At 54.2% G+C, this 103,307-nt stretch carries 110 protein-coding genes, 5 tRNA genes and 1 pseudogene; 91 read left to right on the forward strand and 25 right to left on the reverse strand.

Going from position 1 to position 103,307, the window contains the following annotated elements; translation table 11 throughout:
- Positions 1 to 168: 168 nt before the first annotated feature.
- From AYK82_RS14270 to AYK82_RS14285, 4 genes and pseudogenes are all read right to left on the reverse strand, one after another.
- Positions 169 to 877, reverse strand: a pseudogene (locus AYK82_RS14270) (IS6 family transposase).
- A 282-nt stretch (positions 878 to 1,159) separates the two neighbouring features.
- Positions 1,160 to 1,753, reverse strand: coding sequence for an acyl-homoserine-lactone synthase (locus tag AYK82_RS14275; RefSeq protein ID WP_068317424.1), 594 nt, complete (start codon positions 1,751 to 1,753; stop codon positions 1,160 to 1,162).
- A gap of 58 nt (positions 1,754 to 1,811) precedes the next feature.
- Positions 1,812 to 2,456 carry an autoinducer binding domain-containing protein gene (locus AYK82_RS14280; protein WP_172795246.1) on the reverse strand — a complete coding sequence of 215 codons (645 nt, stop codon included), beginning with the start codon at positions 2,454 to 2,456 and terminating at the stop codon, positions 1,812 to 1,814.
- A gap of 172 nt (positions 2,457 to 2,628) precedes the next feature.
- Entirely contained in the window at positions 2,629 to 3,069 is a 441-nt protein-coding gene (locus AYK82_RS14285) for a helix-turn-helix domain-containing protein (RefSeq protein ID WP_068317434.1), read from the reverse strand.
- An 80-nt stretch (positions 3,070 to 3,149) separates the two neighbouring features.
- Here AYK82_RS14285 and AYK82_RS18650 point away from each other — a divergent pair, with 80 nt between their 5' ends.
- The 52 genes from AYK82_RS18650 to AYK82_RS14530 all read left to right on the forward strand — a co-directional run bounded on the left by AYK82_RS18650 (position 3,150) and on the right by AYK82_RS14530 (position 40,016).
- On the forward strand, positions 3,150 to 3,497 hold the full coding sequence (locus AYK82_RS18650; RefSeq protein ID WP_172795247.1) for a helix-turn-helix domain-containing protein: 348 nt from the start codon (positions 3,150 to 3,152) through the stop codon (positions 3,495 to 3,497).
- Positions 3,494 to 3,925, forward strand: coding sequence for a hypothetical protein (locus tag AYK82_RS14290; protein WP_068317440.1), 432 nt, complete (start codon positions 3,494 to 3,496; stop codon positions 3,923 to 3,925). Before AYK82_RS18650 ends, AYK82_RS14290 begins: the two co-directional genes overlap by 4 nt.
- A complete protein-coding gene (locus tag AYK82_RS14295; protein ID WP_068317443.1) occupies positions 3,922 to 6,150 on the forward strand; it encodes a DDE-type integrase/transposase/recombinase in 2,229 nt (742 codons plus the stop codon). Before AYK82_RS14290 ends, AYK82_RS14295 begins: the two co-directional genes overlap by 4 nt.
- A 56-nt stretch (positions 6,151 to 6,206) precedes the next feature.
- A complete protein-coding gene (locus tag AYK82_RS14300; protein ID WP_068317447.1) occupies positions 6,207 to 6,956 on the forward strand; it encodes an AAA family ATPase in 750 nt (249 codons plus the stop codon).
- Positions 6,953 to 7,552: a hypothetical protein gene (locus tag AYK82_RS14305; protein ID WP_068317450.1), complete on the forward strand. Its 600-nt coding sequence runs from the start codon at positions 6,953 to 6,955 to the stop codon at positions 7,550 to 7,552. The genes AYK82_RS14300 and AYK82_RS14305 overlap by 4 nt, the downstream gene beginning before the upstream one ends.
- Positions 7,552 to 7,926, forward strand: coding sequence for a hypothetical protein (locus tag AYK82_RS14310; protein ID WP_068317453.1), 375 nt, complete (start codon positions 7,552 to 7,554; stop codon positions 7,924 to 7,926). Before AYK82_RS14305 ends, AYK82_RS14310 begins: the two co-directional genes overlap by 1 nt.
- On the forward strand, positions 7,926 to 8,201 hold the full coding sequence (locus tag AYK82_RS14315; RefSeq protein WP_068317456.1) for a hypothetical protein: 276 nt from the start codon (positions 7,926 to 7,928) through the stop codon (positions 8,199 to 8,201). The genes AYK82_RS14310 and AYK82_RS14315 overlap by 1 nt, the downstream gene beginning before the upstream one ends.
- Positions 8,198 to 8,827 carry a DUF3164 family protein gene (locus tag AYK82_RS14320; RefSeq protein WP_068317460.1) on the forward strand — a complete coding sequence of 210 codons (630 nt, stop codon included), beginning with the start codon at positions 8,198 to 8,200 and terminating at the stop codon, positions 8,825 to 8,827. The genes AYK82_RS14315 and AYK82_RS14320 overlap by 4 nt, the downstream gene beginning before the upstream one ends.
- Before the next feature lie 10 nt (positions 8,828 to 8,837).
- Positions 8,838 to 9,089: a hypothetical protein gene (locus tag AYK82_RS14325; RefSeq protein WP_068317463.1), complete on the forward strand. Its 252-nt coding sequence runs from the start codon at positions 8,838 to 8,840 to the stop codon at positions 9,087 to 9,089.
- The gene (locus AYK82_RS18130; protein WP_068317466.1) at positions 9,076 to 9,327 is read left to right on the forward strand and encodes a hypothetical protein; all 252 of its coding nucleotides are present in this window, start codon (positions 9,076 to 9,078) and stop codon (positions 9,325 to 9,327) included. Before AYK82_RS14325 ends, AYK82_RS18130 begins: the two co-directional genes overlap by 14 nt.
- Positions 9,324 to 9,974, forward strand: coding sequence for a regulatory protein GemA (locus AYK82_RS14335; protein WP_068317469.1), 651 nt, complete (start codon positions 9,324 to 9,326; stop codon positions 9,972 to 9,974). Before AYK82_RS18130 ends, AYK82_RS14335 begins: the two co-directional genes overlap by 4 nt.
- Positions 9,975 to 10,001: 27 nt before the next feature.
- A complete protein-coding gene (locus AYK82_RS14340; RefSeq protein ID WP_068317472.1) occupies positions 10,002 to 10,421 on the forward strand; it encodes a helix-turn-helix domain-containing protein in 420 nt (139 codons plus the stop codon).
- A gap of 113 nt (positions 10,422 to 10,534) precedes the next feature.
- Positions 10,535 to 11,170 carry a peptidoglycan-binding protein gene (locus tag AYK82_RS18245; RefSeq protein WP_208976511.1) on the forward strand — a complete coding sequence of 212 codons (636 nt, stop codon included), beginning with the start codon at positions 10,535 to 10,537 and terminating at the stop codon, positions 11,168 to 11,170.
- A gap of 68 nt (positions 11,171 to 11,238) precedes the next feature.
- A complete protein-coding gene (locus AYK82_RS14350) occupies positions 11,239 to 11,436 on the forward strand; it encodes a hypothetical protein (RefSeq protein WP_068317475.1) in 198 nt (65 codons plus the stop codon).
- A gap of 3 nt (positions 11,437 to 11,439) precedes the next feature.
- Positions 11,440 to 11,679 (forward strand): hypothetical protein, encoded by a 240-nt coding sequence (locus AYK82_RS14355; protein ID WP_068317477.1) that lies wholly within the window; start codon positions 11,440 to 11,442, stop codon positions 11,677 to 11,679.
- A 10-nt stretch (positions 11,680 to 11,689) separates the two neighbouring features.
- Complete coding sequence (locus AYK82_RS18135) at positions 11,690 to 11,830, forward strand: hypothetical protein (protein WP_172795248.1); 141 nt, start codon at positions 11,690 to 11,692, stop codon at positions 11,828 to 11,830.
- Positions 11,830 to 12,045 carry a TraR/DksA C4-type zinc finger protein gene (locus AYK82_RS14360; RefSeq protein WP_068087425.1) on the forward strand — a complete coding sequence of 72 codons (216 nt, stop codon included), beginning with the start codon at positions 11,830 to 11,832 and terminating at the stop codon, positions 12,043 to 12,045. Before AYK82_RS18135 ends, AYK82_RS14360 begins: the two co-directional genes overlap by 1 nt.
- Positions 12,046 to 12,375: a DUF2730 family protein gene (locus AYK82_RS14365; protein ID WP_068087427.1), complete on the forward strand. Its 330-nt coding sequence runs from the start codon at positions 12,046 to 12,048 to the stop codon at positions 12,373 to 12,375.
- A complete protein-coding gene (locus AYK82_RS14370) occupies positions 12,372 to 12,671 on the forward strand; it encodes a VpaChn25_0724 family phage protein (RefSeq protein WP_068317481.1) in 300 nt (99 codons plus the stop codon). Before AYK82_RS14365 ends, AYK82_RS14370 begins: the two co-directional genes overlap by 4 nt.
- Before the next feature lie 3 nt (positions 12,672 to 12,674).
- On the forward strand, positions 12,675 to 13,262 hold the full coding sequence (locus tag AYK82_RS14375; RefSeq protein ID WP_068087433.1) for a DUF3486 family protein: 588 nt from the start codon (positions 12,675 to 12,677) through the stop codon (positions 13,260 to 13,262).
- The gene (locus AYK82_RS14380) at positions 13,262 to 14,926 is read left to right on the forward strand and encodes a terminase large subunit domain-containing protein (protein WP_068317485.1); all 1,665 of its coding nucleotides are present in this window, start codon (positions 13,262 to 13,264) and stop codon (positions 14,924 to 14,926) included. The genes AYK82_RS14375 and AYK82_RS14380 overlap by 1 nt, the downstream gene beginning before the upstream one ends.
- On the forward strand, positions 14,926 to 16,485 hold the full coding sequence (locus AYK82_RS14385; RefSeq protein ID WP_068317490.1) for a DUF935 domain-containing protein: 1,560 nt from the start codon (positions 14,926 to 14,928) through the stop codon (positions 16,483 to 16,485). The genes AYK82_RS14380 and AYK82_RS14385 overlap by 1 nt, the downstream gene beginning before the upstream one ends.
- Entirely contained in the window at positions 16,478 to 17,692 is a 1,215-nt protein-coding gene (locus AYK82_RS14390; protein ID WP_068317492.1) for a phage head morphogenesis protein, read from the forward strand. The genes AYK82_RS14385 and AYK82_RS14390 overlap by 8 nt, the downstream gene beginning before the upstream one ends.
- Positions 17,693 to 17,781: 89 nt before the next feature.
- Complete coding sequence (locus tag AYK82_RS14395; RefSeq protein WP_068317494.1) at positions 17,782 to 18,363, forward strand: hypothetical protein; 582 nt, start codon at positions 17,782 to 17,784, stop codon at positions 18,361 to 18,363.
- A 148-nt stretch (positions 18,364 to 18,511) separates the two neighbouring features.
- Positions 18,512 to 18,955 carry a hypothetical protein gene (locus tag AYK82_RS14400; protein ID WP_156453386.1) on the forward strand — a complete coding sequence of 148 codons (444 nt, stop codon included), beginning with the start codon at positions 18,512 to 18,514 and terminating at the stop codon, positions 18,953 to 18,955.
- Positions 18,956 to 19,143: 188 nt separating this feature from the next.
- A complete protein-coding gene (locus AYK82_RS14405) occupies positions 19,144 to 20,196 on the forward strand; it encodes a phage protease (RefSeq protein WP_068317500.1) in 1,053 nt (350 codons plus the stop codon).
- Positions 20,190 to 20,588 (forward strand): hypothetical protein, encoded by a 399-nt coding sequence (locus tag AYK82_RS14410; protein WP_068317502.1) that lies wholly within the window; start codon positions 20,190 to 20,192, stop codon positions 20,586 to 20,588. Before AYK82_RS14405 ends, AYK82_RS14410 begins: the two co-directional genes overlap by 7 nt.
- A gap of 8 nt (positions 20,589 to 20,596) precedes the next feature.
- The gene (locus AYK82_RS14415; protein ID WP_068317505.1) at positions 20,597 to 21,496 is read left to right on the forward strand and encodes a Mu-like prophage major head subunit gpT family protein; all 900 of its coding nucleotides are present in this window, start codon (positions 20,597 to 20,599) and stop codon (positions 21,494 to 21,496) included.
- 36 nt (positions 21,497 to 21,532) lie between these two features.
- Positions 21,533 to 21,865: a hypothetical protein gene (locus tag AYK82_RS14420; protein WP_068317508.1), complete on the forward strand. Its 333-nt coding sequence runs from the start codon at positions 21,533 to 21,535 to the stop codon at positions 21,863 to 21,865.
- A 105-nt stretch (positions 21,866 to 21,970) separates the two neighbouring features.
- Positions 21,971 to 22,168 (forward strand): hypothetical protein, encoded by a 198-nt coding sequence (locus AYK82_RS14425; protein WP_068317511.1) that lies wholly within the window; start codon positions 21,971 to 21,973, stop codon positions 22,166 to 22,168.
- A gap of 164 nt (positions 22,169 to 22,332) precedes the next feature.
- Positions 22,333 to 22,665 (forward strand): hypothetical protein, encoded by a 333-nt coding sequence (locus AYK82_RS14430; protein ID WP_068317514.1) that lies wholly within the window; start codon positions 22,333 to 22,335, stop codon positions 22,663 to 22,665.
- A 29-nt stretch (positions 22,666 to 22,694) separates the two neighbouring features.
- Positions 22,695 to 23,135, forward strand: a complete 441-nt coding sequence (locus AYK82_RS14435; protein WP_068317517.1) for a gp436 family protein — start codon at positions 22,695 to 22,697, stop codon at positions 23,133 to 23,135.
- Positions 23,135 to 23,608 carry a phage virion morphogenesis protein gene (locus AYK82_RS14440; protein ID WP_068317520.1) on the forward strand — a complete coding sequence of 158 codons (474 nt, stop codon included), beginning with the start codon at positions 23,135 to 23,137 and terminating at the stop codon, positions 23,606 to 23,608. The genes AYK82_RS14435 and AYK82_RS14440 overlap by 1 nt, the downstream gene beginning before the upstream one ends.
- A complete protein-coding gene (locus tag AYK82_RS14445) occupies positions 23,605 to 24,093 on the forward strand; it encodes a hypothetical protein (protein WP_068317522.1) in 489 nt (162 codons plus the stop codon). The genes AYK82_RS14440 and AYK82_RS14445 overlap by 4 nt, the downstream gene beginning before the upstream one ends.
- Entirely contained in the window at positions 24,086 to 24,616 is a 531-nt protein-coding gene (locus tag AYK82_RS14450; protein WP_068317525.1) for a phage baseplate assembly protein V, read from the forward strand. The genes AYK82_RS14445 and AYK82_RS14450 overlap by 8 nt, the downstream gene beginning before the upstream one ends.
- 52 nt (positions 24,617 to 24,668) lie before the next feature.
- Entirely contained in the window at positions 24,669 to 24,923 is a 255-nt protein-coding gene (locus AYK82_RS14455; protein WP_068317528.1) for a hypothetical protein, read from the forward strand.
- A gap of 15 nt (positions 24,924 to 24,938) precedes the next feature.
- On the forward strand, positions 24,939 to 25,274 hold the full coding sequence (locus AYK82_RS18140; RefSeq protein WP_172795249.1) for a GPW/gp25 family protein: 336 nt from the start codon (positions 24,939 to 24,941) through the stop codon (positions 25,272 to 25,274).
- A complete protein-coding gene (locus tag AYK82_RS14465; protein WP_068317533.1) occupies positions 25,271 to 26,149 on the forward strand; it encodes a baseplate J/gp47 family protein in 879 nt (292 codons plus the stop codon). The genes AYK82_RS18140 and AYK82_RS14465 overlap by 4 nt, the downstream gene beginning before the upstream one ends.
- Positions 26,146 to 26,982, forward strand: coding sequence for a phage tail protein (locus AYK82_RS14470; protein WP_068317534.1), 837 nt, complete (start codon positions 26,146 to 26,148; stop codon positions 26,980 to 26,982). The genes AYK82_RS14465 and AYK82_RS14470 overlap by 4 nt, the downstream gene beginning before the upstream one ends.
- A 1-nt stretch (position 26,983) precedes the next feature.
- On the forward strand, positions 26,984 to 27,712 hold the full coding sequence (locus tag AYK82_RS14475) for a hypothetical protein (RefSeq protein ID WP_068317536.1): 729 nt from the start codon (positions 26,984 to 26,986) through the stop codon (positions 27,710 to 27,712).
- Positions 27,712 to 30,885 (forward strand): DUF4815 domain-containing protein, encoded by a 3,174-nt coding sequence (locus AYK82_RS14480; protein WP_068317538.1) that lies wholly within the window; start codon positions 27,712 to 27,714, stop codon positions 30,883 to 30,885. Before AYK82_RS14475 ends, AYK82_RS14480 begins: the two co-directional genes overlap by 1 nt.
- Positions 30,886 to 30,896: 11 nt before the next feature.
- Complete coding sequence (locus tag AYK82_RS14485; RefSeq protein WP_068317542.1) at positions 30,897 to 32,195, forward strand: glycine-rich domain-containing protein; 1,299 nt, start codon at positions 30,897 to 30,899, stop codon at positions 32,193 to 32,195.
- 76 nt (positions 32,196 to 32,271) lie between these two features.
- Positions 32,272 to 33,468 carry a phage tail sheath protein gene (locus tag AYK82_RS14490; protein WP_068317544.1) on the forward strand — a complete coding sequence of 399 codons (1,197 nt, stop codon included), beginning with the start codon at positions 32,272 to 32,274 and terminating at the stop codon, positions 33,466 to 33,468.
- A gap of 9 nt (positions 33,469 to 33,477) precedes the next feature.
- Positions 33,478 to 33,987 carry a phage major tail tube protein gene (locus tag AYK82_RS14495; RefSeq protein ID WP_068317546.1) on the forward strand — a complete coding sequence of 170 codons (510 nt, stop codon included), beginning with the start codon at positions 33,478 to 33,480 and terminating at the stop codon, positions 33,985 to 33,987.
- Between the two features lie 24 nt (positions 33,988 to 34,011).
- Entirely contained in the window at positions 34,012 to 34,377 is a 366-nt protein-coding gene (locus tag AYK82_RS14500; RefSeq protein ID WP_068317550.1) for a hypothetical protein, read from the forward strand.
- Positions 34,378 to 34,507: 130 nt separating this feature from the next.
- The gene (locus tag AYK82_RS14505) at positions 34,508 to 36,895 is read left to right on the forward strand and encodes a phage tail tape measure protein (RefSeq protein WP_156453387.1); all 2,388 of its coding nucleotides are present in this window, start codon (positions 34,508 to 34,510) and stop codon (positions 36,893 to 36,895) included.
- Between the two features lie 10 nt (positions 36,896 to 36,905).
- Entirely contained in the window at positions 36,906 to 37,382 is a 477-nt protein-coding gene (locus AYK82_RS14510) for a phage tail protein (RefSeq protein ID WP_068317559.1), read from the forward strand.
- A complete protein-coding gene (locus AYK82_RS14515; RefSeq protein WP_244265775.1) occupies positions 37,382 to 37,603 on the forward strand; it encodes a tail protein X in 222 nt (73 codons plus the stop codon). The genes AYK82_RS14510 and AYK82_RS14515 overlap by 1 nt, the downstream gene beginning before the upstream one ends.
- Positions 37,600 to 38,607, forward strand: a complete 1,008-nt coding sequence (locus AYK82_RS14520) for a phage late control D family protein (protein ID WP_068317562.1) — start codon at positions 37,600 to 37,602, stop codon at positions 38,605 to 38,607. Before AYK82_RS14515 ends, AYK82_RS14520 begins: the two co-directional genes overlap by 4 nt.
- A 185-nt stretch (positions 38,608 to 38,792) precedes the next feature.
- Entirely contained in the window at positions 38,793 to 38,903 is a 111-nt protein-coding gene (locus AYK82_RS18655) for a Com family DNA-binding transcriptional regulator (RefSeq protein WP_425272585.1), read from the forward strand.
- On the forward strand, positions 38,881 to 39,675 hold the full coding sequence (locus AYK82_RS14525) for a DNA adenine methylase (RefSeq protein ID WP_068317568.1): 795 nt from the start codon (positions 38,881 to 38,883) through the stop codon (positions 39,673 to 39,675). The genes AYK82_RS18655 and AYK82_RS14525 overlap by 23 nt, the downstream gene beginning before the upstream one ends.
- A 101-nt stretch (positions 39,676 to 39,776) precedes the next feature.
- Positions 39,777 to 40,016 (forward strand): hypothetical protein, encoded by a 240-nt coding sequence (locus AYK82_RS14530; RefSeq protein ID WP_068317571.1) that lies wholly within the window; start codon positions 39,777 to 39,779, stop codon positions 40,014 to 40,016.
- Positions 40,017 to 40,380: 364 nt separating this feature from the next.
- Here the strand turns inward: AYK82_RS14530 and AYK82_RS14535 are convergent.
- A tRNA-Arg gene (locus tag AYK82_RS14535) sits at positions 40,381 to 40,457 on the reverse strand.
- Positions 40,458 to 40,536: 79 nt separating this feature from the next.
- On the reverse strand, positions 40,537 to 40,842 hold the full coding sequence (locus AYK82_RS14540; protein WP_068317573.1) for an ETC complex I subunit: 306 nt from the start codon (positions 40,840 to 40,842) through the stop codon (positions 40,537 to 40,539).
- Positions 40,843 to 41,246: 404 nt separating this feature from the next.
- On the opposite strand from AYK82_RS14540, the gene AYK82_RS14545 reads away from it, so the two are divergent.
- A complete protein-coding gene (locus tag AYK82_RS14545; RefSeq protein WP_068317575.1) occupies positions 41,247 to 42,731 on the forward strand; it encodes an inorganic phosphate transporter in 1,485 nt (494 codons plus the stop codon).
- Between the two features lie 185 nt (positions 42,732 to 42,916).
- Here the strand turns inward: AYK82_RS14545 and AYK82_RS14550 are convergent.
- The 4 genes from AYK82_RS14550 to AYK82_RS14565 all read right to left on the reverse strand — a co-directional run bounded on the left by AYK82_RS14550 (position 42,917) and on the right by AYK82_RS14565 (position 43,947).
- Positions 42,917 to 42,993 (reverse strand) — tRNA-Pro (locus AYK82_RS14550).
- A 13-nt stretch (positions 42,994 to 43,006) separates the two neighbouring features.
- A tRNA-Pro gene (locus AYK82_RS14555) sits at positions 43,007 to 43,083 on the reverse strand.
- A 23-nt stretch (positions 43,084 to 43,106) separates the two neighbouring features.
- Positions 43,107 to 43,183 (reverse strand) — tRNA-Pro (locus tag AYK82_RS14560).
- Between the two features lie 440 nt (positions 43,184 to 43,623).
- On the reverse strand, positions 43,624 to 43,947 hold the full coding sequence (locus AYK82_RS14565; RefSeq protein ID WP_068317579.1) for a hypothetical protein: 324 nt from the start codon (positions 43,945 to 43,947) through the stop codon (positions 43,624 to 43,626).
- A 77-nt stretch (positions 43,948 to 44,024) separates the two neighbouring features.
- Here AYK82_RS14565 and AYK82_RS18045 point away from each other — a divergent pair, with 77 nt between their 5' ends.
- Positions 44,025 to 44,285 carry a hypothetical protein gene (locus tag AYK82_RS18045; RefSeq protein ID WP_156453388.1) on the forward strand — a complete coding sequence of 87 codons (261 nt, stop codon included), beginning with the start codon at positions 44,025 to 44,027 and terminating at the stop codon, positions 44,283 to 44,285.
- Between the two features lie 265 nt (positions 44,286 to 44,550).
- Positions 44,551 to 45,246, forward strand: coding sequence for an NAD(P)H-binding protein (locus AYK82_RS14575; protein ID WP_082733966.1), 696 nt, complete (start codon positions 44,551 to 44,553; stop codon positions 45,244 to 45,246).
- Here the strand turns inward: AYK82_RS14575 and pflA are convergent.
- From pflA to erpA, 5 genes are all read right to left on the reverse strand, one after another.
- Entirely contained in the window at positions 45,233 to 45,967 is a 735-nt protein-coding gene (pflA, locus tag AYK82_RS14580; RefSeq protein WP_068317586.1) for a pyruvate formate-lyase-activating protein, read from the reverse strand. The two genes, AYK82_RS14575 and pflA, sit on opposite strands and share 14 nt — an antisense overlap.
- A gap of 221 nt (positions 45,968 to 46,188) precedes the next feature.
- Complete coding sequence (pflB, locus tag AYK82_RS14585; protein WP_082733967.1) at positions 46,189 to 48,474, reverse strand: formate C-acetyltransferase; 2,286 nt, start codon at positions 48,472 to 48,474, stop codon at positions 46,189 to 46,191.
- A 660-nt stretch (positions 48,475 to 49,134) separates the two neighbouring features.
- A complete protein-coding gene (mgrA, locus tag AYK82_RS14590; RefSeq protein ID WP_068317589.1) occupies positions 49,135 to 50,178 on the reverse strand; it encodes an L-glyceraldehyde 3-phosphate reductase in 1,044 nt (347 codons plus the stop codon).
- A 31-nt stretch (positions 50,179 to 50,209) separates the two neighbouring features.
- The gene (xth, locus tag AYK82_RS14595) at positions 50,210 to 50,989 is read right to left on the reverse strand and encodes an exodeoxyribonuclease III (RefSeq protein WP_068317593.1); all 780 of its coding nucleotides are present in this window, start codon (positions 50,987 to 50,989) and stop codon (positions 50,210 to 50,212) included.
- A gap of 139 nt (positions 50,990 to 51,128) precedes the next feature.
- Positions 51,129 to 51,461 carry an iron-sulfur cluster insertion protein ErpA gene (gene erpA / locus AYK82_RS14600; RefSeq protein WP_068317596.1) on the reverse strand — a complete coding sequence of 111 codons (333 nt, stop codon included), beginning with the start codon at positions 51,459 to 51,461 and terminating at the stop codon, positions 51,129 to 51,131.
- 234 nt (positions 51,462 to 51,695) lie between these two features.
- Between erpA and AYK82_RS14605 the strand changes: the two genes are divergently transcribed.
- From AYK82_RS14605 to AYK82_RS17825, 15 genes are all read left to right on the forward strand, one after another.
- Positions 51,696 to 52,913: a deoxyguanosinetriphosphate triphosphohydrolase gene (locus tag AYK82_RS14605; protein WP_068317599.1), complete on the forward strand. Its 1,218-nt coding sequence runs from the start codon at positions 51,696 to 51,698 to the stop codon at positions 52,911 to 52,913.
- Between the two features lie 101 nt (positions 52,914 to 53,014).
- Positions 53,015 to 54,769 carry an arginine--tRNA ligase gene (gene argS, locus AYK82_RS14610; RefSeq protein ID WP_068317600.1) on the forward strand — a complete coding sequence of 585 codons (1,755 nt, stop codon included), beginning with the start codon at positions 53,015 to 53,017 and terminating at the stop codon, positions 54,767 to 54,769.
- Between the two features lie 88 nt (positions 54,770 to 54,857).
- Positions 54,858 to 57,677: an SPOR domain-containing protein gene (locus AYK82_RS14615; RefSeq protein WP_068317601.1), complete on the forward strand. Its 2,820-nt coding sequence runs from the start codon at positions 54,858 to 54,860 to the stop codon at positions 57,675 to 57,677.
- Positions 57,678 to 57,757: 80 nt separating this feature from the next.
- On the forward strand, positions 57,758 to 58,795 hold the full coding sequence (gene nagZ / locus AYK82_RS14620; RefSeq protein WP_172795251.1) for a beta-N-acetylhexosaminidase: 1,038 nt from the start codon (positions 57,758 to 57,760) through the stop codon (positions 58,793 to 58,795).
- The gene (locus AYK82_RS14625; RefSeq protein WP_425272586.1) at positions 58,792 to 59,673 is read left to right on the forward strand and encodes a segregation and condensation protein A; all 882 of its coding nucleotides are present in this window, start codon (positions 58,792 to 58,794) and stop codon (positions 59,671 to 59,673) included. The genes nagZ and AYK82_RS14625 overlap by 4 nt, the downstream gene beginning before the upstream one ends.
- Before the next feature lie 2 nt (positions 59,674 to 59,675).
- Positions 59,676 to 60,362 (forward strand): SMC-Scp complex subunit ScpB, encoded by a 687-nt coding sequence (gene scpB, locus AYK82_RS14630; RefSeq protein ID WP_068317602.1) that lies wholly within the window; start codon positions 59,676 to 59,678, stop codon positions 60,360 to 60,362.
- Between the two features lie 129 nt (positions 60,363 to 60,491).
- A complete protein-coding gene (locus AYK82_RS14635) occupies positions 60,492 to 61,316 on the forward strand; it encodes a CPBP family intramembrane glutamic endopeptidase (protein WP_172795252.1) in 825 nt (274 codons plus the stop codon).
- 97 nt (positions 61,317 to 61,413) lie between these two features.
- Positions 61,414 to 62,499 (forward strand): ABC transporter ATP-binding protein, encoded by a 1,086-nt coding sequence (locus AYK82_RS14640; RefSeq protein ID WP_068317608.1) that lies wholly within the window; start codon positions 61,414 to 61,416, stop codon positions 62,497 to 62,499.
- 88 nt (positions 62,500 to 62,587) lie between these two features.
- The gene (locus AYK82_RS14645; RefSeq protein WP_068317613.1) at positions 62,588 to 62,830 is read left to right on the forward strand and encodes a twin-arginine translocase TatA/TatE family subunit; all 243 of its coding nucleotides are present in this window, start codon (positions 62,588 to 62,590) and stop codon (positions 62,828 to 62,830) included.
- A 138-nt stretch (positions 62,831 to 62,968) separates the two neighbouring features.
- On the forward strand, positions 62,969 to 63,418 hold the full coding sequence (gene tatB / locus AYK82_RS17820) for a Sec-independent protein translocase protein TatB (protein WP_082733971.1): 450 nt from the start codon (positions 62,969 to 62,971) through the stop codon (positions 63,416 to 63,418).
- Between the two features lie 79 nt (positions 63,419 to 63,497).
- Entirely contained in the window at positions 63,498 to 64,277 is a 780-nt protein-coding gene (gene tatC / locus AYK82_RS14655) for a twin-arginine translocase subunit TatC (RefSeq protein ID WP_068317687.1), read from the forward strand.
- A 75-nt stretch (positions 64,278 to 64,352) separates the two neighbouring features.
- Positions 64,353 to 65,627 carry a serine--tRNA ligase gene (serS, locus tag AYK82_RS14660; protein ID WP_068317615.1) on the forward strand — a complete coding sequence of 425 codons (1,275 nt, stop codon included), beginning with the start codon at positions 64,353 to 64,355 and terminating at the stop codon, positions 65,625 to 65,627.
- 94 nt (positions 65,628 to 65,721) lie between these two features.
- The gene (gene surE, locus AYK82_RS14665) at positions 65,722 to 66,492 is read left to right on the forward strand and encodes a 5'/3'-nucleotidase SurE (protein ID WP_068317617.1); all 771 of its coding nucleotides are present in this window, start codon (positions 65,722 to 65,724) and stop codon (positions 66,490 to 66,492) included.
- A 126-nt stretch (positions 66,493 to 66,618) separates the two neighbouring features.
- Positions 66,619 to 67,296, forward strand: coding sequence for a protein-L-isoaspartate O-methyltransferase family protein (locus AYK82_RS14670; RefSeq protein ID WP_068317620.1), 678 nt, complete (start codon positions 66,619 to 66,621; stop codon positions 67,294 to 67,296).
- 85 nt (positions 67,297 to 67,381) lie between these two features.
- Positions 67,382 to 68,794: a M23 family metallopeptidase gene (locus AYK82_RS17825; RefSeq protein WP_082733972.1), complete on the forward strand. Its 1,413-nt coding sequence runs from the start codon at positions 67,382 to 67,384 to the stop codon at positions 68,792 to 68,794.
- Positions 68,795 to 68,848: 54 nt separating this feature from the next.
- On the opposite strand, the gene AYK82_RS14680 is transcribed toward AYK82_RS17825, so the two are convergent.
- Positions 68,849 to 69,733 (reverse strand): ATP-binding protein, encoded by an 885-nt coding sequence (locus AYK82_RS14680; protein WP_068317622.1) that lies wholly within the window; start codon positions 69,731 to 69,733, stop codon positions 68,849 to 68,851.
- Positions 69,734 to 70,011: 278 nt separating this feature from the next.
- Between AYK82_RS14680 and yajC the strand changes: the two genes are divergently transcribed.
- The 5 genes from yajC to AYK82_RS14705 all read left to right on the forward strand — a co-directional run bounded on the left by yajC (position 70,012) and on the right by AYK82_RS14705 (position 74,366).
- Positions 70,012 to 70,347: a preprotein translocase subunit YajC gene (gene yajC / locus AYK82_RS14685; RefSeq protein ID WP_068317624.1), complete on the forward strand. Its 336-nt coding sequence runs from the start codon at positions 70,012 to 70,014 to the stop codon at positions 70,345 to 70,347.
- A gap of 102 nt (positions 70,348 to 70,449) precedes the next feature.
- Positions 70,450 to 72,054 (forward strand): protein translocase subunit SecD, encoded by a 1,605-nt coding sequence (secD, locus tag AYK82_RS18425; protein WP_068317627.1) that lies wholly within the window; start codon positions 70,450 to 70,452, stop codon positions 72,052 to 72,054.
- 10 nt (positions 72,055 to 72,064) lie between these two features.
- Positions 72,065 to 73,021 (forward strand): protein translocase subunit SecF, encoded by a 957-nt coding sequence (secF, locus tag AYK82_RS18430; protein WP_068317628.1) that lies wholly within the window; start codon positions 72,065 to 72,067, stop codon positions 73,019 to 73,021.
- Positions 73,022 to 73,043: 22 nt separating this feature from the next.
- On the forward strand, positions 73,044 to 73,442 hold the full coding sequence (locus AYK82_RS14700; protein ID WP_068317629.1) for an Mth938-like domain-containing protein: 399 nt from the start codon (positions 73,044 to 73,046) through the stop codon (positions 73,440 to 73,442).
- Between the two features lie 54 nt (positions 73,443 to 73,496).
- A complete protein-coding gene (locus tag AYK82_RS14705; RefSeq protein WP_068317688.1) occupies positions 73,497 to 74,366 on the forward strand; it encodes a phytoene/squalene synthase family protein in 870 nt (289 codons plus the stop codon).
- Positions 74,367 to 74,440: 74 nt separating this feature from the next.
- Here the strand turns inward: AYK82_RS14705 and trmFO are convergent, their stop codons facing one another.
- Positions 74,441 to 75,865 (reverse strand): methylenetetrahydrofolate--tRNA-(uracil(54)-C(5))-methyltransferase (FADH(2)-oxidizing) TrmFO, encoded by a 1,425-nt coding sequence (gene trmFO / locus AYK82_RS14710; RefSeq protein ID WP_082733974.1) that lies wholly within the window; start codon positions 75,863 to 75,865, stop codon positions 74,441 to 74,443.
- A gap of 209 nt (positions 75,866 to 76,074) precedes the next feature.
- Here trmFO and AYK82_RS14715 point away from each other — a divergent pair, with 209 nt between their 5' ends.
- Positions 76,075 to 76,701 carry a hypothetical protein gene (locus AYK82_RS14715; protein WP_244265776.1) on the forward strand — a complete coding sequence of 209 codons (627 nt, stop codon included), beginning with the start codon at positions 76,075 to 76,077 and terminating at the stop codon, positions 76,699 to 76,701.
- A 596-nt stretch (positions 76,702 to 77,297) separates the two neighbouring features.
- Here AYK82_RS14715 and uvrA read toward each other — a convergent pair.
- Complete coding sequence (uvrA, locus tag AYK82_RS14720; RefSeq protein ID WP_068317632.1) at positions 77,298 to 80,210, reverse strand: excinuclease ABC subunit UvrA; 2,913 nt, start codon at positions 80,208 to 80,210, stop codon at positions 77,298 to 77,300.
- 442 nt (positions 80,211 to 80,652) lie between these two features.
- Here uvrA and AYK82_RS14725 point away from each other — a divergent pair, with 442 nt between their 5' ends.
- Positions 80,653 to 81,192, forward strand: coding sequence for a single-stranded DNA-binding protein (locus tag AYK82_RS14725; protein WP_068317636.1), 540 nt, complete (start codon positions 80,653 to 80,655; stop codon positions 81,190 to 81,192).
- A 229-nt stretch (positions 81,193 to 81,421) separates the two neighbouring features.
- Here the strand turns inward: AYK82_RS14725 and AYK82_RS14730 are convergent.
- Together AYK82_RS14730 and AYK82_RS14735 are read right to left on the reverse strand one after the other, a co-directional pair.
- A tRNA-Glu gene (locus AYK82_RS14730) sits at positions 81,422 to 81,496 on the reverse strand.
- 149 nt (positions 81,497 to 81,645) lie between these two features.
- Positions 81,646 to 82,086, reverse strand: coding sequence for a VOC family protein (locus AYK82_RS14735; protein WP_068317639.1), 441 nt, complete (start codon positions 82,084 to 82,086; stop codon positions 81,646 to 81,648).
- Positions 82,087 to 82,463: 377 nt separating this feature from the next.
- Here AYK82_RS14735 and AYK82_RS14740 point away from each other — a divergent pair, with 377 nt between their 5' ends.
- Positions 82,464 to 83,045, forward strand: a complete 582-nt coding sequence (locus AYK82_RS14740; RefSeq protein ID WP_068317640.1) for a cold-shock protein — start codon at positions 82,464 to 82,466, stop codon at positions 83,043 to 83,045.
- A 40-nt stretch (positions 83,046 to 83,085) separates the two neighbouring features.
- A complete protein-coding gene (locus AYK82_RS14745) occupies positions 83,086 to 83,598 on the forward strand; it encodes a DUF192 domain-containing protein (protein WP_172795253.1) in 513 nt (170 codons plus the stop codon).
- Between the two features lie 8 nt (positions 83,599 to 83,606).
- Here AYK82_RS14745 and AYK82_RS14750 read toward each other — a convergent pair whose 3' ends face one another.
- Complete coding sequence (locus AYK82_RS14750) at positions 83,607 to 84,527, reverse strand: cation diffusion facilitator family transporter (RefSeq protein WP_068317644.1); 921 nt, start codon at positions 84,525 to 84,527, stop codon at positions 83,607 to 83,609.
- Positions 84,528 to 84,648: 121 nt separating this feature from the next.
- Positions 84,649 to 85,278, reverse strand: a complete 630-nt coding sequence (locus tag AYK82_RS14755; RefSeq protein ID WP_068317694.1) for a MarC family protein — start codon at positions 85,276 to 85,278, stop codon at positions 84,649 to 84,651.
- A 366-nt stretch (positions 85,279 to 85,644) separates the two neighbouring features.
- On the opposite strand from AYK82_RS14755, the gene gyrA reads away from it, so the two are divergent.
- The 6 genes from gyrA (at position 85,645) to tgt (ending at position 92,504) form a co-directional block, all read left to right on the forward strand.
- Positions 85,645 to 88,332, forward strand: coding sequence for a DNA gyrase subunit A (gyrA, locus tag AYK82_RS14760; protein ID WP_208976514.1), 2,688 nt, complete (start codon positions 85,645 to 85,647; stop codon positions 88,330 to 88,332).
- 103 nt (positions 88,333 to 88,435) lie between these two features.
- The gene (coaD, locus tag AYK82_RS14765; protein ID WP_068317651.1) at positions 88,436 to 88,933 is read left to right on the forward strand and encodes a pantetheine-phosphate adenylyltransferase; all 498 of its coding nucleotides are present in this window, start codon (positions 88,436 to 88,438) and stop codon (positions 88,931 to 88,933) included.
- 78 nt (positions 88,934 to 89,011) lie between these two features.
- On the forward strand, positions 89,012 to 89,515 hold the full coding sequence (locus AYK82_RS14770) for a peptidylprolyl isomerase (protein WP_068317696.1): 504 nt from the start codon (positions 89,012 to 89,014) through the stop codon (positions 89,513 to 89,515).
- A gap of 55 nt (positions 89,516 to 89,570) precedes the next feature.
- Positions 89,571 to 90,041 (forward strand): peptidylprolyl isomerase, encoded by a 471-nt coding sequence (locus AYK82_RS14775; RefSeq protein ID WP_068317697.1) that lies wholly within the window; start codon positions 89,571 to 89,573, stop codon positions 90,039 to 90,041.
- 213 nt (positions 90,042 to 90,254) lie between these two features.
- A complete protein-coding gene (gene queA, locus AYK82_RS14780; RefSeq protein WP_068317653.1) occupies positions 90,255 to 91,334 on the forward strand; it encodes a tRNA preQ1(34) S-adenosylmethionine ribosyltransferase-isomerase QueA in 1,080 nt (359 codons plus the stop codon).
- A 3-nt stretch (positions 91,335 to 91,337) separates the two neighbouring features.
- Positions 91,338 to 92,504, forward strand: a complete 1,167-nt coding sequence (gene tgt / locus AYK82_RS14785; protein ID WP_068317655.1) for a tRNA guanosine(34) transglycosylase Tgt — start codon at positions 91,338 to 91,340, stop codon at positions 92,502 to 92,504.
- A gap of 100 nt (positions 92,505 to 92,604) precedes the next feature.
- On the opposite strand, the gene AYK82_RS14790 is transcribed toward tgt, so the two are convergent.
- Genes AYK82_RS14790 through galU form a run of 3 tightly spaced genes read right to left on the reverse strand, consistent with a single transcriptional unit; the run spans position 92,605 to position 95,863 of the window.
- Positions 92,605 to 93,921: a nucleotide sugar dehydrogenase gene (locus tag AYK82_RS14790; RefSeq protein ID WP_068317658.1), complete on the reverse strand. Its 1,317-nt coding sequence runs from the start codon at positions 93,919 to 93,921 to the stop codon at positions 92,605 to 92,607.
- Positions 93,922 to 93,942: 21 nt separating this feature from the next.
- Positions 93,943 to 94,956, reverse strand: a complete 1,014-nt coding sequence (locus AYK82_RS14795) for an NAD-dependent epimerase (RefSeq protein WP_068317663.1) — start codon at positions 94,954 to 94,956, stop codon at positions 93,943 to 93,945.
- A 34-nt stretch (positions 94,957 to 94,990) separates the two neighbouring features.
- Positions 94,991 to 95,863 (reverse strand): UTP--glucose-1-phosphate uridylyltransferase GalU, encoded by an 873-nt coding sequence (gene galU, locus AYK82_RS14800; RefSeq protein WP_068317666.1) that lies wholly within the window; start codon positions 95,861 to 95,863, stop codon positions 94,991 to 94,993.
- A gap of 274 nt (positions 95,864 to 96,137) precedes the next feature.
- Here galU and cysQ point away from each other — a divergent pair, with 274 nt between their 5' ends.
- The 6 genes from cysQ to AYK82_RS14830 all read left to right on the forward strand — a co-directional run bounded on the left by cysQ (position 96,138) and on the right by AYK82_RS14830 (position 102,760).
- Positions 96,138 to 96,950 carry a 3'(2'),5'-bisphosphate nucleotidase CysQ gene (gene cysQ, locus AYK82_RS14805; protein ID WP_068317669.1) on the forward strand — a complete coding sequence of 271 codons (813 nt, stop codon included), beginning with the start codon at positions 96,138 to 96,140 and terminating at the stop codon, positions 96,948 to 96,950.
- A gap of 74 nt (positions 96,951 to 97,024) precedes the next feature.
- The gene (cysD, locus tag AYK82_RS14810; protein ID WP_068317671.1) at positions 97,025 to 97,933 is read left to right on the forward strand and encodes a sulfate adenylyltransferase subunit CysD; all 909 of its coding nucleotides are present in this window, start codon (positions 97,025 to 97,027) and stop codon (positions 97,931 to 97,933) included.
- A complete protein-coding gene (cysN, locus tag AYK82_RS14815; protein WP_068317673.1) occupies positions 97,933 to 99,837 on the forward strand; it encodes a sulfate adenylyltransferase subunit CysN in 1,905 nt (634 codons plus the stop codon). Before cysD ends, cysN begins: the two co-directional genes overlap by 1 nt.
- A gap of 135 nt (positions 99,838 to 99,972) precedes the next feature.
- Positions 99,973 to 100,818, forward strand: coding sequence for a 3-deoxy-8-phosphooctulonate synthase (gene kdsA / locus AYK82_RS14820; protein WP_068317700.1), 846 nt, complete (start codon positions 99,973 to 99,975; stop codon positions 100,816 to 100,818).
- Between the two features lie 186 nt (positions 100,819 to 101,004).
- Positions 101,005 to 102,279, forward strand: coding sequence for a phosphopyruvate hydratase (gene eno / locus AYK82_RS14825; protein WP_068317676.1), 1,275 nt, complete (start codon positions 101,005 to 101,007; stop codon positions 102,277 to 102,279).
- Between the two features lie 181 nt (positions 102,280 to 102,460).
- Positions 102,461 to 102,760, forward strand: coding sequence for a hypothetical protein (locus AYK82_RS14830; RefSeq protein ID WP_068317677.1), 300 nt, complete (start codon positions 102,461 to 102,463; stop codon positions 102,758 to 102,760).
- The last annotated feature ends 547 nt before the right edge of the window (positions 102,761 to 103,307 follow it).

The following is a 103,307-nucleotide window of genomic DNA, read 5'->3' on the forward strand; positions in this document are numbered from 1 at the left end:
GGGACAGGTCGTAAGAACGGCTAGCCTCGGCCACCGTCGTCTTGCCCTGCAGGATCTCAATAACAAGCGCCGATTTGCGCTTCGCTGTCCAACGCTTGAAACCGTCTTCCAATGTCTCACTCATCGCTACCATTTTCCTCACTGTAGCATGAGCAGGAATGCACTGGGTCAATACAAGGCATCAATCATGGTAGCGGTTTTCCATTGGGCGAAGGCGCTGAGATGATGTAGGTGAATGTCGAATGCGGAGCGTGGGTTGTGAGGGGGACAAACAGATTGCGTAGGCCAGAGAAGACTGCCAGAAACCTTTGAAGCTGTCCCGGTGGCTTGAATATCTGCATGGCCCGCTCCCGTTTTCACAATGGGACATGGTAGTTCTCGGCACGATTGTTGAGGCCCTTGTGGGACCAATGTTCAACATTGGGCATGACCTTGCGTTTCGCGGCCCCGTAAAAAACAGTTTGTCAGTGACGATCAGCTTAGGTGCCATGCCCTGCTTTGTCAGGAAACGGGTAAGCAACCGCTTGGCAGCCTTGGTATTGCGCCGTTTTTGCAGGATTTCGTCGAGAACATAGCCATTCTGGTCAACGGCGCGCCACAGATAATAGTGTTTGCCTTGGATCAGGATCATCATTTCGTCCAACAGCCAGACATCATTCGCACAGGCTTTCTTACGCCGCAATTGACGACTGTAAGCCGATCCAAACTTATTGCACCATCGGCCAACGGTTTCATAAGGGACATCAATCCCGCGCTCCAGCAGCATGTCCTCCACTTCACGTGGGCTTAGGGAAAAGCGACAGTAGAGCCAAACCATGTGAGCAATGATCTGCGGCGGAAAGCGGTGCCGCTTGTAGCTAATCGATGATGGCGTCATACGCCAATCGCTATCTCTTCAGGCTGGTGCCAAAGTTTACGTGACAACGCCATTTGGATTAGTGGGGCATGCGGTTTGCTCATTTGATGGCGTGAGCTGGCCTCAAGGTTAACTCTATCTCAGCTAAATTGAGAAGCAGAGCGAGTGTGAGAGTTGATGTTAGACAGCGTGTTTCGAACACACTGCGAACAAATTGTAGCGCGCAAGTTCGTAATGGAAAATGCGCAAGTTCGTAATGGAAAACAATGCGTCGCGCATTTCGCGGTATTTGCAGCTGATAATTTAAGCCAGCTCAAATGCGGGTTTAAATTTATCAAGAGCGTCATTCACATTAATCAATCCAATTATGCAGCGTTGCTGATCAACCATCCATTCTGCATTTGCGTCAAACGGCACGTGTCGTGGCGCTAGGAGTGACTTCATAATCAGGGGGTGCATCACGCCGAGAATATACGCACCACCTCGCTCACGAGCGCCTATCAGACTTTTATGGATTAGTAGGTCCAGCGCCCTCCCGCGCTCTATAGCAGTCAAGCTTCGTGCCGTGCAAATTCTGCTGGCCTCAATAATCCGGCTGCGGTTTGGAGGTAACTTTGAGGATTTCTTAAGCCATAGATCATAGAGCATTGTAGGTGACGCGCAGCTGATTAGTCGGCAGCAGGCAATAGCTTCGCCCTCTTTCAACACAACCACATAATCTGCCTCTGGTGTGTCGTATTGATCAAATTCCCAGCCATTGCAAATACGCACTTGCCCTTTGGATTTTTGATCATAGGCCAGCCTATTAATGAACCCCTCAGACCGAAGTTTATGCTGGGCCGCCCACGCTTGGCAGCCCGTTGCCGCCAGTCTCCAATTTGTAACAGATACGCGCATATTCCCTCCCTAATCGCAGGGAATACAGCAAGCAAAAACATCTATTGGTAGGGTGACATCAGGCGATCCCCAGACGCGTGGCCGCCGCTATAGCTGCAGCGGCATTACCCTTGGATAGCTTGGAGTATATTTTTCTGAGGTGAAAGTTCACACCATCACGCGTTATCCCAAGAGCATCGGCGATCTCATCGCCGCTTGCGCCCTGTGCCAAGTGGTGCAGAATTCTTTGTTGCTTACGAGTAATTTCTTGTAAAGGGTGCGCGAATAACTCGCCATCAAACGACGCCAGCGCTTTAGCGTGGAACATGGCCCCCAAACCGATAGCTTGATAGGTCTGCTTGCTATCTAGTGCACTCGAGGCACCGAACGATAGGCAAAACCTTGCTCCGCCGGGACCGAGGATCGGCATGGCGAAACCATGCCGTAGTCCATGAGCTGCTGCGGCCTGCAAGACATTTCGCTCATCCTTACAGGTGGCCAGCTCATGCCAACATAGCGGACGCCCAGCAGATAGAGTGTTTCTAACAACCGGGTCATTATCTGCCAGCCCCTGCGAAAAATACTCATCCACCCACTCAGCTGGGTAATTGAGCAGGACCGCTGGCGTGTGATGGTCAGCGCTAACATGCCCGCTTAGGCAGCCATACGCGACGTATTCGATTCCCAAATTCGAGCAGTCAGCAACGAGTAAATCAAAATCCATGCGGTCAAACTCCGTCCAATAACTACACATATGCTTAGTTATCAACAGTTGAATGACTTTTCAATGCTAGTTAAATGGCGGGTAAATTTCCCACAAAATACTAACAGCGTTATCATCAGACTAAGCGCTGCGGTCAGCCGATTGAATGAAACACTGCCGCGTTCGGTATTTCTCAGTCTAACAGGAATGCGATAACATCTGGCAGCGTATTGAGTTTGCTCTTAGCGACATTGCCCTCGGGATCCGCCTTGCTCAGTGCCAGATGATAGGCACTGGCCAGAACACCACCCACCTGACTGGAGGGGTATTCATTCAAAGATTTCCGCGATTTGAGTTCTCCCAAAACAACCTCTACGACCAGTTTAAAAACAGGCTCATTTAGGTGGCCCTGAGCTATCTGCGATGAACTCTCCTCGCCGGTTATCAGCCAGTTCATGTCTGTCCCGAATTGCTCTGCATATCCAGCCAAGAGATCTGCCGGAGGTTGGCGCTTATCCTGCTCGTAATTTGCAAGGGTCGACTCCGCAACATTGAACAGTAAAGCGGTTGATCTGCGTGAGCGTGGCTCGCGTGCCAATGCCAGTCTCTGCCCTAGTGATAGGTCGTTTGCCATCAGAAGCTCCAATATTGCGCTTGCCATACCAGTCAAATGACTGTTAGGTTCGTCACATACGTAAACAAATGAGCGCAGTTATGAACAAACCGGCCCGCGATAAATTTGACGTTCAGAGAAAACTTGCATCGCAAAACCGCACGCTAACGAGCTTGGCCCGTGATGCCGGTTACTCTGAGTCTCTTTGTCGAGGTGCCTTTTGTCGCCCGACACTGCTCGGCGAGGCCCTAATTATCGCCGCAACTGGCTATTGTGGCCATGAGATTTGGCCTGACCGCTACGATTGCACAGGAACTAGACACGTTCGACAAGGGAAAGCTACGCAAAACAGGTGCGTTTCACAATGTCAAACTGCCTCTGATTGTGTAGCTACAAAACTATGTAGCAACCACAAACGTAGTGCATCGCAATGTGGAGATGCCCTATGAATGAACTAAGCGATACATGGGGTATTGACGACCTCGGAGACAGACGCCCTCCTATTATGGGCACTGAGGTTAGTGCAGTGCTTAAGCAGCAACTTAGCGAGGCCATGCAAAACAGCCCTCTAAGCCGCGCTGAGATCGCTCACCAAATGTCACTATACTTGGGTGTAAAGATCAGCGAAGCGCTGCTTAACCAGTATGCCGCGCCTTCTGCTGGCGACAAGCAAATGTCTCTCCCCCGTTTAGCCGCTTTCATTCATGCAACAGACGCAATCAGCCTAATCCGGTTTCTACCATCACTGTTTGGCTACTCAATCATCAACGAGAAGCAGCGCGCGCTGCTGGAACGTGAGCTGCTTAAAGAGCGATTAAAAGCGCTTGAAAGTGAAATAGCCCGCGCAGACGCGACCTATCAGGGGAGCGGTCAATGAAGCAGTGGTGGAGCACAAACGAGCTTATTGAGGCGAGATTGCCCGGTCTTGCATCCGCAGCAGCAATTTCCCGCTGTGCCACTGAAATGAACTGGGCTGCGGCACCGGACAGGTATCGCCGAAGGGCCGGGCGTGGCGGGGCTCGTGAAATCCATCTGAGTTTACTCCCGCAGCTGGCACAGGATGCGCTGGCAGCGCGTGCAGCGATGGACCGGATTAACAGCGCACCGCTAAATGAAACCAGCGAACAAATATCTTACAAGCAAGATGCAGCCAACACTTCAGTTGAGCGACGCGATCTGGATGCCAGACTGGCCATATTGTCTGCAATTCAGTCCTACCAAAACGACCGTGCATGCAGTTTCTCCAAGGCTCTGCGCGTCGTTTCGGATCAATACAACGCAGGCGAAATTAAAATTGCAAACTGGGTGAAGGACACAATCCCCAGCTTCAAAAAATCTGCCGCTTACAATTGGCGTGCAGCTATGGAAAACGGTGATTTTTCATCCCTTGCCAGCACCAAAAAGCTGTCGCGTGCACAAACAGGCGTTCTGGAGGCGGCGCATAGCGGTGCTGTCAAACAGTTCATTCTCGGGTTGATCGCCAAACAGCCGCACCTGAGCTGCAAACCGATACGCGCCGCTGTGATTGCCAAGTTTGGCGAGAGCTTCGAGCTGGTTGCCAGTTCTGGCGAGGTCAAAACCGTTGCCTGCCCGCCGCTGCGCACCTTCCAGCATCATATCAAGGCATGGAAACAGGAGCACGCCAACGAGTTGCTACGCCTCACCAACCCCGATAAATACAAGGGCAGTGTGCGCATGGTGGCCGCTGGTGGTGCCAGCGCCAATATCCACCGCCTGAACCAGCTATGGGAAATTGATGCATCGCCCGCCGATGTTATGACCACCGAGGGGCGCTGGCATATCTACGCCTGCGTTGACGTATTCTCGCGCCGCGCATTGGTACTGGTGACACAAACCCCGCGCGCAGACGCTGTGGGTGTGCTCATTCGTGATGCCATTGCAAAATGGGGTGTGCCAGAGGCTGTTAAAACCGATAATGGTAGCGACTTTGTTGCCAAACAGACAGAGCGGCTGTTCGCCGCCCTTGGCGTTGAGGTGCTGACCTGTGATGCCTACAGCCCCGAGCAAAAACCGCACGTGGAGCGGTTTATCGGAACATGGCAGCGCGGCTTTGCCGAGTTACTGCCCGGCTATGTGGGGCACAGCGTTGCGGACCGCACTGTCATTGAATCGCGCAAGAGGTTTTCCGATCGGCTCGGCACATCGGATGCCGAGATATTCGCGGTCGACCTATCCCCGCAAGAGTTACAGGAGGCATCCAACCAATGGGTGGAGACCGTCTACGAGCACAATCGTCACGGCGCATTGGGCTGCACGCCATTTACCAAGGCACAGCAATACACCGGCTCCATTAAAACCGTCGATGAAACCGCACTAAACGTGCTGCTTGCGCCAATTGCCAGCGGCAATGGCATCCGCACAGTGACAAAATCGGGCATCCGCTGCAACAACGAGCACTATCTGATTGGCAACGTGATGGTGGGCGAGCGGGTGTTCTGCCGCCAAGACCCACGTGATCTGGGCAAGCTGTTTGTGTTTTCAGATGACGGCGAGCAGTTCCTCGGCCATGCCTTTGCACCGGTGCTGGCTGGGCTGGATCCGGTCAAAACCATCGCGCATGTGCGCAAAATGCAAAAAGCGCTGGAGGAAGAACAGATCACCTCCATGCGTCGCCAGATGCGCAAGATCGGCCCGCGTGATGTGTTGAACGCGGTGCTGGAACAGGGCCAAAGCAACGTCACAGCCTTCCCAAAACCAAGCGAGACACACAGCACACCGATGCTGTCCGCCGCTGGCGAGGTGACAAAACTCACCCAGCCGGAACTGCCGGACGGGCTGGATGATGTGATGGCGCAAATAAAAGCCGAGCTGGATAGTGAGACAACGCAGCCTGCCCAGCCACCAAAGACACCAAGCCAAGCGCAGACAAAGCCAAGCACGGCCACAAACACCCGCCCCATTAAGGCAGAGAGCCAGTTCGACCGTTATCGCCGCGCACTAGCCTTGGAAAAACGTATTAGCGCAGGTGATCCGCTGAGCGAGGCAGATGCCCGCTGGCTGGCCGGATATCGCGAGGGTGCGGAATACAAATCCATGAAAATCATGGCTGACGAGTTCGGGGAGAGTTTTCTGGAGGGCTAGACCTTCCCAAAAAAAGACCGCTCGAAAGCGGCCAATCTACAATTGAGGACTAAAACATGACAGGTAACCGGAATGTTGTCAATGGCGGCTTTGCACCGCTTAAAAATGTCGCTCTAGCCATGCAACTGGCGAATAAGCTGATTGACCGTGATTTTAGCTTACCCGGCTTTGGTGTCTTTTATGGCCCATCGGGGTTTGGCAAAACCCAGTCGAGCATTTTCGTCCAGAACAAAACCGGTGCCACACGCATCGAAATTGCTGATAGCTGGACGAAAAAGAAAATGGTCTCGGCAATCCTGATGGAGCTGGGCGTACAAAAACCGCGCGGCACCATTGCCGATCTCACCGAACAGGCCATTCACCTGCTTTCAGACAACCCGCACCAGCCGCTGATCATTGATGAAGCGGATAAGCTGATTGAGAAAAAACTGGTGGAGCTGGTGCGCGAGATCCAAGAGCACAGCCAAGCGCCTGTGTTGCTGCTGGGCGAAGAGCTGTTGCCGCAAAAACTGGAACAATACGAGCGGGCACATAATCGTGTTCTGGATTTTGTCGGCGCACTGCCTTGTGATCTGGATGACACGATGGCTTTGGCGCGATGCTACGCGCCAAAACTACAGATCATGGAGGATCTGGCGCAGCGCATTTGCGATGAAACCCATGGCAGGGCAAGGCGCATTGCCACCACGCTGGTGGCGGTACGTGAATTTGCCACCAATGCCGGATTGGAGCGCATAGATAGCACTGACTACACCGGCAAAATCATTTCCGGCGCGTCTCCGGCAACTCGGAGGCTGGGCAAATGAGCAAGATCTTGCAGCTGGATCCGGCAGTCGCTCGGGTAAATCGAGGCTTTCAGTACTACTGGGACGTGATCAAGGAATTGAGCGGGAAGCAGAAGGTGTTTACCGCTGAGGATGTGGCTCGCAAGTGCGCGCGCGGAGCGTATTCCGAGGTCGCAGACTACATTGGCCGTTTGCGCATTGCTGGATATCTTGAGGTTGCCAGCAGCTTTGGGGATGTTGAGGGCTACCGCTTGCTCCGCCGACAGCTCAACTACCCACGCATCCGGCGCGACGGAACAGTGCTGCCTACCAGCGGGCAACAATGCCTCTGGAATGCCATTCGGCAACTCGGCTGGTTTACCCCGGACGAGCTGCGCATCGCCGCATCGATAGAAGAATACCAGCCCACACCGGCAACCGTCCGGTCATACCTACTGAAGCTGAAACACGCTGGCTATTTGTCCATGCGCAAGGGCGCGCGCGGGGTCTACCGCTATCGGCTGCAACCTGCCATGAACACCGGCCCGATGGCCCCGCAAATCCTGCGCACAAAGGCCGTTTACGATCCAAACCGCCAGAAGATTATGGAAATCATCAGCGTGAAGGAGAGCAGCTGATGGCGCGCGATACACGACTGTTTTGCGAGCAGATCACCGACCATTGGCGGCCGGTGCCAGATTGGGTGGCCGCACTGGCGGGCGAGTGTGACCGCACCAGCCAAGTGAAAGTGGCCGCGCGCCTTGGGGTATCCAACGCGCTGATCTCTGGCACCTTAAAGCGCTCGTACAAGGGGGATCTCAGCCGCATCGAGGAACTGGTACGCGGGGCACTGCTCAGTGAATGCGTCGAGTGCCCGGTACTGGGCGAAATAACCCGCGATATCTGCCTCAACAACCAGAGCCGCGATTTTGTCGCCACCAGCAGCGTGCGCACGCGTGTCTATCGCGCCTGCCGCTCCGGCTGCCCGCATTCCAAACTGGAGGTGAGTTAATGGAAGTGCCAATCATCATCACATTGAACTATGTGCGCGAGCACCTGCTGCAACAGGCAGCAGGTGTGCCGATGAGCCGTGAGCTGTGCCTTGATCTTTCCGACATGTGCGAGCAGGCCGCCCGCGCGGCAACGCAGCTGGAATTAAGCCTGCCGCGCAGCTCCCTGCAAGAGCTTTTTAATCCGGTTTTAAAGGCAGCGGCAGAGCCGGAGCGAGCGGCCACGATCATCCCGTTCAAACAACACCAGTTCAAACAGCGAAAGGTTTCCAAATGAGTGAGCAAGCAGCCCAAATGACTGAACAAGAAGCAATGTGGAAGGATGGCAAGGGCCGCTTGGTGCCGCTGAGTGCCATTAAAACAGAGCACCAGATTGAGGATGGTTTGGTGCGCGCCGTGGCAAACCAAGCGGCCGAGCTGTCGCAGCTTTTAACCGAGTTTAAAAGCACTGTTCTTGAAGAAACGGAGGGGTTTAAAGACCTGCTGGCAGGCGAATACGGTATCAAACGTGGTGGCAAAAAGGGCAACATGACGCTCACCAGTTACGACCAGAGCCTCAAGCTGGAAATCCAGAACACAGACCGCATCGTGTTCGGCCCTGAGCTGGAGGTGGCCCAACAGCTGATAGACGAGTGCATCAAGCGCTGGTCGGTGGGTGCCAACGATCATTTGAAGGTTATCGTGCAAAGTGCATTCGAGACCGATCGCAAGGGTAATCTGTCGGTTGCCAAAATCATGGGGCTGCGCAAGCACAATCTGGATGATCCGGACTGGCGCAAAGCAATGAGCGCCATTGCCGATGCCATTCGCCCCTATGAAACGGCCACCTATGTGCGCGTCTATCAGCGCAATGAGCGCACCGGTGCATTTGAGCCGATCACTCTTGATCTGGCGAAAGCATAAGGAGGTCGTGATGGGTGATTTATCACGGGATCAGGATGCCATGACCATGCAACACGCCATGCTCATTCGCGATGTGTGGGCACGTCGCGGCTATCCACTCAGTGTCACGGTGGTGAGTGAGGCCACGGAGTACGGACGCATTGCACGAATAGCCTCCGGCCTGCGCAATGGCCTGCCCCATGGCTGGACAGGCGTCAAAGCACCGGTGCCGCCGCTGCCGATCACTAAACGTCAGCGTGGAGGTTTCCATGAAGAGCGTTAGTTCCGATCGGGTCGTTATTCCGGAAGAGGCCAAGCGGCAATGCAAGGATTTTTATCGTGGTATCAGCACCGGCATCGACGAGACGAGAAAGCGGTTGCGCAGTCCAATGCGGCTGCCTTGCCTCACCGCGTTGGCCTTGACCATCAACGAACTGCTCGAGGACATCGAGGACGAGGATCTGCAGGCAGACAAACGCTCTGTGATTGTGGAAACCATTGCAAATGGAGGTGTGGAATGACGTCGATAAAAGCCTTGTTTGGCCGCGCCCGGCAGCTTGGACTGGCCGAGGACGACTTGCGTGATGTGGCCCGCCAGATCACCGGCAGTGACAGTTTGCGTGGTCACAACCGCGAAACCTATGAGGTGATTTTACAGCGCATGGGTCCGGCTCCGCGTCGCACCAGCCTGTCCTCACCATACCTGACCAAAGCGCGGGCGCTTTGGATTGCCGGATACAATCTAGGGCTGGTGCGCGATAAACGCGATGCCGCTTTGTATACATTTATCAAGCGGCAAACCGGTTTGGATCACGGCACATGGCTCAGCCATGAGCGCGATGGCAAGCGGGTTGTTGAAGCACTCAAGGGGTGGCTTGCGCGTGATGGCGGTGTGGACTGGAGCCGGGAGACCACCCGTCCCACTGCAATGAACAATCCGCGATTTCAGGTTGCGATCGCTATTTACCAGCGGCTGCAGGTGGCCGCGAATATGCGCGATGAATCGCCATTTGACGGGTTGATGCGGTTTATCGACGGTCATGTCGGGCCGCTCAGCCTAGCGCAGATCACTCCGGGCCAGTGGATTATAGTGCAAAACGCGCTTGGCGAGCGCTTGCGCGATGTGCGCGCTGGCCTTGGCAGCGCCGCAATTCGGCGGGCCTCATAGAAGGCCAATTCCAGCGGAGTGCTACAGATGGACCGCAGCTATTTTACACCAAAAATGAATGAACTGGTTGAGCTGGCCGGTATCTCCGAACACGCGGTTGAGCTGCTGATACGGAACCGGGGTGGATGCCGCATTCGCATTCCACGCCAGCTCCGTCCCGATCATTGGCTGTGCGGATTGATTGGCGCGAAAAACGCAACGTTACTCTCCGATTATTATGGCGGCGAGGATATCGATTTGCCGCTAGGGCCGTTCTCGTCATCTGCAGAGCGGCATCAGGCCATCCGGCGGTTGGATCGGGAGGGGCTGAGCTACAATGAAATTGCCAAGCGCACGGGGGTGAACCGGCGCACAGCAATCAGGCATGTAAAAGGGACGAGCAACCGCTCACAGCAAGAACAGCCGGACATGTTTGCCGGTCACCACCCGCGACCAAAGCGGAAATAAGCATGTCAATCACGCAATTCGTACCTTGCCTTTAGGGCCGGTGAACCTGTCACCGGCCCTTTTTCTTGCTCTTACTGGCAGTGTTTCAGCATCAATTGTTTGGAGTTGCTCCTATGAACATACTGTCCGCCAGATCTTGTCGTAAAATTGAAGATATTCACCCCGATTTACTGCAGGTCGTATTGCTGGCCTGCGAACTAACAGAGCAGCCATTTCAGGTCAGCGAAGGGCTGCGCACGCTTGATCGGCAAAAAAAACTTTTGAAACGCGGGGCCACCCGAACCTTGAACTCGCGGCATTTGACCGGCCATGCGGTTGATCTCTATGCAACCGAAGAGGACGGCACCGGCGCATTGTGGCAATTCGCGCTTTACTGCGACATAGCCGATGCCATGTTTGCTGCGGCCGACCAGCTGGATGTTGACCTAAAGTGGGGCGGCAATTGGCCAAAATTCCGCGATGGCCCGCATTTCTATCTGAGCCGCCAGCGTTATCCTGCAAAGAAAGAGGCACCCGCCCATGCGGGCGAGGTTCTCTCCCTATTCGCTGGATGCAGCGGGGATGTGGTTCACGTTCTGCAACAGAGTTTGCGGTCGCTTGGATTTGGCAACATCGAACCAGACGGCGATTTCGGCCCCCGCACGCGGTCCGCTGTCAAGACGTTCCAGCAGCAGCATGGTCTGATCGCCGACGGCATCGTTGGTCCGCAAACACGCAAGGCGTTGCAACAGGCCTTGCAACAAAAATAGCAGTTCCTCCCGCTGGCACACGGCCCCATCACCAAAACCCAAAACCTCTGCTTTAAAGGAGCTTAAAAATGACCCCGACCAAATCCGCTTGGGCCTCGAAAATCAACTGGACAGCCACCATCGGCGCATTGGCAGGCCTTGCCACCGTGTTCGGCATTGATATCGACCCGGCGTTACAGGCCAAAATAGCCGCTTCCATTTCGGCTGTCTCCGGTGTGGCGGTGGTGATCTGGCGCACGTGGTTCACCACCAAACAAATTGGCTAGCCCGTGAGCTGGCTGGCAGTCATCACCGCGCTTGTCAAATTGATGGGCGCGGTGGCCGCTTATTCCAAACAGATACAAACAGACAGGGCAGCACGGGCACACGTGATGGCACAGGTGCTGCAAAGGATGACCGATGACCTGCAATTGGCCGCGCGCACGCGTACTGAGTTTGATCGTGATTTGCAGCGCAATCCTGAGCGGCTGTACGACGATGACGGCTACAAACGCACCGGTGACGCGTGATTTGCCCCGCATGCAATGCCTGATTTTTACGCCGCTCAGCTGGCACGATGACGACACGCGCGGCACCATAATTGGCGTCAAACGCCACAACGCTGTTTATGCCCGCCAATGTTCGTCGATCATTCCCATCGCCAAACCGGAGATAGCGTAGTGAACCAAGAGGCCCAGATCGAACAGGCACGCAAACGTGTCGAAGCCGAGGCCCGCGAGGCGATTACATCTATCCAGCAACAGCTGGATGCCAGAGGGTGCGAGCGTTGTGTCGATTGCGAGGCGGTTATTCCAAAGCGTCGCCGCGCGGCGAGCCCCAGTGCCATTCGTTGCATTGATTGCCAGAGCCGCTTCGAGATTGAGGGAGGCCGGTAAATGTGGAGCGCTGAAGACTTGCGCAACTGGCTGGCGGTATCGCTGTCGACCATCGCCATCATCACCACCATCTGGGGCTGGTTGCAAACCCGGGCCCGTGACAATTCCGGCAAAATTGAGCGCTTGTCAGAGCGTTTGGTGAAAACCGAAGGCACGCTCAAATCATTGGAGCGCGAGCTGGAGCATTTGCCGAGCAAAGAGGCGGTGCATCAGATCGAGTTAACACTGGCCGAGGTGCGCGGCGGTCTCAATACCATGGCCACGTCGTTCGAGAGCATCAAGCGCACCACCGAGCGCATTGAAAACCACCTGATGGAGAGCGGTAAATGAATTATGCCGACAAAATAAATTCTGATGTGCGCTTGATTGTATTGCGGGCACTTTACAACGAGCCGGATTATTCCTTGAATTCGTCGATCCTGACCAAAATTCTGGAGGAGTTCGGCCATGTGAAATCGCGCGATTATGTACACAATCAGCTACGCTATCTGGAGCGCGAAGTACAGGCGCTCACATTGCGCTCCGCCGGATCTATTCTTATCGCCCAGCTCACTCAGTCAGGACGTGATCATGTGGAGCGCCGCCGTGTGCTAACTGGCGTTGATCGCCCCTCTCCGGAGGCGTGATCAATGGCAAAAGAGCGTGCCAGTCGTGGACGTTTGTCCGATATTGATCTGCTGCCGGACGAAGCGCAAAGCGTGGTGGAATGGGCTGCGCAGGAGCTGGCAAAAACCGACCGCACCCAGCAAGACATTCTGGAAGAGTTTAACAGCCGGTTGAAGATTATTGATCCAACGCTCGGTCCCATATCCAGATCGGCGTTCAATCGCTACTCCATACGCCAATCAATCATGACCAGGCGGCAAAAAAACACCCGCGAAATCGCCAAGGCAATGGCGCTCAATCTGGGCACGCAAAGCTCTGACGAGGTGACAATTTTGGCTGCGGAAGCCATCAAGACATTGATTTTTGAAATCCTTGGCGATGCAGGCGAAACCGGCCTTGCACCGGTTGAGGCCATGCGACTGGCGACAGCGCTCAAACAGGCTACAGCAGCCCAGCATATTTCCTCCGATCGCAGAGCCAAGGTCGAGCGCGAGTTTGAAGAAAAGGCGAAGGCAGCCGTGGACCGCGTTGCCAAGAAAAAAGGCATTTCCAAAGACGCGGCCAATACCATCAAATCCGCCATTCTGGGTGTGGACATGGAGGGCAAATAATGAGCGCACCCGTTCGCCAGAAACAGATCGAGAAGGCCGAGCGCTTAACAGCAAAGCGATGGGCCGAACTGCGAGCTGATAGCGGGCGCGTAACCCCAGCAGTCGGCAATCTGGCAGACATGGGACAAACAGATGTGCTGCTGGGGTATCAGCAGCGCTTATTGATGGCAACCGCCAGTCATCAGGTGACAGTGGTTGAAAAATCACGCCGAACCGGTGCCACGTGGGCGCTGGGGGCTGATGCGGTGCTAACCAGCGCAACGGCAAAATCCGATAGCGGCCAGAACACCTACTACATTGGCTTTAATCTGGAAATGGCGCGCGAGTTTATCGATTGCTGCGGCGAGTGGGCGAGTGCCTTCCACAATCTGGCCGTCGAGATCGAGGAGTATTTGTTTACCGATGGCAAGTTGCCGGATGGCAAGGACAACAATATCCAAGCCTTCCGGATCCGCTTTGCCTCCGGCTTCCAGATCGTGGCGCTTTCCTCCAAACCGCGTTCATTGCGTGGCCGTCAGGGCTATGTAATTATTGACGAGGCCGCGTTTCACGACGATTTAAAAGAGCTTTTAAAAGCCGCTCTTGCCCTGCTTATGTGGGGCGGCAAGGTGTGCATTATCTCCACTCATGATGGCGACGAAAACCCGTTTAACCAGCTGGTGAATGACGTAAGGGCGGGACGCAAACCCTACGCCCTGCTGCGTTTTGATCTGGATGATGCGCTTAAGGAAGGACTGTATGAGCGCATTTGCCTGCGCACTGGTGATACTTGGAGCGCTGAAGGTGAAGCGCACTGGCGCGAGAACCTCATCGCCTCCTATGGCGAGGGTGCAGAAGAAGAGCTTTATTGCGTGCCTTCAAAAGGGGATGGCGCTTATTTGCCAAGTTCGCTTATTCGCGCCCGCATGGAAGACGTGCCGGTGCTGCGCTGGTCCTGTCCGGACGGGTTCGTCCATGAGCCGGAAGAAAAGCGCATTGCTGATACCAGCGACTGGCTGGAAGAGCATGTGGCTCCGGTGCTGGCAGCGCTTGATCCGGATCTGCGCCATCATGCCGGGCTGGATTTTGCCCGTGTGGCCGATTTGACTGTCCTGTGGCCCTTGCAAGTGCAGCGCAATATGGCACTGCGCACACCGTTTGTGCTTGAGCTGCGCAATGTACCGTTCGAACAACAAAAGCAAATCTTGCTCTATGTGCTGAATGCCTTACCGCTGTTCTCCTCAGCCGCTCTTGATGGGGGCGGCAACGGAGCCCATCTGGCCGAGGTTATCCAGCAGCAGTTCGGTGCACACTGTATCGAGATCATTCTGTTCAGCCAGAGTTTTTACCGCGATAATTTTCCTGTTCTGAAAGCTGGGTTTGAGGATGGCGATTTCTTCATTCCTAAAGATGACGACATCCACAACGATTTTCGCGCCATTAAAACCCAGCGTGGCATTCCGCAGGTGCCGAGCGACCAGCGCACACTGGAGCTGGCCTCAAAGGGCAAGAAACGCCATGGCGATGGGGCAATTGCAGCGCTGCTCGCCAAATACGCCAGTGAAATGGACGTGGCCGAATACGCCTACATTACGCAGCTGAGAGATGAGCTGGACAGCACCGACGACGATGACTGGGCCGATGAGGCAACCCTTTATAATGCGCGCACAGGTGGATTGGTCTGATGGATTTAAAAAAGACTTTAAAGCGTTTTGCAAAGCCTAAAAAACTGGCACAGCGCCAAGCAACCGCCACCTCTCAAGGGGTGCGATCGGTCGTAGGCGAGCCGGTGGCCAATTCGATCACACCGCAAAAGCTGGCGGGTATTTTGAAGGCGGCCGTTGACGATGACCCGGCAGAATTTTTCGAGTTGGCGCAGGAGATGGAAGAACGTGATGGCCATTACGCATCCGTGCTCTCAACCCGCAAGCTTGCGCTGATAGGGCTGGAAGATGATCTCGGCGCAGAAGACAGTGACAAAAAAGCCCAAGAGATTGCCGAGGCTGTGCGCACGGACGTACTAGAGAACCCGCTGTTTGATGGTCTGAAGATGGACCTGCTGGACGCGCTCGGCAAAGGGGTGGCTCTGGTAGAAATCACGTGGGACACTTCCGGCCCGCGCTGGAAACCCGCCGCCTTTGACTGGGTGGATCCACGCTGGCTACAGTTCGACAAACAAACACGGCGCGAAATCCGCCTCAAGCAGGATGAAAATGCAGAGGGTATCGCGCTGCAAGAGTTCAAGTATGTCACCCACTTGCCCAAGATCAAGTCAGGTCTGCCGGTGCGCGGCGGTCTGGCGCGGTTGGCGGTCTGGTCATGGATGCTGAAAAGCTACACGCTCAAGGACTGGGCGGCGTTTTGCGAAATCTTCGGCCAACCCCTGCGGCTTGGCAAATACAGCGCCAAAGCCAGTGACAAGGACAAGCGGGCGCTGTTGCAGGCGGTGCGCTCAATCGCCCGTGATGCAGCCGCTATCATCCCGCAAACCATGGATATGGAGCTGATCCAGAGTAAATCCACTGGCGGGGCCGTGTTTAAAGAGCTGGCGGAGTATCTGGACAAACAGATCAGCAAAGCCGTGCTCGGCCAAACCATGACCACGGACGATGGCTCCTCCCAGTCTCAGGCAACTGTGCATGATGATGTGCGCTCCGATATCAAAGCGGCAGATGCGGCGCAGCTGGCCCGTTCGATTAACACCCATTTAATCCAACCCTATGTGATGCTCAATTTCGGGCGGCAGGAACGCTATCCCGTTTACAAGCTGGTGATTGAGGAGCCGGAAGACCTCAAAACCGAAGTGGAAATTCTGGATACGTTGCTAAGCAATGGTCTGGACGTATCGCGCTCGCAGATACGTGATAAATTCGGCTGGCGTGCCCCTGAGGATGAGGAGGACGTGTTCCTGGTCAAACAGAAGGAGGAACCGCAGAAATCTGCCGATAAGCCACCTATGAGCACCGCACTTAACCGCCAGAACCTGCAAACTGACGCCCAAGAACACATGCATGATCACCCGGATCACTTGGACACGATCATTCAAGACGGGCTGAGCGACTGGCAAAAGCAAGGCGACCCGCTGCTGGATCCGGTGTTCAAAGTGCTGGAACAGGCCCACGATTACGCGGGTTTTTTAAAGGCGCTTGAAAGCCTGATGCAACAGCAGGATATGGGGCCGCTAACAGATGCGCTGACACAGGCCACTATCAAGGCACGCATAAGCGGGGCAGCGGATGAGTGACACATTCCGCTTTGCGCAAGGACCAGCGCCGGAGGTGGCTGCCTATCTGGACGCCCGCACGGTTGCCGCCAGTTTCGACTGGCGCGACATCTACGGCCAAGAGCATGCATTTAATTTTACGGTAGCCAAAGCCACGCAGCTGGATGTTTTGACAGAGCTTCACACGGCCACCCGCGCTGCGATTGATCAGGGCCTGCCGTTTGAAGCATTCAAAAAGCAGCTCGCGCCCAAACTGCGCTCCATGGGCTGGTGGGGCAAGCAGGAAATGGACGACCCGCAAACCGGCGAACGCAAACTTGTCCAGCTGGGTTCCAACCGCCGTTTGAAAACCATTTACTGGGCCAACACCCGCACCGCCTATGGCGCGGGCAAGTGGCAACGGGCGCAGCGTACCAAAAAAGCGCTGCCCTATTTTGTCTATCGGCTGGGGGTGGCGAGCGAGCACCGCCCGCATCATGTGGCCAAGGAAAATGTGGTGCTGCCGGTCGATCACCCGTTTTGGGATACGTGGTACCCGCCCAACGGTTGGGGCTGCAACTGCTGGCTGCGCCAGATCACCAAGCGCGAGGCGGAGCGCTATGGCGGCGAGAGCACCCCGCCACAGGTACCAATGCGCGAATGGACCAACAAGCGCACCGGCGAGGTGTTACAGGTGCCCGAGGGCATTGACGCTGGTTGGCAAACCAACCCCGGCAAGAGCCGCGCCCACAATCTGGCACAGCATCTCAGTGGCAAACTGGACGCAGCGCCAGCGCCACTTCGCAAAGCAGCCATGCATGACATGCTGAACTCGCAGGCCTTCAAGCAGGTGCAAGGTGGTGCATTTGGGACAAGTAAAGAGGTGTTTGTGCCAGTTGCCATCGTGCCTGAAAACGTTGCTAAACAAATGGGCGCGACAACACGGGTGGCGCTGTTCTCGCCGGAAGATGCTGCCAAACAGATTCGCAAGCGGGACGGCTTGGATGGATTGAACCTGCAGCCGAATGACTATTTGAAGGTTCAGCAACTCTTGGACAATGGCGTCATTTTACATGAACGTGAACGCAGTTTTTCCGCGTCTGGTATGATTGAAGGCAAAGCATGGTTTGCCGCCTTTAGAGTGACCAAGAACGGGACAGAGTTGTTTTTAAAGTCATTCCGGCGGGCGAATCCGGATGAAATAGCACTGCGCATTAAGAAAGGTCGTGCAGTCGGTTCTGGTCAATAGACTGAATGGGTGAGAGTATTTTTGGTAATTGAAGCGAGTCGCAATCATTTAGACTTATTTATTACTGATCCCATTTAGGAGAGAAATTAATGAGGCCCTATAACCGCATTACTTGGTTTGAAAACAAAAGCAGAAGAAAGATGTTGTTGGAATTTCAAAGAGATGTAAACGATTATCATCAAAGTCTTGAAACTATAAGGAAAGACAGAATTCCAGACTATGTCATCGAAGGAAGCGGCAGCAAAGCTATACGCACAAAAATCAATAGAAACCTATCTCAAGCAAAAAAAACAATCGAAGCAAGTAAAGTCCCATGCGACGTGTTGGATGGTATCTTTTCTTCGTTTTCAGTTGCACATTTCGGGGCTGAAAATCAGCATTTTGCAAATATCGAGAGTTGCATCGACCAATCAATTGGCGTTTACGAAAGCTCAATTCGGGCCAGCATCTGGAGGACTGTCTGGCCACTGACTTACGTGTCTTATCTAACATCGTGGCTTTTACAAGAGATCGAGGTGACCCTTTCCCTCAAACCCGGCAAAATTACGGGAACAGTTATTGGCAAACTTGGCGAAGCAATCCTGAACCTTGCTATAGCAGGTGTCGCAACTTACTTAACATGGGAAAACTGGTCAGCCTTCGTAGCTTGGGTCACAAAGCTATATTCTTGATAGGATAAAGGCTGGAACAGCGCCCTGAGAGCCGGATACCGCTCCCAGAGGGTTTCCCCTCGCATCGCAGGTGCGATGGTTGTCCGTTGCATGGGCGCTGGACTAACAATAGTGTCGTTTTGTTACTTTTTCAATAAGGGTTTTACAAATGCGAATTCTATTCCTGATAGCAATGATGTTCTCGTTCGTCTTTATGCAACCTTCAAACGCGGCTGTAATAGACGCTTACAAAATGGAAAGCGTCGTTGAACAAACGCACGCGGTCTATGACATAGCCTCCGATTTGATGAAGGCGCAAACACTGGAGGAATTTAGAGCCATCGAGAAGGCGCACATTGAACCGCTCATCAAAGCGCGTGGAGAGCTGTATCCCATCTATTTTTCACATGATGTGCTCTATTTATGTACCGATTATATTGATGACGTTCTGGAGCTCATCGACATCACGCGTGATTTAAAAATGGGGCGGCGCTCCAAGGCCGAGTGGCTGGCGCTGCAAAAAGGGGATACTGATCGAATTTCGCTCTCTGTTCAGGGCTGCACACTGGCACTGGAATATGTGAAGGCGCTTCAAGACGAGAAAGCGCCGTAGAGGCGCGTCCAAAACCTCTCTGGTATGTTGGGGTATGGCGAACCCAAACGTCGCCCCAACCTTTCAAAACCCCTTTTAACGGCGAAATACTTCCCGCCACTCCACCCCCACATTACAATTTACCTGTGTGATGGCCCGTTCCAGCTGTCACCCTGACTGAATTCGGCCAGCTGCAGCAAGCTGGCAGCATGAACACAAAACCACACCACCTTGAGGCAACCGGCATTGCTCTGGCGCTCAATCGCGCTGAGGAGAAATCCGCTGTGCCATCCATGATCGAGCTGCTGCCCGCAGGCCACCTGCAGGGTATTGACGGACGCGAGTGGCTGAACAGCCAGCCAGATGCGGTGATTGCAGCGTTTAACAGGCAGGGCAATCCCCTGCCTGTCGATTATGAGCATGCCACGCACCGTAATGATGGCCAATCGGCACCAGCCAGCGGCTGGATCAATCGCCTTGAAAACCGTGATGGTGCGATTTGGGGCCATGTGGAGTGGACCGAGGCGGCTAATAAAATGATCGCCGCGCGTGAATATCGTTTCATCTCGCCTGTTTTTACCTACAGCGCATCTACAGGACAAATTTCCGCGCTGCGTTCTGCTGCGCTCACCAATCTGCCTAATCTCAAATTAACAGCGCTTAACAAGGCAGACTCTGGCGACACGCCGGAGGCACGCGCTCACATTCCTTTTGAAACGACCCTCTTACCGGAGAGCACCATGAACAAAGATCAGCGGCTGGCGCTGTGTCGCCAGCTTGGACTGGCTGACGAAGCGTCGGACAGCGCCATTTTGCAAGCGGTAACCAAGCTGCAGGATGACACGAAACTGGCCATGAACAAGGCGCAGCAGCCTGACAGTAAGCTGTTCGTGCCGCGTGCCGATTATGAAAAGGTCTCCAGCGACCTGAAAGAGGCACAAAACAAAATCGATGAGGCGCACCACGTATCCATTGAGGCCGAGGTGGATGCCGCCATCAAGGCAGGCAAAATCGCCCCATCCAGCAAGGGCTACCATCTTGCCGCATGTAAGGCCGAGGACGGCCTGAAAGGGTTTCGCGAGCTGGTTGGAATGCAAACCTCAATTAATACACCGGGCGCTGGCAAAAAAGGTGAACCGGACACCAAGCTGGCTCTCAATAAAGACCAGCAGAGCATTCTTGTCAGCCTCGGCGTGGACTTGACTGACGAAAAACAAAAGGCCGCTGCACTGGCTGATTTGAAGGAGGCAGGCGCATGTTGACACGGGGCCGCTTATATGAACGGCGGGCGGGCGAACGCCTCACCCTGCCGCTCGCACCGCAAACCGGCATACTTAAAGGCGCGCTGGTGATGGTTGAGGGCAGCACTGTTGTGCCCGGCAAAACCGCAAAAGGCTTGGCAACAGTTGGCATTGCCGAAAACAGCGTGCAAGCCGCAGCTGCGGGGCAGACCGCCAATGTCGACATCCGCCGCGATGGTTGGTTCCCGTTTGCCAATAGTGCCGATGACCCGATCAGCCGCGCAGATATTGGCCGCGACTGCTTTGTGGTTGATGACAATACGCTCGCCAAAACCCATGGCGGCAACACCCGCTCGGTTGCAGGCATCGTTCGCGATGTGGATGCCACCGGTGTCTGGATCTCTTTTAAATAGGTGTACCCATGGATTTAAACCATACAAATTTGCGGACAGCCGGTGTCGGTTTTAAAGCCGCTTACAATATCGGTTTTCACAGTGTGGCTCCGCTGTGGCAAAGAATTGCCACCGAGGTGCCATCGACCACCAGCGAAAACGAATATGGCTGGCTGGGTGCATTTCCGGCCATGCGCGAATGGCTGGGCGAGCGTGTGATCAACCAGATCGGCACCCACGATTACACACTCAAAAACCGTAAGTTTGAAAGCACTGTCGCGGTGCTGCTCGACAAATTGGCCGATGACAATGTGGGCATCTACCGCCCGCTGATGCAGGGCATGGGCGAGGCTGCGGCGCGGCATCCAGACGAGCTGGTATTTGAAGGGTTGCAAGCCGGGTTTGAAAACACCTGCTATGACGGCCAAAACTTCTTTGACACCGACCATCCGGTGCTTGGTAAAGACAAACAAGAGCGCTCGGTTTCCAACCTGTTTGGGGCCGAAGACGGTTTTCCTGCGTGGTATTTGATGGATACCAGCCGCGCGCTCAAACCGCTCATTCGTCAGGTGCGGCAGAAACCGGAATTCGCGGCGCTGACCGATACGAGCTCGGATCATGTGTTCAATCTGGACGAGGTGCTCTACGGCGTCAAATCCCGCGAGAATGTGGGCTATGGGTTCTGGCAGATGGCATTTGCCAGCAAGCAGGAATTTAAGGCGGACAATTTTGCCAAAATGTACACCGCCATGACCTCGCAAACTGGCGACTATGGCAGGAAGCTGGCGCTGCGCCCGAATGTGCTGCTGGTGCCAAGCGTCCATGAAGACGCGGCCAAGGTGCTGATGAGCGCTGATAAAATCAATGGCGAGCCAAACCCGCACAAAGGCAAGGTCGAGGTCATGGTTTCGCCGTGGCTGGACAGTTAGCCCCGCCAATCTAGCGCAAGTTCAAAGGGTAAAACCATGCAAGAGAACACGACAAAAAAGTGGGCGGTGACAGTCACCGCCCTGACAGATCGCCGACGTGGCGGGCTAAAGTTCCTCAAAAACCAGCCGGTGACCGTACCATTTGGCGAGGGCGATGAGAAACTGCTTGAGACACTGATGGCAGACCCGATCCTCAACATGTCCGCGCCGTTTGAGTTGGAGCCGGAGGGAGGTGACAAAGGGCCTAATACTGGAGATGATGCGGCGATTGGCAGGAGTGAGCCACCGGAGACGGACAAACAGAAGCCGCCAAAACCGGCAGCGAAACCACGCAATCGCAAACCGGCCACCAAAGCACCTACCAGCTAGCACAGCGTTGGGGTGACATTTCGCCTAGACCCGCCGCGCTGAACCCTTTCAGCGTGGCAGGTGCTCTCTGACTGCAAATCAACATCTAGATTATTGAGGTGAAGCATGAAGGACACTCAAGATGATTTTTTGTTTGAGAGCGAGATTGCTGACCAGATGGGGCAGCTGATGCTGGAGGCAGTCGATCGCTTAAAGGTGGTCGATGACCTTTGTCCCGGATCTCAGGCAAAATGGTCATTTCAGTTGGATGGTGTAGCGTTCCAAGCCTGCATAAGCGTCCTGCCAAGTTCTGGGCCTGAGTGAGATACCAAGGATCTACGGACTAACGCGCCGTAGGCATAACACGTCTTTCGGTTTGCAGACAAAACAAAGTTACCCCTCTACAAGTTGCCTTTGATGCACATTTTTCTTCATAGCTTAAAGTTTTCGCTAGGCGGTGCTCCGCAAACGTTTGAGAGATGATAATAATGAATAAAGATCTAGCTGGCTGCATTAATGGAATGTCCGCAAAGTGCATTGCCGAGCACCTGACAGGGGGCGAGCCGGATGGCTCTTACCCGCATGATGCGGGTGATTTTGGACGCTGCGAGGCTTTGCTGGCAGCATTCCCGCAGCTGCGTGTGCGGCTTTTGGAAATGGCTGAGGTCAATGACTACTGGGCGGCGCTTGCCCCGCGCTGGGAAGAAATAAGAGCCGCCCAAAATCAGAATGAAATCATCAGCTCGATTGTCCGACCGATCGAAGATCGCGATCCCAAAGTCGCTCGCTTGGGCGGTGGCATAACAATACGTTTTAACTAGAGAACCGTGTTTTCTAACAGGATCCCGCTATGACCTACGCAAGCATTGACGAGTTAACCCGCGCTATTGGCGAGGACGAGCTGCTGACATTGGCGGATCCGCAGCGCAGTGGCAAAGCCGATCTGGCGCTGGTGCAAACGGCGCTGGATGATGCCAGCGCACAGATTGATGGCTATCTGACCATGCGCTACCAGCTGCCATTGACAGGTAAACCGGTGCTGCTGCGCCGCCAAGCAATTGATATTGCCGTTTATCTGTTGGCGCAAAGCCATGCACAGCTCACCGAGGCCATTGAGACCAGATACAAACATGCGGTGCGGTTTCTAGAACGTGTGGCCGATGGCAAAGCCGGGCTGGGACTGGCAGAGCCGGAAGCCACTAACCCCGGAGATGCGGACGGAAGTGACAATGTGTTGTTCGACGCACCGCCTGAGCGGATGATGACCCGACAAAACCTGAGCGGTATGTAATGTCTACCGGTTTTACCGTTGATTTTCCAAGCGATGAGATCAGCCGTGCGATCAGTGCGCTGACCGATCTGCGCACCTACGAGCTGCGCGATGCCATTGGCGCTCTGGTTGTCAGCCAGACTCAGCGGCGCATTGACGAGGAGAAAACATCCCCCTCCGGCGAGCCTTGGGCCGCAAACCGCGAGGGCAGCGAAACACTGGTTAGAACCGGTGCGCTGCGCGATACCATCGACCACCGGCTGGAGGGCGATGACATTATTGTCGGCACGCCGATGATCTACGGCGCGATCCACCAGTTTGGCGGCACGATAGTGCCCAAGGAGGTGCAGCATCTGGTGTTTAACGCCGGTGGCCGCAAAATCTTTGCCAAACAGGTCACCATTCCGGCGCGGCCATTTCTGGGGCTATCTGCTGACAATACACGGGAAATCGAAGAGCTGGTTACCGATATTTTAACGGAGCTGATAGAATGAGCGCTTACCCCGATCCAGACACGTTGCTAGATAATATCTGCAAGCAGATTGAAGCAATGAACATTTTTGCCGATGTAGAGGTGTTGCATGGCAAGTTTCGTATAGAAGATCTGGATACGCGCAGCTTTCGCAGTCCATCCGCGTTTGTAACCATGTCCAGCGCCACACCGCGCATCCAGCACGCAGGGCAAGTGCGGCTGATGTGTGCGCTTGCTGTCATGATTGTTGCCAAAACAACGGACCGGCACATAAGCGCGTGGCAAGCAGCCACCAAAACACTGGAGCTTTGCCATCGCAATATGTGGGAGCTGACACAAATCAGCCAGCCAACGGAATTCCAAATTATTCCGGTGGTCTCCAGTAGTGAGCGGCAAAAAAACCAAACGCTGACCGCCCTCACGTGGAAACAGAATTTAACCCTAAGCGAGCCGCAAACGCCTGCCAAACCGGTAGCGCAAACTGAAGAGGTCCGCTCCCATGGTTGATGCACGAGACATTCGCGACCTGCAGGCGCAAATTACCGATCTACAGGCACAAATTCGCAACATGGTGCGCGTTGCCACGGTTACGTCATTTGACGCCACAAACAACCGCTTGGTGGCACAAGATCAAAGCGAAGGAGATAGCGATACGCTGCAAACACCGCCAATCCCGTTCCTGCATCAATCAGGTGCTGTGCAACGCCGTGCAACTATCAGCGCTGGTGAGCAGGTGTTGGTTATCTCGCCTTGTGGCCAGTTTGGTCCAGCCAGTTTCGCCATACCGATCGGCACCACAAACACCAACCCCAGCCCGTCGGCGGCAGAGGTGGAGGATGTGACAATTGTCGGCGAGACAACGCAGCGGCTGTTGCCTGAGCAGGCCGAACTCACGTCTAAGCGCGTGGACCTTGGCGCGACCGGCGGACCAGCGGTGGCGCGGGTTGGCGACATGGTGCAAATCGATCGAGGATCTTCCAAGGGGCTATGGCCGATTGTCACCGGCGCAAAGCGAACATTCGCGCAGTAAATTAACGGGCGAAACGCATTCCTTTTAATAGCCTTTAAATGGTGAGGTAGTGATGGCCCGAACTCCTGCAAAACCCGCAAAACCAGATCAACCAAAGCTGCCCGCATTGCCGCAGGGCTATAGCGCAAAGGATGCCCGCATCCTGCAGCGCGAGGTGATGATTGGTAAACTCTACTCAGTTGGCACGCTGGTGCTGATCAATGATCGCGGCGACGTTAAATTCAACGCGCATCATGACATTCTCGTTCTCACCCGTGAGCTGGTTGAAAACTGGGACGCTGCCGGATTTACCACGGCATACGCATAATTGATGCTGGTTGGTATGGACCGCTATAGCGGGGCCGAGTTATCCGGCCCCGAGCGGGCCTTTCAGTCGGTAGAAGCCACGCTTGAAACCCCGCGCAAGTCGCAGGTTGGTGCACGTAGCTACGGCTCCGATTTGCCCTTGCGCATCTCTTCTCCCATGAATGAGGAGAGCGAGATCGAAATTGCTGCTGATCTAGTGGATGCGTTTTTGTGGGAACCCGAGCTGGAACTGCTCGACTACCGACTGGAGCAGGCAACACCGACCGGCATGCTGCGCATTTCCTACCGGGCAAAATTTATTCCCTCTGGCGAAATCTATACCCGCATTATCGAAAAGGGAGAGCGCACGTGAACGATCTATCGTTATTGCCAGCGCCCTCGCTGGTTGGCGAGCCAAGCGTTGCGGACATACTGGCACGAAAACTGGATGTGTTTTTGCGTCACTATAAAACCGAGACAGGCAAGGATTTTACAGCACTTACTGAAAGCAGCCCAGTTGTATCATTGCTGCGCGCGGCGGCAGAGGACGAGTATAACGAGCGCTTGCGCCAAAATGCCCGTTATCGTGCCCGTTTTGTCTACTATGCAGATGGTGACAATCTGGATCTTTTGCTGAGTGAAGAAGGCTTGCAGCCGGTTGCTGGCGAGAGCCGTGCGCGCAAACAGGAGCGGATACGATTACAAAGGGCCGGATCCTCTGCTGCCGGTCCGGCAGAGTGGTATCGCCGTCACGGCATCGGGGTGGCTCCGGACGAGATTGCCGATATCAAGGTCGATTTCCCGCAGCTCTCGCAGGTGCGTGTTACCGTGCTGGCGAGCAACGCGACGGGCATTCCAAGCACTCAGCTTCTGCAGTCAGTGAGTGCCCGTCTGCAAGCGGATGATGTGCATCCGGATGATCATATTGCCGTTTCTGTTGTCCCGGCTGAGGGCGTGCCGGTGTTTGTCCATGCCGCAATTTTTTTCGAACGCGGGGCAGATCAATCCATTTTAAAACCGCTTGAAACCGCCTTTCAGATGACATGGGCAGCCAAGCGGGCATTGGGCCGCAAACACGCTTGGAGCTGGATTTCATCACAGTTCATGGGCGCTGGCATTGTAGATGTGCAAAATCTGGGCGCACCGCCGCCAGACATCTTGCCAAACCAAGTGCCGCTGCTCAGCGCTGTTAAACTGGAGCCACGGGTTCTGGGCGCACGATTACAAGGTACGGGAGAGAGCGCATGAGCCTGCCGCTACCTGTGAGCGCCACACCGCTCATGCGAGCGCTTGCTGCTGCCATAGCCCTGCCGGATGATATGCGAGCGCTGCCCGAGCGCATAGAACAACGGCTCAACAAACCGGCAGACGAGGACTTGCCGTTCCTGATCTGGGAATGGGGGCTGGGCGAAGTTGTCAATTACCTGCAAGACCCGCGCGCGGCGCTTGCAAAGGGGCGCGCGTGGCAGCGTATACGCGGGACTATTGACGCAGGCCATATGGCCCGCAACTGGATTGGCGTGAGCGCAGAGCATGAGCAACACGCAAAAAAGTACACAACACTGCACTTGGACGCCCCAACCAGCGGACGACAAAGCAATGCGGTGGTTTCGCTTTCCAAAGCCTCTTCGTCATTGCGCTCTCATCTACATCGCCTCACGTACAATCTGGACCACCGCGCATTCCAGTTCGCAAGTCATCATTCCCGTTATGGCCATATGATTTATGGCGCGGATAGTGGCATTCTCTTTCATCCGGACGGGCCGTTACTGTCATATTTAGACAAGGCGCATTTCACTGTTTCAACAGAGGCCGAGCCACTGGCGATCTTCTCTCAAGTAGTTGTGAGTGTTGCGCATCTAGAGGGTGACATTCGTTATGCCTCTTCACGCCTGCCAGCAATCTCCACCCGAAACACACTTGCAGCTGTCACCGGTGTGGCAACCGCTGAGGACTGGCAAACTACCGTCAATCTGGGTGGCCGAGCCGAAATTATGCCAGCACCACCAAGCGGGCTGACACCAGATTTACACCTGCCGGGCACAAGCCCCCAAGCCATTCTCGTCGTTTTTGAGGACTGATATGTCGGTTTATACAAATTCCGGTCGCGCCACGATTGTTGAGCAGATCAGAAATATGATCCACGACCAACCGGGCAACACAATGATTGCAATTGGCTCCGGAGTGCCTTGGTGGGGGCGGCGGCAAAATGAGAAACACACGTTTTCACCACAGCGGCATATTCAGCTCGCACACCCGCCGCAAAACCATGCGGACGTGGAATTGATCATAGATGGTGATGATAATCCAGCCCACCCGCAGGCCTATACGGTGACGCCCGCTGGACGCGTGACACTGGCACTCAACAGCGCCATCCCCGATGAGGCAACTGTTTACGCGCGGTATCGGGCCTACGTACCGCCGCCGCCGCTGGCGAGCAGCGCCCTAGTGAACGCTGTCGGGTACACACGAATTGCCGGCCTTTCCTTTCTGGACGCGGTTCCAGCGGGCCAAGCCCCTCAAGGTGATTTTATTACGGTTGGTGGCATTCACTACCAGCTGGTTGATCAACCAAGCCGCATGCTGCTCATACGCGGCAAATTGGAGGCCGGTGACGCGGTCGGCGATGACATCAACGAATTTGCGCTGATGACAGGCTGCAAAATCGCCGGGGATGCCCCAAAAGGACGGATCTATTACCCCGCCGATCAGATGGAAAAAACTGGCACAGCGCTGGCAATCGAGCGCCGCCTACCGGTGCCGCGAGATGGCACGCTAGGCACTGATTTTGCTCTAATTCTGGTGATATAATGAAGCTACCTGCAAACGCTCTAAGCGATTATACCCCTGATCAACACCGCACCTCGCTGCTTTATGGCGAGGGCGAGTATGCATTTGCCATTGACCAGTCAGTTGCCCGCGACATGGGACAGCGCCGCATCGCATCGATTGGCGATGCCATATTGGCGGATGGAAAGCTCACCTCCGGTGGAACGTTGACCATTGATGGTGATGGAACGGCGCATCTGGAATCCGCCCAGCTCTACACTGATGGGCTGGTGCGTGATCTGGGTGCGGCCACTATTGCCTTGCCAGAGGGACAGTTGTTCATTGGTGTGATGCTGGCAACTCGAGTGGTGCCGGGTGAGCTGTTTGTAAATCCCGCTTATCTTGCCCTTGCTGAGCCCCGTGCCGCGCAAATTGAAGAGGTGCCAAGCTGGGCATTATCGACGCAAGTACCAGATGATACACCGGAAACGAGCTTCCGCTTTTTCCCGATTTACGAGATCAATGATCGACAACTGGTTGCCTATACGCCGCCACCGGAACTCACCGGCTTTGATGCGCGGCTTGCCCGTTATGACAGGCAGGCCAACGGTCACTATGTGGTCGAGGGCTTGGAAGTGGCTTTTGTCAGCAAGCAAGCAGATAAAAGCCTCCTCTCGGTTAAAGAGGGGCTAGCCCATGTTTGGGGTCTGGAGGTGATCAAACCAAACGCCACGCCGTTTGATCTGCCCTTCGATCCTGATCTGGAAGTCATCAAGGCCGAGCCGCACTACTTCAACGATGGCGGGTCCGGCTCTCTCACCATCACATTGAATCGCACACCGATTGCGCAAATCTCAGATATCTCGGTGCTGGAAGAAAAAACGGTTGAGGTCAAACGCGGTCTGGTTGCCGGTGGTCGCGACGCGCTCCCTGATGCGCAAGTTGCGGGTATTGTCGAGATTAAACAGGGCGACACTACTTTTGCGGCCGGTAACGATTACCGTCTGTTTGGCGATGAGGTGGACTGGTCGAAAAATGGCGGTGAACCGGCAACAGGCTCCACCTATCAGGTCACATACCGCTACAAACGATCAATTGATGCCGACGCACAAACCAACACCACGGTGACAATCTCCGGTGCTGTTACCGGCACTCAAGTTGAGATTGATTACAGCCACCAGATGCCACGCATTGATTTGCTGGTACTGGACCGTAATGGCGTATTCAAACGGGTCAAAGGCGTCTCGCGGCCCTATCGCCCGCAAGTGCCACAAGCTGCACCGAACGACCTCACCCTCGCGCAAATCCACCACACGTGGGACGGTGACCCGACTTTGGTGAATGTTGCTGTGCGCCGCGTGCCAGTCTCGGAACAGGAGCGCACACGTGAATTGGCCATAACGGCTATGAATGAAGTCGGTCGACTGCAATTACAACTGGAGGCTGGTAGCGCCAACGGCTATGCAAAAAGCAGTATCTGGGTGGATAACTTCATTGATGACAGCCAGCGCGATGCCGGGGTTGATCAAACACTGGAAATCGTCTCAGGCTTTTTAACCCTGCCGCTAACCGCCACCTTGATCCATGATCTGGGCGACGGGATTTGGCAAAACACCTATAATTACGAAGAAGTGCTGGCGCAGCGGCTGGCAACCGGCTCCATGAAGGTCAATCCCTATCAGGCATTTGAACCGCTGCCTGCCAAGGTCAAACTCACACCTGCCTCCGACCAATGGGCGCAAAACGTGACAAAGTGGCGCTCGTCCATCACCCAGCGGCTCTCGGATGTGCGCCGGTTTATCGGCTCCGGGCAGCAGGCCCGCACCAACTCTGATCTGGTGAGCACAAGTGCCACGCAAATGCTCTCGCGCCAGCAACGCGCGGCCGAGCTGTTGCGCGTACGCGATGTCGCCTATGAGATCGCAGGATTTGAAGCGGGCGAGCGTATGTTAGAAATTCGCTTTGATGGCCGTGATTTACCGCTACCGGATCCGGCACCGATTGCAGACCAGGACGGCACCCTTGTCGGTGCCTTCACGATCCCTGATGGCGTGCCAGCCGGTTCCAAACTGGTGGAGTTTGTGGGAGATCAGGGTAGCTTTGGCGAGGCCAGCTACATTGGCCGTGGCACCATCACGGTGACAGAAATGCGCCGCGTCACCACCACCCGCCGCATTCTCACCACGCGCCGATTTGATCCATTGGGCTATATCTGGACACCGCAAGAGCGGATGCCGCTGGGTGCGGTTAGCGTTAAGGTGACAGATATCGGCAACCCCGATAATCCGATTATTTTACAGGTACGCGAAACACTTGCCAGCCAGCCAACCGGCCTGCCATTGGCCGAGGTCGAGCTGGATATGCGCGGCGTCAAAGTTGGTGACATCTTGCGCTTTGAGCTGCCGATACCGCTTTGGCTGGAAGCGGGCACCGAATACGCGCACGTGTGGCTGAGCGATGATCCAACTCACGCACTGGCCATTGCCCGGCTAGGAAAGCGCGATCCGGATCACGGCTGGGTGCGGGCCCAGCCCAATGTCAATATGGTCTGCATATCATCTTCCAACAACACCGCATTCACCTATCATCACGACCGCGATTTGTGGACTGTGATTGAAAAAGCTGCGTTTACCAGCACCAAAACACGGGTTGAGCTGGGTGCACTGCCAGCAACAGTCGCCACTGATTTGCTTGCTCTGGCCGGTGTTGAGCACCCCAGCGCCGAAACCCGCGCAGAACTGATCCTTACCCGTCCTAACAATAGCGAAATCCGCATGTTGCCGGGCGAGGTTGTCAACCTTCCGGAAGAACTGAACGAAGAGCTGCAAGTATCAGTTGAACTGATTGGCACGAATGCGGCCTCGCCGGTGCTGCTGGCCAGTCCGCAGCTGGTACTGGCGCAGATTGAGCAAAGCGGCAGCTACGTTTCAAGGGCATTTAAATGCGGTGACAACCGCACCGTTGAGATTACCAGCTTTGAGCGCACACCCGGAGCCAGTTCATTCGCGCTGGCAATCCGCATCGCTGATGACAACTGGCAGGATGTACCACTGCACTCCCAAGAGAACCACGGGGATGGCTGGCACAAGAAAGTGTATCGCCGCGCAGATGTCAGCACGGAGGAAACGGCTGTGCGTATCACCGCCAAGGGCAGCGCACGGGACCGGCCAATAATGGCTTACATCTATGCCGCCCCGCTTGATGTCAGCGTTTAGAAAGGTTTTCCATGAGCACTACAGACAATAAAAACTATCCGCTGGCCGTATTAAGCGAAAGTGAGATCGATTGTCTCTTGCGCCTGAACGACGCCATCAAAGCCATTGATGGTGACGTGGCAGCGCTGGCGCTGGCGATTGTCGCCGCCAAAAACGATGCCATCGAAACAATCATGGGCGGGGCTACACAGGCCGAGCTGGATACCATCAAGGAACTGGGTGAACGGCTGAATGACGATGCGGATGCCATAGCTGCGATAATGAAATCTATGGCGAGCAAGGCTGACATTCAAAAGCCTAATATATTTAAAAAAATGCAGACTTTTGCTGCTGGGATCTATGTGAAAAGCCGTAGAATTGTGTTCAACATAGCGGATGACGCTGATCTGTCGAGTAGTGATAATGTGGACTGCATATGGCATGATGATAGTAAAAATCGGCTGCATATAGTCTCTGATATGCCGATAGGGACAGAGGGCAAAGATGGCAAAACCATCGTCGAGGCCGCAGGTTTTGCGACAAAAAATGGTGATGTGCTGGCAACTGGTGATGTCGCCAGCATTGATAGTATTTCATCTGATGATAACCAGCTGATAAATGCTGGCGTATTGAGGAAAGTTCTGAGTAGAAGTAGCGTTCGTATTGATATTGATTTTATTAGTGAGGACACCAGCGATCTTATTGTCTCGTCTGAAAAGTATTCCTATGCTCAATTTTTGCTGATTGGCGCGGGGGGCGGTGGTCGTGGGAATAGTCAAGAACAAAAATGGCAACATGGTGGACGTGGCGGTCGTCTATTACATAATTGTCTACTTGATGAAATCTTTGATATCACAGTTGGTAAAGCCGTGACCATACCTAAAGATGATGTTGATGGTGAAGAAGGTGGAGCAACCAAAATCAGCTTTAAGGGAGCAAATACTGAATATTTTGCTAGCGGTGGTAAGGGCGGTTTGGCATTAACAAGCCCAATTTTCGCAATGGATGGCAGCGGTTTTAAAACGCAAGGGGAAGTTACAGAACCAAGTGCTGGAGAAAGTCTCGCATATCTGAACAGATACGACTTTAATCCAGAAGTGGCGAAGATAGTTAGCTATATAAATGTTACAAGTTTTCATCATTTTCCAGCCGGAACGACCAATAATACAAAAATGTATGTACCAAGAGCCGCAATAACGCAGGATGGAAATATTATCGCAGGTGAAAGGGGGGTGGCAGAGGAAAATCCACTTCACGGTATGAATTATGCTCACGCAACAGCAGGTGTGCATGGACTGGCGATATTACTAAAGTTTAGCCATGCATTTTAAAGCCTGCGTAACCTGTCACCGCTGGTAGAGCATTACTGATTGGCTAGGGTCTTCATAAACCGCATGGAGACCCTTTATGGCTGCCCAAGACGAATTCCACCATGGCCTGCGCTTCAAGCGCAAACTCGGCGATAGTATCGGCGCGATTAGCGTGCATGACACCAACACGGTGGGCATGAACCTCACAGCTCCTGATGCTGACAACTCATTACCGCGCAATGAGCCGTTTCTCCTTTTTAAGCACGATCATGAAAAACGCCCGAAACTGGGCGAAACAGGTAATGCCAAGCGCAGCCTTGACCGCTTTTTTGCCGGTGTTGCTTCTGCTGCGGTGCTGGTTAACCTCTATGATACCGGCGCAACCTCAGACAAAACACTGGAAAATGCCGCTGGTAGTGAAGCCAGCCTCACGGGGCTTCACGCATTAGGCGCTGCTGCCAGCACGTTTGGCATCGCCCCCAAAATTCTGCTTTCGCCGGGTGTTACCAATTATCGTGTCGATAATGCCGCCAATCCAGTGCTGGCGACCCAGTCGCTCATCGCCAAGCAGCTCGGCGCAGTCCACATATCCGGCGCGCCGGGCGCAACCGACGCTGATGCTTTTGCCTTCCGGCAAGACTTTGATGACGAGCGCTTGATCCTGTTTGAACCGTTCATCAAAACGGCACAAGGGCTGGCTTCGCCCGAGCCGTTTGTTGCTGCTATCGGTGTCAACACGGATGCCGAGATCGGGTATCACGCCAGCTGGGGCAATAAAATCGCGCCCGGTGCACTGGGAATATCACGCCCGATTCAGCATCATATGCTGCACTCCGACAACCGCGCAAACTACCTGCTCTCGCACCAGATCAACACATTTATCAACCAACAAGGTGGCTGGCGCTCGTGGGGCGATTATGCCGCCACCAGCAATGCCGCACGCCAGTTCTACTGTCAAACACGGGTGCGCGACATCATCAACGAAGCATTGTCCCGCCATATCTGGCGCGTGATTTCTGACCCGATGGTGGCGGACAAAGTCTCTGCGGTACTCGACCGGATTAACGCCCTGCTGTTCGATCTGGTGAGCGAAGGCAAGTTATTGGGCGGTGCTGCTTTTTTTGAAGGGGATCGCAACACTGTCAATGCGCTGGAACAGGGCAAAATCACAGTGAACTACAAGTCGTTCGCACCGCCGCCGATCACCCAGCTAAACATCGAGTATGAGGATGAGCCGCAATACCTCGAGCTGCTGGTGGCCGATGTGCTCAAACAAACCCAGTTCAAGGCATAGGAGGCGCACATGAGCAAATTGCTGATCCCGCGCGACTTTAACCTCGTTATCAATGGCAATCAGAACCTCTATGGCCAGTTGAGCACGGTCACACCCGGTGGCATTGAGGTGGAGCGTAAGGAATATCGTGCTGGCGGGGCAATTCTGGACCGCCAGCCGATCACCGGCTTCAAATACAAGCCCTTCAAGTTCAAAGTGGCTGCTTATCCTGATGGGTTCGACGCATTGCCTATTGGCGAACAATTGATCCTCTCGTTCACCGAGTATCTGGTGGACGAGAATGATGGCAGCGAACACGGACTTCGCCATGTCTACCATGGTGAGCTGGACATGCCCGGCGAGGCTGATCGAAAACTGGGTGATCTACCCGAATGGGACTATGAGGTCAAAAACACTCGTCTCTATCAAAAGCTCAAGAATGAAGTACTGACCGATGAAGGCAACTTGAGAACAAACGAGCTTATGTTGAATGGTAGACGGGTCTGGGCACGGCGACGTTCGATCCTACAGCTGGGTTAAAGAACATTTTTAAAGGGCTTTAACATGAGTGAATACAAACTGATTGACCCAATTGACAAGGGTGATGGCTCGTCCATTACCACGGTGCAACTGGTAAAGCCGCGCCTGTGTCATATCCAGAAATTTATGCTGGCGATAGGCTCGGACGTTTTGGCCGAGGTGTTGACCAAAGCAGCCGCAGGTAAGCTGGATGCAGCAACCGGTGCCGATTTATCGCGCCATCTGCTCAAGGCGGATCGTTTTAACGCATTCAATCATGCAGTCGGCCATTATCTAGCGCTGGATGACAGTGATGCCGAACAGCTTGCACTGGAAGATTTGATCGAAATCGGTCGCCGATTAACGGTTTTTTTTCCAGCTATCCAGAGGGCGCTGGCAGCTACATCCTAAGCTGCGATGCGGTGCTGGTTGAATTGATGGTGCATTGCGGCGGCGGGCCTGATGGCTGGTTGCAGATGGAGTTCGCCACATTGGTTAGGCTTCATCTGCAATTGCGCCAACATCTATCGAGGGCGAGTAGGTGAGTGATCTCAACTTCAAAATGGTGCTGCGCCTTGTCGAGCATGTGACACCAAAGGCGCAGGCAGTTGCCCGCGCTGTGGAGCGCATGGCTGGCCGTGTTGAGCGCTCGACGCAGGATATGGCCCGCAAGACCAATGCGGCCTTTGATCGCGCCTTTGACCCTAAGCGGTTGGAAAAGCGTATGAGCCGCATTGAAGCGCGGAGCGAGCGCATGCGCGGCAAGCTGGTTGGTGCGCTCGCTATGGGAGCATCGGTTGTTGCTCCGCTGATGCGTGTGGGCGACTTTGAACACCAAATGGCCAGTCTTGGCAACGTGGCAGGGCTGACCAGTGACAAACTCAAAGAGATTGAGGCGGAGCTACGCAAAAGCGCAGGTACAACCAACCAGTATGCCACCGAGCTGCTGGGTGGCCTGAACTTGTTGATGAGTGTCGGACTACACGACAAGATCGGCATTGATGGCACCGTACAGGTCGTTGAAAATATCGGTAAAACCGCGACTGCCACCGGAGCGAGTGTGGAGCACCTGTCAAGGGTCGGATATGCGGCCTTGGGCAACCTCAATGTTGCTGTTGACGATTTGGGCGAAGCATTTGAGGTGATGAGTGCCTCGGGTAAAATGGGCGGCTTTGAACTCAAAGACATGGCCCAGCATTTTCCGGGACTGACGGCATCTGCCAAAAACTTGAAGATGGAGGGTGTCGACGCTGTCGCCAAGCTCGGTGCTGCCTTGCAAATTGCCATGCGCGGCGCTGCGGACCCAGCCGAAGCGGCCAATAATTTCAAGAATTTTCTGGCAAAATTTGAAGGCCCTGAATCGGTAAACAAGTTTAAAAAAATCGGCATTGATCTGCATAATGAGTTGGACAACGCCATCGCCAATGGCGTGGATCCGATGGAATACATGCTGGTGCGCATCCATGACCTTGCCGAAGAGAACCCGCGTATCATTGGTGAGCTGTTCGGTGATATGCAGGTCCAGCAGTTTTTAAAGCCAATGATTGCCGATTTGGATGATTATAAGCGCATCCGCGATGACAGCCTGAATGCTTCTGGAGTCATTGATCAGGACTTCAATCGCATGATGGATACGATGGTTGAACAGAGCAAGGCGGCGGGCATCGAGATGGATAATCTCAATTCTCGATCTTCTGCGCTGCTTGGTATCATTAAGGAAATTGTAGCGGAATTCCGTAGCTGGATAAAAGCATTGGACGACTTCGCTGCAAAAAATCCCGAACTCACCAAAACACTCCTGAAAACTATCACCGGCCTGCTGGCGTTCGGTGTGGTTGCACGGGTGGTCGGTTTTGGCGCGAATGTATTGGCTAGTGGGTTCACGCTCCTTCAAAATGCTGCTGGAAAGTTGTTTCGTTCCAAATGGGCCAAGCGGATCGGCAAGCTCTCACGCCTGAAGGATGTGCTCTCAAAACTGCGATTGGCCGTAATGCCGTTGGCAGCAGGTTTCGGTGCTGTGACCACCCCGGTAGCAGCATTGATTGCTCTGCTGGTTGCCGGGGCTTTCCTTATATGGAAGTACTGGTACCCGCTGGAGGCGTGGTTTACTGGCTTCTTTGACGGATGGGGCGAAGGGTTTCAAGAAGGGCTGGATGACCTTAATCAGCAGCTAGAAAGCGCCAGCGTCACACTTGGGCAGTACTTTTCTGATCTGGCTGATTTCCTTGGGCTAGACGAAGCCCAAAAACAGCAAGTCCAGCAGTTCTTCAAGGATACCTTTGACTTTTCGTGGCTTTGGGACAGCCTTGCCGATATTGGCAGTCGTATTCGCAACTGGTTTTCATCTGTTTTCACGCAAGCAGAAATTTCCGAAGAGGAACGGGCCGCCCTTGAGGCGAAAGGGAAGTCCGCAGGCCGTGCCCTTGGCCGCGCCTATTTCAACTGGGTCAGCGCCATGCTGCGGCTGCCGGTAAAAATGGCGGAGATCGGCGCTGAGTGGGGCAGTTATCTGCTGCAAGGCTTCCAGCAGAAATGGCAGAAATTCAAAAAATGGCTGGGAGAGCAGGTTGATATCGTCAAAGACTTTTTCAAGTTTGACTTCGAGATCAACTGGCCGGATCCACCTGCGTGGATACAGGATCTCGCCCGCTTTCTCGGGTTGTCAGGCAATGAGCAAGCTGCAACAGCAGCTCCTGCTCCCGGGAACGCCAGCGTTCCGGCCTATGCACCGGCCTTTGCGCCAGCAGGAGATCCAGTTGCGGCACTGCGCGCTTACACGCAATCACTGGATGAACCAAAGCAACCTCAAAAAACCGTAACGCAGCACAACATATTCAACATTCAAGTTGGTTCAGATAAAGCGATGGCGGACCGGATCGCTAACTCCGCCAAGGCTGCCAACAATCGGGCGCTGCGCGATACAGACTAGGAGCAGGAATATGGCGTTGCTTGCCCTTGGCCCTCATCGTTTCCGTGTAGAGGGGCTGAACTACCAAAAGCTGGAGCGTGAATATGCAGGGCGCTGGATGGAGCACTTCACCGCCAATGGTGGCCATGTCGACCATTTTCTTGGCGCAACACCGCGTACTTTGACAATCTCAGGCGTGTTGTTCCCGCAAAGCTACGGCGGCTATGAAGCGGCTGAAGCAATGGGGGCATCTATTGAGGCCGGGCTGGTGTTACCACTGTTCTCGGCGCAAAAACCGTTTGGTCTCTACAAAGCGCTCTCCCTCCGGCTCTCTGATGAAAGCACCGGTCCTAATGGCGTTGTCGAAGCCAAGTACGATCTGGAGCTCAGCCTCTATCAGGGCGGGCTCAATCGGAACTCGCTGATGTCTCGTGTTTTGCAGGGGCGAGACGGGTTGATTAGCGCAGCTAAGAGCGCTGCGTCAAAACTGGTTGAAAGGCTGTTTTAATGACCATTAATCCCAAGAGCCGCATGAGCAAGGATGGTGACATGGTCGATCTCATTGCCTATGAGGAATACGGCGATGAAGCTGGCCGCTCGGCTATTCACAATGCAAACCCCGGCCTTGCCGATATGGGGCTGATATTGCCCGCAGGCATCCTACTGCAGATCCCGCGTTGGCAACGGCCCGATGCGCCCGTTCCGCATGGCGGGGTCGCTGCTAGATGACGCCATTTTGTACGTTAGAATGGGATGGCAAGCCCTCACAGGTAGTGACAGATCACCTACGCTCTCTGAGCATCACTCTGAACAGCGGTAAGGATCCTGACAAATGTGAGGTCACGCTGGCCGATCCACTTTTGCAATTGCCCGCACCGCGAGAAAAGGCCGAATTGATCGTCACGCTGGGTTATCAAGGTGGTCGACAGCGCCGGTTCGGTCCCTTTATGGTCGATCAATATGTTCGCGAGATTAGCGCAGAAGACAGTGACACGATGGTCATCACCTGCACCTCGGCTGATTTTAATGGCAAGGGAAAACAGCGGCGTAGCGCGAGTTATGAGAACAGCGCTCTGGCAGACATCTTAAAAAGTGAAGCAGAGCGAGACGGCTATCAAGTGGAAATCGATCCGGCATTAGGCGCTTTTGTGTACGACCACTTTTTCCGTGATGGCCAGTCCCTGTTCCAGCTCATTGGAGAGGTCGCAGAAGTCCACGACTTCATCGAGAAATACTCCGGGAAAAAGATCGTATTGCTGGCAAATGGTGGTGGCAAGGACATCAAGGGGCGTGAGCTGCAACACCAACTGACGCGGGCAGATGTGCAAACGCTTACCTTCACCAAGGATTTTAAGGCGCAATATGGGGGCGTCAAAGCGGTGGCCATTGATCCCAAGAAGGGCAAGCGGACCAGCGCCAAGAAAGAACTGAACAAAGACGATCCGTTCTATGAAATCAGGCGGTTGTTTCCGGATAAAAAGGTGGCGGAGAAAGCCGCAACCAGCAAGGCCAAGCAGCTAAAGCGGGCGCAAAAGCGTATCTCGATAAAAACCAGGCAAGGCGATCCGGACCTGCTGGAACAGATTGATCTGCATCTGAAAGGCTTTGCATCAGACATTGATGACATCTGGACACCCCAGACCGTTACGCATGACTACAACGCAGAGACGGACGGGTATTCAACAACAGCAGAATGTGAGCCAAAAAATGAGGCGAGAGACCCGGAAGAGTGAGCTTCCGAATGTCGGGGTCAAGCTCCAACCAGATCCCGACCGATGTAACCCAAGCATAACACCGCTCCCGCCACATCAACTCACCTAGGCAGATGAGCAGGAGCCTTGTTTATGCGAGAAACCAAATGGAGTCTATCCGCTGCAGCAACTGTAATAAATTACTGTTCAAAGTAGAATTTATGGCCATGCATGGCCGAATAGAAATAAAGTGTGGCCGTTGTGGCTTATACAATGATGTGAGATCCGCCGAGATCCAATCCAAGGCAAACCGCGATGCAACCAACGAACCCGGTTAAACCTGTTGCGCCGTACATTGGCGGAAAGTTTCAGCTGTCAAAGCTAATTGTAAAACGGATCAAGAACATCCCGCATGACTACTATGTTGAGCCATTTGTGGGTATGGGCGGCGTGTTCTTGCGCCGCGATCATCAAGTGAGATGCGAGGTGATAAACGATATCAGCCGCGACGTCTCGGGTTTGTTTCGCATTCTGCAGCGGCATTACCCGCAATTTCTGGATGTGCTCAAGTACCAACTCACAAGCCGATCGGAATTTGAACGTTTATCAAAAACCGATCCTGAAACCCTGACTGATCTGGAACGAGCCGCGCGGTTTCTGTATCTCCAGCGCACTAGTTTTGGCGGTAAAGTAGATGGCCGGACTTTTGGCGTATCCATGCGATCGGCGCGGTTTGATTTAACAAAAGTGGTGCCATTGCTGGAGGACGTCCACGAACGCCTGTCAGGTGTCACTATTGAATGTTTGCCATACGCGGAGTGCATCAAGCGCTATGATCGACCTGAAACCTTATTCTATCTCGACCCGCCATACTGGGATACCGAGGACTACTATGGAAAAGGGGTTTTTTCCAAGGCAGATTTTACAGCGCTTGCCGAGCTTTTAAAGGGCATTAAAGGCCGGTTCATAATGTCTATAAATGACACCCCACAGATACGGGAGATCTTTTGCGACTTCGCGCAAGAACAGGTCAGCCTGACCTACTCGGCAAGCGCTCATAAAGCTAAAAAAGCCAATGAACTACTCATTACAAACGCGGCGTGCAAGTGAGCAATGCCATTGCTGAGATAACCTGAACAAAGCAATGCCATGAGCTGGCAATGCTGTCGCTGTGCTCCACATGTCCAGTGTAAAAAACAAAGGAGATTACAATGGACAATCAAACCGCAAACGATGCCGTCAAGGCAACACTTGAAGCGCTTATAAAACAACTAGAGGACACGACAAGCAGAGCCAAATATGCGCTGGAGGGCTTTAATGAAGAAGGGGACCTGCAAAGCCAGCGCAATATAGTGTTCGGTGGGCTGGCAGGGCTTGAGACCCAGTTAACAGGCGCGACACAAACACTGAAAGGAATTGAAGCAATACATTTAGCAGCGCGGAAATACTAAGCAAATTAGGTGGAAAAGTTTAATTCAAAAAGTGGCGGTTTTCTGCCACTTAAACTTTTCCATCCGCTCTACAAAATGGAAAAGTTCACGATGCTAAATCGCAGAACTCTGGGATTCCTAAAAATGACACTCTCACAAAACTGCCGGATTTTTCCATTTCAAAGTTGCGCGGCGTTCTCGATGAGGGTGACAGTTATATCGCCCTAACTCATTGAAAAACCGCTCAATCCCGTACAATCCCACTTAATCCCGCAAACTTTTCCAGATTCCACTACGAACTTGCGCGTTACACAAATTCTGTAAAACCAACTGTAAAACAGCGGTATTTTTAATGAAAAGTCAATTGCTAAGTTATTGAAAAGAATGGCGATCCCTGTAGGATTCGAACCTACGACCGTCGGCTTAGAAGGCCGGTGCTCTATCCAGCTGAGCTAAGGGACCGCGTTTTGCAAGGGCGCTCATGTGGGCGCCGCTGCAAGGCCTATTTAGGTGAAAGCTTGATTGGTTGCAATGCTGAAAATTAATGCGTCCACGGGGCAATGCGGTTGTGTTTAAAATTGTCCGAGTAGGAGCTGCTGCGGGTCTTGCGCAAACGCGGTTCAATCACGCGAAACTCCATGCCTTGGCGCTCGGCAAAAGCGACAGCTTCTTCTTTGCTGGAGAACTTCATGCGCACTTGCTGCTGCATATCGCTGGAAGTCGTGTAGCCCATGAGAGGATCAATAGATTTCGCCGCGCCGGGATCATAATCCAGTAGCCAAAGATTGCTTTTGGCTTTGCCGGACTGCATGGCGTTTTTGGCTGGCTGATAAATGCGCGCACTCATCGACAATATCCTCGTAAATCCTGCGACTTGCCGCAGTTTGTTTGATTGGCGTTTAGCATTTTTCTGCTGCAACGACGAGGAAATGTCAATGCTGCGTATGTTCGGGCGCGTTGCACTGCTGCGGTGCCGTGTCGACTTTTTGTTAGCACTATCGAATTAGTTTGGGTAATCGAGGTAAGATCGAGTTTTTTGACTGAGGAATATTTGTTTAGCTGGCAAATATAGCTCTTGCTTTACAGCGGTATCTTGCCTAGTTTGCGCCAAATTCCTGTTGGAATTGGCGTAATAGCTGAGCGCATCTAATAAAACGGGCGTGATACTTGGCAAATGACCACAAGGGTGACAGACAGCGATAGCTGCTGAACTCCGGGGCAACTTGTTTGTCCTTGTAAGCGAATAGAAAAATGTCTTACAGCGCAAAAAAACCTACTCTTGATAAAGATCTAGAAAAACTCACCGGCATCGAGGCTGCGGCTTCGTTGCAATCCCGACGCTTGTTTGCGCCGGCATTGGCGCTGGTGTTTTTGTTTGTGGCGATGATTATCGCCAGTTTCTATGTCACTGGCGGCATGGGGAACACAATAATTATTGCAGCTGCCGGTATCGGTGCCTATCTGGCGATCAACATTGGCGCCAACGATGTGGCGAACAATGTTGGGCCAGCTGTTGGCTCCAAGGCGCTGTCTATTGGCGGTGCGCTGATTATTGCCGCGATATTTGAAAGCGCAGGGGCGTTGATCGCTGGCGGTGACGTGGTTGGCACGGTTTCCAAGGGGATTATCGATCCTAGCCGGGTGGCCAGTAGTGAAGTCTTTGTCAATCTGATGTTGGCAGCGCTGATTTCCTCGGCTTTGTGGGTGAACCTTGCCACATGGATTGGTGCGCCTGTTTCCACGACCCACGCGGTGGTGGGTGGTGTTACCGGCTCTGGTATTGCGGCGGCGGGTTTTGCGGCTGTAAGCTGGGGGACCATGGGCAATATCGCGGCCAGCTGGGTGATTTCACCTTTTTTGGGAGGTGTTATTGCGGCGCTGTTCCTAGCGTTCATCAAGACCTTTATCATCTATCAAGATGACAAGGTGGCTGCCGCGCGGCGCTGGGTGCCGATGCTCATTGCCATTATGACCGGGGCGTTCTCCGCGTACCTGGCGGTCAAAGGCTTGAAAAAGATCGTCAAGATCGATCTTGAGGCCGCTATTTTGATTGGTCTTGGCATGGCTGCTGCGGCTTACTTCATCACAAGGCCGCTTATTCGCAAGCAATCTGAAGGTATGGAAAACCGGAACCAGTCTATTCGTAAGCTGTTCCGTGCTCCTTTGATTTTCTCCGCAGCGCTGCTTTCCTTTGCGCATGGGGCCAATGATGTGGCCAATGCGATTGGCCCGCTGGCGGCGATTGTGCATGCGATCGAGTTTGGCGAGATTGCGTCTAAGGTGGCGATCCCGCTTTGGGTGATGCTCATTGGCGCTTTTGGTATTTCGTTTGGTCTGTTGCTGTTTGGTCCAAAGCTTATCCGCATGGTGGGGGAGAAAATCACCAAGCTGAACCCGATGCGGGCGTACTGTGTGGCGCTCTCTGCAGCGATTACCGTGATTGTTGCCTCTGGCCTTGGTTTGCCGGTGAGCTCGACACATATCGCTGTGGGCGCTGTGTTTGGTGTGGGCTTCTTCCGTGAGTGGTACACCAAAAATTCCAAGCGTCGCGAGGCTTATGTGCAGAAAAGCACGGGTGTGGAAAGCTTTAAGAAGCCTGAGAAAAGCAGCAAGAACCGTATGTTGGTGCGCCGTGCCAGCTTTATGACCATCATTGCCGCGTGGATCATCACCGTTCCAGCCACAGCGCTGCTCTCTGCTGCGGTGTTTGCGCTGTTGAATGCTTTCGTCGGCTAAGCGACGTCGTATAATAGCTTTTAAGGCTCGCCCATGCGGCGGGCCTTTTTTGTGGCTTGTGATGGGCGGATCTTGGGGCTGAATAGGGGGGGGGCAGGTTGCAGGTGCGGCGAGTTTGCGTTCCCGTAATGAGTTAACGGGCTCAGGCATGCGCTGCATATTTAAAAGGGGGAGACATTTTAAAGTGGTCGGGGCAGCAAGATTCGAACTTGCGACCCTCTGGTCCCAAACCAGATGCGCTACCAGGCTGCGCTATGCCCCGAACTTTTTGATGATGGTCGGGGCAGCAAGATTCGAACTTGCGACCCTCTGGTCCCAAACCAGATGCGCTACCAGGCTGCGCTATGCCCCGTTTCATCATATTTTTTAGAGAAATGGTCGGGGCAGCAAGATTCGAACTTGCGACCCTCTGGTCCCAAACCAGATGCGCTACCAGGCTGCGCTATGCCCCGTTATTCTCTTGCAAGCGGTGTGCCGCTTGGCTTGGCCGGTATATAGGCCCAAGCGGTTTTTATGGCAAGAGGCAATTTGCTTTATCCATAGGCCGAAATGCATTTTCCTTGTGGAGAGAGCAGCTTGCCGACAATACCCACGTTTTAAAAGCCTGCGAAGGGAGGAGGTGTAACCGCTCACCGGCCTCTGTCGACCTTCTATGACGTATTGGTGCGTGCGGCGAGGGGTAAAAAAAGGGGAGCGAGTTGCCTCGCTCCCAAGTGTCCAGAGACCCAATTGGGTCATCAATCGCCAAACAGAGAATGATACCTAAAGTGGAATACCAAACTCATGTTTTAGATACTGTGCAGAGCGCTCGAAGTCAACGGCCAATTTTAAATATGAGCAAAAATATCATGTTTTAATTCAGGCTGTGTGAAACATGCGTTGGTTCAACACTCTACATGGGTTGGTCGAGGGCGGATTTTCTGCATCTCTTCATAATGACAGTGGCTATCACGGCGTAGATTACAGCGTATGCTCCAAGTGCTGTTGGGGCTGAGTAGCCGAATATGATCACAAGCCAGAGTAGGGGGCTGTCGGGGTTTCCGGCTATGATCAATAGGAACAAGATGATTGCTGAATAGTACGCTGCGAAAGGAAGAAACAGAAAACGTAGCAGATTCAGATGTTTCTTTTGCAATGCCTGTTTGTTTCCTTCGATATAGAGAAGGTATAGGGGGATCGCGGCAAATGGGAGAGACAAGAATACGATGTAATCCATTGGTGCTCCAAAAAGTAGAATTTCCTTATAGTATGTTCTGCTTTTGAAAAGGTCAAAGCTATGGAAAGGTTTGCCTGATGACGATGGATAGGGAAAGCAGCGGGAGAACTGCTCTAGTGCTCGGGGCGAGTGGCCTTGTGGGCGCGCAATTGCTGCGCGCTATGCATGATGATCCGCAGTACGGGCTAGTCTGGGGCGGGCTTGTTGTATATTTTTTTAATGACTGTGACGATCACGGCGTAGATTGCAGCGTATGGGCCAAGTACTATTGGGGCGGTGAGGCAGATTCCTGCCCAATGTTTGAAATGATCGCTACTGAGGTTTGCGGCCAACATTAAAAAAAATAAAAGGAGCGCTAAATAGTAAATTGCAAAAGGAAGAAACAAAAAACGTAGCAGATTTAAATGCTTCTTTTGGAACGCTTGTTTGTCCCCTTCGATTAAGAGAAGGTATAGGGGGAGTGCGGAAAAAGGGAGGGACAGGAAAAAGAGAGAAAAGAACAATAACACTATTAAGACCATTGGCACTCTCCAAGAAATAAAGTAATGATTTTATGGTATACGCTGCGCTCGAGAAGGTCAAAGTAAAGTAAAGGTTCGCCTAATGACAATGGATAGGGAAAGCGGCGGGAGAACTGCTCTAGTGCTCGGGGCGACTGGTCTTGTGGGTGGGCAAGTGCTGCGCGCTTTGCTTGATGATCCGCATTACGGGCTAGTCCGCATTCTTGTGCGACGGGACACCGGTATTCACCATCCCAAACTCGAACAGATTATTACAGATTTTGCTGAAATTGACAGGGTGGGCACGCTTGTTGCGGCGCAGGATGTGTTTTGTTGCCTCGGCACAACGCAACGCAAGGCAGGGTCATTCCCACGGTTTTATGCCATCGATCATGATCTGGTTTGCACGCTGGCTCGCACTGCGCAGAAAAACGGCTGTACCCACTTTTTGTTGATGTCTTCCATTGGGGCGGATCCAGCGGCGCGTAGTGACTATTTGCGAACGAAAGGCGAAGTGGAGGCGACGCTTGGCGAAATGGGATTTGCACGGTTTAGCATCGTTCGGCCATCGTTGTTACAGGGGATCCGGGAAGAAACCCGTGTAAAGGAGATCGTCTCTGCTGCGTTTCTTAATGCACTGGCGCCGTTGTTGCAGGGGCGATTGCAGAAGTACCGGCCAATTGCGGGGGCTGCGGTGGCGCGGGCGCTGGTGGCGATTGCGCACAATAAAGGCGCTGGTGAGCGCCTTTATGAAAGCGATGAGCTGGTCTTGCTCGCAGGTAGACCTAATGCACGTTAAGCCCTTCTGCAATAAAGGTATCTTTAGCGGCTTGTAGCACTTCCGGGCTTGGGGGGGCGGTATTGTCCAAGCGATAGGACATGCCGAGTTGCTGCCATTTGTGCTCGCCCATTTTGTGGAATGGCAGCACATCCATGCGGCTGACATTATCGAGGCTGCCGACGAACTTGGCGACGCCTTTGATGTTTTCCGGTGCGTCGGTTAGGCCTGGCACGAGGACAAAGCGCCCCCATACTTCTTTACCTTTTGCTTGCAGGCGTTTGGCGAAGTCAAGCGTTGGGGCGATGTCAACGCCGGTTACTTCCTTGTAGGTTTCAGGCACCCAGCTTTTAACATCAAGCAGCACAAGGTCGACTAGATCGAGTAGCTCGTCATCGGCTTTCTTGCCGAGGTAGCCGGAGGTGTCGATGGTGGTGTGAATCCCCATCTGCTTGGCGCCCCATAGCAGTACGCGCAGAAACTCTATTTGGGCAAGTGGCTCGCCGCCAGAAACGGTGATGCCGCCGCCACCTTGTTCAAAATAGCTGCGATAGGTGGCGATGTCCTTCAAAAGCTCATAGGCAGACGTCATCTTGCCGCGCTTCATTTTCATGGTGTCGGGGTTGTGACAGTACTGGCAACGCAGCGGGCAACCGGACATGAAGATGATGTAGCGCAGACCCGGCCCGTCTACGGTGCCGCCGGTCTCGACAGAATGGACATAACCCATAACGTCTTCCATGGTGCTTATCCTTCGCTTGCCCGTTTTCGTGTAGTTCAGAATACCTACAGACTACGACGTTTTTATAGGGTGGGGTAGGGCTTTACTTGCAGGGCAGCTATTCTGTTTTTGCTGGTGTGTCGAGCTGCCGCACCCTGTTGTTTTCCTTAGGGTATATAGCAAGAAAATAGCGCGGGAAAAGGGCTCCCGCGCTATCTGTTGTTATTATTCGGGCTTTGCGATTAACGCTGGCCGTGGAATGTCCGGTTGATCACGTCGAGCTGCTGCTCGCGGGTCAATTTGATGAAGTTCACCGCATAACCTGAGACACGTACCGTCAACTGTGGGTACAGCTCAGGGTGTTCCATGGCATCTTCAAGGGTTTCCCGGTTGAAGACGTTGACGTTGATGTGGTGACCCATGTCGTGCATGTAGCCATCAAGCAGGTTGGAGAGGTTCTCGATACGCTCTGCTTCATCTTTACCCAGTGCGCCTGGGATAATGGAGAAGGTGTAGGAGATACCGTCCTGGCTGTCTTCGTATGGCAGCTTGCAAAGCGACTTCATGGATGCCACAGCACCTTTCTGGTCGCGGCCATGCATTGGGTTTGCACCCGGTGCAAATGGTTCGCCAGCTTTACGGCCATCCGGGGTCGAGCCGGTTTTCTTACCATACACAACGTTAGAGGTGATGGTCAGGATCGACTGGGTTGGCATCGCATCGCGGTACATTGGCTGATTGCGGATCTTGCCCATGAATTTCTTCACGAGGTTTTCCGCGATCTCGTCCACGCTGTCGTCGTTATTGCCGAAGCATGGGAAGTCACCGTTGATTTCATAGTCAACAGCAAGGCCATCCTCGTTGCGGATCACTTTAACTTCAGCGTTCTTGATCGCCGAGATACTGTCGGCCACCACGGACAGACCAGCAATACCACAGGCCATGGTGCGCAGAATATCGCGATCATGCAGCGCCATTTCGATGCGCTCGTAGTTGTACTTGTCGTGGCTGTAGTGGATGCAGTTCAGCGCCTGAACGTAAACTTTTGCAATCCAGTCGAGCATTTGGTCGTAAAGTGGCTCAAGGGTGTTCCAGTCCAGAACGTCGCCGGTGAATGGCAGTGTTTGTGGACCGACCTGTTTGCCGGACTTTTCGTCGATGCCGCCGTTGATGGCGTAAAGCAGAGCTTTTGCCAAGTTGGCGCGGGCGCCGAAGAACTGCATTTGTTTACCAATGCGCATGGCGGAGACACAGCAAGCGATGCCGTAATCGTCGCCCCAGTAAGAGCGCATCAGGTCGTCATTCTCGTACTGAACAGAAGAGGTTTCGATGGAAATCTTGGAACAGAAATCCTTGAAGCCTTTTGGCATATGTTCAGACCACAGCACGGTGAGGTTTGGCTCTGGTGCAGGGCCGAGGTTCACCAGTGTGTGCAGTACGCGGAAGGAGTTTTTGGTGACCAAGGTGCGGCCATCAATGCCCATACCGGCGATTGCTTCGGTTACCCATACAGGATCACCGGAGAACAGCTGGTTGTATTCTGGGGTGCGCATGAAGCGAACCAGACGCAACTTCATCACGAAGTGGTCCATCAGCTCCTGAGCTTGCTCTTCGCTCAAGGTGCCATTGGCGATGTCGCGCTCGATGTAGATATCGAGGAAGGTGCTGGTGCGGCCCAAAGACATGGCAGCGCCGTTTTGCTCTTTGATCGCGGCAAGGTAACCAAGATAGAGCCACTGAACGGCTTCTTGAGCGGTTTCAGCAGGGCGGCCAAGGTCGAAGCCGTGCTGGGTGCCCATTTCTTTCAGTTCAGCCAGAGCGCGGTATTGCTCGGAGATTTCCTCACGCAGACGCAAAGTTGTTTCGCTCAGCACGTTGCCATCAAGAGAGGCGTGCTGCGCTTTTTTGTCTTCCATCAGCTTGTCAACGCCATACAGCGCTACGCGGCGATAGTCGCCAATGATGCGGCCGCGGCCATATGCATCAGGCAGGCCGGTGACAATGCCAGCGGAGCGGGCGCGGCGGATTTCCGGAGTGTAAACATCAAAGACGCCGTCATTGTGGGTCTTGCGGTGTTTCTCGAAGATCTCCGCTGTTTGCTCCGAGATTTTGTAGCCGTTGCTTTCCAGCGCGGCAATTGCCATTTTCAGGCCGCCGTAAGGCTGCAGCGAGCGCTTCAACGGCGCATCCGTTTGCAGACCGACGATGGTTTCCAGTTCTTTCTGGATGTAGCCGGGAGCGTGGGAGGTGATGGAAGAAACAACTTCGGTGTCTGCATCCAGAACACCCTTTTTGTTTTCTTCTTTCATTAGCTCAAGGCAAACTTCCCAGAGTTTGTTGGTCGCGTCGGTTGGGCCGGCCAAGAACTTTGCATCCCCTTCATAAGGGGTGTAGTTCAGCTGGATGAAGTTGCGAACATCGATTTCCTTGTTCCAGTCACCTTTGACGAAGCCTTTGTAGCAGGCTGGCATGTCGTCGTTAAGAAACGGCAGGCTGGCAGCCTTGTCGATGTCTTGATGAACGCCCATGGTTCTTTCCTTCACTGTTGGCAATTTGGCGCGGCTCGCAGATGGATTAATCTGATGTCCTACGAGTGAGGCCTCGTTGCTTCCTTCGCTTGATGGGGTGACTTTACGCCCCCGGCAGGTCTGTTTGTTGATCTAGATCAAATGCTCTCTGCACGGCAGCCCTGCACCGGGCGCAAGTCAAGTATATACAAATGAATACACTTGGCTTTTTCACTATTGTACTGTCCGCAATGTTTTTTTATTTCGACTAGTGTATCATTTTTCAATTGCGATAACGCTTTGAATTTATGCGAAAAATACCGTGATATCTGACGGGGTCGGACCAGCGGTTTGTTTGTGATGCTTGCACCTGTTTGTGATGCTTTTTGGTTATCTAGGGGATTTTTACTAGAAAACTACTCGCTATGCAAACAAAACATAACTGCTATGCGGGATGTGAAATATTATTTTTTTAAGAGATATAAAGTAGGAACCGGGAAAATTACTTAGGTAGTGTCTTGGGAAAATGCGCGAATTGCGCGAGTTACTTGCGACTCATGGGCGGCTTTGCCGGTGAAACAATAAAGGAGCAAGCCACATTGTGTCACTTGCTCCTTTACGTGGTTTGGGCGTCAATTATAGCCCTGTGCCCATGGTTGTTTTGAGTTTACCTTTGCAAGGTTATCTACTCGGTCCTTTGCGCTCCGCCGATTTTGCCCAGAGGTTTATGCCGGCATCTTTGGCGTGCTCATCGATTGCTGCAAGCTCAGCAGGTGTAAACTCTAGGTTCTGAATAGCGGTGGCGCAGTCGATGATTTGCTGAGAGCGGCTGGCACCGATAAGTGCGGATGTTACCCTTCCGCCACGCAGCACCCAAGCCAGCGCCATTTGAGCCAGTGTTTGGCCGCGCCCCTTGGCGATTTCGTTCAAGGCGGTGATGGCTGCAAGAGAGCGCTCGTTTAGAAACTTCTGCGGCAGAGACTTGCCTTGGGCAGCGCGGCTGTCATCTGGGATGCCGCCCAGATATTTGCTCGTCAGCATGCCTTGGGCCAGTGGTGAGAATACGATGGAACCGATGCCTTCGTCTTCCAGTGTGTCGAGCAGGCCATCCTCTTCCACCCAGCGGTTGAGCATGGAGTAACTCGGCTGATGGATCAGGCAAGGAGTGCCCATTTCACGCAGGATCTTGGCGGCCTCGCGGGTGCGCTTGCTGTTGTAGGAGGATATGCCCACATAGAGTGCCTTGCCCTGACGGACAATCTGGTCCAGAGCGCCGCAAGTTTCCTCCAGCGGGGTTTCGGGATCAAAGCGGTGCGAATAAAAAATGTCCACATAGTCCAGCCCCATGCGCTGCAGCGATTGGTCGAGGCTGGAAATCAGATACTTGCGGCTGCCCCACTCGCCATAGGGGCCGGGCCACATGTCATAGCCAGCCTTGGAAGAGATAATCAGCTCATCACGCAAGCCGGAGAAGTCTTGTCGCAAGATTTGGCCAAATGCTTCTTCGGCCGATCCTTTGGGCGGGCCGTAATTGTTGGCCAGATCAAAGTGGGTGATGCCCAGATCAAATGCGGTGCGGCACATGTCGCGTTTGGTTTGATGAGGTGTATCTTCACCAAAGTTATGCCATAATCCCAGTGAGATAGCCGGGAGTTTTAAACCACTTTTTCCGCAGCGGTTGTAGACCATGTTTTCGTAGCGGTCGTGCGCTGGTTGCCAATGCATGCGATGCTCCTTGCGGTTTGTTTTGTTGTTGTTAATTGAGCTCTAGCCAGACTGGAACGTGGTCGGAAGGCTTTTCCCAATCACGCACGTGTTTATCTATGCCTGTGCCTTGCAAGCGGTCGGCGGCCTCCGGTGAGAGCAGCAGGTGGTCAATGCGAATGCCGTTGTTGCGCTGCCAAGCGCCGGCTTGGTAATCCCAGAAGGTATAGGTTTTGACCGCATCTTGGGTGGCGCGGATGGCTTCGGTAAAGCCCAAGTGATTGAGGGCGCGAAAGGCCTGCCTGCTCTCGGGGCGGTAGAGCGCATCGCCGACCCATGTCTCGGGCTTGGCTGCGTCCTGCGGATCGGGGATGACGTTGTAATCACCGGCCAGAATGAAGGCTTCTTCCTGTTGCAATGTTTGGGCTGCATGGGCGTTTAGGCGCTGCATCCATGCCAGCTTATAAGGAAATTTGGGTGTATCCACAGGATTGCCATTTGGCAGATACAGGCCGCCAAGGCGCACGGGGCCATTATCCGTTGCCACCACGCCCTCGATATAGCGTGCCTGTTCATCGGCCTCATCGCCTGGAAGGCGGCGGATGACTTCCTCAAATGGGGTTTTGGAGAGCAGGGCAACGCCGTTAAAGCCCTTTTGACCATGGGTTTCTAAATGGTAGCCAAGTGCTTCAATTGGCTCGCGCGGGAAGGCTTCGTCGATGCTTTTAATCTCTTGAAAGCAAGCCAGATCCGGTTGCTCTTCCTGCAGCCAGCGCAACACGGTGTCCATGCGGGCTTTGATCCCGTTGATGTTCCAACTGGCAATTTTCATGGGGGCAATCCTCAGGTCTCTAAGCCAAACAACGATTTGATAAGGTTGGGCTGCAGCTTGGCGCGAGAACAGGGTGCCCGTCAAGGCAATAGGCGGGGCGTCCACCGCCTAGTGGGTAAACAAGAGGGAGCCGGACAGACTATACGGAGAAGCTGGTGCCACAACCGCAACCGGCGGTGGCGTTTGGATTGGTGATCTGGAAGGACTGGCCCATGAGGTCCATCACAAAATCCACCTGGGCGCCTTGGAGAAATTGTAAGGAAAGCTCGTCGATGAGCATAGTGGCGCCATCGCGCTTAATGCAAAAATCATCGTCATGCTGTTCCTGTACCAGATCGTATTTGTATTGAAATCCCGAGCAGCCGCCGCCCTCGACAGACAGGCGCAGCTTGGTGCCCTCCGGCTCTTTCGCCAGAATCTGGGCAATGCGTTTGGCCGCCGAATTTGTCAGGGTTACTTCTGTCTCGCTCATAGTCTTTACTCCAAAGCCGCGGGAACGATATGGGGCAGATGACGCTTGACTCTTGCGAGCCAGTGAAATGTCATAGGCATTCCATCAGCGGCTGATAGGGCTTAGTTAAGTTGGCCGCGATGCCGCGTCAATGGGCGGGCATGCGAAAAACCTATTATATTTTATCGGCGGTGCGAGCGATACAGCGTAATTTGCGGGTAAACTCAGTGCCTTTTTAAAGAGTGGTAGTTGGGAATGACAAAGACATTGGGGTATGGAGCGCAGCCATTGGCAGCTTACGCTTGTAAGGCGGAGGAAAGCCGTGGGCGCTTGGTAAAAGAGGCGCACAGCCCCACGCGCACACCCTATCAGCGTGATCGTGACCGGATAATTCATAGTACTGCCTTTCGCCGGCTAAAGCATAAGACGCAGGTCTTCATCTATCATGAAGGGGACCATTATCGTACACGGCTGACGCACACAATCGAAGTGGCGCAGATCGCCCGCTCTCTGGCGCGTGCCTTGCGGCTTGATGAAGATCTGGCGGAGTGTTTGGCGCTGGCGCATGATCTTGGGCACACGCCCTTTGGCCATGAAGGCGAGGATGTGATGGATGCTTGCATGGCGCAGTTTGGCGGGTTTGACCATAATGCGCAGTCCTTGCGGGTGGTGACGGAACTAGAGCGGCGCTATGCGCGCTTTGACGGGCTTAATCTGGCGTGGGAAACATTAGAGGGGTTGGTCAAACACAACGGGCCGCTGACAGATCGCAGTGGCGCGCCACTTGGCAAGTTTTCTGAGGACGGGTTGCCTTTTGCGGTGCGAGACTACACCCGGCGGCAAGATCTTATGTTGTGGTCGTGGCCCAGCGCAGAGGCGCAGGTGGCGGCGATTGCCGATGATATCGCCTATGACAGTCATGATATTGACGATGGTTTGCGCGCGGGGCTGTTGAGCTTTGAAAGCATGCGGCAAGTGCCGTTTCTGCGCGATATTCTGGATGAGGTGGACGGGCTCTATCCCGGCCTTGAGGATGCGCGTCGCATTCATGAGGTGGTGCGCCGCTCGATCACCCGCATGGTAGAAGACGTCATCGCACAGGCTATTGCGCGGCTTGAGGCGCTGGCCCCTGATAGTGTGAGTGATGTTCGCAAGGCAGGTGACGCGGTTGTGGCGTTTTCACCGCAGATGGCGCAGGCAGAAAAAGAGCTAAAGCGCTATTTGTTTGCCAATTTGTATCGCAATGAGGAAGTGCTGGTGGTGCGCCGTAAGGTGGCGCGCATTACGAAAGAGCTGTTTGAGCATTATTTTGCCAGCCCGCAAAATATGCCATCCCCTTGGAGTGAAGGTCTGGCAGCGCTCTCCCAGCAACAGATTGCCCGGCGTGTTTGTGACTTTATCGCCGGAATGACGGACCGCTATGCGATTGAAGAGCATCGACGACTATTTGACGATAGTCCCGATTTGGGGTAGTGCGCGAGACGAATAATTTCCAGCTGGATCAGGCAGGGGTGCGCCGCACAGGAGCTTGCACTTGAGGACGTTGATCCGGCGCTTTACATCAGGCATAGACAATGAACATCTTCTCTACGTTTGCCGAGCGGGTAAAAACGGTCATTGAATCGCAGAATTTGGCGGCTGACGGCGCTGAATTGGATCTGTCACGGGTGACAATGGAACCGCCGCGTGATGCTGCTCACGGGGATCTGGCTACCAATGCGGCCATGGTACTTGCCAAGCCGCTGCGCATGAAGCCGCGCGATATTGCCGAAAAAATCGCCAAAGGTCTGCGTGCAGATGCTGATGTCGCCTCTGTCGATGTGGCCGGGCCCGGGTTTATCAACATCCGTTTGCAGCCGCATGTGTTTTCGCAAGTGCTGGCCGATGTGGTGGTCAAAGGCAAGGAATTTGGTCGCTCCCAGCGCGGCAAAGGCGTGAAGGTGAATGTGGAATACGTTTCCACCAATCCAACAGGGCCAATCCATGTGGGGCACACCCGCGGGGCCGTGGTTGGTGATGCGCTGGCGTCCCTACTGGCATTTGCCTCCTATGATGTGACCCGCGAGTATCTGATCAATGATGCCGGGGCGCAAATTGATGTGTTGGCAAATTCGGCTTACCTGCGCTACCGCGAAGCGCTGGGCGAAGATATTGGCGAAATTCCTGAGGGGCTTTACCCGGGCGATTATCTGGTGCCGGTTGGTAAGGCGCTGGCCGAAAAATATGGTGACACGCTGAAATCCATGGACGATGCGGCGCGCCTTGCAATCATAAAGCCGTTCAGCGTTGACGCAATGATGGGCATGATCCGCGCGGATCTGGAGCTGCTCAACGTCAAGCATGATGTGTTCTTCTCTGAAAAAACCATGCATGGCAAGGGCGGGGCAATTGAAAAGGCCCTTACCGAGCTGCGCGCGCGTGATCTGGTGTATGATGGCACACTGCCACCGCCAAAAGGCGAGCTGCCAGATGACTGGGAAGACCGCGAACAGACCCTGTTCCGCTCCACCATTGCCGGCGATGATATTGATCGCCCGCTGGTGAAATCCGATGGCTCCTACACCTATTTTGCCGCTGATGTGGCTTATGCCGCCGACAAACTGGCGCGTGGTTTCGACCAGCTTATCTTTGTACTGGGGGCAGACCACGCAGGCTATGTGAAGCGGCTTGAGGCTGTTGGTAAAGCGATCTCTGGCGGTAAGGCGGACGTGATTTGCCGATTGTGCCAGTTGGTTAAGCTGTTTCGCGCTGGCGAGCCTGTCAAAATGTCCAAGAGGGCTGGTAACTTTATCACCCTGCGTGATGTGGTGGAAGAGGTGGGGCGTGATCCTGTACGCTTCATGATGCTGTACCGCAAAAACGATGCGCATTTGGACTTCGATTTCCAAAAGGTTACCGAACAATCCAAAGATAATCCGGTGTTTTATGTTCAGTACGGGCATGCGCGCTGTCACTCAGTGTTGCGCCAAGCTGCAGAAGAACTTGAGTGGTTTGATGGTACCGCGCAGCAGCTGCAAAATGCAAAGCTGGAACTGCTGGAAGATGAAGGGGAACAAGCGCTTATCGCCAAGATGGCGCAGTGGCCACGGGTGGTGGATAGTGCTGCTGAGGCGCACGAGCCGCACCGGGTGGCCTTCTACCTCTATGAACTGGCGTCTGCGCTGCATGGTCACTGGGCACGAGGCAAGGAAAAGCCGCAATTACGGTTTATTAATGATAAATCGTCAGATTTGACTAAAGCTCGACTCGCACTTGTTTATGCGGTGTCGCAGGTGATTGCTTCCGGCCTTGATGTATTGGGTGTGGAAGCGCCCCGCGAAATGCGCTAGGCACGCAGGTCGATTAGACGAGACAGGAAGTATACTACGGGAAAGCGCGGGGTCTCGCGCTCTCTCCTTAAAAGGACGTAGCAGGACCATGAGTAATCGCTCCAACCAGTTTGGGCCGGAGGATGCCGCAAACGAAACCGCCGCAGCTGTAGAGGCCGGCCAATCGTGGCAAAACCAGACTGACCCACTTGCGGAACTGGCCAAGTTGGTTGGAAACCCGCAGCCAAGTGCTCCTGCTGCGCCGATGCAATCACACTATGAAGAAGAGCGATCAGCGCCACTGGTTGCCGAGCAGCCTGTGCAGGCTGAGCCTTCCTATGAACCTACACCAATGCCAGAGCAATTTGCGGTCGGTAGTGCCTTGCAGGATCCGGCCTATTCTACCGCTCAGGCAGAAGCACCGGTTGCTGGAACTGGTTATAGGTTGCATAAACAAGCTGTGGCAGATGGCTTTGGTTCCTATCATAGCCCGGAGCAGGCTTATGCAGATCCCTTTGCGCTTGATGCAAATGGTACGATAACGGAGCCCGCAGCGGAGCCCGCGGATTTTGTGAGCGATTTGCCGCCTGTTCCTCGCATTGTTGCTGATGCTGCGCCCATGGCGCCCGCCACAACTGCGCCGCAAGAGACTATTCCTGCCTATGCGCCGCAAGTTTCGGCATCGACCTATCAAGAGGTGCCACAGGCTGGTCCTGCGCTCGGCGAGAGCCTTGATGCGCAATTGGCACAGGATCTGGAAGCGGAGATGGTGGCAAGTTTTGGCGGGGCGCCTGCGGCACTGGATCAGGCCGCGGTGAGCAACCCACGCTTGAAGCGCTCATTGCCTCGCGCCACTCCGGTGGCACAGAAAGACAGTAATCATATACCGGCTTCGCAGGTGGCTGCGGAAGAAGCCGCTGCTCAGGCTTATGCTGCGCAACTGGAAGCTGAAGAGGCGGCGAAGCTACAGATACAGATGCAGGAAGAGGCTCTGGCGCTTCAAGAAGCTGCACGCGCCAAGCCTGTCGAGGAAGAGTTACAAGCTGAGTTGCGCGGGCCAATTAATGAAGAGGAATTGCTGCCTGAGGCGCAGGTGGAGGTTGCAAGCGCGCCGCAAGGGTCACATGTTCTAGATGAACAGATGACTGCGGCATTTCAGCAGGAAATGGCGGCGCTTTCCAGCGCGGACGACATGACGCCTGCCGAGGCGGCTGTGGGCAGTTTAGACGAGTTTGCACAAGCAGGCGCTGCCGCGGCACAGGCGCTGGCGGCTACTGCGGTACAAGCGCCTGTTGAGGCCGCTGATCCCCTTATAGATGCTCTTGGTCAACCCGATCCTCAACGAGCAGCAAAGCAGCATCCAGTTACCACCCCAAGCCTTAAACCTCAGAGCAGGCAACCTTCGGAAGATCTGGAGGATATCCTTTTGGATCTCAATGCCCCTGCGGTGGTTCGAGAGACGCAGGCTAGTGAGAACGCCGAACCCGAACCGGCATTTGGGCCGTTGCCCGGAGCAACTGTGGAGACAAATGTCGCTGGCGAGGCTTTTGCTGCTGAATATGGCAAGCAAGGGGAAATGCGCGCGTCGATCGCAGCTGGGATCGACGATATGTCTTGGCCGCAGGCGGCAGAGCATATAGGGCAGGACGACGAGGATTTGTTTGCGCTGGATGACAAGCAGCAAGCACCTGCGCAGGGCTATGATTTGAGTGAGGTGGCGGAAGCAATGGCAGAGCGTGATCCTAGTGTGCGGCACGGAGTTCTGCCCGGATTGCCACCAGTAACGCCGCAAGTTGTTGAAGAGAAAAAATCTCCTGGCACGCAAAAAGGGGTGATGGCAGCCGCTGCTGTTGGCGCGGTAATTGTGCTCGGCGGTTTGGGGGCAACCTTTATTGACTTTGGTGGCGGCACGAACCTGCCAAACGGGGAACCTCCGCTGGTTCATGCAGATAGTGCGCCAATGAAAAAGTTCCCACAGGTTGCCGATGCGGACCAGAATAGCGATGATCAGTTGATTCTACCTGCGCAATCCGATCTGAAGGTGGAGAACGAGGTGATGCTGCCGCGCGAGAATGCCGCAGTGGAGCCATTGCCACCTGCACCGGTTGCGGGAGAAGATGTCAGCACCGCTGTTGTTGCGAATGCGCCTAAAAAAGTGCGCACTATCACGGTGCGTCCTGATGGAACCCTCGACTACGGCAATGAAAATGGCGCGAAGTCTTTGGCCGACCAGCTGTTGGCAGCCCAACGTCAGGCGCAACATGCCGGTACGACAGGCGATCCAAAAGACATGGCATGGCTGAACCAGAATGGCAATGAGCAGGCGGCTGCTGCGCCGGTTGATAACGGCCCGACCAACTTGCTGCCAGATGTGCCACAGCGTAGCGTGAGCACTCAGCCGATTACCCGGCAAAACGGTGCCCTGCCGCAGACGGGCGGCGCGGTAACGACAACGGCATCCGTCGCGCCTAATCCCTTTGGAATAGACAATGCTGCGGCTGTGGCGCCAAATGTTGAAACTCGGCCCTTGCAAAAACCGCTTGGCGGCGTTCAGGTGGCAGCTGCGCCACAAAGCGCTGGCCAGCCGCTTGATTTGACGGGTGGGGCGCAAGTCAACCAGCCGCAACAGCCGGTAGCAGCACGACTACAACCGACTGCACCTGCTGCGAATATGGCAGGTGCTGCCTATGTGGTGCAGCTGTCTTCCGTACGTAGTGAAGATATGGCGGCGAATGAAATTTCCTCGTTTCAACGCCGGTTCCCTAGCTTGATGCAGGGCGTGCGGCCCGCAGTGGTCCGCGCGGATCTTGGCGAGAAGGGCATTTACTACCGTGTGCGTGTACCATTTGGCGATAAAGACGGGGCGATCAACTTCTGTACTTCGCTAAAAGAAGCGGGCGGTGATTGTTTCGTGCGGCGTAACTCCTAAAACAGCTTGAGGGAAGGGCGGCCGATTGGCCGCTCTTTGATTTTATGCATTGCAAAGCATTTATTAGCGGGTGTGCGGGCTTGTCGCTCAGTTCGGACGAGCGTGTCTTTTTCGCAAACGAACGTCCATTCGGGCTGATTTTGTTTGCCCGGAATTTTTCTAGTCCAGCGCAGGTGCGTGAACTTGTGGCACAGTTTCGCTGCGCTGTTGGCTGGCATGCGCCTGTGTTTGTTGATCAGGAAGGCGGGCGGGTCCAGCGTTTAGGGCCGCCGCTGTGGGCGGATTATCCAGCGGCTGGAACAGTGGCACAGGTTTGGCAACACAGCCAAGGTGATGGGGTAAAGGCGGTGTCTTTGTTCGCCGAGGCTCTGGGGCTTGAGCTGGCGGGCATGGGGCTTTCGGCCAATTGTATTCCTTGCCTTGATGTTCCGGTTGCCGGGGCAAATGACATTATCGGGCTTCGGGCGTTTGGCGGCGATGCGCAGATGGTGGCGCAGCTGGGTGCTGCGGTGATCGATGGTTGCCGCAAGGCGCATATTTATCCGGTTATCAAACATATGCCGGGGCATGGCCGTGCCATGGTGGATAGCCACAAACAGCTGCCTCGGCTGGCGTGCTCTTTGGATGAGATGCGTGCCTCTGATTTTGTTCCCTTTCAGGCGTTGAATGACAGCCCGTTCGGGATGACAGCCCATGTGGTGGTGGAGGCACTGGACGATGCAAGGCCTGCTACGCAATCGCCAGTGGTGGTTTCGCAGATCATTCGCGGAGAGATCGGTTTTTCCGGTCTTCTGATGAGCGATGATCTGTCCATGATGGCGCTTGATGGCGATATTCGCACGCGGATCCGCGGGGTGTTTGCGGCTGGTGTTGATATGGCGCTGCATTGCAATGGCGAGTTTTCGGATATGCAAGCGGCGGTCCTTGAGGTTCCCGAGCTTGCCGATAATGCTCTTGTCCGCGCAAAAGCGTCGCTTGAGTTTGTAAAGGCACCACTGGCGCAAGAAGAGGCGCAAGCGCGGCTGCCACAGCGGCGTGCAGCACTGAATGACCTGCTAGGCCGCTATGGCTTGCAGCAAGTACGCCTACCAGATGTTCGGCAGGGGATGATAGTATAGCAATGGCAGAGGAGCAAACGATCGCTCACGAGCCAAATGCAGATGTAACTGTCGCTGTGCAGGTCGCGCGAGGGGCTGGCAGCGATGAGCCGCGCCTTGAAGTAGATCTTGACGGCTTTGAAGGGCCGTTGGACCTGCTGTTGACGCTGGCGCGCGCGCAGAAAGTCGACTTAACGAAAATCTCCATTTTGCAGTTGGTCGAGCAATATCTTGGCTTTGTTCAGGAAGCGCGGCGGCTGCGCCTAGAATTGGCCGCAGATTATTTGGTGATGGCGGCATGGCTCGCCTATTTGAAGTCGCGCTTGCTGATTCCAAAGCAAGAGGAGAGTGAAGAGCTTAGCGGCGAAGAAATGGCCGCAGCGCTGGCTTTTCGCTTGCAGCGGCTAGAGGCCATGCGCGAGGCCGCAGCGCGGTTGATGGCGCGGCCACGCTTGGGGCGTGAGGTGTTTGCACGCGGAGCTCCAGAAGATTTTTCGGTGGTGCGGCGCAGCACGTGGCGGGCCAGCCTGTTCGATTTGCTCACGGCCTATGCATCGCAGCGACAACGTAACTCCGTTGTGTCGCACCATGTGCAAAAGCGGCAGGTGTGGTCGCTAGCCGAGGCGAGGCAACTGTTGGAACGGCTGATTGGTGAGGTGCATGGCTGGATGGCGCTAGAGCCCTATTTGCTGCGATATGTGGTGGAGCCAGAGCATCGGGCCAGTGCACTGGCGTCTTCTTTTACCGCCTCGCTAGAGCTGGTGCGTGAGGGGCGGGCACAAATTCAGCAAGCAGAAGCATTTGCTCCGATCTATATCCGCGGCACAGCACAGAGCGCAGCTGCGGACGGTGCGATGCCGGATGATGCCGGGCAGCATCAGTTTGAAGAGGTTGACTAACGATGCAAAGTGGTTTGTTTCCTCCAGAAGAAACGCAGGCGGCGGCGGTTGAGGACGCCATTGAAACAGTGGATGCGGATCTGTTGTTTCAGCACGTACGCGTGGCGGAGGCGCTGTTGTTTGCTGCCAGTGAGCCATTGCCCGAGCGGGAAATCAAAGAACGCTTGCCCCGGGATGCGGATGTTAAAGCTGTGCTGGATGCGTTGAAGCACTCCTATGAAAAACGGGGGGTGCGCGTGGTGCGGGTGGCCGATTGCTGGGCGATGCGCACCGCACCTGATCTTGCTGGTTTGCTGCATCGCGAGCAGGCAGAGCAAAAACGGCTTTCGCGCGCGGCGCTGGAAACCTTGGCGATTATCGCGTTTCACCAGCCGGTAACAAGGGCCGAAATTGAAGAGATACGCGGTGTCTCAACCTCCAAGGGCACGCTTGATGTGTTGTTGGAGAGTGAATGGGTGCGCATGCGCGGACGGCGGCGCACACCGGGGCGACCTGTGACCTATGGGACCAGTGTTCAGTTTCTGGATCATTTCGGGCTGGAAACCATCAAGGATCTTCCCGGCCTTGAAGAGCTGAAAGGGGCAGGGCTGCTTGACAGTGCCATTCCGATGAATTTTTCTGTGCCAAGTCCTGACGACAGCGAAGAGCTGGAGGAAGACGAGTTGCCGCTGGAGGCGGTGGAAGAGTAGCGCCCTACGGGGCGACCTTACGTTAGTGCATTTCATTCTTTCGGCTATTCTGTTGCAACACTCCGGCGTTACTTTATGCGGTAAATAACTGTGATTGCGGTTGTTTTGCCAATTTTGATGGAGGGGGCAATGGTTGCATTACAGCAAGGCAAACGCACCTGCGAACAGGCATTGGCGCGCCGGGATGCTGGTATTCCGCAGTACTCTCTTGCAAAAATTCTAGGAATTTGGGCGATAGTAAGTGTGCCGATGCCGCTCTTGGCGTTTGTTCTTGCGCCGGTGCTGGTGCCTGAGGATTTGGTTAAGCAAGGGCTGGTGATCTGGCTCCTGCTGATTGGCGGCATGGTGTGGCAATGGATTGTCGCCATGGTGTTGCTTTGGCAGGAGGGGGCGTTGCAGTCTTTTGCTGTGTTTCGTCAACGGATCTGGCTTTTGGCACCGCGCCGTTGCGCAGGAGGCAAAGCTGATCTGCATCTGTTCTGGTGGTTGATCCCGGCTTTTATGGTCTACGCGGCAGCGGAACTTAGCGTCATTGGCCAATTACTTAGCGATGGTTTCGCTACCCTTGTCCCGGAACTTGCGCAACTACCGCAGCTCGATCTTAGGGTACTGGCGGTGGAGGAGAACGTTGGCAACTGGTGGCTTTTGTTAGTTGCCGGGCTTTCTTTTGTATTCAATTACTTTTTAGGCGAGGAACTACTGTTTCGCGGTGTGTTGCTGCCCAGAATGCGCGGCGTCTTTGGCAAGTGGGACTGGTTGGCAAATGCGGTGTTGTTTGCGACATATCATCTGCACAGACCGCTGATTATTCCTGCGACAATCATAGGCGGCATGGCTTGGAGTTATCCATCGCGGCGGTTTCGTAGTATTTGGTTTGCAATTATCCCCCATATGCTCGAGGGGGTGTTTCTGGTTGTAGCTGTTGGTGCAGTTGTGGCTGGATTGGCCGTTTAGCCGCTTTTTCTAGATTTGATCTCGGGCAAGACATGGGGCGGAAACGGTGATATAGGCTTGTCAGGAATAAGAGGCATTTTCAAAAAAGAGGTGGAGCATGGGGTTGCAGCTCGCAACAGAACAAGAAAAGCAGCGGGCGCCACATCTGGAATTTCGCAATATTGGCCATAACTATGGCGGCCTGCCAGCGGTGCGCGATGTTTCCTTGCAGCTTGAACGTGGTGAGGTCTTGTGTTTGCTGGGGCATTCTGGTTGCGGCAAGACGACTTTGCTGCGCATTGCTGCCGGGGTCATTCGCCAGCAAGCTGGCGAGGTGTTGATTGATGGCGCGGTGGTGGCAAGTCATGAGAGCTTTCTGCCCCCAGAAGCGCGCGGCATTGGCTTGATGTTTCAAGATTACGCCCTGTTCCCTCATTTAAGTATTCTTGACAATGTATTGTTTGGCCTATCAACCCTGCCACGGGCAGAAGCCAAGACGCGGGCTCGTTCCGCGTTGGAGATGGTTGGTATGTCGCAGTATCTGGAAGACTATCCGCATGCGCTTTCTGGGGGCGAGCAGCAGCGGGTGGCTTTGGCAAGGGCGATGGCGCCGCGTCCTCACACATTGTTGATGGATGAGCCGTTTTCTGGCCTTGATTCCCGTTTGCGAGAGGATGTGCGGGCACATACGCTGGAAATGATCCGCGAACAGGATGCAACGGCGGTTGTGGTGACGCATGATCCGGAGGAGGCGCTAAAGCTGGGAGACCGAATTGCGTTGATGCGGCGCGGCGAGATTGTGCAACTGGCAACACCTGAAGAGATTTACTTCCGCCCGCAAAGCCTTTTTGCCGCAGAGTTTTTTAGTGAAGTAAACAAGGTGGATGGCGTGGTTGAAAATGGTGTGGTTGCTACGGTGTTTGGCGCTGTACCAGCAAGCCACTTGCATGAGGGTAGTCAGGCCACCGTGTGTGTCCGCCCACATCATGTGCGGCTGGAACCTGCAAAAGGCAACGGACAGAGAGGCGTGCACGGGCGCGTGGTGCGACGCAGCTTTGGCGGGGAAAGTGACGTATTATCCCTTAGCATAGAGGGCTGCGAGCAGGAATTCCGTGTAAAAAACCATCAGCCGGGGCAGTTTTTGATTGGTGAGCTTGTAGAAATTCATATTGCCGATGAAAAGTTTATGGTATTTGCTGCGTAGCCCCTTAGTATAAAAGGGATTTGATTTATGCGCGGGCGGTCAGGACACTGCGGCCTGCAGGGTAACAAACGTCAAGGGAGTTTGGCAGATGGGTTCTATTGGAATTTGGCAGATCGTCATTGTTGCGGTGGTTGTTGTGCTGCTGTTTGGTCGCGGCAAAATTTCCGAGCTGATGGGTGATGTGGCCAAAGGTATCAACAGCTTTAAAAAAGGGCTGAAGGATGAAGAGACCGGTGCCAGCACGACAACCACTGCAAGTGACGAGACCAAAGTCATCGATCACAACCCTGCTCCAAGCGTTGAGAAAACACAGGAGAAGGACAAGGCGTAGTTTTTACGGCTTGCTTCATTGTGGGGTGGTTAGCTGATTTGGCATTTGCCGCTGTGGCAAGGGGGTGGTTTAAAACCCTTTGCGCTAGGGCGCATAGCGGTGCAGGCAGATGCCAGACAGGGTGCGAAGGACTGAGAGATGTTTGACATTGCGTGGACCGAGTTGCTGCTGGTGGCGGTGGTTGCCATTTTGGTGGTGGGCCCAAAAGAGCTGCCGGGGATGTTGCGCACAGTGGGGAAGGCCATTGGCTCGGTGCGGCGGATGGCCAGCGATTTTCAGTCAACTTTGAATGATGCGGTCAAAGAAGCGGAAAAGCAGGCAGGCATTGACGAGATGCGCGCGCAAGCTGATGCTGCCCAAAACTTCAATCCTTTAAAGGACCTAAAAGATTCGCTTGAGAGCGAGCGTAAGCAGATTGACAGTGCAGTTAAGGGGGGCGCTACACCTGCGCCGCAAGCGGGTGTCGCAGAGGATGATCCGTCGATTGCGCCAGAACCGGCTGTGACCCCGCTTGGGGCAGATCCGGCCATGCAAAGCAAGAAAAGCGCAAGCGTTGTTACTGCTGATAGTAGCGAGAAAGACACTTAAACCTGGTCGCTTTAATGGGATTTTCTGATCGCTGAGCATGTACCTTGCGATTGTCATGTGGGATGAAAAGGCAATATTGATGTCTGAAAACGAAATTGAAGAGAGCAGGGCACCGCTGATCGAGCATTTGATCGAGTTGCGGCAACGCTTGATGCGCTCGGTCATTGCCTTGGCGATTGCCTTTGTCCTGTGTTTTATCTTCGCCAAGGATGTATTCAATATTCTGATTTGGCCATATGAGCGGGCCGCAGGCACAGACCATGTGATCGAGCTGATTTATACGGCGCCGCAGGAATACTTCTTCACACAGATGAAACTGGCGCTGTTCGGGGCGTTGTTTATCTCGTTTCCCATCGTTGCCAACCAGATTTACATGTTCATTGCGCCGGGCCTTTATAAGCACGAGCGAAAGGCGTTTATTCCGTTTCTGGTGGCAACGCCGGTGTTGTTTGCGATTGGTGCGGCGCTGGTTTACTTCCTGATTATGCCAATGGCGATGGGGTTCTTCCTGTCGATGGAGCAAGTGGGCGGCGCGGGTAAAGCCTCTATCCAGCTGCTGCCGCGGGTCAGTGAATATCTCTCGCTCATTATGGTGCTGATTTTTGCATTCGGGCTGGTTTTCCAGCTGCCTGTGGTGTTGACACTGTTGGGCCGGGCTGGTCTGGTTAGTTCGGAGGCATTAAAGGGCAAGCGGCGCTACGCGATTGTACTGGCCTTTGCCGCTGCAGCTGTTTTGACGCCGCCGGACCCGATTTCTCAGATCGGGTTGGCGCTGCCAACCTTGTTGCTCTATGAAATCTCCATTTATTGCGTGCGACTTGTTGAGAAAAAGCGCGAAGAGGCGGAAGAGGCCAGCTAGTGCCTTGCAACGCTATTTTAATATGACTAGTTTCTCCGGCAGGCACAAAGAATGGCGCGTTGCCGGAGAAGACTTATGTTAGATATGAAATGGGTTCGCGAGAACCAAGCGGCTTTGGACGAGGCTTTGAAAAAACGTGGCGCAGAGCCACGTGCTGCCCACTTGATCGAGCTGGATGAAGCTCGCCGCTCCCACACCACCAAACTTCAGGAAGCCCAGACGCGCCGAAATTCCGCTTCCAAAGAGATCGGTAAGGCAAAAGCCACCGGGGATGAAGCTGCTGCAAAAGCGCTGATGGATGAAGTGGCGCAAATCAAAAGCTTTATTCAAAACGGCGAAGAAGAAGAGCGCCGCCTGAATGCAGCTTTGGAAGAGGCTTTGAGCGTTGTCCCGAATATTCCGCTGGATGATGTACCTGTTGGGCAGGATGAAGCGGACAATGTGCTGCTGCACACCCACGGGGAAAAGCCGGAATTCGATTTTGCACCAAAGGAGCATTTCGAGCTTGGAGAGCAACTCAAAGGCATGGATTTTGAGCGGGCTGCCAAGCTTGCTGGCTCTCGTTTTGTGGTGTTGAAAGGGCAAATCGCGCGACTGGAGCGCGCTATCGGCCAGTTCATGATTGATTTGCACACACAGGAAAATGGCTACAATGAAGTCTCGCCGCCGTTACTGGTGCGCGATGAGTCGCTTTATGGCACAGGGCAGTTGCCGAAGTTTTCCGAGGACCAGTTCAAGACCACTGATGGTTATTGGATGATCCCGACTGCCGAAGTGCCGCTGACCAACCTTGTAGCCGGTGAAACGCTGGATGTAGATGCGCTGCCTATCCGGGTAACGGGTCTGACCTACTGCTTCCGCTCTGAGGCAGGCTCTGCCGGGCGCGATGTGCGCGGCATGCTGCGTCAGCACCAGTTCCAGAAGTGTGAAATGGTGTCCATCACCGATGAGGACAGCTCTCTTGAAGAGCTAGAGCGCATGCGCGGCTGTGCCGAGATGGTGCTGCAAAAGCTGGGTCTGCATTACCGGGTTATGACCCTGTGTAGCGGGGATATGGGCTTTGGCGCGCGCAAAACATACGATCTGGAAGTGTGGCTGCCGGGGCAGGATGCGTACCGCGAGATCTCTTCTTGCTCAGTCTGCGGCGATTTCCAAGCCCGGCGCATGATGGCGCGCTATCGCGTCGCTGGCGAGAAACAGCTGAAGTTCGTGCACACATTGAACGGCTCCGGCCTTGCTGTTGGGCGTTGTTTGATTGCGGTGCTGGAGAACTACCAGAACGCAGATGGGTCAATCACCATCCCAGACGCGCTGCGGCCCTATATGGGCGGGCTGGAAAAAATCGGTTAGGACTGCAAGTAACGCCGGCTCTTTTAGCCGGCGTTATTATTTTGGCACATAACCGATTTATACGGGTGACCTAAAACGTTTAAGGAAAAAAGCGATGCGTATATTGATTGTAAACGATGACGGGATCCACTCTGAAGGGCTGCATGTACTGGAGCAGATTGCGCTAGAGCTTTCCGATGATGTTTGGGTGGTGGCACCTGAGAGTGATCAAAGCGGTGTGGCGCATTCGCTGACGCTCAACGACCCCCTGCGTCTGCGAAAAATAGATGAGCGGCATTTCGCTGTGCGCGGGACACCGACAGATTGCGTCATCATGGCAGTGAGTGTGGTGTTGGACAAGGCACCGGACCTTATCCTTTCCGGCATCAACAAAGGCTGTAATGTGGCTGATGATGTGACGTATTCGGGCACAATCGCCGGAGCGATGGAAGGCACTTTGCTGGGCATCCGCTCGATTGCAGTTTCACAGCACTACAACTTCACGGAGCTGAAGGGCGTTGACTACGCACCGGCGCTGAAGCATGGGGCGGCTCTTATCAAGGAATTGCTTGACTATGACTTGCCAGCTGAAACGCTGCTGAATGTAAACTTCCCGGCGGTTGCGCCGCAGGAAGTGAAGGGGGTTCAGGTGGTGCGACAAGGGAAGCGCAGCACAGATTCCATGTTTATGGATGGGCGTAAGGATGGGCGCGGCAATCCGTATTACTGGCTGGCGTTTAACAATGGCGAAGTGCCGCGGGTCAAGGGTACGGATATCGACGCCATTGAAGATGGTTACATCGCCGTGACGCCTCTGCATTTAAACCTGACTGCTGACGAATTGATGGGATCACTGGCCCAACATTTGCAAGGCGCGCAGGGCTAGGGCGCAATCACTAACGCTGTTTTGGTGAGGTCGTACCTTTCGGCGCGGCCTCATTTATTCTTTATTAAGGATAATTGACGATTAATGGGCGGTGTTCACAGGAATTGAGTGAGGCGTGGCCCGCGAATGTTAGAGGCAGTCGAGCAGCAAGAGATGGCAAGGCGGGCAGCGTTTATGATGGCGTTGCGGGCGAAGAATGCTGCGAACCACAGGGTGTTGCAAGCGCTTGAAGCTGTGCCGCGTGAAATGTTTCTGCAAGCTAAGTGCCAAGGCAATGCATTTGCAGATCGGATGCAGCCGATTGACTGCGGACAGATGGGTTTGGCGCCGTCATTGATCGCTCGGCATCTCACGATTCTTGAGATTAAGGAAGACCACCGGATTTTGGAGGTCGGCACGGGATCCGGTTATCAAGCCGCTGTTATTTCACACCTTTGTGGGTATCTGACCAGTGTAGAGCGTTATCGGACATTGGTTGAACTGGCGTCGCGAAGGCTGGCCAGCTTAAAGCGTCGTAACGTGGAGGTTGTGCTCGGAGACGGGCTGATGGTGGACAGCGCCTGGGAGGATGAAGGGGTTGTATATGACCGGATTATCCTCAATGGCTGCATCAGCGAGGTGCCAAATTTTCTTCTCAATAAGCTTGCAGCGGGAGGGCAGCTGCTGGTGCCGGTGCGCGGTGCAGGAGAACGCGGGCTTAGTCAGGTCTTGTTAATAAGCGGGAGCGGCCGGGCACAGGAGCGACAAGAGCTCGGCTTTGCGCCCTACCTACCTCTGGTGGGGGGAACTGCAAAAAAAATGTAGTTTCCATGTTTCTCTTAAATATTTGTCAACCGTCCCTGTCCAGAATTGCGACAGGGCCTTTACGTGCTGTTGTGATAGGGCGGTTATGAAAACGTTTTGCATAGAACAAAAACTGATTTCTCCAAGATTGTTGGGTGTGCTGCTTGCTGCTTCAGCGCTGGCGGGATGTTCTACGTCGCGGTTTGAGTATTCGAGCCAAACCCAGTTGACGCCACAACAGTCTGCTGAGATGGCCGCTTTGTTGCCACAGGGTAATGTTGGTGCGGTTCGCGCACAGCCCTATTCAGGGCGGACGCCGGTGGCTATGGCAGAGGGCACGCGTGACGTATCGCGAGTTAATCCAGGAGGTCGTCCGCAACCTGTGCAGTTGAGCGGGCGGACCAGCTTGCAACCAATGCCGAGCCGATCAAAGCCTGCACCATATGTGGTTGCGGCAACGCCGCCTCAGCAGCGGGGCTATTCCACGTCTGGTCAACGCGGCGCGATCTCGCCACAGCCAGTCCTGCTCCCCGCATCCAGTGGCCAGCAGAAGCCGGTGCAATTGGCAAAGTTGCCAGTGCAACAGCGCCCGCAAAGTGTGCGACCCGCGCCTTACACTAGCAATCGGGTGGTGAAGAATCCGCAGAAACTTCCCGCGATGCAGGTAAATGCTGCCCCTGTGGCGCAGAAGGGTGACTTTAACCCTGCTGCGACCCGCTTGCAGCAAGTACAAAGCAAAAAGGCGATCCCTTCTTCTGTCAGTGTGGCTGCGCTCACATTTCCGCAGAAAATGACTATTTTGCCGCGCGATAATCCGGCGCGTTTGGCCTCGGCGGCTGCCACTGTTGCGTTGCCGCAGAGCCAAAAGACTTCGGCTCCTACGGCTGTGACCCCGGCGGCTCCGGCCCCGCAGCCGGTATCTGCATCAGCACAGCCTGTACAGGCTAAGACTATGCAGCCTGTGCAAGAGGCGCCAGCAAAACAAACCCAAAGTCCGTCCACACCAGCTGATACGCAGGTAAATGGACAGACCTTGCCTGATGCAACAGCGCAGAACGAGGTTGTGACTACCAATTCAGTGCCGGCAGCTCAGCAACAGGTAGCGGCAAAAGCGCCGCCTGCCGTTAAAGGGGCTGGTATGCCTGCATTCCGTTGGCCAGTGCGTGGGCGGATAATCTCCGACTTTGGTACGAAGGCCAGCGGGGCGCGCAATGACGGCATCAATTTGGCTGTTCCGGAGGGGACAGAGGTGCGTTCGGTGCTTGATGGTACTGTTGTTTATGCGGGTAATGAGCTAAAGGGCTTTGGTAATCTGGTGCTCATTCGCCATGCCGATGGCTGGGTCTCGGCTTATGCGCATAACAAAAAGTTGCAGGTGCAGCGCGGCGATGTGGTGCGGCGCGGGCAGGTATTGTCTCTCGCCGGGGCGAGTGGTTCTGTTAGTCAGCCGCAGTTGCACTTTGAGCTGCGCCGAGACAATGCGCCGGTCGATCCGCTGGTGTATTTGCCTACCAGCTAAGCTTTAAACGATAAAGTAGAAAGGGACCCAAGTTAGGGTCCCTTTTTTGTTGGGTTAGAGCCTAATTTTGTGTTCGCCTGCAAGGTGAGAGATAAACTGCCATGCAACGCGTCCCGAGCGGGCGCCGCGGGTGGTGGCCCATTCCAATGCACGGGCACGGAGCCGCTCGGGTGGTTCGGGAATTTGATAGTGCGCGGTGTAGGCGGTGATCATTTCCAGATAGTCATCCTGCGAACAATTGTGGAAACCTAGCCAGAGGCCAAATCTATCAGATAAAGAGACTTTTTCATCGATCACCTCGGCGGGGTTGATCGCGGTGGAGCGTTCGTTCTCCATCATGTCGCGCGGCATCAGGTGGCGGCGGTTGGAAGTGGCATAGAACAGGACATTTTCCGGCCTTCCTTCGATGCCGCCATCAAGCGCTGCCTTCAAGCTTTTGTAGCTGGTCTCGTTGCCGTCAAAGGACAGATCATCGCAAAAGACGATAAAGCGGTGGGGGTGCGCACGCAGCTGGCCAAGCAGGGTTGGCAACTCGCTAATGTCTTCGCGGTGGATTTCTATCAGGATTAGGCGAGCTGCGTTGCGACTTTCGCAAATATGGGCATGGATCGCCTTGACCAATGAGGATTTGCCCATGCCTTTGGCGCCCCAAAGCAGCACGTTGTTAGCAGCAAAGCCATCTGCGAAATTCATAGTATTGTCTAGGAGTTGCTGTTTTGATCCGCCAACAGCCTGTAAAAGACCGAGATCAACCTTGTTCACCTGCGCAACCGGACGGAGCGAAAATGGCTGACTACAAAAAACGTAGGCATTTTCTTCGGTTAAGGTGATTTGCAGGGAGTGGGTGCCCGCCAAGGTCGCGAGCGCCTCGCTAAGGGCTGAGAGTTTGTCATCAATCCGGCTCAGATATGTGTCTAAAGCCTCGGCAGTCTTGCTCATAACCGGTCGTTGATCCTGTTGGAATTGTCTGTGAGGTGAACTGTCAGTTTGGCGCGTGGGCGTAAAAGCTGCAACAGGAATGTTTAGTAGTGAGGTGTGGTGCCTGTGGGTAGGGGGGCGGGCAGGGCAGCGGGATGGGTGGCAAACTCTTGAAAACAGCGGCGCGGCCTGTATAGTCCGCCCTAACCTTTAAATTTTTTCGAAAGATGCCATATGCAGTTTCGGAGAGTTAATAGAAGGTGCTTCACCAAGGGGGTGAAGCTCTTAAGGAGATAGCAATGTTGATTACCCCAGCTTTCGCGCAGTCGGCCGGTGCCGCAGGTGCTCCCGGCATGATCATGCAGTTCATGCCGTTTATCCTGATCTTTGTGATCATGTGGTTCTTGATCATCCGTCCGCAGCGTCAGCGCATGAAAGCTCATCAGGAAATGATCAATAACGTGCGTCGCGGCGACACCATTGTCACCTCTGGCGGCTTGATCGGTAAAGTCGCCAAGGTTGTTGATGATGGCGAGGTTCAAGTGGATGTGGCTGAGGGCGTGCGTGTACGCATCGCTCGCGCTATGATTCAGGAAGTGCGTGCAAAAGGCGAACCGGCCAAAGATAGTGAATAAGCGCGCTTTCACATCCTCAAATAAACAGCGCTTTTAAGAAGAAAAGGGCCGGGCCGCGTGGGCTCGGTCGTTTTTGCTAGGTGCTGCAACCAGGCATTTGCTATGCTTTATTTTTCCCGATGGAAGATTACCACAATTGTACTTGTGGTGCTGGGTGGGTTGTTGACGACTCTACCCAACTTTTTATCCAGCGAAAGCTTGAGGAGCTGGCCAGATTTTCTGCCAGCTAAACAAGTAGTGCTGGGCCTTGACCTGCAAGGCGGGGCATATCTGCTCTACGAAGTCGATAAAGACGACTACAAGGTGAAACAATATCAGCAGCTTGAGGGATCTATCCGCCGCGCTTTGCGCGAGAAGCCTCGCATTGGCTACACCGGTCTTGGAGTTGTTGAAGGTGCTGTACAGGTGCGCATTCGTGATGCGCAGGACGTGAGCGAAGCGCGCAAGCGTCTGGAAGGCTTGCTGAACCCGCAAACGACCGGTTTTGGTGGCCCCTCTGTCAACGAATTTGCGCTTGATATGCGCGATGATGGTTTGGCGCGCATGACCTTCACCGAAGACGGTCTGGACATGCGCCTTAACGCGGTTGTGGCCCAGTCAATCGAGGTGATCCGCCGCCGTATTGATGAATTGGGGACCACCGAGCCGAGCATTCAAAAGCAAGGCAGTGATCGTATTCTGGTGGAAGCACCGGGTGAGAGCGATCCGCAGCGCTTGAAGAATGTGATCGGCCAGACAGCGCAGATGACCTTCCACTTGGTCGACGAGCGTATGAGTGGCACTCAGGCGCTGAATGGCCGGCCACCTGTGGGGACACATGTGGTGATGGGCGCGGAAGATAACATTCCGTACCTGCTTGATAAAACGCCCTTGCTGACCGGTGACGAACTGGAAGACGCGCAGGCGGCATTTGATCAGCGCAACAACGAACCGGTGGTGAATTTCCGTTTTGACCTGACTGGCGCACGTAAGTTTGCCAAGGTGACACGCGAGAACACCGGCCGCCGGTTTGCGATTGTGCTTGATAACACGGTGATTACCGCTCCGGTGATCCGCGAGCCGATTACCGGTGGTTCGGGTACCATCTCCGGCAGTTTCTCGGTGCAAAGCGCAAATGATCTGGCGGTGCTGCTGCGCGCTGGGGCATTGCCAGCCAAGCTGACGGTTATGGAAGAGCGCTCTGTGGGGCCGGGTCTTGGGCAAGATTCCATCGAGGCAGGTAAGATTGCAGCGCTTATTGGCGCGGCACTGGTTGTCATCTACATGATTGCCTCCTACGGGCTGTTTGGTGTGTTTGCCAATATTGCGCTGGCGGTGAATGTGGTGCTGCTGTTTGCAGTACTGACAATGTTGCAAGCGACGCTGACCCTGCCGGGTATTGCCGGTATTGTGCTGACCGTTGGTATGGCCGTTGATGCCAATGTGTTGATCTTTGAGAGGATCCGCGAAGAAGCGCGGGCAGGGCGTTCAGCGCTTGGCTCCATTGATGCGGGTTTCCAACGGGCACTTGGCACCATTTTGGATGCAAACATCACCACGCTGATTGCGGCGGTGATCCTGTTCTTCATCGGAACTGGCCCTGTGAAAGGCTTCTCGGTCACGCTGATGGTTGGTTTGTTCACCACTGTGTTCTCTGCGTTTACCGTGTCGCGGTTGTTGATCGCCCTTTGGGTGCGTCGTCGTCGGCCTAGCAAGTTACCAATCTAGGAGTGAAACAATGAAACTTTTACGATTGGTTCCGGCCAAAACCAGCTATCGTTTTATGCGTTGGCGGGTGCTGTCCTTCCCGGCCTCTGCGATTATCGCAGTGGCTGCGGTGCTGATGTTTGTCATGGTCGGGCTTAACTATGGTATCGACTTTAAAGGTGGTTCACTCATCGAGATCCGCTCCAAGCAGGGGCCTGCTGATCTTTCTCAGGTGCGCGCGACGCTTGGCAGCTTGCAGCTTGGCGATGTACAGGTGCAGGAATTTGGTGAGCCTGAAGAGGTGCTGATCCGCATCGAGCATCAGGGCGAGGCGGAAGACAGCCAGCAAGAAGTGATCACCAAAGTACGCGGCGCTTTGAGCGATGCCTACGAGTTCCGCCGGACGGAAGTTGTCGGGCCGCGGGTCTCCGGTGAGCTTGCTAACAAGGGCCTGCTGGCTGTTGGCTTGTCGCTGGTGATGATCCTGTTCTACATCTGGTTCCGCTTTGAGTGGCAGTTTGCCGTTGGGGCGATTATCACCACCTTCAACGATATTCTGTTCACCATCGGCTTCTTCTCTCTGTTCCAGATCGACTTTTCCCTGTCGAGTATCGCGGCGGTGCTAACCATTATCGGTTATTCGCTGAACGATACAGTGGTTGTTTATGATCGCATTCGCGAGAATTTGCGCCGTTATAAGAAGATGAAGCTGGAAGACTTGCTTGATCTGTCGATCAACGAGACCCTGTCCCGTACCACCATGACATCGGTCACAACGCTGTTGGCGTTGTTGGCGCTGTATTTCTTCGGCGGCGAAGTGATTCAGTCCTTCGTTCTGGCGATGATTATCGGCGTGGTTGTGGGCACATACTCCTCTATCTTCCTAGCGGCTCCACTGCTTATTCTGCTTGGTCTGCGAACCAGTGTGTTTAGCGGTGAAGACAAAGACGGCACAGAAGACAAGGATAGCGGCAAGGCAACAGCCTAACGCGATCGATTTGGAGAAAACTATGGCAAGTCGCGGTGAGAAAATGGTTCGGCTCGATGCTCACTTTCCCCAGCAGGTACAGATCGATGCCTATGGGGATGGTGGCTTCCGCTTTGCCGACATGTCGCACCGCGGCTCGCTGTTGTGTTTGCCCTCTGGCATTTATGGTTGGGGGCCAACACAGTTTGATGACATCGCAGATGATGATCTGGTGCCAGTGCTGCGTGAGGCTGCACAAATCGAAGTCCTGCTTATCGGAGCTGGTGACAGGCTGTTGCCATTTGCCGAGGCCCGCAAAGCGCCTTTTCGCGAGCAAGGGATAATGGTGGACAGCATGTCTACCGGCGCTGCCCTGCGCACTTACAATGTGCTGCTTAATGAAGACCGGGCAGTTGCCTGCGCGCTAATCGCCGTTGAATAAACGGCGTTCTGTTTCATTACACAAGAGATTGCCAGCGAACGCGGGATGGAATTCATGACGCATGATGCCAGCGAGTATTGTCGCAATTTACTGCGCGAGGCGGATTTTGATCGCTATGGCGCGACCCTGTTTGCCCCCTCATCTGCTCAGCCAGCTCTTTGGGCGCTTTATGCCTACAATGCGGAGCTTGCGCGCATCAAGGAGTTGGTGAGCGAACCGATGCCCGGTGAAATCCGCCTGCAATGGTGGGTAGATGCGCTGGAAGGGCGCGGGCATGGCAATGTGGAGGCCAATCCGGCTGCCGCTGCACTGCTGGACACATGCCGCCGTTATGCATTGCCACGCGCTCCTCTGGTGCAGTTGGCCGAGGCGCGGCGGTTTGATCTTTACAATGATCCGATTGGCGATCTCACCAGCTTTGAAGGCTATTGCGGCGAAACAGTCTCTGTGTTGTTTCAGCTCGCGGCTATGGTCCTGTTAAAAGAGGCAGGTCAAGGCGATCAGGCGCTTGCCAAAGAACTGGCAGATGCCAGCGGGCATGCGGGGGTGGCCTATGGCAGCCTGCAGTTGTTGCAAAACCTGCCGTGGCAGGTGGCGCGGCGGCAGGTTTATGTACCATCGGAGTTTTTAGAAAAAGCCGGGCTTGATAGCGCTCAACTGCTTGGCTGCCGTGATGCGAAAAAGATGCAAGAGCTTGGAGCAGTGGTGCTGACCCATGCGCAGGGCCACGCGCTAAAGGCGGCTGAGGCGCTAGGTATGTTGCCAAGCAGGGTACGGCCGGCATTTCGCTCGCTTGGCTTGGTGCGCATGTGGCTCAAACTCTATGGCAAACGATTGCCCTATGAAGTAGCGGGACAGCGGCTTGGTCCGGTGGCGCCCGCGGCGCGCTGGCGGCGGCTTTGGGCGCTGTATCGTGCCAGTTGAAGTTTTAATAGAAAAAGAGGCGGTCCTTGGGCCGCCTCTTTTTTGTCCAGCTTACGTCGCTGATACCAATTGATTTAGGCCGGTTCGGTGGTGCTGCTCTCGATTTTGTCAGCAACCCATGCCTTGAAGTCTTCCAGCCCACGGCGGGCCATTACCTGCTTTTTCAAACGAGTTTTTTCTTTGCCGCGCAAGCGCTTGCCATCCGGAGATTTTGGCATTTCCTCCAAGGGCGGCAGCAGGCCGAAGTTGATGTTCATGGGTTGGAACGAGCGGGGCCCGCCGCTGGTTTCATCTGCCAAATGCCCCCCTGTAATGTGAGCTACCAGCGCGCCGCAGGCGGAGGTAACAGGAGGCGTTTCGATCTGCTGACCGAGGACTTCAAAGGCGGTTAACAGACCGGTAATGCAACCGATGGCCGTTGATTCAACGTAGCCTTCACAGCCAGTGATTTGTCCGGCGAAACGCAGGTGTGGCAGTGCTTTAAGGCGCAGTTGCCCATCCAGAACCTTTGGCGAATTGAGGAATGTGTTGCGATGCAAGCCACCAAGGCGGGCGAACTGGGCGTTTTCCAGCCCGGGGATCATTTTAAAGATGTCGCCCTGCGCACCATATTTTAACTTGGTTTGGAAACCAACCATATTATAGAGCGTGCCCAAGGCGTTATCCTGCCGCAATTGAACCACTGCGTAGGGTTTTTCATCGGGCCTATGGGCATTGGTGAGGCCCATCGGTTTCATCGGACCGTGACGCAGGGTCTCCCGGCCACGGGCCGCCATCACTTCGATCGGCAAGCACCCGTCAAAATATGGGGTGTTTTTCTCCCATTCCTTGAAGTCGGTGGTATCGCCATCGATCAGGGCATCAATAAAGGCTTCGTACTGCTCTTTGTCCAAGGGGCAGTTGATGTAATCCTTGCCCGTACCGCCGGGGCCGACTTTGTCATAGCGCGATTGATACCACGCTTTGTCCATATCAATGCTTTCTGTATGGACGATTGGGGCGATGGCATCGAAGAAGGCCAGCGAATCTTCTTCACTGGCTGCGAGGATCGCTTCTGACAGGGCTGGAGACGTGAGCGGGCCACTGGCGATAATCGCAAGACCTTCGGTCGCGGCTGGCAGGGTGGTCACTTCCTCGCGGCGGATCTCGATAAGCGGGTGGTCTTCCAGTGCTGCTTGCACAGCGGCGGAGAAGCCATCACGGTCTACGGCGAGGGCCCCGCCTGCTGGCACCTGATTGGCATCTGCCGCTTGCATAATCAAAGATCCGGCGGCGCGCAGCTCGGCGTGCAGCAAGCCCACGGCATTGTTTTCTGCATCATCAGAGCGGAATGAGTTGGAACAAACCAACTCTGCCAAATCACCGGTTTTGTGAGCATCAGTGCCACGCACAGGGCGCATCTCGTGCAGCACGACGTTGAGGCCTTTGCGGGCAATCTGCCACGCGGCCTCGCTGCCTGCCAGTCCGCCGCCAATGATATGGATGGGTTGCTTGCTCATCTCATGCGTATCCAGTTTGCTGTTTTGGAGGCCTTTGCGCCACGCCTTGCCAAAAGGTTTTGGGGCTTGAAGCGGGCGGCGCAGCCTCGTAAGTTGAGGCACTGCTTAACGCGCCTTTGGTTTGGTTTCAATGTGCTTTTTGCAGTTTCTTGAGGGGCCGACACAAGTCTTGGCGGGCGATGGCCCTTAAGAAATAAGGGGTAAGTGATTTGCAGAGTTCGAGACTGGCGGTTGTCAGTGCCATCTGTGCAATGGTGTGCGCATGCCAAAGCAGTGGGCATGGCTCGATTGCGCAGTGGTATGAGCAGATGTCGGCGCAGCAACCAAAAGGGGAGCGCCTTTATATCTGCCATGGCTTTGGTTGCGCCTACACGCAGCCGGTAATGTTTGAGGCCAAAGCGGAGCGTCGGTTGCGGAGTATTTTGGCAAAAGGGCGCGCATCGGCCAGCAATGAACGCAAAGCGATTGCCAAAGCTGTGAGCTGGCAAGAAAAGCGGGTGGCTGCCAGTGTGGGTTCAGCGGGCGATGTTGGCGGCCTCGACATGCAAAATGGTGGCCAGCGCGGGCAGCTGGACTGTATTGACGAGGCCGCCAACACCACCAGCCTTTTGCTCTATGCGCAGCGCAAGGGCATGTTGCGTTATCACACTGTTGAGCGCCCGGATGCGCGTGGTTTCTTTTTGGATGGCCGCTACCCCCATGCTACGGCTGTTATCAAAGAGAACGAAAGCGGTGCGTTGTTTGCGGTGGACAGCTGGCGGCTGGGAAACGGGCAAGCCCCTGACATCCTGCCCCTTAAAAGGTGGCGGGCGATTACAGCCGCAGATCTGGGCTAAATCTTTTGCTGTGACAGGGTAGAGAATACAGCTGGGCCGAGATGCGCTGGAATACTATCTGGATGCTATAAAGGTTTGCTGAAATCCTAGTTTAAAAGTTTTAAAGCGCCCGTCGGTGGGAGGTCCGACGAGCGCTTCAAAATAGGCGCAGAGATTTGGGAGGAAAATCATCTCTGCGAAAGGCTCCGAAGCGACTTGGGAGGAGGAGGTGTCGCCTGAAGCTCTGGGGGAGTGACGAAGATGATTGGGAGGAGGTCTCCGTCGCTCTTGAGGTGTTTATACCCATGCACTGCGATGCTGTGAACTCCCTTTTTGCGCATGTCAGCTGCGCAAAAAATGCATAGCTTAAACGTAAAGCCTACGGGATATTATCTAAACAAACTGCTGATTGTGCTATAAATCACGTGAAACCGTCGTATATCATTGCGTGAAACGCATGCCTGACTATGGCAAAATTCGTCTTGGTTTTCTTCGTAGTCCTAAGGCATTTCACGGGTCTGTTTTGCATGTTTCGCACTCTTAAATGGAAAAAGGCCCCTGGATCCGGGGCCTCATTCACTCGATTTCACAAAATCGAACTTTGCGCAGCCAAAGGGCTATGCTGTCTTACTTTGCGTTTCCTGTAATACAATTTCGGCTTGTTGGCGGCGCTCATTGAGCTCTGCTAAGAACTGGCCGGTGTAGCTTTCTTTGACTTGGCTTAGTTTTTCAGGAGCGCCGCAGGCGACGACCGTCCCGCCGCCGTCGCCGCCCTCCGGCCCAAGGTCAATCACCCAGTCTGCTGTGTTGACCACTTCCAGATTGTGCTCGATAACCAACACTGTGTTACCCTGATCTGCCAGCTCTTGCAAAACTTCCAATAGTTTGGCCACATCATGGAAGTGTAGGCCGGTGGTTGGCTCATCCAAAATATATAGGGTTCGCCCGGTGGAGCGTTTGGAAAGCTCTTTGGCCAGCTTGATGCGCTGTGCTTCCCCGCCAGAGAGCGTGGTTGCCTGCTGGCCCACCTTGATATAGCCAAGGCCAACGCGGACGAGGGTCTCCATCTTGTCGCGAATAGAAGGGACAGCGGAAAAGAACTCGCGCCCCTCTTCTACGGTCATATCCAAAACATCGGCGATGGACTTGCCCTTGAATTGCACCTCCAAAGTTTCACGGTTGTAGCGCTTGCCTTTGCAAACATCGCAGGTGACATAGACGTCTGGCAGGAAGTGCATTTCGATTTTGATGACGCCGTCCCCCTGACAAGCCTCGCAGCGTCCGCCTTTGACGTTGAACGAAAAACGTCCGGGGGCGTAACCGCGCGCTTTCGCTTCTGGCAAGCCGGCAAACCATTCTCGAATTGGTGTGAACGCACCGGTGTAGGTGGCTGGGTTTGAACGCGGGGTGCGGCCAATCGGCGACTGATCGATGTCGATCACTTTGTCGAGATGTTCAAACCCCTCAATTCGATCGTGGGGCGCGGGATTGCCGCGAGCGCCATTGAGCTGGCGGGCTGCTGACTTGTAGACAGTGTCAATGAGGAAGGTAGATTTGCCGCCGCCGGAAACACCGGTGACGCAGGTAAATGTGCCCAGAGGGATCTGTACATCGATGTTTTTCAGGTTGTTGCCGCGGGCACCGAAAACCTTCAACATTCGGTCCTTCTTGGGTTTGCGGCGTGCACCTTGCCGTTCTATTTTCAAGCGGCCTGTCAAATATTGCCCGGTCAAGGACTTAGGGTGGGCCATGACTTGCGAGGGAGACCCTTGCGCGACGATGGTGCCGCCATGAATGCCCGCGCCAGGTCCGATGTCAACCACATGGTCTGCGGTTAGAATTGCGTCTTCGTCGTGCTCGACAACGACAACGGTGTTGCCTAAATCGCGCAGGTGCTTCAAAGTTTCCAAAAGGCGGGCGTTGTCACGCTGATGCAGGCCGATGGAAGGTTCGTCAAGAACATAGAGCACGCCGGTGAGACCAGAGCCGATTTGCGAGGCCAGACGAATACGCTGGCTTTCCCCGCCAGACAGAGTGCCTGAGGCACGGTCAAGCGAGAGGTACTCCAACCCGACATCATTAAGAAACTTTAGGCGTTCTCGGATTTCCTTTAGGATGCGAGTTGCGATTTCCCTTTGCTTGGCAGATAGGCGGGGCTCTAACTGTGCAAAGAAGTTCAAGGCCTTACCGATTGACAGGCCAGTGAGCTCGCCAATATGCTTATCAGTGATTTTTACAGCAAGCGCCTCCGGTTTCAGACGGTAGCCGTTACAGGCATCGCAGGCGTGATCCGATTGAAAGCGTGTAAGCTCCTCACGCACCCACTGGCTGTCGGTTTCACGCCAGCGCCGCTCAATGTTGCCAATGACACCTTCGAAAGTTTTCTCGGTTTTGTATGAGCGCGTGCCATCATCATAAGTGAGGGCGATTTTCGTTCGGCCTGTTCCGTATAGCAGGATCTGCTTAAAATCGTCAGGTAGCTCGCGCCACGACGTGTCCATGCTCATTCCGTAATGCTTGCAAAGCGACTGCAGTGTCTGCGTGTAGTAGGGGGAGGTTGCGCCGGTTTTTGCCCATGGGGCCAGTGCTCCTTTTGCAAGCGACAGACTTTGATCGGGGACCACCAACTCGGCCTCAAAGGCGAGTTTGGTACCAAGTCCATCACAGGAGGGGCAGGCGCCGAAGGGGTTGTTAAACGAGAACAGCCGCGGCTCGATCTCCGGAATCGTGAAGCCGGAGACCGGGCATGCAAACTTTTCTGAAAAAATCAGTTGCTCCGGATCGCCCTTCGCATTGGTCTTGTCGGCAAATTCCAGCGTTGCCAGACCTTCTGCCAGTTGCAAAGCTGTCTCCAGAGAATCGGCCAATCGGCCAGCCATATCCTCGCGCACCACGAGACGATCCACAACCACATCGATATTGTGCTTGTATTTTTTATCCAGAGCCGGAGCCTCGGCAATCTCGTAGAAAGTGCCGTCGATCTTGAGACGCTGGAACCCCTTTTTCATCAGTTCGGCGAGTTCTTTCTTAAACTCGCCTTTGCGTCCGCGTACGATCGGCGCCATAAGGTAAAGGCGGGTACCTTCTTCCAGCTCCAACACGCGGTCGACCATTTGGCTTACCGTTTGACTCTCGATCGGCAGGCCGGTTGCCGGGGAATAAGGTACGCCAACCCGCGCAAACAACAACCGCATGTAATCGTAGATTTCGGTGACGGTGCCCACTGTGGAGCGCGGATTGCGCGAGGTGGTTTTTTGCTCGATGGAGATCGCGGGAGACAGGCCATCGATTTGGTCAACATCCGGCTTTTGCATCATCTCCAGAAATTGACGGGCATAGGCAGACAGGCTTTCTACGTATCGGCGCTGCCCCTCGGCGTAGATCGTGTCGAAAGCCATGGAGGATTTGCCGGAGCCGGAAAGTCCGGTCATGACAATTAGTTCGTCTCTGGGCAGATCCAGATCGACATTTTTCAAATTATGTTCGCGCGCCCCGCGCACGGAAATATGTTTCTGCCCCGAATGTGCCATTCTAACGATCCTCTTCGAGCCTTCCTGTCATCTGTATGGGTGAGGGAGACGCTTGCACAACTGTATTTTCTCCTGCAAACCGTCCGCGCATTCTCACCAAGCAATGCATATGTATAGAGGCCTTATAAATAAACCAGCGATTTTCTGCGATATCTTGCGGATTGATGTGAACGTATGAAGAACATTATAAAAGTGCAAGTGCTTTTTTGCAGCTGTTGACTCTAGATGTAAGGGAAGTGGGTCACTTCATTGCGGGGAAATGCAAATTAAGTAGGTCATTGTGGTTTTTCCCTTCACAGGACGGGAAGACTTGCCGTTTTGTGGGGACAATGGGCGAACATGGAGAGGGAGAGTTGCCAGAGGCGGGGTGCAGCGCGTAGGGTCGGCAGCAAATTTTTAATGCGCCACTGAAGAAGTCGCAGCGCAGTGAATGGAGAGAAAAATGGCGGGAAGTGTCAATAAAGTTATTCTCGTGGGCAATCTTGGTGCCGATCCGGAAGTCCGGCGCACGCAGGATGGCCGCCCGATTGTAAACTTGCGCATTGCGACCTCTGAAACGTGGCGGGATCGTAACAGCGGCGAGCGCCGCGAACGAACCGAATGGCACCGTGTTGTTGTTTTTTCAGAAGGCTTGGCAAAGGTTGCCGAGCAGTATTTGCGCAAGGGTTCTAAAGTCTATCTAGAAGGGCAATTGCAAACGCGCAAATGGCAGGATCAGAGTGGGCAGGATCGTTACTCCACCGAGGTGGTCCTACAAGGCTTCAATTCTACGCTGACCATGCTTGATGGTCGCGGTGAGGGCGGTGGCCAGCAAGGTGGCGGCGGCTTTGGTGGCGGCGATGATTATGGCAACGGTGGCGGCAACGGTGGCGGCTACGGCGGCGGCGGTCAGCAAGGCGGCAGCTTCGGAGGTGGTGGCCAGCAAGGTGGCGGCGGCTTTGGTGGCGGCGGCGGAGCAATGGATGATGAGATCCCATTCTAGGGCTGCGCATAATCTGAAAACTGTAAGCTGCTGTTGTCAAGACAGCAGCTTTTTTATGGGCTTTTCTTGAATCAGGGGGCATACCAGCCCACATCTGCGCCGATGTCTCATTGAAGCCGTATCAACTGGTGGAAATGTGCTAGATGGGAAGTGCAAAAAAGCACACAAAAAACCCGTCTAGGCTATTGCCTGCGGGTTCTTTGTATCCGGAGAATAATCTTGCCAAAAATGGTACGCCCAAGGGGAATCGAACCCCTGTTTCCGCCGTGAAAGGGCGGCGTCCTAACCGCTAGACGATGGGCGCCTAGATCATTTGCGAGCGGTGTTTCCGCTGCCGGTAGAAGGGCTTATAAGCTGAGCCTTTCTACCTTGCAAGTGGTTTTTTATAGTAATTTTAGTTTTTTAACAGGCAGGAGGCGAGCGGCGCATCCTGCGGCTGTTGTTTGGGCTGATTTACCACGTGCCGGTGTTGGGCATGGAGGCCCATGGTTCGGCTGGTGCCAGAGCTTCGCCTTTTTGCAGAAGTTCCAGCGAAATGCCATCGGGAGAGCGCACAAAGGCCATGTGCCCGCAGCGCGGCGGGCGGTTGATGGTCACACCCGCGGCCTGCAAGTCTGCGCAAGTCTGATAGATATCATCAACTTCGAAGGCCAGATGGCCAAAATTGCGTCCGCCGGTGTAGTCTTCGGGGTCCCAGTTGTACGTTAATTCCAGAAGTGGTGCCTTGCCAGCTTTCACGCTTGCCTCGTCTTCCGGCGCGGCTAGGAAGATCAAGCTGAAACGGCCCTTCTCGTTATCGATCCGGCGCATTTCGCGCAAGCCTAGCTTGTTACAGTAAAAATCCATCGAAGCGTCCAGATCGCTGACGCGCACCATTGTATGTAGGTATCGCAAGGTTATGTCCTTTGTTAAGAGGAAGATGTGGGGGTACTTGATGCGTAGGTAAGCGGTTGCCCAGCATATTCAAGGGCACGGTGTGCTGTTTTTCAAGAACCTGAGGGAGTAAATAAAGAGTTACCTAAAGAAAACGCGAGCGATTGCTACTGAAACTACTGATTATTAACACTGTTTATTCCTGAAATGCACTGATACTTGTAACTAGGCTATGTAAATCAGCAGGGGATCATTAATATTTTTTTAACGCTTTGCTCTGTTGCGCGCAGCTTTGGCTGATATTCTGATTTCGTGGAATCAAGTCGGGCGAGCGCGGCAGGGGCAAATTGCGGCGCGCGCCTATTGATAAATGCGGCGAAGAATTCGGGGCACTCACTATGGTCGAAAAGACAGCGCCTGAGTTGGTCTCTCCCGAGGGGCTTAACGAAGACGAATCTCTTGATGTATTGACAATTGCCGGTTCGATAAAGTGGTTCGATATTGGCAAGGGCTTTGGATTTATCGAGCCTGAAAATGGTATGCCGGATGTGCTGTTGCATGTAACATGTTTGCGCCGTGATGGTTATCAGACCGCATATGAGGGTGCGCGTGTGGTTTGCGAGGTGCTCAACCGGCCGCGTGGTTTGCAAGCCTTGCGTATTCTGTCTATGGATGAGAGCGTTGCCGTGCATCCCTCGCAGCTGCCACCATCGCGCACCCATGTACAGGTCATTGCCGAGACGCCATTTCTAGAAGCGGAAGTGAAGTGGTTTAACCGGGTAAAGGGCTTTGGCTTTTTAACAATGGGCGATGGCGGTGAGGACATTTTCGTGCATATGGAGACGCTGCGCCGCTTTGGAATTACCGAGCTACGCCCGGGGCAAAAAGTTCAGGTGCGTTTCGGGCATGGGCCGAAGGGCCGCATGGCGGCGGAGCTGCGGCCCATGGGCGAAGGGACGCATATCCCGCAGTCGCATTGATCCCGCGAAGTATTGGATTGTTGTATCTATGGAATGGTGTTTGTCACGTTTATTGTTGGTTTTGCTTGGCTTATGCGCGGTGCTCGCAACTTTGGGGCCGTTACAAGCGCAAACCAAGCCAAACATGCATAATGATGGTGTGAAGCAGTCGAAGAAAATGGCGGTGGTCGCCGTGCGGATTAGCGGCTCTAACAACAAGGTCCACCACTTCTCCGCGGAGGTGGCGAAAAGCCCGTCCGAGCGGGCGCGGGGTTTGATGTATCGCCAACAGCTGGCACCAAATGCGGGTATGCTGTTTGTATTTGAGGACGCTGGCCCACAAACCTTCTGGATGAAAAACACCTATTTGCCGCTTGATTTGTTGTTTATCGATGCGCAGCGCCGGGTACATCATATTGCGGCCAATGCGGTGCCGTTTTCGGAAAAAATCATTTCATCACGAGGGGATGTGGTGGCCGTGCTGGAGATCAACGGTGGTCTGGCGAAGAAGCTTGGCATCAGGGTTGGAGACCGGGTGGATTGGGGCGCTGACAACGAGCGCCCCGGCTTGTAAAGGTGGAGCTAAGCTGCAGCTTCGCTGCGTGCTTGGGCTTCAAGGAAAATCCTCTGTACCACGGGCAATTCCGCTTTTATTTGTTTTGCAAGATCCGCGATGATTTGCTCCACGTTTTCCGCGCTCAGCGTATTGTCGAAGTCCAATGAGGCAACAAGCAGCACTTCGTTGGGACCAAGGTGAAGAGTTCGCATCTCGTTTACATGCTCAACCGCGTCTGGCGCTTCCAACATGTTGCGAATGGTTGCATTGGTCTCTTCAGAGGCTGTTTCGCCAACCAGTAGCCCTTTGGTCTCGTAGGCCAAAACCCAAGCAGTAACCGCCAGAATGACGCCGATGAGCATGGAAGCGGCGCCATCTGCCCATGGAATGGCAAAGTATTGGCCAGCAGCGATGCCGATAAAGGCGACGATCAGGCCTAGCATGGCAGCGGTGTCTTCAAACAGAACGGTGAATACTGTCGGGTCTTTGGAATCGCGAACTGCGCTAACCAGCGAACGTTTGCCACGGGTGCGAGCGAACTCTTTGTAGGCAACCATCCATGCCCAGCCTTCGAAGATAATCGAGGCGCCTAGCACAAGGTAGGCGATAAAGGCGGATTCGATTGGATGCGGGTGCAGTACTTTCTGAAAGCCCTCATAAAGGGAAATGCCAGCGCCAACAGCAAAAATCATGATGGCGACAACGAAGGCCCAAAAATAAAGCTCGGGACCATAGCCAAAGGGATGTTTGGCGTCAGCCGGGCGGGCGGCGCGTTTCATGCCATAGAGAAGCAGGCCTTGATTGCCAGTGTCGACAAGGGAGTGAATGCCCTCAGAAAGCATAGCCGCTGAACCTGTGTAGGCTGCGGCTGCAAATTTGGTGATGGAAATAAGCGTATTGCCCGCAAGGGCGGCGAATATGACTTTTTTCGAGCCTTGTGCAGCCATGAGATGCCCCGAATACTTGGTCCGACTCAAAGCCTGAGACCGTGAACGATGGTTTGAGGGATACTACATAGGCGTGACAGCACAAAGCGGTAATCTAACGCTGTGGCCGTATCGAGAGGCTCTAGAGGCCGATGAGCGAACGGGTGCCATCGGCGACAAATTGCACGGAAAGGGCTGCCAGCAGTACGCCAAACAGGCGCGTGATAATCATCTGCAGGGTAGGGCCGAGATAGGCCGAGATTTTATCGGCGAGTAAAAAGGCGATAAAACACAGGCCAAGCACGGCGGCGATTACCGCTAGAAGGCCAAATTGGCCGCTCACTCCCGGTGCCTCGCCGGAGAGCAGAATGACGGCGGAGATAGTTGCCGGACCAGAGATTAGCGGAATTGCCAACGGAAACACGGCAACATTGGCGTGATCTTCACCCGCATCGGTGGTTTTTTCCGCGCTTTCGGCTTTGCGCTTCTGCCGGTGTTCAAACACCATTTCGACAGCAATAATGAAAAGAAGCAGGCCGCCAGCGACTTGGAAGGCTGCCTGTGAAATGCCCATAAACTGCAAAAGGGAGCGGCCAGCGAGAAAGAAGCCGAGTAATATCAAGGCTGCAATGCCAACCGCTTTCAGAGCCACTGCGCGGCGTTGGCTAGACGAAGCGCCAACGGTGACCGCCAAAAACACAGGCGCAAGACCAATCGGATCAATGGTGACAAACAGCATGGCCGCTGCATTTGAGAGAAAGTCAAAGGGCATTTCGCGCTCCATTGCCGATTATGTGTCTATTGCTCTTGGTCCCTATGGTTTGTCTTGGCGAAAAAAAGCAGTTTTGGCAAGGGATTCTGCGCTGATTCACAGGGGGTGACAGGCGATTGCCAGCCCAATGATAAAGGGGGGAGCAGGTCCTTGCGGATATTTCGTCATGAATGGGCGAAACCTGCGCATTTTTGGGGAGTTATACAGAAAAGCACAGGGCTTTTGAATTGGTTCTGGGAATTGAATCGGATATATGTAATTGCCGAATATAACAATTGATGAGACTAGTCCTTGGCTGATCAGGATCAAACGACCCCAACGGGTGGGTTACCTAGCGATATTAAGCCCATTTCAATCACCGATGAGATGAAGCGCAGCTACCTTGATTACGCGATGAGCGTAATCGTTTCGCGTGCGCTACCGGATGTTCGGGACGGGCTCAAGCCGGTGCACCGGCGTATTTTGTACTCCATGTACGAAAACGGTTATGAGTACAATAAGCCCTACAGAAAGTCCGCCCGTGTGGTCGGCGATGTGATGGGTAAGTATCACCCGCATGGCGATAGCGCGATCTATGACGCCTTGGTGCGTATGGCGCAGGATTTCTCCATGCGCTTGCCGCTGATTGACGGGCAGGGCAACTTTGGCTCTGTTGACGGCGATCCTGCTGCGGCCATGCGTTATACCGAGTGTCGTCTTGAGAAAGTCTCCCACACACAGCTGGGCGATATCGACAAGAATACCGTAGATTTTCAAGAAAACTATGATGGCTCTGAAAGCGAGCCGGTGGTGTTGCCGGCGCGCTATCCCAACCTGTTGGTGAATGGTGCCGGTGGTATTGCCGTTGGTATGGCTACCAATATTCCCCCGCACAATTTGGGGGAGGTGGTGGACGCTGCCATTGCCTTGATTGAACGGCCAGACATGAGCCTGCCGGAGCTGATGGAGATCGTTCCGGGGCCGGATTTCCCAACGGGTGGTTTGATCCTTGGGCGTGCCGGAATTAAATCGGCCTACGAAAATGGCCGTGGCTCTGTGATCATGCGCGGTAAGGTGGAGACGGAAGAGATCCGCTCTGGCCGGTTTGCGCTAATTATCTCCGAGATTCCGTATCAGGTGAACAAAGCCTCGATGATCGAGAAGATCGCCGAGCTGGTGCGCGAAAAACGCATCGAAGGCATCTCCGACATTCGTGATGAGTCTGATCGTCAGGGTATGCGGGTGGTGATCGAGCTGAAGCGCGATGCAGTGCCTGATGTGGTGCTCAACCAGCTCTACCGCTTCTCACAGCTGCAACAGTCTTTCGGCGCAAATATGGTGGCGCTGAATGGCGGGCGGCCGCAACAGCTCACGTTGCGTGATATGTTGCTGGCTTTTGTTAGTTTCCGTGAGGAAGTTGTCGGGCGGCGTACGCGGTTCCTATTGGCCAAGGCGCGGGATCGAGCGCATGTTCTGGTTGGTCTGGCGGTGGCAACTGCCAATATTGACGAGGTTATCAAGCTTATCCGCAGTGCGCCGGATCCGGCAACCGCTCGGGCGCAGTTGATGGCCCGTGACTGGCCTGCCAGCGATATTGCGCCGCTTATTCAGCTTATTGATGATCCGCGCTATGCGATTTCGGCGGAGGGGACGTTCCGCCTTTCTGAAGATCAGGCGCGAGCGATCTTGGATCTGCGCTTGCAGCGTTTGACCGCCATTGGTCGCGATGAAATCGAAGCGGAGTTGGATAAGCTTGCAGCAGAGATCAAGGATTATCTTGATATTCTGCGCTCCCGCGAACGGGTGCAGCGCATTGTGCGTGAAGAGCTGGAAGAGGTGAAGAACGAATTCGCTACACCGCGCCGGACAGAGATTACTGATGGTGGCGGGGATCTGGATGATGAAGATCTGATTGCCCGTGAAGATATGGTGGTGACGGTGTCGCATGGTGGCTACATCAAGCGCGTGCCGCTGGATACCTACCGGGCGCAGCGCCGGGGCGGTAAGGGCCGCTCTGGCATGTCGACCAAGGACGAGGATTTCGTCACGCGTCTATTCGTTGCCAATACGCATACACCGGTGTTGTTCTTCTCATCGCGCGGCATTGCCTATAAAATGAAAGTCTGGCGCCTGCCGCTTTCAAGCCCGCAAGCGCGCGGCAATGCGCTGGTGAACCTGCTGCCTCTGGAGCAGGGCGAGCGTATTACCTCTATTTTGCCTTTGCCGGAAAACGAGGAAAGCTGGGGCGAGCTGGATGTGATGTTCTCCACCACGCGCGGTACGGTGCGTCGAAACAAGCTCTCCGATTTTGCCCAGATCAACAAGAACGGCAAAATCGCCATGAAGCTTGATGAGGGCGATGGCATTGTTAACGTTATGACCTGCACCGAAGATGATGATGTGCTGCTGACGTCTGCCGCGGGCCAGTGTATCCGCTTTGCAACCACAGATGTTCGGGTGTTTAACAGCCGTAATTCTGTTGGTGTGCGCGGTATCAATCTGGCTGAGGGAGATAAGGTTATCTCCATGGCGATCCTCAAGCATTTTGACTGCGAGGCGGATGAGCGCACAGCGTTTATGAAAATGTCACGCGCAAACGGCAGCGATGAGGCCGAGGGCGAGAGTGAAGCGGTTGCTCTGCTTTCAGAAGAGCGCATTGCGGCCATGCAGGATGCGGAAGAAACCATTTTGACGATCTCGCAAAATGGTTATGGCAAGCGCACCTCTTCCTTTGAGTATCGCACCACAGGGCGCGGCGGCAAAGGGATCACAGCCATGGCGGTGAATGAACGCAACGGGCCACTTGTTGCTTCGTTCCAGGTTGAGGGCGGTGACGAAATCATGCTGGTTACTGATGGCGGGCAGTTGATCCGTTGTCCGGTCGAGGGTATCCGCATTGCCGGGCGCTCAACTCAAGGGGTGATTGTCTTCAAGACGGCTGCTGATGAGAGTGTTGTCTCGGTGGAGCGTATTCCTGAAGTGGAAGATAAAGGTGAGGACGCTGACGCTGCACCTGTTGAAGGCGAGGTTGCACCTGCTGAGGGCGCGGGCACGCCTGCGCCGGAAGCCGAGTAAACACGTCTTGGATAAACCCTGAGACTTAAAGGGGGCTTTTGCCCCCTTTTTCAATAGGGTTATGCTGGGAGGCAAATGGGCATACTGCGGGTAAGGAGGAGCCATGTCGCGCACAGCGTTGTATCCCGGGTCATTTGACCCACTAACATTTGGTCATCTGGATATTATTGAGCAGTCTCTGACACTTGCTGATGAGGTGATTGTTGCCATTGGTGTTCACCCGGGCAAAGTGCCGCTGTTCAGCTTTGAGGAGCGACGCGATATGATTGCGCGGGTGTGCCGTGACCATTTTGGGGCGCGCGAGGGCGCGCGCGTGACGACCATCTCTTTTGATGGGTTGGTCATTGAAGCTGCAAAAGCGGCGGGGAGCCGTATTCTTGTGCGTGGTTTGCGGGACAGCACCGATCTTAACTACGAGATGCAGATGGCAGGCATGAATGGCGCGATGGCGCCAGAGGTGAAAACTGTGTTTTTACCCTCTTCGCCGCAGATGCGCCCGATTACCGCCACTTTGGTGCGTCAAATCGCAAAAATGGGGGGTGACTACGGCGCGTTTGTCCCTGAATGTGTGGCAGAACAACTTAAAGAACGTTTTGCGTAGACGCTGTTTTTTTCGGATCATATCCCCTTTAACTTCTAGGAGAGTTTCTTGTTACAGTTTTTTCGTGCCTTTGTGGTGATGTTGGGCCTATCCTTTGTGAGTGTGTCAGCCTCGGCGGCTGATCTTGAAAATACCCTTTATCTGGACTTGAAAGATGGCCGGGTAACAATTGAACTGCGCCCGGACTTAGCTCCCGCGCATGTGGAACGGATCAAAACGCTCGCCCGGCAGGGGTTTTATGACGGCATCGTCTTTCACCGGGTGATTGATGGCTTTATGGCGCAAACTGGCGATCCCACCGGCACCGGCATGGGCGGCTCTGACCTGCCGGATCTGAAGGCGGAGTTTTCGCGGGAACCGTTCAAGCGCGGCACGCTCGGTATGGCAAGGGCGGCTAATCCAAACAGTGCCAATTCGCAGTTCTTTATCATGTTTAACGATGGGGACTGGTTGAATGGTCAGTACACTGTTTTTGGTCGGGTTGTCTCGGGTATGGAGCACGTTGACAAGATCAAGCGCGGTGAACCCGTGCAAAACCCTGATAAAATAGTATCTTTGATGGTTGCAGCAGATGCCCAGTAGAGGCTATTTGTAGGGCCAGAACACTTACCATTGATAGATAAAAAGGATGGGCCTTATGGCTGACTATAAAGATCCAGAAAACACCTTGGTTATGGAAACCACCCAAGGTGATGTCGTGATCGAGATGCGCCCTGATCTGGCGCCAAATCACGTGGCTCGCATTAAGGAGCTGGTGCGTGAGGGCTTTTACAACGGCATCGTTTTCCACCGGGTGATTGATGGCTTTATGGCGCAAACCGGCTGTCCGCAAGGCACCGGCACCGGCGGTTCCGGACAAAAGCTGAAGGCAGAGTTTAATGACGCCAAGCACGTGCGTGGCACCTGCTCCATGGCGCGGGCGATGGACCCAAATTCTGGTGATAGCCAGTTCTTCATCTGCTTTGCTGACAGCTCTTGGCTTGATGGCCAGTATACCGTTTGGGGTCAGGTTATCTCTGGCATGGACAACGTGGACAAAATCAAACGCGGCGAGCCGGTGCAAAATCCGGACAAGATTGTTTCTGTCAAGGTTGCGGCTGACGCCTAAGCCTTGGTAAGCGCAAAATCCATTAGGGCTCGGCTTGCCGAGCCCTTTTATTTTGCCTTGTTCGTCAGCCCGTAGCGCCTATCAGCTTGACGCTGGCGACGGTTTGAGGCACACAGCGCCTAAGTGCGAGCGGGCACAGACGGTGCAAGTGGTATGCCCCTCGCAAGAAATACGGCCACAGTGTTTGGCCCATAACTCCTTCAAGGCTGCTTGATGCGCGTAGACGATTTTGATTTCAATCTTCCTCCTGAAAATATAGCGCTGCGGCCGGTTGCGCCGCGCGATAGCGCCAAGATGCTGGTGGTGCGCCCCGGCTGTGCGCCACTGCTCGATGATACCGCGGTTTTGAGCCTACCGGATTTGTTGGAGCCGGGTGATGCGCTGGTGTTTAACGACACCAAGGTGATCCCTGCCCAGCTGCTGGGGTTTCGTAGCCGCGACGGGGTCACCGCAAAAGTCGGGGTGACCTTGCACCAGCGTAGCTGCGCCAATGAGTGGCGGGCATTTGTGCGCCCTGCCAAAAAGCTGCGGGTTGGCGATGAGGTGCGCTTTTCTTTTGATGAGGCAGGTGCAGCGGATGCCACGCTAAACGCAAAAGTAATAGAGAAAAGCGAGGCAGGCGACATCCGCTTTCAGTTTAACAGGAGTGCGGGCGATTTAGATGCGGCCATCGCGCAGGTGGGGCATATTCCCTTACCGCCTTATATTGCCCAAAAGCGGACAGAGGATGCGCAAGACCGGCAAGATTATCAAACCGTGTATGCAAGGCATGAAGGGGCGGTGGCTGCGCCAACAGCTGGGTTACACTTTACAGAGCAGCTGTTTGCGGCGCTTGATACACGTGGCATCGAAAAGCACTTTGTCACCCTGCATGTGGGCGCGGGAACCTTTCTGCCGGTTAAGGTGGATGACACTGACGACCATCAGATGCATGATGAATGGGGCGAGGTGAGCTCTGAGACAGCTAAAGCGCTGAATGCGGTGCGTGCGCGCGGCAACAAGGTGGTGGCGGTGGGGACGACGTCGCTGCGCATTTTGGAAAGCTCGGCGCAGGGTGGGCAAGGCATTCAGCCTTTTTCCGGTTCGACGCAGATATTCATCACCCCGGGCTACCGATTTCAGGCAATTGATGCGCTGATGACCAACTTCCATCTGCCCCGCTCCACGTTGTTTATGCTGGTTAGCGCGCTGGCCGGTCTTGAAGAAATGCAGGCCGCTTATGCGCATGCCATCCAGAATAACTACAGATTTTACAGCTATGGCGACAGCTCCCTGCTGTTTCCCAAGGACTAGATCATGGAACCAGAAGAGACAAAACCTTTCGCATTCAAGCTGCTGAAAACCGATGGTATGGCGCGGCGCGGCGAGATAACCACCCCACATGGGACTGTGCGCACACCGGCCTTTATGCCCGTGGGGACACAGGCGACGGTGAAGGCAATGTATCCGCAACAAGTGCGTGATCTTGGTGCGGATGTGGTGCTGGGCAATACCTATCATTTGATGTTGCGGCCCACAGCGGAGCGGGTGGCGGAACTTGGTGGTTTGCACAAGTTCATGAACTGGCCGCATACAATCTTGACGGATTCTGGCGGGTTTCAGGTGATGTCGCTTTCGGGCCTGCGCAAAATGACCGAGGAAGGCGTTACCTTCTCCTCGCATCATGACGGGTCCAAGCACTTTATGAGCCCGGAGCGTTCCGTGGAGATTCAGGGGCTGCTGGGATCGGATATCCAGATGCAGCTGGATCAGTGCGTGAGGCTGCCTGCCGAACGCAAAGAAATTAGTGAGGCGATGCAGCTTTCATTGCGGTGGGCGGAGCGTTCTCGCCAGCAATTCGAGGCGATGGGCGGTCCGGCTAAGGGACAGGCGCTCTACGGCATTGTGCAGGGCGGTGATCAACCTGACTTGCGGGTGGAGAGTGCGCAGAAGCTCGGCGAACTGCCGATGGAAGGCTATTCGGTGGGTGGCCTTGCTGTTGGTGAGCCGCAAGACGTCATGCTGAAAATGCTGGAAGTGACAACGCCGGCCATGCCAGTTCACAAGCCGCGTTATCTGATGGGCGTTGGCACACCGGATGATATTCTGGAAAGTGTGGCACGAGGGATCGACCAGTTCGACTGCGTCATGCCGACACGGGCGGGACGGCATGGGCTCGCCTTTACGCGTTTTGGCAAAGTGAATTTAAAAAATGCCCGTCATGCGGATGATCCGCGGCCACTGGATGAGAGCTCCCCATGCGAAGCGGCCAATAGCTATTCTCGTGCCTACTTGCATCACTTAGTACGGGTTAACGAGGGGCTAGCAGCGATGCTGTTGACGTGGAACAATCTGGCCTACTATCAGCAACTCATGCAAGGCATGCGCGATGCCATTGAAGACGGGCGTTTTGAAGATTTCCGTTTGGCGACAAAGGCCGGATGGGCGCAGGGCGACCTTGCTCCTTATGTGCGTAGCAACTAAGTCTTGGGGCCCGAATTGGCATTAAGGTTTAGGGCGAGTAGGTAATTATCCTTCTCGCTTTTTACATTAATAAATCAAGTTAATGCATTGTTATATATAATCAAAGACGCCAAAGTTTTACATGAGCTGGCGCTGCTTTGCGTGGTAGGGACGCGTGTAGATCTGCGATCATTGCCCGGTGTGGATTGGCCATGGCCAAAGGTATCTGCCAGCGCGCTTCTGCGGGTTTTTCCTGATCTGTCTTGTGCAAGCCAAAAGCATTGTGTGGAACGGCTATCACAACCAGGTCAGCAGGTTTCGCCTGTGCCTGCTCCAATGTGAGCGGGGCAACGCCGGTTTGCGCCTCGACTTCTGCCGGGGAAGCCAGCGGGTCAATAATTTGCAGTTCGCAGCCAAACTGCTGTAACTCCCCAATAAGGTCGACGGCTTTAGAATTGCGAATATCTGGGACATTGGCCTTATATGTGACACCAAGAACGGTCACTTGCAGAGGTGGTGAAAAGCCAAAGCTCATGGCGCTTTGCATTAGCCTTGTGGCGATGAACAGGGGCATTTGCTCGTTGGTACCGCGGCCTGCGAGGATCACTTGCGGTTCAAAGCCGACAGACTGTGCCTTTTCGGTGAGGTAGTAGGGATCAACGCCGATACAATGCCCACCGACGAGACCGGGTTTGAAATTCAGAAAATTCCATTTGCTGCCAGCTGCGGCTAGTACATCGGCGCTGTCCAGCCCTAGATGATGAAAGAGCATGGCCAGCTCGTTCATCAGGGCGATGTTCAGATCGCGCTGGGTGTTCTCGATGGCTTTAGCCGCTTCTGCGGTGGCTATATTCGGGGCGATGTGCAGGCCTGCGGTGATGATGTGTTTGTACAACGCGCTGGCGCGGTTGCGGGCTTGCTGCGTGTCAGCGCCAATTACCTTCACAGTATTGCTCAATGAATGTTCCGGGTCGCCGGGGTTGATGCGTTCCGGCGAATAAGCAAGATCAAAGTCTTTATGGGCGACGAGGCCAGAGCCTGCCTCTAACAACGGCGCGACAACCTCTTGCGTTGCTCCTGGAAATACCGTGCTTTCCACCAGCACCAAAGCGCCCTGCTTTAACGCCTTGGCTATTGTGCTGGCTGCCGCTTTCAGATGGCTCAAGTCTGGCCGTTTGGAAAGGGTGATCGGGGTGGGGACGGCGATAATATGGCAGGTGGCCTTTGTCAGAACGCAGGCGTCATCACTCAGTAAAAGGCGAGGGATGTTCAATGCGCTGGTGGGCACACTGCCGGTAATGTCCTTTCCCTCTTTTAGGGCTTTGATGCGCGCGGCGCTGCTGTCAAAGCCGACAGTTTGCAAGCCAGCCTTGGCAAAGGCACAGGCTACCGGCAGGCCCACATAGCCAAGGCCGGTGACAGACACGCATTCGCGCATGGGATCGATCCAGTTTGCTACCTAACACTGGTAGTAATCACGATACCATTTGACGAAGTTTGCAACCCCTTGTTTTACGGTGGTTTGCGGCTTAAAGCCGGTGAGCTCAAACAGGTCGGATGAGTCGGCGAAGGTGGCTGCAACATCGCCGGGCTGGAATGGAAGCAGCTCGCGCTGCGCCTTTTTACCAAGCGCCTCTTCAATGGCTTCCAGATACTTCAAGAGCTCGACAGGTTCGGAATTGCCGATATTGCAGATGCGGAAAGGAGCACTGGAACTTGCCGGATCCGCAGAAACCGCATCCCATTGCGGGTTTGCGGCGGGGGGGAGGAAAGTAAGGCGGAAGATTCCCTCGACAATATCGTCCACATAGGTGAAGTCGCGTACCATATTGCCGTGGTTGAACAGCGGCACGGGGCGATCCTCTAAAATCGCCTTGGTGAATTTGAACAGGGCCATATCAGGCCGTCCCCATGGGCCATAAACGGTGAAAAAGCGCAGGCCGGTAACCGCCTGACCAAACAAGTGGGCATAGGAATGGGCCATGGCCTCGTTGGCCTTTTTGGTGGCCGCGTAGAAGCTTACCGGATGGTTGCCACCGCGATGGGGCGAGAGCGGCATGTGCTCGTCTAGCCCAAACACAGAGGACGTGGAGGCGAAGACCATATGCTGCGGTTTGTGCGCCCTAGCGCCTTCCAGCATGGATAGAAAGCCGGTCACGTTAGCATCCACATAGGACTGGGGCGCTTCCAGTGAATAACGCACGCCTGCTTGTCCGGCTAAGTGGATGACGTGGCTTGGTTTATGCTCTGCAAACAGCTGCATGACTGCAGCTGAGTCCTCCAAGCGGATCCGGGCCTCGGTAAAATGATTTCCAGATTTGGCAAGGCGGGCGAGACGCGCTTTCTTTAAATTGACATCGTAGTAATCAGTTAGGCAATCAAGGCCGACCACATGATAGCCTTCATCCAAAAGGCGTTTGGCAACGGCATTGCCGATGAAGCCAGCGGTGCCGGTGACAAGAATGGTCTGCATGGGGTGGTCCTTGATTATGCTTTGTTTTAAGGGATTAAACCAGCTGGCTCAGCAACGGGCGGATCTCGCCAGCCAATGTCTCATCTTCCAAGGCATAGGCAATGTTGGCAGCCAAGAAACCGGCCTTCGAGCCGCAATCGAAGGTTTGCCCCTTAAACTCTACGCCGTGGAATGGTTGGCCTTGCATGAGCTGTAGCATGGCGTCGGTCAGCTGAATTTCACCGCCAGCTCCGGCGGCTTGTGTTTGTAGAAGATCGAAGATTTCCGGCTGCAGAATATAGCGGCCATTTATGTACAGATTTGAAGGTGCGGTGCCCTGTGCCGGTTTTTCTACCATACCGGTGATCGGGAACGAGCCATCAGCGGCGATGGCGCCGCGCTCGATAATGCCGTAGTTGTGAGTTTGGTCTTCGGGGACTTCTTGCACCGAGATAACGTTTCCGCCATGGGTATTGTAGGCTTCAACCATCTGAGAGAGGCAACCCTTTTGTGCCTTCATAAGCATGTCCGGCAAGAGGATGGCGAAAGGGTCGCGGCCAATAATATCGCGGGCACACCAAATGGCGTGACCAAGGCCAAGAGGGGCCTGTTGCCGGGTGAATGAGGTGGTGCCTGCGCCGGGGCGGATCTTGTCAAGCAGCGCGATCGCTTCTTGTTTGTCGCGGCCTCGCAAGGTTTCTTCCAGTTCGTAAGCTATGTCAAAATGGTCTTCTATGACATGTTTGTTGCGGCCAGTGACAAAGACAATATGCTCAATCCCTGCGGCGCGGGCTTCATCGACAACGTATTGCACCACTGGTGCATCGACGATGGTAAGCATTTCTTTCGGCACGGCTTTGGTTGCTGGTAGAAAACGCGTACCAAGGCCAGCGACAGGTAGAACAGCTTTTTTAATTGCTTTGGTCACGAGACGCCCCCGATATTTTCAGATTTCTTTATGTGCGAAACTAACCTCTAGCGCATAAGTATGGAAGGGCTTTTGGTCAACCAAGGGAGAGTGCGCAGTGACAATTCCTCGGGATAAGTCAGTGATTTTTCACAGTGCTGTCAAATAGGAAAAGCCTTTGCTTGGCTTGGCGCATGAATGGGTAAAGATAAGAGGGCTTTACCTTTTTGATTCTCGAGAGTAGAGATCTACTGTTGGTTGTGTATTGCGCATGTTTATAGTCGGAAAGTGTCGCATGATTGAAACAATGAAAACCGCTGCGCTCGCAGCTGGAAATGAGATCTTGCGGATCTACGAATCTGACTTTGAGGGCACCTTGAAGGAGGATGGCACGCCGGTGACCATCGCCGATCAACGGGCCGAGAAGATTATCGAGAAAATACTGGCCGATGCGTTTGCCGACGTGCCGATGATTGGCGAGGAAGCAGCGGCCTACGGACGCCTGCCAGCAGAAAAAGAGCGTATCTTTATTGTTGACCCGCTTGATGGAACCAAAGAGTTTATCATGCGGAATGGCGAGTTTACCGTCAATATCGCATTGATAGAGCGCGGCGTCCCTGTGCTTGGTGTGATCTACGCACCGGTGCTGCAGGAGCTGTTTTGGGGTATTGCGGGCGAAGGGGCCTATAAGCAGTTTATTGACGCTGATATCGCTGAAGCGCCGCAATCGATCGCGACAAGAGGCTGTGACGCCGAGCCTTTGGTGGCCTTGGCCAGCCGTTCGCACGCTTCGCTTGATACCGAAGCGATGATCGAGAAACTGGGCATGTGCTCTGTCAAAAACGCGGGATCTTCATTGAAGTTCTGCCGCGTTGCCGAGGGATCAGCGGATTTTTACCCCCGCCTTGCGCCCACAATGCAATGGGACACAGCAGCCGGAGATGCGATTCTTCGGGCAGCTGGCGGCGCTGTTGTGGGACTGGATGGCGATCCGCTGCGCTACGGCATTGCGGAGAGACATGGAACCCGCGCCTATGAAAACCCATCCTTTCTTGCGGTGGGGGATAGCAAAATTATTTCCCAATACGAGCTGCTGCCAGTTTCCTAGGCTTCGGCAAGCCCAAGCATAATCGCTAGACTCCAAGGCAACAAACGAGACATCCTCAAGCCTTGGAGATAGTGATGGGCATCGAGCGTTTTTCCCATCTGAAGCAATTAGAGAACGAGAGCATTCACATTATCCGCGAGGTCGCGGCGGAGTTTAACAACCCGGTGATGCTGTACTCGATTGGCAAAGATTCTGCGGTGATGCTGCATTTGGCGTTGAAGGCGTTTTACCCCTCGCGCTTGCCGTTTCCCGTGCTGCATGTGGACACCACTTGGAAGTTTCGCGAAATGATCGAGTTTCGCGATGCCAATGCAAAAAAGTATGATCTGGATTTGATTGTGCATACCAACCCTGAGGGGAAGGCACAAAATATCAATCCGTTTGATCATGGCAGCTCCAACTACACCCACATTATGAAAACCGAGGCGCTGAAACAGGCTCTCGACAAATACGGGTTTGATGCCGCTTTTGGCGGTGCGCGCCGGGATGAGGAAAAATCCCGAGCCAAAGAACGTGTGTTTTCTTTCCGAACCAAAAGTCACGGCTGGGACCCGAAAAACCAGCGGCCAGAATTGTGGCAGCTGTTTAATGCGCGGGTAGCGCCGGGTGAGAGCATTCGTGCTTTCCCGCTGTCCAACTGGACCGAGCTTGATATCTGGCAATACATCCTCGCGGAGGGCATTGAAGTGCCTTCGCTGTATCTGGCTAAACAGCGACCAGTGGTGGAGCGGGGCGGCACGTTGCTTATGGTGGATGACGAGCGTTTGCCGCTGCATCCAGGCGAGGTCGTGCAGCAGCGCATGGTGCGTTTCCGCACACTTGGCTGTTATCCGCTGACAGGTGCGGTGGAAAGCGACGCGGACACCCTTGAAGATGTTGTTGGAGAAATGCTGGTGGCGCGCACGTCAGAGCGGCAAGGCCGCCTGATCGATCATGATGATGCCGCTTCCATGGAAAAGAAGAAACGCGAGGGCTACTTCTAATGAACCAGATCGCCCCTATTGATGCCAGTGCTGCGGTTGCGGCCTTTGTTAGTAGTCAAGAAAACAAAGAGCAGCTGCGTTTTCTTACCTGTGGTAGCGTGGATGATGGCAAGTCGACCCTGATTGGTCGCCTGCTTTACGATAGTAAACTGATCTTTGAAGATCAGTTGCAAGCGCTGGAAAAAGACAGTCGTCGCCATGGAACTGTCGGCGAGGATATCGATCTTGCGTTGCTGGTGGATGGGCTTGAGGCGGAACGTGAACAGGGCATTACGATCGACGTTGCCTATCGCTTCTTCTCAACAGACAAGCGCCGGTTTATCGTTGCCGATACGCCGGGCCACGAGCAATACACGCGCAACATGGCCACCGGTGCCTCTACAGCGGATCTGGCGATTTTGCTGGTGGATGCGCGCAAGGGGCTGCTGACGCAAACGCGGCGGCATGCCTTTATCGCCTCTTTGCTTGGTGTGCGCCATTTGGTGCTTGCGGTCAATAAAATCGATCTGGTGGACTATTCCCAGCAGGTTTTTGATGAGATTTCGGCGGAATTCGCCAGTCTCGCCGCATCGTTTGATTTTGAAAGCGCCACGGCAATTCCCATGTCGGCCCGTTTTGGTGACAATGTCACTTCAGTCAGTGAAAATCTCTCTTGGTTTCAAGGGCCCACATTGCTGGCGCATCTGGAAACTGTGCCGCTTGCAGCGGAGCAAAGCTCGCAGGCGTTTCGCTTGCCGGTGCAATGGGTAAACCGTCCTAATCTGGATTTTCGCGGTTTTTCCGGTACGGTGAGCGGCGGCACTATCCGGGTTGGAGACGAGGTTGCTGTCGCCAGTTCGGGGAAGACTTCGCAGGTTGCGCGCTTGGTCACAATGGACGGAGATCGGCAGTCCGCCGCGCCGGGTGAAGCCGTGACCGTAACGCTGGCCGACGAGATTGACATCTCGCGCGGCGACGTGCTTGCCCATGCGCAGCACCGGCCAGAGGTGAGCGACCAATTAGCTGCACACTTGATCTGGATGTCCGAAGCGCCGCTGTTTCCCGGGCGCTCCTATTTGCTGAAATGTGGCTCAAGCACAGTGACGGCACAGGTCAGCGAGATCAAACACAAGATCGATGTGAACTCCTCACAGCATCTGGCGGGCAAGCAGCTAGAGCTCAACGAGATCGCGTTTTGTAACCTGTCGCTCTCCAAGAGCATTGCTTTTGATCCCTATGAAGCAAATCGGGAGACTGGCTCGTTTATCCTGATCGATCGGATGAGCAATGAGACAGTGGCCGCTGGTTTGATCTGGTTTGGTTTGCAGCGGGCGAGCAATGTGCACCTGCAGTCGCTGAATATCAGCAAGGCAGAGCGTGCCGCCCAAAAGGGGCAAAAAAGCGCGGCGCTGTGGTTTACCGGCTTGTCTGGCGCAGGGAAATCTACCATTGCCAACGCTCTGGAGAGCAAGCTGCATGCTCTCGGCGCGCATTCCTATCTGCTGGACGGCGACAATATCCGCCATGGGTTGAATCGGGATCTTGGCTTTGCCGAAGCGGACCGGGTGGAAAATATCCGCCGGGTCAGTGAAACGGCCAAGCTGTTTGTTGATGCTGGGCTTATCACGCTGGTGTCGTTTATCTCGCCATTCAAGGCGGAGCGGCGACAGGCGCGCGAGAAGTTCGAGGACGGTGAGTTTATTGAAATTCATGTGGCAACGCCGTTTGAAACCTGTGCGCAGCGTGATCCCAAAGGGCTCTATGCCAAGGCAAAGGCCGGGGAAATTACCAATTTCACCGGGTTAGACAGCCCCTATGAGGTGCCAGAGGCCGCCGAGCTGGTGCTGGACACGTCAAGCAAGAGCCCCGAGATGCTGGCGGACGAGATTATCGGTTATTTGCGCGAAAAGCAGATAATTCTTTAAAAGACCGGTTGTTTTAAACTGGTAGAAGAGGGGTGCCGTTGGGCGCCCCTTTTTGTTGCAGGTCTTGTGTTTTTGGTTGCAAAGCAGTATTCAACCTTCGGCTACTCTAACGCATTTCATGGGAGTAATTGCTTCGTGTCCAAGCCCAACACTACTGTAAAGGTTGGCTCCGCCGAGTTTTCAAATAGTAAACCTTTTTCGCTGATTGCCGGCCCGTGCCAGATGGAAAGCCGGGAACACGCCTTGGAGATGGCGCAGGCCTTGAAAGAAATCACCGAACAGCTCGGCATTGGCTTTGTTTTTAAAACAAGCTTCGACAAGGCAAATCGCACCAGTCTTTCTGCGGGGCGCGGCGTGGGGATGGCCAAGGGCCTTGACGTGTTTGCCGAAATCAAAGAGACCTATGGTTTGCCGGTGATCACGGATGTGCACGAGTCGCATCAGTGTGCGCCCGTTGCTGCGGTCTGTGATGTTTTGCAGATACCTGCCTATTTGTGCCGCCAGACGGATTTGTTGATTGCAGCTGCTAAGACTGGCGCGGCGATTAATGTGAAAAAAGGGCAGTTTCTCGCACCTTGGGACATGCAGCATGTTCTCAATAAAATAACGCAGAGTGGCAATGCCAATGTGATGCTGTGCGAGCGTGGGGCGAGCTTTGGTTACAACACCCAAGTTTCCGATATGCGCGGCCTGCCTATTATGGCGGCGACAGGCGCGCCGGTGATTTTTGATGCAACCCATTCAGTACAGCAGCCCGGCGGGCAGGGGGGTTCCTCTGGCGGACAGCGGGAATTCGTTCCTGTGTTGGCGCGGGCGGCGGTTGCCGTTGGTGTGGCGGGCTTGTTCATAGAAACGCATCAAGATCCTGATAAAGCACCAAGTGATGGACCGAATATGATTCCCCTGAACCGTCTCAAGGAACTGCTTGAGTGGTTGCAGGAGTTTGACAAGGTTGCTAAATCCGGCTCTTTTGAGCTGTGATATTTAAGTGATCTTGTTTTTGATACGTATAGACTACGTATTAGCAGGCAGGTGCGACAAAAAACGCGAGGTAAGACCCCTGAAATACTAAAGGATGGACAGAATGTCCTCTTTTAAAGACTTATCTCACGGGCTAGGAACACCTAAGCCTAACTACGAAACGCTACTGGTATACTGGAGCAAGAGATGACAGCTATCATCGATATTATCGGCCGTGAAATTCTCGACAGTCGCGGTAATCCGACTGTTGAAGTGGATGTTCTTCTGGAAGATGGGTCCTTTGGCCGGGCCGCGGTTCCTTCCGGCGCATCCACCGGTGCATATGAAGCTGTTGAACGTCGCGATGGCGGCGAACGCTTCATGGGCAAAGGCGTTGAAGACGCTGTAGAAGCTGTAAACGGTGAAATTTTCGACACTGTTGGCGGCATGGACGCTGAAGACCAGATCAAAATCGATCAGGCAATGAACGAACTTGACGGCACCAACAACAAAGGCCGTCTGGGTGCAAACGCAATTCTGGGTGTTTCCCTTGCTGTTGCAAAAGCTGCTGCCGAGGCTTCCGGCCTGCCGCTGTACCGCTATGTTGGCGGTTTTGGTGCCCGCACCCTGCCAGTGCCAATGATGAATATCATCAACGGTGGTGAGCACGCTGATAACCCGATTGATTTCCAGGAGTTCATGATCGCTCCGGTTGGCGCTGGCTCTATCCGTGAAGCTGTGCGCATGGGCTCTGAAATCTTCCACACCTTGAAAAAAGGTCTGGGCGCTGCTGGCCACAACACCAACGTTGGTGATGAAGGCGGCTTTGCCCCTGGTATCGGTTCTACCAAGGAAGCGCTGGACTTCGTTGTCAACGCGATTGAGAAAGCCGGTTACTCCGCTGGTAACGATGTAATGATCGCGCTGGATCCGGCATCCACCGAGTTTTTTGAAAACGGCAAGTACAACCTGAAAGGCGAGAGCCGTATTCTCGACCCGCAGGAAATGGCGCGCTACTACGAAGAGCTGGTCAACAATTACCCAATCTACTCCATCGAAGATGGTATGGCGGAAGATGACTTTGAAGGCTGGGCCGCGTTGACACAGGCTGTTGGCAACCGCGTACAGCTGGTTGGTGATGATCTGTTTGTGACCAACTCCGAGCGTCTTGCTATGGGCATTGAAAAAGGCATCGCCAATTCCATTCTCGTAAAAGTGAACCAAATCGGCTCACTGACCGAGACCATGGAAGCTGTTGAGATGGCGCACCGTGCCGGCTACACCTCTGTGATGTCGCACCGCTCTGGAGAAACTGAGGACAACACAATTGCCGATCTGGCTGTTGCCTTCAACTGTGGCCAAATCAAAACCGGCTCCATGTCCCGTTCTGACCGTCTGGCAAAATACAACCAGCTGATCCGTATCGAGGAAGAGCTGGGCACAATGGGTCACTACGCTGGTCGTGCGGTTGTAAAAAAATAGGCCTTGCATAATCAAGCGCTTTATGGGGTCCGGTTAGAAGCCGGGCCCTTTTTTTTGGCGTAAGCTTAGGTAAATCATAAACATAGACAATTTAAATTACTTTAAAAATTAGTGGTAAGGTTGAAGACGTGTTGTGCTTGTAGTACTTGACCCTCAATCTTTTAACTATGGAATTAATAGTATGAATGATGAGAAGGGTCTTGAGTACATTGCAAAGCAATGTATTTTTGTATTTCTACTAATGATTGCAATGCAGACTTATAAAGCGCTTGTAAGCATTGTACTCAGCCTCGCGGCTGTTTCTTATAAAACTAGCGGGCTTGCAGCTTCCTTCTTTATGGAGCTGGGAATTATAAATGCAGTTGTCTTTTTTTGTCTCCGCAGTTGCACTTTTGTTTTTTTGGCGAAAGAAAAGTTTCATTTCAGGTATAGTTTTGCTGGTGATTGCTACATTAAAACTATGGGACCTCCTATATGTTGATTTCTTAAGTGGCTATACGAAGGTTGAGTGGACTTCGTATATTTTGCCGGTGCTTTACTTTGGTACCGCCTGCTGCGGCTGCGTCGTTACGTGGCGTTTACGGTCGTTCAGCTAGCAATTTCGATATATTTCTCTTTTGTCGGAGGGCCGAGTTGAGCGCAGAACTGTCGCTAAGTAATGCATGTTTGAGTTGGCCCGCTGCGGGCAGGCAAGGCACATCCGGAGACAACACTCCACCTACTGGCAAGGTTGTACTTTTGAATGCCGAATTGCGTATTCACAAAGGGGAACATGTGGTGCTGAGCGCTCCATCGGGTCAGGGAAAAACGACGGTTCTACAAGCGTTGCTTGGCTTACGGAGTTTACAGAGCTGTAGTGACCCAGTGAGTTCCTGCTCATGCTACAGTGAGGAAAATGGTAGCGATGAGTGAGACATTGGAAGACGGTTTCAAGCGTTGGACAGCGAAGCGCAAATCGGCGCTTGTTATTGAGATCCTGCAGGGCAAGACGACGGTGGCCGAGGCTAGCCGTTCTTACGACCTGTCCC

It is taken from the genome of Polycladidibacter hongkongensis (assembly GCF_001561995.1).
GTDB classification, from domain to species: Bacteria; Pseudomonadota; Alphaproteobacteria; order Rhizobiales; family Stappiaceae; genus Pseudovibrio; species Pseudovibrio hongkongensis.

What these genes read in the sequence shown, in the direction of transcription:
- AYK82_RS14275 (WP_068317424.1), bottom strand. Translation starts at nt 1,753, where the DNA reads ATGCGCGTATCTGTTACAAATTGGAGACTGGCGGCAACGGGCTGCCAA.
- AYK82_RS14280 (WP_172795246.1), bottom strand. Translation starts at nt 2,456, where the DNA reads ATGGATTTTGATTTACTCGTTGCTGACTGCTCGAATTTGGGAATCGAA.
- AYK82_RS14285 (WP_068317434.1), bottom strand. Translation starts at nt 3,069, where the DNA reads ATGGCAAACGACCTATCACTAGGGCAGAGACTGGCATTGGCACGCGAG.
- AYK82_RS18650 (WP_172795247.1), top strand. Translation starts at nt 3,150, where the DNA reads ATGAACAAACCGGCCCGCGATAAATTTGACGTTCAGAGAAAACTTGCA.
- AYK82_RS14290 (WP_068317440.1), top strand. Translation starts at nt 3,494, where the DNA reads ATGAATGAACTAAGCGATACATGGGGTATTGACGACCTCGGAGACAGA.
- AYK82_RS14295 (WP_068317443.1), top strand. Translation starts at nt 3,922, where the DNA reads ATGAAGCAGTGGTGGAGCACAAACGAGCTTATTGAGGCGAGATTGCCC.
- AYK82_RS14300 (WP_068317447.1), top strand. Translation starts at nt 6,207, where the DNA reads ATGACAGGTAACCGGAATGTTGTCAATGGCGGCTTTGCACCGCTTAAA.
- AYK82_RS14305 (WP_068317450.1), top strand. Translation starts at nt 6,953, where the DNA reads ATGAGCAAGATCTTGCAGCTGGATCCGGCAGTCGCTCGGGTAAATCGA.
- AYK82_RS14310 (WP_068317453.1), top strand. Translation starts at nt 7,552, where the DNA reads ATGGCGCGCGATACACGACTGTTTTGCGAGCAGATCACCGACCATTGG.
- AYK82_RS14315 (WP_068317456.1), top strand. Translation starts at nt 7,926, where the DNA reads ATGGAAGTGCCAATCATCATCACATTGAACTATGTGCGCGAGCACCTG.
- AYK82_RS14320 (WP_068317460.1), top strand. Translation starts at nt 8,198, where the DNA reads ATGAGTGAGCAAGCAGCCCAAATGACTGAACAAGAAGCAATGTGGAAG.
- AYK82_RS14325 (WP_068317463.1), top strand. Translation starts at nt 8,838, where the DNA reads ATGGGTGATTTATCACGGGATCAGGATGCCATGACCATGCAACACGCC.
- AYK82_RS18130 (WP_068317466.1), top strand. Translation starts at nt 9,076, where the DNA reads ATGAAGAGCGTTAGTTCCGATCGGGTCGTTATTCCGGAAGAGGCCAAG.
- AYK82_RS14335 (WP_068317469.1), top strand. Translation starts at nt 9,324, where the DNA reads ATGACGTCGATAAAAGCCTTGTTTGGCCGCGCCCGGCAGCTTGGACTG.
- AYK82_RS14340 (WP_068317472.1), top strand. Translation starts at nt 10,002, where the DNA reads ATGGACCGCAGCTATTTTACACCAAAAATGAATGAACTGGTTGAGCTG.
- AYK82_RS18245 (WP_208976511.1), top strand. Translation starts at nt 10,535, where the DNA reads ATGAACATACTGTCCGCCAGATCTTGTCGTAAAATTGAAGATATTCAC.
- AYK82_RS14350 (WP_068317475.1), top strand. Translation starts at nt 11,239, where the DNA reads ATGACCCCGACCAAATCCGCTTGGGCCTCGAAAATCAACTGGACAGCC.
- AYK82_RS18135 (WP_172795248.1), top strand. Translation starts at nt 11,690, where the DNA reads ATGCAATGCCTGATTTTTACGCCGCTCAGCTGGCACGATGACGACACG.
- AYK82_RS14365 (WP_068087427.1), top strand. Translation starts at nt 12,046, where the DNA reads ATGTGGAGCGCTGAAGACTTGCGCAACTGGCTGGCGGTATCGCTGTCG.
- AYK82_RS14370 (WP_068317481.1), top strand. Translation starts at nt 12,372, where the DNA reads ATGAATTATGCCGACAAAATAAATTCTGATGTGCGCTTGATTGTATTG.
- AYK82_RS14375 (WP_068087433.1), top strand. Translation starts at nt 12,675, where the DNA reads ATGGCAAAAGAGCGTGCCAGTCGTGGACGTTTGTCCGATATTGATCTG.
- AYK82_RS14380 (WP_068317485.1), top strand. Translation starts at nt 13,262, where the DNA reads ATGAGCGCACCCGTTCGCCAGAAACAGATCGAGAAGGCCGAGCGCTTA.
- AYK82_RS14385 (WP_068317490.1), top strand. Translation starts at nt 14,926, where the DNA reads ATGGATTTAAAAAAGACTTTAAAGCGTTTTGCAAAGCCTAAAAAACTG.
- AYK82_RS14390 (WP_068317492.1), top strand. Translation starts at nt 16,478, where the DNA reads ATGAGTGACACATTCCGCTTTGCGCAAGGACCAGCGCCGGAGGTGGCT.
- AYK82_RS14395 (WP_068317494.1), top strand. Translation starts at nt 17,782, where the DNA reads ATGAGGCCCTATAACCGCATTACTTGGTTTGAAAACAAAAGCAGAAGA.
- AYK82_RS14400 (WP_156453386.1), top strand. Translation starts at nt 18,512, where the DNA reads ATGCGAATTCTATTCCTGATAGCAATGATGTTCTCGTTCGTCTTTATG.
- AYK82_RS14405 (WP_068317500.1), top strand. Translation starts at nt 19,144, where the DNA reads ATGAACACAAAACCACACCACCTTGAGGCAACCGGCATTGCTCTGGCG.
- AYK82_RS14410 (WP_068317502.1), top strand. Translation starts at nt 20,190, where the DNA reads ATGTTGACACGGGGCCGCTTATATGAACGGCGGGCGGGCGAACGCCTC.
- AYK82_RS14415 (WP_068317505.1), top strand. Translation starts at nt 20,597, where the DNA reads ATGGATTTAAACCATACAAATTTGCGGACAGCCGGTGTCGGTTTTAAA.
- AYK82_RS14420 (WP_068317508.1), top strand. Translation starts at nt 21,533, where the DNA reads ATGCAAGAGAACACGACAAAAAAGTGGGCGGTGACAGTCACCGCCCTG.
- AYK82_RS14425 (WP_068317511.1), top strand. Translation starts at nt 21,971, where the DNA reads ATGAAGGACACTCAAGATGATTTTTTGTTTGAGAGCGAGATTGCTGAC.
- AYK82_RS14430 (WP_068317514.1), top strand. Translation starts at nt 22,333, where the DNA reads ATGAATAAAGATCTAGCTGGCTGCATTAATGGAATGTCCGCAAAGTGC.
- AYK82_RS14435 (WP_068317517.1), top strand. Translation starts at nt 22,695, where the DNA reads ATGACCTACGCAAGCATTGACGAGTTAACCCGCGCTATTGGCGAGGAC.
- AYK82_RS14440 (WP_068317520.1), top strand. Translation starts at nt 23,135, where the DNA reads ATGTCTACCGGTTTTACCGTTGATTTTCCAAGCGATGAGATCAGCCGT.
- AYK82_RS14445 (WP_068317522.1), top strand. Translation starts at nt 23,605, where the DNA reads ATGAGCGCTTACCCCGATCCAGACACGTTGCTAGATAATATCTGCAAG.
- AYK82_RS14450 (WP_068317525.1), top strand. Translation starts at nt 24,086, where the DNA reads ATGGTTGATGCACGAGACATTCGCGACCTGCAGGCGCAAATTACCGAT.
- AYK82_RS14455 (WP_068317528.1), top strand. Translation starts at nt 24,669, where the DNA reads ATGGCCCGAACTCCTGCAAAACCCGCAAAACCAGATCAACCAAAGCTG.
- AYK82_RS18140 (WP_172795249.1), top strand. Translation starts at nt 24,939, where the DNA reads ATGGACCGCTATAGCGGGGCCGAGTTATCCGGCCCCGAGCGGGCCTTT.
- AYK82_RS14470 (WP_068317534.1), top strand. Translation starts at nt 26,146, where the DNA reads ATGAGCCTGCCGCTACCTGTGAGCGCCACACCGCTCATGCGAGCGCTT.
- AYK82_RS14475 (WP_068317536.1), top strand. Translation starts at nt 26,984, where the DNA reads ATGTCGGTTTATACAAATTCCGGTCGCGCCACGATTGTTGAGCAGATC.
- AYK82_RS14480 (WP_068317538.1), top strand. Translation starts at nt 27,712, where the DNA reads ATGAAGCTACCTGCAAACGCTCTAAGCGATTATACCCCTGATCAACAC.
- AYK82_RS14485 (WP_068317542.1), top strand. Translation starts at nt 30,897, where the DNA reads ATGAGCACTACAGACAATAAAAACTATCCGCTGGCCGTATTAAGCGAA.
- AYK82_RS14490 (WP_068317544.1), top strand. Translation starts at nt 32,272, where the DNA reads ATGGCTGCCCAAGACGAATTCCACCATGGCCTGCGCTTCAAGCGCAAA.
- AYK82_RS14495 (WP_068317546.1), top strand. Translation starts at nt 33,478, where the DNA reads ATGAGCAAATTGCTGATCCCGCGCGACTTTAACCTCGTTATCAATGGC.
- AYK82_RS14500 (WP_068317550.1), top strand. Translation starts at nt 34,012, where the DNA reads ATGAGTGAATACAAACTGATTGACCCAATTGACAAGGGTGATGGCTCG.
- AYK82_RS14510 (WP_068317559.1), top strand. Translation starts at nt 36,906, where the DNA reads ATGGCGTTGCTTGCCCTTGGCCCTCATCGTTTCCGTGTAGAGGGGCTG.
- AYK82_RS14515 (WP_244265775.1), top strand. Translation starts at nt 37,382, where the DNA reads ATGACCATTAATCCCAAGAGCCGCATGAGCAAGGATGGTGACATGGTC.
- AYK82_RS14520 (WP_068317562.1), top strand. Translation starts at nt 37,600, where the DNA reads ATGACGCCATTTTGTACGTTAGAATGGGATGGCAAGCCCTCACAGGTA.
- AYK82_RS18655 (WP_425272585.1), top strand. Translation starts at nt 38,793, where the DNA reads ATGCATGGCCGAATAGAAATAAAGTGTGGCCGTTGTGGCTTATACAAT.
- AYK82_RS14525 (WP_068317568.1), top strand. Translation starts at nt 38,881, where the DNA reads ATGCAACCAACGAACCCGGTTAAACCTGTTGCGCCGTACATTGGCGGA.
- AYK82_RS14530 (WP_068317571.1), top strand. Translation starts at nt 39,777, where the DNA reads ATGGACAATCAAACCGCAAACGATGCCGTCAAGGCAACACTTGAAGCG.
- AYK82_RS14540 (WP_068317573.1), bottom strand. Translation starts at nt 40,842, where the DNA reads ATGAGTGCGCGCATTTATCAGCCAGCCAAAAACGCCATGCAGTCCGGC.
- AYK82_RS14545 (WP_068317575.1), top strand. Translation starts at nt 41,247, where the DNA reads ATGTCTTACAGCGCAAAAAAACCTACTCTTGATAAAGATCTAGAAAAA.
- AYK82_RS14565 (WP_068317579.1), bottom strand. Translation starts at nt 43,947, where the DNA reads ATGGATTACATCGTATTCTTGTCTCTCCCATTTGCCGCGATCCCCCTA.
- AYK82_RS18045 (WP_156453388.1), top strand. Translation starts at nt 44,025, where the DNA reads ATGACGATGGATAGGGAAAGCAGCGGGAGAACTGCTCTAGTGCTCGGG.
- AYK82_RS14575 (WP_082733966.1), top strand. Translation starts at nt 44,551, where the DNA reads ATGACAATGGATAGGGAAAGCGGCGGGAGAACTGCTCTAGTGCTCGGG.
- pflA (WP_068317586.1), bottom strand. Translation starts at nt 45,967, where the DNA reads ATGGAAGACGTTATGGGTTATGTCCATTCTGTCGAGACCGGCGGCACC.
- pflB (WP_082733967.1), bottom strand. Translation starts at nt 48,474, where the DNA reads ATGGGCGTTCATCAAGACATCGACAAGGCTGCCAGCCTGCCGTTTCTT.
- mgrA (WP_068317589.1), bottom strand. Translation starts at nt 50,178, where the DNA reads ATGCATTGGCAACCAGCGCACGACCGCTACGAAAACATGGTCTACAAC.
- xth (WP_068317593.1), bottom strand. Translation starts at nt 50,989, where the DNA reads ATGAAAATTGCCAGTTGGAACATCAACGGGATCAAAGCCCGCATGGAC.
- erpA (WP_068317596.1), bottom strand. Translation starts at nt 51,461, where the DNA reads ATGAGCGAGACAGAAGTAACCCTGACAAATTCGGCGGCCAAACGCATT.
- AYK82_RS14605 (WP_068317599.1), top strand. Translation starts at nt 51,696, where the DNA reads ATGACAAAGACATTGGGGTATGGAGCGCAGCCATTGGCAGCTTACGCT.
- argS (WP_068317600.1), top strand. Translation starts at nt 53,015, where the DNA reads ATGAACATCTTCTCTACGTTTGCCGAGCGGGTAAAAACGGTCATTGAA.
- AYK82_RS14615 (WP_068317601.1), top strand. Translation starts at nt 54,858, where the DNA reads ATGAGTAATCGCTCCAACCAGTTTGGGCCGGAGGATGCCGCAAACGAA.
- scpB (WP_068317602.1), top strand. Translation starts at nt 59,676, where the DNA reads ATGCAAAGTGGTTTGTTTCCTCCAGAAGAAACGCAGGCGGCGGCGGTT.
- AYK82_RS14635 (WP_172795252.1), top strand. Translation starts at nt 60,492, where the DNA reads ATGGTTGCATTACAGCAAGGCAAACGCACCTGCGAACAGGCATTGGCG.
- AYK82_RS14640 (WP_068317608.1), top strand. Translation starts at nt 61,414, where the DNA reads ATGGGGTTGCAGCTCGCAACAGAACAAGAAAAGCAGCGGGCGCCACAT.
- AYK82_RS14645 (WP_068317613.1), top strand. Translation starts at nt 62,588, where the DNA reads ATGGGTTCTATTGGAATTTGGCAGATCGTCATTGTTGCGGTGGTTGTT.
- tatB (WP_082733971.1), top strand. Translation starts at nt 62,969, where the DNA reads ATGTTTGACATTGCGTGGACCGAGTTGCTGCTGGTGGCGGTGGTTGCC.
- tatC (WP_068317687.1), top strand. Translation starts at nt 63,498, where the DNA reads ATGTCTGAAAACGAAATTGAAGAGAGCAGGGCACCGCTGATCGAGCAT.
- serS (WP_068317615.1), top strand. Translation starts at nt 64,353, where the DNA reads ATGTTAGATATGAAATGGGTTCGCGAGAACCAAGCGGCTTTGGACGAG.
- surE (WP_068317617.1), top strand. Translation starts at nt 65,722, where the DNA reads ATGCGTATATTGATTGTAAACGATGACGGGATCCACTCTGAAGGGCTG.
- AYK82_RS14670 (WP_068317620.1), top strand. Translation starts at nt 66,619, where the DNA reads ATGTTAGAGGCAGTCGAGCAGCAAGAGATGGCAAGGCGGGCAGCGTTT.
- AYK82_RS17825 (WP_082733972.1), top strand. Translation starts at nt 67,382, where the DNA reads ATGAAAACGTTTTGCATAGAACAAAAACTGATTTCTCCAAGATTGTTG.
- AYK82_RS14680 (WP_068317622.1), bottom strand. Translation starts at nt 69,733, where the DNA reads ATGAGCAAGACTGCCGAGGCTTTAGACACATATCTGAGCCGGATTGAT.
- yajC (WP_068317624.1), top strand. Translation starts at nt 70,012, where the DNA reads ATGTTGATTACCCCAGCTTTCGCGCAGTCGGCCGGTGCCGCAGGTGCT.
- secD (WP_068317627.1), top strand. Translation starts at nt 70,450, where the DNA reads ATGCTTTATTTTTCCCGATGGAAGATTACCACAATTGTACTTGTGGTG.
- secF (WP_068317628.1), top strand. Translation starts at nt 72,065, where the DNA reads ATGAAACTTTTACGATTGGTTCCGGCCAAAACCAGCTATCGTTTTATG.
- AYK82_RS14700 (WP_068317629.1), top strand. Translation starts at nt 73,044, where the DNA reads ATGGCAAGTCGCGGTGAGAAAATGGTTCGGCTCGATGCTCACTTTCCC.
- AYK82_RS14705 (WP_068317688.1), top strand. Translation starts at nt 73,497, where the DNA reads ATGACGCATGATGCCAGCGAGTATTGTCGCAATTTACTGCGCGAGGCG.
- trmFO (WP_082733974.1), bottom strand. Translation starts at nt 75,865, where the DNA reads ATGAGCAAGCAACCCATCCATATCATTGGCGGCGGACTGGCAGGCAGC.
- uvrA (WP_068317632.1), bottom strand. Translation starts at nt 80,210, where the DNA reads ATGGCACATTCGGGGCAGAAACATATTTCCGTGCGCGGGGCGCGCGAA.
- AYK82_RS14725 (WP_068317636.1), top strand. Translation starts at nt 80,653, where the DNA reads ATGGCGGGAAGTGTCAATAAAGTTATTCTCGTGGGCAATCTTGGTGCC.
- AYK82_RS14740 (WP_068317640.1), top strand. Translation starts at nt 82,464, where the DNA reads ATGGTCGAAAAGACAGCGCCTGAGTTGGTCTCTCCCGAGGGGCTTAAC.
- AYK82_RS14750 (WP_068317644.1), bottom strand. Translation starts at nt 84,527, where the DNA reads ATGGCTGCACAAGGCTCGAAAAAAGTCATATTCGCCGCCCTTGCGGGC.
- AYK82_RS14755 (WP_068317694.1), bottom strand. Translation starts at nt 85,278, where the DNA reads ATGCCCTTTGACTTTCTCTCAAATGCAGCGGCCATGCTGTTTGTCACC.
- gyrA (WP_208976514.1), top strand. Translation starts at nt 85,645, where the DNA reads ATGAAGCGCAGCTACCTTGATTACGCGATGAGCGTAATCGTTTCGCGT.
- coaD (WP_068317651.1), top strand. Translation starts at nt 88,436, where the DNA reads ATGTCGCGCACAGCGTTGTATCCCGGGTCATTTGACCCACTAACATTT.
- AYK82_RS14770 (WP_068317696.1), top strand. Translation starts at nt 89,012, where the DNA reads ATGTTGGGCCTATCCTTTGTGAGTGTGTCAGCCTCGGCGGCTGATCTT.
- AYK82_RS14775 (WP_068317697.1), top strand. Translation starts at nt 89,571, where the DNA reads ATGGCTGACTATAAAGATCCAGAAAACACCTTGGTTATGGAAACCACC.
- queA (WP_068317653.1), top strand. Translation starts at nt 90,255, where the DNA reads ATGCGCGTAGACGATTTTGATTTCAATCTTCCTCCTGAAAATATAGCG.
- tgt (WP_068317655.1), top strand. Translation starts at nt 91,338, where the DNA reads ATGGAACCAGAAGAGACAAAACCTTTCGCATTCAAGCTGCTGAAAACC.
- AYK82_RS14790 (WP_068317658.1), bottom strand. Translation starts at nt 93,921, where the DNA reads ATGCGCGAATGCGTGTCTGTCACCGGCCTTGGCTATGTGGGCCTGCCG.
- AYK82_RS14795 (WP_068317663.1), bottom strand. Translation starts at nt 94,956, where the DNA reads ATGCAGACCATTCTTGTCACCGGCACCGCTGGCTTCATCGGCAATGCC.
- cysQ (WP_068317669.1), top strand. Translation starts at nt 96,138, where the DNA reads ATGATTGAAACAATGAAAACCGCTGCGCTCGCAGCTGGAAATGAGATC.
- cysD (WP_068317671.1), top strand. Translation starts at nt 97,025, where the DNA reads ATGGGCATCGAGCGTTTTTCCCATCTGAAGCAATTAGAGAACGAGAGC.
- cysN (WP_068317673.1), top strand. Translation starts at nt 97,933, where the DNA reads ATGAACCAGATCGCCCCTATTGATGCCAGTGCTGCGGTTGCGGCCTTT.
- eno (WP_068317676.1), top strand. Translation starts at nt 101,005, where the DNA reads ATGACAGCTATCATCGATATTATCGGCCGTGAAATTCTCGACAGTCGC.
- AYK82_RS14830 (WP_068317677.1), top strand. Translation starts at nt 102,461, where the DNA reads ATGAATGATGAGAAGGGTCTTGAGTACATTGCAAAGCAATGTATTTTT.